Below are 115343 nucleotides of genomic sequence, written 5' to 3'. Positions count from 1 at the left end.
GGCGGCGATGGTAGTGCATGCACTGCCACATGTGACGGAACATGTCGTAACCGCGATCTGGCGCCGCGCCGTCCGACGCGATCGCGACGGTCACGCCCGCATCGATCAACTCGGGCACCGGGCAGCGGCCGATGATCGACATGATCGCGCTCGGATTGTGGACGATCGCGGTGCCGGTTTCGACGCACGCCGCGATGTCGTCGTCGGTCAGGTCGATGCTGTGCGACATGAACGACGTCGGGCCGAGCAACCCGAGTTCGCGATGCGCGAACGCGAGCGTGCCCGCGCGATGCCCGTCCTGTGTGAACGTCAGGCCGCGTGCGCGCGCCAGCGCGCCGTAGCGCGCCGCCTGGTCGCGGAAGTCGCGCTCGTACCGCGCGGCTTCGGGGTCGTGCTCGGGGCCGTACACCGGCAGCGTGAGCGCGATTCGGATCCGGCCGCCGGCATCGCCATGGCATGCGTCGACGATGCGCTCGCACACGTCGTACATCGTGTCGAAGTCGACGTCGCGCGTCTCGCTGCCATCCGGCCCGTGGCGCGTGTACGCGCGCGGCGCGGGTGGGCGCGACGGGCCGACGGCCACGATCGAGCGCGTGCCGGTACGCACGACCGCATCGCAATGGCGCCGCGCGTAGACGGGATCGTCGACGCGCATGATCGAGTTGCCGCCGCCGAGCAGCGACACGCCCGTCGTCACGCCAGCCTTCAGCCGTTCGAGCGCCGCGAGGTGCGATTCGGTTTCCCAGAACGCCTCGTCCGACGCGCGCGTATAGATGGTCTCGGCCGCGGCCGACCACGCATCGCCGTCCGCGCCGCCGATCGTGCGCAGCATCGCGTGGCCCGCGTGCGCATGCGAGTCGATCAGGCCCGGCAGCACGGCCTTGCGGCGCGCGTCGATCGTGCGCGCGGCACGGAAACGCGCCTGCAATGCGGTGGTGTCGCCAACGGCGACGATGCGATCGCCCTTCACGGCAACCGCGCCGTTCTCGATCACGCGCCGCTGCGGGTCCATCGTGATCACGCAGCCGTTCGCGATCAGCGTATCGATTGCTTCGCGCCGGTCGTCTGCTTTGTCATCGGTCGTCATCGTCTGGTTTCCTGTTTGAATGCGAAATGGTTAGGGAGCCGAACGGAAAAACCGCCGGGCGGCTGCCCGGCGGCTCGACGGCGGCATGTCGATCTTGACGTCATGCGGAGCGGACCGGTGCCGCCACTCGCGCCTTCAGCTTGCGCTGCGCCGCGCTGATCGCGATGAACACGACGGCGTTCACGGCGAGCGCGACCAGCCCGGGGTTGATCGACGTCAACGTGCTCGATGCGCCGGGAAACAGCGAGGCGAGCGTCACGCCGTAGTAGTTCGTCATCGCGATCACGATCGCACCGGCGACGATCCCGGCGAATGCCCCTTCCCGCGTGCCGAACGGCCGCTTCAGGAAGCTCGACGCGAGCATCGGCACGAGCTGGGTGAGCAGGCTCGACGAGAAGATCGCGAGCGTGACGAAGGTGGCACCGCCGCGCAGCACGAAGTAGACGACCACCAGCGTGAAGATCGGCAGCGCGATTCGCGCGACGGTCGTCACCTCGCGATCGGTCGCATTCGGCGCGAAGCCTTCGCGATAGATGTTGCGCGCGATCGTCGTCGATGCGTTCAGCATGATCAGCGAGCCCGGCACCAGCGCGGTCAGCAGGCCCGTGCCGCCGACGATGCCGACGAACCACGCGGGGAACGTCTGCTTCACGAGGCGCAGCAGCGCGAGGTCGGTCTGCGCGCCTTCGAGCCCGTGCACGGTCATCACGGCCGCGAAGCCGACGAGGAACAGGAACGCGATCAGCACCTGGTACAGCGGCATCAGGATCACGTTGCGGCGTAGCGCGCGTTCGTCCTTCGCGACGTAGATCGCGGTGAAGCCGTGCGGATACAGGTAATAGCCGAGCGACGTGAGCAGGATCGTCGAGTTGTACCAGCTCAGGTTGAAGCCGTGCTCGGGCATGCGCAGCAGTTCGGGATGCGCGGCGTCGATCTTCGCGAACATCTCGCCGAGGCCGCCGTAATAGTGCATCGGCAGATAAAGGCCGAGGAAGATCGCGATCGCGAGGATCAGCACGTCCTTGAAGATCGCGATGCTCGCGGAGCCGTGAATGCCCGACACGACCATGTAGACCGCCATCAGCGACGCGGCGATCCAGATCGCGGCCGATTGCGGAATCAGCCCGTACGACATCTCCGACACGATCACGCCGAGGCCGCGCAGCTGGATCATCAGCAGCGACACCATGGCGAACACGGCCACCACCGACACCAGCACGCCGATCGCGCGGCTGTCGTACTTCGACGCGAAGTAATCGGCGAACGACACGAGCCCGCGCTCCTTCGCATAGCGCCACACGGCGGGCAGCATCCAGTAGCCGATCACGAACGCGAGGCACCCGTACGACAGGATGTAGAACGCAGGCACGCCCTTGCTGTAGGTCCAGCCGCTCGCGCCGAGGAACGAGAACGTCGAGAACGCCTCGCCGGCCATCAGCAGGAACGTGAGCAGCGAGCCGAAGCCGCGTCCGCCGACCGCCCACTGTTCGAGCGTGAGCTTGCGGCCGCGCCGTGCCATCACGCCGATCGCGAGCGCGAACACGGCGAACGCCGCGATGATGAGGATCGATGCGTTCATCGCGCGTCTCCCGTGCGGCCGTCGCGGGCCTGATGGCCCTCGCCGCGCTCGTCGAGATGGAACAGGACCGCGAGGATCGCGGCTGTCGCCGCCATCCAGATCAGGTTCCATACGAGCAGGAACGGCAGGCCGAACAGCAGCGGCCGCCCCTCGGCGATCAAGCCGCCGGTGTACATCCCGACGAACGGCAACGCCGCCAGCAACAGTTTGAATTTCATCTATGTCTCCTCCGGAAGACGCGCGAACGCGTCAGGGCATCAGAACTTCTGGCGGATGCCGACCACCGCCGCCACCTGCGACGTCGTCGACGACGGGCCGTCGGTGCCGTCGATCCACGCATGGCCCACACCCGACGACGCCTTCTGGTAGAAGCCGTTCACATACACGTCGGTGCGCTTCGACAGCAGGTACTGAACGCCGGCCGACACCTGCTGGTAATGACCGTCGTCGCCGCCGCGCGCGACCTTCGTATAGGTGTAGCCGGCCGCGGCCATCAACGCGGGCGTGATCAGGTAGCGCACGCTGCCTTCGTAATTGCTGAATCGCAGCGCGCCGCCCGTCGCCTGGCCGAAGTTCGAGCCCGTGTACAGCAGCCCGAGCGTCGCCTGCCCGATCGCATAGCTGCCGCCCGCGCCCCAGATCTGCTGGCGCACCGCGTTCGACAGGCCGGCGCCGAACACCGACGCCGAGCCCGGGTAGTAGTTGTCGGACGCGACGGCGCCCGTCGCGCTGGCCGCCGGATGGTTCACGCGCGCATAGGCGGCACCCGCGTTCAGCGGCCCGTTCGCGTACGTGACGCCCGCGCTCCACGTGTTGTCGTTCGAGAAGCCCGTCGAATTCGAAAACCCGTACATCAAATTCGCCTGCAGGCCCGCGATCGTCGGCGACACGTACTTGACCGCGTTGTTGGTGCGGAACGTGTTGTTGATGTCGTCGTTGTCGAACGGATGCGTCGAGTACTGCGCGAGGAAGCTGCTCATCTGCAGCGAACCGAGGATGTCCTGCGTCGAGTTGTACTGGCGGCCGAGCGTCACCGCACCCCAGTTCGCGCCGCTCAGGCCGACCCATGCCGAGCGGCCGAACATCCGGCCGCCCTGCCCGAGCGCGCCGTTCGCGACGTTGAAGCCGTTCTCGAGCCGGAAGTTCGCCTTCAGGCCGCCGCCGAGATCCTCGGTGCCGATCAAGCCCCAGCGCGGACCCGATTCGTTGCCGCCCGTGAACTGCCACAGCGCATGGCCCTTCGCGTTGTTCGTGTAGGTCACGCCGGCGTCGACGATCCCGTACAGCGTCACCGTCGACTGCGCGTGCGCGGCGCCGGCGAACATCATCGCAATGGCCGCGCTCATGCACGCGACGCCCGTCTTCCTGCCCATCGTTCGCACCATCTCCGTCTTCTCCTCTCCAAACCGTCTTGTCGATGTTGTGTTGTGTTTTCTCGATGCTGGCCATACGCGCCGGTCGGCTTGTATAGACAGTGGATGGATGGTATCCAGCCGCAATCGCATCAAGAAATGAAATGTTCAACTGGCCGGCAGTTGAAAATCGAATGGAGACGAACGAAGCGGAGGTGGACGGGAAAAGCACGCGACTGCAAGCAAACGGAAAGCCTTGAGGCCCACGTGACGTGGCGCACTTTGCTCAGACGTGAATGGCGTGTGTAAACAAGCTGACGAAACGGCAACGCGTGATGCGGCTATGCGGCGGCTATGCGGTTTTCCCGGATAGCCCGTGCATCGGCCGCCGCAATGCGGCATCGAACGGGTTCGTGCGCGGGCCGATCGCGTCGGCTTGGCGCCTGAGCAGTTCGACGACCATCGGCATCCGGTCGTCACCGAGGCGCGACGCCAGCGTGCCGACGCTCAGCGCACCGACGGGATAACCGGTGCTGAAGGAGTTGTACCCGTTCGCGCGGATGAAGGATGACGTCGGCGCGCGCGCACGGCCGTGCGCGCCGCGACCCTCATTTGCGGGCGTGATGACACGCCCTTTTTCCGAGGATGTGACCGGGGCGGAGGTGCCGGCTACGCAGACACCCGCAACGCGCGCTGTCCCGCCGCGAGCGCCGCGCCCGCGAACAGCGTCAGCGCCGAATACACGAGCCCGCGCGCGAGCCCCGCGCTGTCGGATACCCAGCCGATCGCGACGGGCCCGGCGATCTGCCCGAACGCGAAGATCGTCGTGAACGCACTGATGCCCTTCGCCCAGCCTTCCGGCGACAGGTTGTGGCGCACGAACGCGGTCGTCGACGCGACCGCCGACAGGAACGTCGCGCCGAACAGCACGCCCGACGCGAACGCGGCCGCCGGATGCGCGAACAGCGCCGGCATCAGCGTCGCCACGCCGAGCAACGCATTGAGCACGGCCAGCGCCTGGCCGCCGCGCATCCGGTCGAGCAACCCCGACCACAGCCGCGCCGACACGATGGTCGCGACGCCGAGCATCACGTAGAACGCGGACACGACCGTGCCGCTCATCCCCGTGCCGCGCAGCAGCGCGACGATGAACGTCATGTAGCCGATGTAGCCGACGCCGAACAGTCCATAGCCCGCGAGCGCGAGCGCGAAGCGCGCGGGGCTCGTGCTCGCCGCCGGCGCAGCGCCGTCGCGCCGCACGGCCGGTGCCGCGTGCGCATGCTCGATGCGACGCGCCGCCGCCACGGCGATCGCCGAGAACAGCACGCACGCGACCGCGAGCGCGAACCACGCCGGTTGCCAGCCGTGCGTGCGATGTACGAGCGTCGCGGGCACGAGCAGCGACGACGCGACGATGCCCCACCCCGTGCCGCCGTAATAGAGCCCGAGCAGCAGCCCCGCATCGCGCGGCGACGCGGACGCGAGCCGCGCCGCCAGCACACCGCCGCTGATGAAGATCAGCGCGCTGCCGACGCCTGTCGCGAGCCGCTCGACGAGCAGCGCGTTCATGCCGGACGTGACCCCGCATGCGGCCATCAGCACCGCGGTCAGCGCGCAGCCGGCCGCCAGCAGCGTGCCGGTGCGCCAGCGCCGCGACAGGAGCGGGAAGATGAGCGCGCCGATCAGGTAGCCGGCCGCGTTCGCCGTGTTCAACGCGCCGGCCTGCGCGAAGCTCCAGCCGAGATCGGTCTTCATCGGCGGCAACAGCAATGCATACGAGAAGCGCGCGAGGCCGAGCGCGATCGCGCTGCCGAGCGACAGGCAGATCGCGAGCCGCCATGCTGCCATCCGGTCGGATTCGGTGGCGCCGGCGTCTGGCCGTGCTCGGCCGGCGTGCTCCGGTTGCGGCGCTGCGCGCATCGCGTGTCTCCATCGTGGTTCGAATCGTGCCGCCGGGACGGCGGTGCGCACGCGGCCGCGGCCCGCACGCGAAGTCGTCAGATGGTGCCAGAAAATCGTGTTCGACGGCGCGTTCGCCGTCTGACTGTCGAATCAGGCTTCGGCGGCCGCCGTGCCGCCGAGCCACTTGTACATCACCAGGCAATCGACGAAGCCGAGCCGCGCGTGGCGATACGCGCGCGGCAAGCGGCCGACGATCTCGAAGCCGAGCTTCTGCCACAGCGCGACCGCTACCTCGTTCGTCGCGACCACCGAATTGAACTGCATTGCGAGAAAGCCGCGTTCGCGCGCCACCTGCTGCGAGTGCTCGCACATCAGGCGGGCGACGCCCTTGCCGCGCGCGGCCTCGCCAACCATATACCCGCAGTTGCACACATGATTGCCGGGCCCGGCCGCGTTCGCCTTCAGGTAGTACGAGCCGAGCAGCACGCCATCCTCCTCGGCGACCCACGTGCAGAGCGGCGCGTCGAGCCACAGCGCGCGAGCGGCCTCCTGCGTCGCCGCCGGATCGAATGCATAGGTTTCCTGCGCAGCGACGATCGCGTGGTACGTGGGCCAGAAGCGGGGGAAATCGTCTTCGGTCATCGGGCGAATCGTGATCATGTGGGTTCTCTCGTGAAGGGATTGGGGAATGCGCGCGATCGAATGCAAGGCTGTTCGCGCACGCGCTTCAAGGCTGCACCATCCACACGAGCAGCATCGCGGCCGGCGCCGCGCTCATCCCCGCCGGCGGCTGTTCGATCGTCGGCTCGATCTCCAGCGCCTGCGCGATCGTCGCCGCATCGTTGACGGTCGTCGTGCGCACGATCGTCATCAGTCGCGCGGGCCGATGCAGCGTCTCGCGATACAGCGCGCCGTACCACAGCGGCCGCGTGCCGAGCGCATCCTGCAGCACATACGGATAACGCCAAAGCCGCAATACGAGGCGGCTGTCCGGACGGGCCGGATCGACACGCACGAACACCCGGCGCGTACTTTGGCCATGCGTGTAGCGCGGCAGCACGGGCAGCGCATCGGCCGGCGCCTGCGGCAGCAGCCAGCGCAGTGCCGTGGCGGGCGACCACGGCGTCGCGCGCTGCCAGCCGGCCAGCGACAGATGGCGATCGAGCGTATCCGACGTCGCGCACCATTGCAGCGGCAGATATTCCTCGCGATCGCCGCCGATCTCGGAGCGCCGCGTCGGCACGCGCTGCCACCCGCCCCGCAGCCACTGATCGACGGTCATCGCGACGACGTCGCCCACGTGCGGACGCGCCGCCCGATCGAGCTGCCATTGCGCGGGCACGGTCCAGACGCCGGTCGTCGCGAGCACGACGAGCACCGCGACGAGGGCGCCCCGCGGCTGCACGTGCTCGCGCACGCGCCAGTACGAATAGGCGCCCGCCAGCATCGCGAACCAAGCAAGCCCGAGGCTCCAGCCGCCGAGCAAGCCCGACAGCCACGTATCGCCGACGTACAGCCGCGCGAAACCACCGAGCACGATCCACAGCACGACCGCCGTCACGACCGGGATGCGCCACAGCGCGGGCCGGTCGCGCGTGAGCACCCAGCCGATGCCGCTGCTCGCGAGCATCGCGAACGCCGCATCGGCGTCGGGCAGCGGCACGTGCAGCGCGCCGGGCGGCAAGTTCGCGGGCATCGTGCCGGGCAAGCCGGCGCCGAACGCCGGCACGAGCACGACCGCGATGCCGACCGTCGCGAGCCACCATGCGGACGTCACCCAGCAGCGATGGATCATCAGCCAGACGAGAAACGCGGCCGCGACGATCAGCCCGGTATCGTGTCCGTGCAGCACCGCGAGCGCGCGCATCGCGGCATCCACGGGCGGCGTGCGCAGGTTCTGCAGGAACGCATACAGCGCGATGTCGGCGTGCATCAGCGGATCGTTCGCGACGACGTCCTGCACGATGCCGGCAAACAGCCACACGCAGCCGACGAACAGCAGCGCGAACACGGGCACCGCGCCCGGCAGCCGGCGCACACGCACAAACATGTCGTGCACCCGCGCGCCGAACCGCGGCCAGCGGCGCACGCACGCGTACATGGCCGCGACGAGCGCGCGGCGCAGCAGCGGCCAGCCGCGCCGCAGCGCGACACGCACGCCGATCCACACGAGCGCGACCAGCGCGGCGACCACCAGCAGAATCGCGGCGACCCGCACGCTGATCGCGGCGGCCAGCACCGCCGACGCGCCGAACAGGATGCCCGGCGCGATATGCACCGGCGCCCAGATCAGCGCCGACACGACGTTGACCGGATAGAACGACCGGCGCGGCAGCGTCGCGCACCCCACGACCACCGGCACGACCGCGCGCACGGGCGCCAGGAAGCGCGCGAGCACGATGCTCTTCGTGCCGTGGCGCAGCACGAACAGTTCGCCGCGCGCATACGCATCCGCGTAGCCCAGCCGGACCCATCCATTCCGGATCGCGCCGCGGTAGTGGCGTCCGAGCTCGTAGCTGATCCCGTCGCCGACGATCGCGCCGGCGGCCGCGACGCCGATGGCCGTCCAGCCGTCGAGCGCGCCCGCGCCAATCAGCGTGCCGGCCGCGAACATCACGGCACCGGCCGGCACGACCGTGCCGATCAACGCGATCGCCTCGGCACAGGCCGTGGCGAACACGATCGCCAGCACCAGCGCCGGGTGCGCGCCAATCGCACTGAGCCACGCGTGGATCGTGTCGCTCATCGCGGGCCGCGCGGCGTGGCGGCGCGACGGGTCCGCATCGGGCCGGCGATGGCATGAGGAGGGTTCATTGGCGTGTGTGCGCGTTCGCGCCGGCTGGCGGCGTCAGTCGAACTCGTGCTGCCGCGCGTCGGCCTCGAGCGGCGCGTCGTGGTAGCCGACGGTCGCGATCTCGTGCAGATAGCGCGCGAGAAACGCGCCGATCGACCCGGCTTCCTCGTACTGATGCACATGGCGGAATTCGTGCGTGAGCAGGCGTCGCGTGTCGTGGCCGCGCAGCACGAACACCGCATGGCCGAGCGTGAGGCCGATCGTCCCCGGCGACAGCAGGCCGGTGTCGCGCGCAATCGCGCCCAGCGCCGGCGTGTCGGGGAACGGCAGCCGGTCGGCGACCACGACGCGGATGCGCTCCGGTTGCGCGACGCCCACGGTACGCGCGTCGTCGGCCTGCGCGGGCGTCAGCGGCACGCCCCGCGCGAGCCCGTGAGCCGCCTGCGCGTCGGCCCACGCGACGGCGGCGGGCAACGCGGACGGCAGGATGTCGGCAAGAGCGATCATCGTGGCGGCTCCTCGGGTCTGGACGATGCAATCGGGCACCAGTTTATCCCTGAATCAGGGTGGGCCGCGAGGCACGCCGTCCGCCCGGCCGTGACGACTCCTCGGGAATACCCTCCCTGTCTGCCCCTACCGCCCGTACCAATTCGCGACGATTATTTCGCTTCAAGACACATTCGACCCCCAGATGTCTCAAAAATGTCCCGCGGGCGCACCACTTCCCGATTCGGCGGCATATATTGATCAGAAGAACCGCCGCCGAATCATCCAAAAGAGGGCCGCTAGATGATCAGGGTAATTCTGGCTGACGATCACGCAGTCATGCGGGACGGACTGCGTCACATCCTGGAAACGGCCGGCGGTTTCGAGATCGTCGGCGAGGCGAGCGACGGCGCGGCCACGCTCGCGCTGGCCGAGCGTTGCGCCGCCGACGTGCTGCTGCTCGACCTGTCGATGCCCGCGCCGACCGGTATCGAGCTGATCCGGCTGGTCAAGACGCAGGTGCCATCGCTGCGCATGCTGGTGCTGACGATGCATGCGGAAACGCAGTACGCGGCGCGCACGTTCAAGGCCGGCGCGACCGGCTACCTGACGAAGGACAGCGCGACCGCCGAACTCGTCCAGGCCGTCACCAAGGTCGCGGCCGGTGGCGTGTACGTGAGCGCGTCGGCGGCCGAAAGCCTCGCGCACACGATGCGCGCGCCGTCCGAAATCCTGCCGCACGAGCGGTTGTCCGAGCGCGAACTCGACGTGATGCGCCGCATCGTCGCGGGCCAGACGGTCACGCGGATCGCGGCGGACCTCACGCTGAGCGCGAAGACGGTCAGCACCTACAAGACGCGCATCCTCGAGAAGATGGAGCTGCCGCACGAAGCCGCGCTGGTGCGCTACGCGATGCGCCACGATCTCGATCTCGGCATCGACGACGCATGATGCCCGCATTGCGCTTCCGCCCGGCCGCGGCCGATGACGACGACGCGTCGGAGCCGTCGCGCCTGTTCATGTCGTCGCTGCCGCCCGACCGGCGCGAGCGGCGGCTCGCGATTGCGACAGTCGTCGTGTCGGCGATGATCTTCGTCGCCCTCGCGCCGTTCGCCGGCATGCCGCTTGCCCACGTGTTGGGCTTCATCCCCGTGTACCAGTCGGCGATCGTCGTCAACGACATGGTGACGGCCGGCCTGCTGCTCGGCCAGTACGCGATCCTGCGCGAGAAATCGCTGCTCGCGCTCGCCTGCGGCTACCTGTTCACGGGCTTCATGGCCGGCACCCACATGCTGACCTTTCCGGGGCTGTTCGCGCCGACGGGCCTGCTCGGCGCGGGTGAACAGACCACCGCGTGGCTTTATCTGTTCTGGCATGGCGGCTTTCCGCTGGCGGTCGCCGCGTACGCGCTGCTGCGCGCGGCCCCGCGCGCGCAGCCGCCGTCGCTCGAGCGGCGCCGCGCGGCGATTCCGCTCCTGCTTTGCATCGTCCTGACAGCCGGCGCGACCGGCGCGCTCGCACTGCTCGCGACCGCCGGCCACGACCTGCTGCCTCGCATCATGCAGGGCAACCGGATGGCCTCGACGATGACGAACGCGATCGCGGTCGTCTGGGCGCTGAATCTTGCCGCACTCGTGCTGATGTGGCGGCAGCGGCGCCAACATTCCGTGCTCGACCTGTGGGTGATGATCGTGGTCGTCGCTTGGCTGTTCGACATCGCGCTGTCGTCGATGCTGAACCACGGACGCTTCGACCTCGGCTTCTACGCCGGGCGGACCTACGGGCTCGTCGCATCCGGCGTCGTGCTGTTCGCGCTGCTGTTCGAGAACGGCCGCCTGCATGCGCAGACGGTGCGCGCGCTGGCCGGCGCGCGCTATCAGCACCTGCTCGTCGTGCAGAAGAGCGCGCAGCTCAACGAGGCGAACGAACGGCTCGAGCAGCGTGTCGCGGCCCGCACCGCGCAGTTGAGCGCGTCGAACCGTGACCTGCGGCGCGAAGTCGAGGAGCGCGTGCGCGCGGAGCGGGCGCTGCAGGCGTCGCGCGAGGAGCTGCGCGAGATCGCGGCGATCAGCGCGAGCGCACGCGAGGCCGAACAGCGCCGCATCGCACGCGAACTGCACGACGAACTCGCGCAGACGCTCGCGACGCTGAAGAACGATCTCGAATGGCTGCTCGACCGCGTGCCGCAGGACGATGCGACGCTGGCGCGCAAGATCGCGGCGATGCATGCGCTCGCCCGCGGCGCGGTGACGGCCACGCGGCGCATCGCGTCGGACCTGCGCCCGCTGATGCTCGACGACCTCGGGTTTGCGGCCGCGATGCAATGGCTCGTGGAGGATTTCCGGCACCGACACGGCATGGCGTGCGCGCTGCACGTCGAGCCGGGTGAATTGCAGCTCGACGAACCGTATGCGACGGCCGTGTTCCGCATCGCGCAGGAAGCGCTCGCGAACGTCGCGCGGCACGCGTCCGCGTCGAGCGCGACCGTGGCGCTCGCTTATCGTGACGAGACGATCACGCTGACGATTCGAGACGACGGTGCGGGATTCGATCCCGGTGCGCCGCGCAAGTCGGGATCGTTCGGGCTGGTTGGTTTGCGCGAGCGCGCGTATCTCGTCGGCGGCACGCTGCGGATCGATACGACGCTCGGCGAGGGAACGACGGTGGAAGTGGACATTCCGGTGGCATCGGCGCATGTGGCGATCGCGCATGAAGCACCGGGGGCGTCGCGGACGGAGACGTAAGGGTGAAGACGCAGCGGCGGAATGCCGCTGCGGGGGTCAGTCGTGGTCCTTTCCCGCCGATGACGAACGGTGAGGATGGTGAGTTGTTCGAACGTTTTCGTCGATCGCCGCCGCTCGCCTAATCGGTTTCCATCGCCGCGCGTGCGGCTTTCAGCATCGTCCCAGGTTGGGTCTGGACATCGCCCGCTCCGAGCGCGACCACGCGACCAGCGCACCGATCCCGAGCAGCGCGAGGCACACGATCGGCACGATCATCGGGCCGAACGCGGTGCCCGTCACCTTGCCCGCGAACGGCATCAGGTTCTGGCTGAAGAAGCCGCCGAGGTTGCCGATCGAGTTGATCGCCGCGACGCTCGCCGCCGCACGCGCGCCGGTGAAGTAGCGCGGCGGCATCGACCAGAAGCACGGATACAGCAGCGGGATGCACGCGCCGCCGAGCACGAGCGCGATGAAGCGCAGCGGCGTCGACGGCAGCACGAGGCTCAGCAGGAAGCCGAGCGCACCGAGCGCCGCGACGATCGCGATCGTGCGCAGGATGCTCTTGGCGCGGCGCAGCTTCGACGGCAGCCACAGCAGCAGCAATACCGCGAGCGCCCACGGCAGCATGCTCAACAAGCCGTTCGTGCTGCTCGACACGCCGAACGACTTGACGATCGTCGGCAGCCAGTACGTGACGCCGTACAACGACGTCGACATCAGCATGTAGGTCGCCGCGAACAGCATCACGCGCGGATCGAGTAGCGCCTTCCACGGCTGCGCGTGCTCGGCCTGCGCCGGCTTCTCGCGTTCGAGCGCGGCCGCGACGATCTGCTTCTCGCGTTCGTCGAGGAACGGCGCATCGCGGAACGACGCCGGCAGCACGCGAAACACGACGATCGCGACGATGACGGCCGGGATGCCCGTCGCCACGAACACCCACTGCCAGCCCGCGAGCCCCCACACGCCGTTCAGGCCCAGCAGCACGCCGCCGACCAGCGAGCCAAGCATGTTCGCGAGCGCGCTGCCCAGCGTGAAGATGCCGAGCACCTTCGCGCGGTAGCTCTGCGGAAACCACAGCGTCAGGTAATAGATCACGCCCGGATAGAAGCCGGCCTCCGCGATCCCGAGCAGGAAGCGCAGCGAACAGAACGCGGGCATCGACGTCGTGAAGCCCATCAGCACGGTGATGAGGCCCCACGTCAGCATGATCCGCGCAAGCCACACGCGTGCGCCATAGCGATGCAGCGCGAGCGTGCTCGGCACCTCGAACAGCAGGTAGCCGATGAAGAACAGCGACGACGCGAGACCGAACGCGGCCTCGGTCATCCCGAGGCTGTGCACCATCTGCAATTTCGCGAAGCCGACGTTCTGCCGGTCGATGAACGCGATCAGGAACATCACGACGAGGATGGGCAGCAGGCGCCGCGCCATCTTCGACATGATGCGCTGCTCTTCGGCGGACGCGGGGTCCAGGGTTTCGGTGGTATTCACTGCGGGCTCCTCCGTGAATCGGTTGCTTGTCGGTTGAATCGGCGCCGTGCGCGATGCGCGCGCTGGCGCGGGGGTGTTCGATGAAATCGGGGTCCGGCGACGGACGGCGGCGATCAGCCGGTCCGGTAGTCGTCGAGCATCGGCGCGAACATCTCGTGCCACGCGCGCGGCTTCGCCTTGATCGTGCCGGCGAGATACAGGAATTCGACGTAGTCCATCAGCTGGTTCGGCCGCACCGAGAAACGCGTGTCCGGCGCGGCGAGCATCTGCATCACGTCGTCGTGCGATACGCCGACACCCGACGAGGCCGCATACAGCGCGGCCGCCGCGCGCGGGTCCTGCGCGATCAGGCGGTTCGCTTCGTCGAGCGCGCCGAGAAATGCCGAGGCCAGCGCGGGTTCCGTATCGACGAGCCGCTTCGGCGCGAACACGACGTCGAGCGTCAGCGGGCCGAGCACGTCGACCGAATTCACGACGCGATGAATGCCCGGCTGCCGCAACTCGAGGGTCGAGAACGGCGGCGACGTGAAGTGCGCCGTGACGCCGTTCTCGCGGCGGATCAGCGCCTGCATCGCCTGCGGATGCGGCAGGTTCACGGTGATCGAATCGAGTTGCGCGAAATGCTTCGCGCCGAGCTGGCGGCTCGCGACCATCTGCAGCACGACCGCCGACAGCGACGTGCGAATGCCCGGTACGGCGATCCGGTCGGACGGCGTGAAGTCGCGCAGCGACCCAAGACCCGGCCGATTCGCATTGAGCGACAGCGACGTCGTGGACAATCCGCTGATGCCGATCACCTCGACGTTCGGAATCCCCCGTGCCCGCGCCCACAGCTCGATGAAGCCCGGCGCGCCGGCGCCCGCGAAATCGAGCGTGCCGGCCATCATCGCGTCGTTGACGGAATTGCCGCCGTCGAGCAGCATCCAGTCGACCGCGACCTCGCGCACGCCGTGCCGCGCCGCGTGCTGCTCGAACAAGCGCTGCTTCTCCATCACGAGCAGCGGCAGGTACAGCACGCCGTAGCCCTTCGAGATCCGCACCGTGCGCGGCTTCGCGCGCACCAGCGACGGTGCGGCAAGCATGCCGAGGCCGGCGGCGAGCAACGCGCGGCGGCGTGGCGACGTCGTCATGCGCACGCCTGCGTACCGCGTGCGGCAAGCGACGACGCGGCAGCCCGCGTCAGGCTTCGCCGTGCATTCGGCCGCGCCTTCGTCGTGCCCGTGACATGCTGCATGTTGCCGTCTCCTCTGGTATTAATGCCGTCATCGCTCGTTCCGGCTGAACACAGGTTATCGAGCGAGTCTGAGAAAATGCTGACATCCCGGCCTCGGGAAAACCCCTAACCCATCTACCTGCAAACGGCACCATGCGCATTCTCGTCGTGGAGGACGACGCCGAAATCGGCGCGGCGATCCACAGCCGCCTCGCGCGGCTCGGCCATGCCGTCGATCTCGAAACCGACGGCTCGACCGCGAACGGATTGCTGCGCATCGAGCGCTTCGACCTCGTCGTGCTCGATGCGAACTTGCCCGGCCTCGACGGCTTCTCGGTGCTGCGCAACCTGCGCGCGTCGGGCAGCACGACGCCGGTGCTGCTCGTTACCGCGCGTTCCGCGATCGACGACCGAGTGAGCGGCCTGGGCCTCGGCGCCGACGACTACCTCGTGAAGCCGTTCGACTACCGCGAGCTCGATGCGCGCGTGCAGGCGCTGCTGCGCCGTAACAGCGGCCATGCGAATGACGTGCTGACGCTCGGCGGCCTCGTGATCGACCGCAGCAGCCGGCTTGCCGAACTCGACGGCCAGCCGCTGTCGCTGTCGCGCCAGGAATTCGCGCTGCTCGAGATTCTCGCAAGCCGCCCGCAGCGGATCTTCTCCAAGGACGAACTGCTGAACCAGCTGTTCAGCTTCGGCAACGAGCCGACCGCGAACGCGGTCGAGCAGTACGTGACACGCGTGCGCAAGAAGCTGCAGGGCAGCTCGGTCGAGATTCGCACCGCGCGCGGGATGGGGTATCAGATTGCCGCGCATTGACTGGTTCCCGAAGACACTGTTCGGGCGCACGCTGCTGTTCATCGCGCTCGTCGTCGCGACCGGCGCGCTCGCGCTCGCGGCGATCGCGCGCTACTACGCGGGCGTCGCGGCCGAACGCGCGTACGACCAGTTGCTCGCCGGCGCGTCGATCCAGGTCGCGGAGAACCTCTACGTGCAAGGCGGCGTGCTGGCGCTGAACCCGCCCGTCGCCGCGCTGTCGACGCTGTCGCGTTACGACCTCGTCTACTACAAGGTCGTCGATTCGCGCGGCGTCGTCGTGGCCGGCTACAACGATCTCGCGAGCCCCGCGACGCTCGCCGCCGCGAAGCAGGGCCCCGCGTTCGCGAACGCCGTCTACCAGGGGCACCGGATCCGCACGGCGACCATCGCGCGTTACATGCCCGAGGAAAGCACGCCCGGCTGGGCGCTCGTGACCGTTGCGCAAACCACCAACGCGCGCCAGCAGCTCACGAACGACATGAGCATCAAGGTGTGGACGCTGATCGTGCTGATGAGCGTGCTCGCGATCGGCGCGAGCGGCCTCGCGATCCGGCGCGGCCTGCGGCCGCTCGCGCAGATCGGCACGCTCATCGCCGCGCGCGACCCGGCCGACCTGCGGCCCGTGGCCGTCGATACGCCGAGCGAAATCGACGCGATCATCGGCTCGATCAACGGGTTGATACACCGCCTGGCCGAGCGCATCAACGCAATGCAGCGCTTCATCGCCGACGCCGCGCACCAGATGCGCACGCCGCTCGCGCGGCTCGACGCGCAGATTGAATTGCTCGACGGCGAATCCGATCCCGCGCGTCATGCGGCACGCCTCGACGCGCTGCGCGCAACCAGCGCGGACGTCGGCCGCCTCACGGGGCAGTTGCTCAATCATGCGATGGTGATTCATCGCACCGAGGTCGTGCCGCTGCAACCCGTCGACCTCGTCGCGCTCGCGAAGGACGTGCTCGGCCGCACGATTCCGCTCGCGGACACGCGCGATGTGGCCGTCGCGTTCGCGAGCGACGCCCCGCACGCGTGGATCGACGGCGATGCGATCAGTCTGCAAGAGGCGTTGTCGAACGTGCTGCACAACGCGCTGCTGCATGGGCATGCAGACGATATCGTCGTGTCGGTCACCAGCGCGGGCAACGCGGATCAAGCGGTGACGCTGACCGTCACCGACAACGGGCGGGGGATTCCGCGCGAGCATTGGGAGGCGGCATTGCAGCCGTTCGTCCGGATCGCGCCGGACGGCAGCGAGCGTCGAACCGGGTCGGGGCTCGGGCTCGCGATCGTGCAGGAAGTGATGAAGGCGCACGGCGGGCGCATCGGGTTCGCGTTTCCGGATGCCGGCGGGTTCGCGGTGGTGATGACGTTTCCGAGGGCGGCGAGGATGGGCGCGACGCGGGCATAGGCCGGTTAAACCCGGCTCACGGTCGATCGGGGCACTTGCTTCAACTCATGAGCCGCTGGGCATCATGTGTTTGCCACCGATGAGCCACGCCGACTCCACCGCCACCGCCTCCCCGCCCGGATACGCATCGCGCACGTGTTCGTCGATCGCGCCATCCGCCGCCGACACCGAACGCGCGAATCCGACGTGTATTACGCATGCCGCCGCACCTGCGCGGCGTCGCCGCCGCTCAGCGCCAGCTATCGGCGTAATCCGCAACGAACCGCTCGAACGCGATCGGCGCCCGCCCGAGCAGCGTCTGCACGTCGGCGCTGACGGCCGCCGCGTGGCCGGCCGCGATCATCCGGTTCAGGCTCATCAGCACATCGATCGACCACGCGTCGGCACCCGCGGCGCGCATGGATTCGATCGCCGCATCGTCCGTCACCGGCACGTACGCGACCTTGCGACCGAGCGCCGTGCCGATCCGTGCGGCCACATCTGCGTTCGACAGTGCTTCGCCGCCCGTCAGCTCGTAGATCCGGCCAGCATGATCGGCCGGGTGCCGCAGGATCGTCGCATTGACGGCGGCGATGTCGCGCACGTCGACGAACGACACCTTCCCGTCGCCCTGCGGCAGATACAGTGCGCCGTCGCGAATCATGCCCGCGTAGTACGTGACGAAGTTCTGCATGAAGCAGTTGGGCCGCGTGATCGTGTATGAGATGCCCGACTCCATCACGAGCCGGTCGATCTCGCCTTGCACGCGCCCGATCGCGACCGGCGACGCGGCGTCGGCACCCGCGCCCGACGAGCGGACGATGTGCTTGACGCCGGCTGCCCGGGCCGCCGCAACCGCATTGCCGGCCAGCGTCACCATGTCGGCCTGCAGCGGCAGCAGCAGGAACAGCGTGTCGATGCCCTGGAACGCATGCGCGAGGCTCGCGGCGTCGGCAAGATTCGCGCGACGCGTTTCGACGCCTTCGACCGCCCTGCCGCTGTTCGAGCTGGCGATCACATGCGCGCCGGCCGCCTTCAGTTGCGCGACGAGTTCGCGCCCGATGTTCCCGGTCGCGCCGGTCACGAGAATGGTGTGGGACATGATGCCTCCTGATCGCAAATGGAATTCGCGCCGCATTGCCGGGCCGCGACGACCGCCTCGACATACGAAGCCGCCATCGCCGCCGCGCCGGCGCGCAAGCGGCTCCGCGCCTGTTCGCCTGCGTCACGGATAGCTGATGATGCGCCGCCGGTCCGCGGAACACGACACGACGGACCTCATCCTAGTCGCGCTCATTCATGCCGAATAGTCCATAATGTGTCGAATTAATTTCAACGATTTAGATTGAATCGTCATGAACGATCTGCGTGTGCTGGAAAGCTTTCTCCGGACCGTGGAAGCCGGCAGTTTCTCCGCGGCGGCCAGCCGGCTGGGCGTCACGCCTGCGGCCGTCAGCAAGCATGTCGCGAAACTGGAGCGCAGCCTCGGCACGCGGCTGTTCCGCCGCACGACGCGCAGCCTCACGCTGACGGAGGCCGGCGAACGGCTGTACGCCGAAACGTCGGCGGCGGCCAACGCGCTGAGCCAGGCGATGGCGACCCTGACCGAGCGCGACGCGCGCCCCGCCGGCACGCTGCGCATCAGCATCGCGCCGGGGTTCGGGCGCCAGTACGTGTTGCCGCTGATGCCGGCGTTCCTCGAACGCTTTCCGGACCTCCGGCTCGACTGGAGCCTCGAGAACCGCCACGTCGATCTGGTGAAGGAAGGCTTCGACGCCGCGATCGGCTCGGGCGTCGAGGACGACGCAAACGTCGTCGCGCGCGAACTGGTGCCGATCCGGTTGCTGACGGTCGCATCGCCCGCATATCTGGCGAAGCACGGCGAACCGGCGACGCTCGCCGAGCTGTCGCGCCACGACTGCATCCGGTTGCGCTCTGCGACGACGGGCCGCGTGCGCGACTGGGCGTTCACGGTGAAGGGCGAAACGGTGACGGTCCCGATCGACGGACGCGTCGTGCTGACCGACCTGGATGCCATCTGCGATGCGGCCGTGGCAGGCATGGGGCTCGCGCGGCTCGGCGCGCATCATGTGCTGCCCTATCTCGACGACGGCCGGCTCGTGCGCGTGCTCACCCGCTATCCGGCGACGGCCGGCACGATCTGCGTGTACTACGCGCACGCGCGCCTCACGCCACCGAAGGTGCGCGCGTTCGTCGAGTTTCTGACGGAGTCGTTTTCGCGAAGCGACTGGCGGGCGCGCGTCGACGCGTTCGGCTGACGGGAATCGACAGGCGCCGGCCTTTCACGCGCGGTCGCTTCATGCCGACCGCCCGGCGCGCGTCATGCCTTGTGCGTCGACAGCAGAATGCTCGTCTCGGTGCTCGCGATGCCGTCGATCAGCCGGATCGCGCCGAGCACGCGATCGAAATGCTCGAGCGAATCGGCATGCAGCTCGGCGACGAGATCCCAGCGGCCGTTGGTGCTGTGGATCGACGCGACGTTCGGATGCCCGCGCAGCACCTTCACCACCTCGGCGCCGCGATTGCCCTGCACCGCGATCGACATCAGCGCGCGGATCCGGTGCCGTTCGGCCGCCGGCTTGAGCCGCACCGTATAACCAACGATCACGCCGTTTTTCTCCAGCCGCGTCAGCCGGTTCTGCACGGTCGCGCGCGCGACGCGCAATTCCTTCGCCAGGGCGACGACGGGCAGTCGCGCGTTGTCGCGCAGCAGCGCGATGAGCTGCCGGTCGACGTCGTCGAGCGTAATCATGAAGGGGCCTTCCTGTTGAGCGTGAACCGGCCGCCAGCGTGCCGGAGGCTGCGCATTCCGACCAGCACGAAACTGGCAAACTGCCGGATATGGCTGGCATTTTGACAAGTCTATCGATAAATCTGCCACTTTTGCCGTCTTTTTGTTGGCTCGACTCCCGGAAATAATGACTCCATCGACCGGCCGAATACGCCGTGCCGCCGCTTTTCAGCAAGCCCGCACCGAAGCATCGCCCGGTCGACCGGAATGCCAGGACACCCGTACCGGCAAAGACAATGGAGACAGACCGATGACTCGCTTCCTCGACGTTCCCGCCACCGCCCGCCTGATCGCCAAAACCGGCGTCACGACGTTCCTGCGCGAACTCGTCGACACGCTGCGCGCCGATTACCTGCAGTGGGCCGATTTCGACAAGTCGCCGCGCGTCGCATGCCACTCGCGCGACGGCGTGATCGAACTGATGCCCGTCGCGAACGCGTCGCTGTTCGCGTTCAAATATGTGAACGGCCACCCCGTCAACGCGGCGCGCGGGATGCACACGGTGATGGCATTCGGCGCGCTCGCCGAAGTCGATACCGGCTACCCGCTGCTGCTCGCCGAACTCACGCTGACGACCGCGCTGCGCACGGCCGCCACGTCGGTGCTCGCCGCGCAGGTGCTCGCCCGGCCCGACTCGCGCACGATGACACTGATCGGCAACGGCGCGCAGAGCGAATTCCAGGCGATCGCGTTCCACACGCTGCTCGGCATCGACGAAATCCGCGTGTTCGACGTCGATCCGCTCGCGACCGACAAGCTCGTGCAGAACCTCGCCGCGTACCCTGAATTGCGCGTCGTGCGCGCCGCATCGACCGCCGACGCCGTGCGCGGCGCCGACATCGTGACGACCGTCACCGCCGACAAGGCGTACGCGACGATCGTCACGGCCGACATGATCGAGCCCGGCATGCACCTGAACGCGGTCGGCGGCGATTGCCCCGGCAAGACCGAGCTCGAAGCGGGCGTGCTGCAGGCGGGCCGCGTGTTCGTCGAATTCGAGCCGCAGTCGCGCATCGAAGGCGAGATCCAGCAGATGCCGGCCGACTTCCCCGTCACCGAGCTGTGGCGGGTCCTGCAACGCGAAACGACCGGCCGCGAACGCGCGGACGAAGTGACCGTGTTCGACTCGGTCGGCTTCGCGCTCGAGGATTATTCGGCGCTGCGCTACCTGTACGCGCTCGCGCAGCAGCACAACGCCGGTGTCGAGATCGCGCTGATTCCGCCGGCCGTCGACCCGAAGAATCTGTTCGCGCTGATCGACGACCCGGCCGCCATCGCGCAGCGTCACGCGGCGTTCGTCACCGAAGCCGTCGCCGCAATCGCGCGCTGACCGTCATCGCCGGGCGGCCCGTGCGCAGCCCGGCTCCCTGCCTTTCGCTCCTGTCTTCCATGAATCTCGTATCGATCCAGGCGCCGGCCGCCGTCGTGATGATCCGGCCGCACCGTTTCCTGCCGAACCCGCAGACCGCGGCCGACAACGCGTTCCAGCGCACGGCCGGCAGCGGCTCGATCGGCACGTCGTCGGTGTCGGCCGCCGCACGCGACGAAGTCACGGCCGCCGCGCAGACGCTCGCCGATGCGGGCGTGCGCGTGCACGTGTTCGACGACCACGGCGAGCGCGACACGCCCGATTCCGTGTTCCCGAACAACTGGTTCTCGACGCATCCGGGCGGCCACGTCGCGCTGTATCCGATGCACAGCCCGAACCGCCGCCGCGAGCGGCGTGCGGACATCGTCGAAATGCTGAAGGCCGAGTATCGCGTGCAGGACGTGATCGACTATTCGGGTCTCGAATACGACGACGTGTTCCTCGAAGGCACCGGCGCGATGGTGCTCGACCACGTCGCGCGGATCGCATATACCGCGCGGTCGCGCCGTGCCGATCCGGTCGCGCTCGAACGCTTCTGCACGCATTTCAATTTCGAGCCGATCTGCTTCGATACGGCCGATGCCGACGGGCGCCCGATCTATCACACGAACGTGATGATGAGCGTCGCGACGGAGTTCGCGATGGTCGGCCTCGACCTGATCGCCGACGGCCGGCGCCGCATCGAGATCGCGCAACGCCTGACCGAAACGGGACGTGCGGTGATCGCACTCGATCAGTCGCAGATCGCGAATTTCGCGGGCAATACGCTGGAATTGTCGGGAAGCAACGGGCGTGTGCTTGCGCTGTCGCGACGCGCATTTGATTGCCTCACACCTGACCAGCGTGCGGTGATCGAGCGCTCGGCACGGCTGCTGCCGCTCGACGTGCCGACGATCGAACTGGCCGGCGGATCGGTGCGCTGTATGCTGGCGGGGATTCATCTCGCGCGGCGGGCGGCGGCGCCGGATGCGATTGCCGTGCAGTCGGCCGCATTGCCGCACGAGACGACGCCGCAAATCTGACCGGCAGGCTCACAAAGCGCAAACGGCTGCCGATGCGATGCAACGGCAGCCGTTTTTTTGTTCGATGGGCATTGATTCGGCGAGCGTCAGCCCGCATCGGCAACGCCACGAAATGCTCCGGCATCCGAACGATACCGGAGCCCGCCGCGCCACTCACCCGGCCAGCAGCTTCAACCCGGCCGGCAGCGTTTCGCCGAACACACGCGCCGTGTCGGCTTCGTCGAACGCGATCGCTTCGCGCACCATGTCGATCCAAGCCGCCGACGCATTCGCGGCCGACAGACGCTTGATCACCGCGTCGCGCGTATCGTCCGGCAGGTCGCGTGAACGGTCGCCCGTCATCCGGGCAATCTGCGCAGCCGCGAACGCGGCCGGCTCGACCTGCTTCCAGTCGAGCGCGAACAGCGCGTCGAGCCAGCCGTTGGCGACTTCCGCAGGCACGACGCTGTGCGCGCTGCCGTAGAACGGCCGGCGCGCGCCGATGCGCCCGAGCGCCCACGCACACAACGCGCGCTCGGCCGGCTTCTGCAATTGCGCGATCAGGCGCTCGGCCAGCTCGACCTTGCGCTCGACGGGCAATCGTTCGAGCGACGCGGACAGCCGCGTCATGTCGGCCGGGCCCACCTTGCCCGGATCGAACGGCAGCTTGTGCCGCTTGTCGTCGGACGGTTCGAGGAACGCGATCGCGTCGCGCACCTGCGTCTGCGCATCGTCGTCGAGGCCGCCGGCCACGCGCCGCCACAGCGTCCACCACTCCGACCACACCTGCCCGTCGTTCACGTATTGAATGCCGTCGTCGAACAGCGGCCACAGCTGCTCGATGCGCCATGCGTCGAGCGGATGGCCGAAGCCCGGGCGCAGGCAATAACCGGCGAGGTTCAGCCACGCGCGTTCGTGATCGGCCGAGCGACGGCGCCGCCGCGCCCGCGCAAGCAGCGCGTCGAACAGCTCGCGCGCGAGCGCGACGTCCCACTCTTCGCGCGGGCCGAGCACCTGTTCGAGTTGCGCGCGCAACCGTCGCGTGTCCTTCGGCGTGACGTCCGCGGCCTTGCTGCCGAACGAGCGCTCGATCAATTCGATCGCGTGATCGAGACGCGGATGGCGCGCATGCGCCGCATCGTCGCCCGGTGCGGGCGCGTCGCCGCGCAACTGGAATTCGAGCCGCCAGCGGCGTGCCGCGTCATCGGTCGCGATGCAGTGCATTTCGAGCGTGCCGACCTCGGTCAGCGACGCGGTGAGCTTCACCGGCGTTTCGCGCGCATCGCTGCCCGCCTGCCGCTCGACGACCGTCGCGATGGGCGGCAGCCGCACGAAATCGCCGCCGTCGAGTGCGACGAGATCGCCGGGCCGGTACGCGGTGTCGGCCACCGTCGACACGAGGTGGAAACGCACCGGCTGCCCGAGCTGCAGTGCGAAGGTACGATCCTCGAGCCGGATCTCGCGGCCCTCTTCCGCTCCGCGCGGCAGCAGGCAGACGCCGCGCGCGGCTGCGTCGCCGGCGCCGTCATCGAGCACGAGGAAATAGCTGCGCGCGGAACCGCCGCCGATGCGCGGCGCATGCCCGGCGCGCGCGAGGCCGTACGCCACCGCGCCGCGCGCGACGGCCACGTCCGGATGCGCGTTGTGCAGCACGTCGAGCGGCGCGCCGCGCCACGCGCCGAGCGTCTGCGCGAGACGGCCGGCGAGCGCGCCCGCACGGAACACGCCGCCGTTGAGCAGCAGCGTGTCGGGCAGCGGGCCTTCCGCGTGACGGTTCAGGAACGCGGCGACGTGCCGCGTGACGGCCGGGTCGCTCGCATACGGCAACCCGAATTCGACGATTGCCGCCCGCGCGCGGCGCGGCAGTTCGCCGGCCTCGACCTGCGGAAAGAAACCGTCGACGACGATCTGTTCGACTTCCTGCCGTGTCAGTTCGGCCGAACGCGCGCCGCCGACGAGCTTGCTGCCCGCGCCGAGCAGCGTGACGGTGACGGACGCCGGTGCGTCGTCGCCGAGCAGCCGCTCCTTCGCGGCACGGCAGCGCTCGACGAGCTGCGACAGGCTCGCGGCCGACAGCCGCGTGCCGGGCTCGGTCAGCCGCGTTTCGACCAGGCGCGCGAGCGCGAGGTCCATGTTGTCGCCGCCGAGCATCAGGTGATTGCCGACGCCGACGCGCGTGAAGGTCGGCTCGCCGTCGTCGCCCGGTGCGACATCGACGAGCGTGAGATCGGTCGTGCCGCCGCCGACGTCGCAGATCAGCACGCGCCGCGCGTCGGCGAACGTGTCGCGCAACGTCTCGCGCTGGCCGTACAGCCAGTCGTAGAACGCGGCCTGCGGCTCTTCCAGCAGCCGCAGCGCGGGCAGCTTCGCGCGCCGCGCGGCCTCGACCGTCAACGCGCGCGCGCCGTCGTCGAACGACGCGGGCACCGTCAGGATCACGTCCTGCTTCGCGAGCGGCGCATCGGGAAAACGGGCATCCCACGCGTCGCGCACGTGCGCGAGATAGCTCGCGCTCGCGTCGACCGGCGACACCTTGTCGACGCCGTCGGCCGCGCCCCACGGCAGGATCGCGGCGAGCCGGTCGACCGATGCGTGCGACAGCCAGCTCTTCGCACTCGACACGAGCCGGCCCGGCACCTGCGCGCCGAGCGTGCGCGCATAGCGGCCGATCACGGGCGGCAGCGCGTCACCAGCGCCGCCGTCGCGGCCGCCGCCCGAACGGGCGGCTGCGTCGCGCGCGCCGGCCGCCTGCCACGGCAACCTCAACGCGTCCGCCGCAAGCTCGCCGGCCGCAGGGTGATAGCGCACCGACGGCAGCAGCGGCTGCGCGGCCACCGCGCCGGGGCCGACGAGTTGCTCGACGTCGAACACGCGGATCGCGTCGGAGCCGGCCTCGACGTATGCGACGACCGTGTTGCTCGTGCCGAGGTCGATGCCGACCGTATAGCGCTTCATCGCGCTCAGGCGGCGCCGCGCACGTCGAACTCGACCTTCCAGCGCTCGTCGGTGCCGCTCGGGATCGCCTCGAGTTCGAGCGTGCCGGCTTCGGTCACGCGCGCATGCAGCTTCACGGGCACGATCTCGCCGACCGTGCGCCCTTCAGCGGGCAACGTCGCCTGGATTTCCTCGAGTTCCTGAAGTTCTTCCGGCGACCAGTAATCGAGCAGCGTGCCGACCTGGTCCTGGCGGCGCACCGATGAACCGAAGAAGCGGAACTGCACCGGCTCGCCGACGACGAGGCCGAACTCCTGCGGCGGCAGCGCCGCGTCCGAGCCTTCCTCCATCCCGAACGGCGCGACGCACAGCGCCTGCACCGGCGGCTCGAGCCCCGGCACCGCGGGCATCGCCGACTCGATCGCAACGTAGTACGCACGCGCCGTGCCGCCGCGAATGCGCACGCCACGGCCGCGCTTCACGTAGCCGTAGTAAGCCGCGCCGCGCGCGACCGCGAGATCGAGATCCGCGCCTTCGAGCAGGCGTGCGGGCGGCGCGCCTTCGGCGGCGAGCCAGCTGTTGAGCGTATCGAGCACGCGCTGCGTGAGCAGCGTCGACTTGAACACGCCGCCGTTGAACAGCACGGCCGTCGGATGCAGGAACGTCGCGCCTTGCGGCAGCGTGCGCTGCACGCCTTCGAGCGTGTCGAGCGCCGCGACCTGGCGGCCGAGGAACGCCGCGAGATGGCGCGTGATGCCCGCGTCCTGCGCATACGGCAGGCCGAGCTGCGTCAGGCCGACGCGCGCGCGGCTCACCGGGCGCGCGGCCGCATCGACTTGCGGGAAGAAGCCTTCGAGGATCGTCTGCGTGAGTTCCGCGCGCGTCAGTTCCGTGCGGATCGAGCCCCCGATCAGCTTCGAGCCGCGGCTCGGCACGACGAGCGGCACCGCATCGACGCCCGGGTCGGACAGCAGCGTTTCCTTCGCGGAGCGGCATGCGTAGGTCAGCGCGCGCAATTGCCACGGATCGGCCTGCGTGCCCTGCTGCGCGAGCTTGCGCGCGACCACGTGCGCGAGCGCGAGGTCCATGTTGTCGCCGCCGAGCAGGATGTGCTCGCCGACCGCCACGCGATGCAGTTCCAGGTTGCCGTCGCGCTCGACCACCGCGATCAGCGACAGGTCGGTCGTGCCGCCGCCGACGTCCACGCACAGGATCAGGTCGCCGACCTGCACCTGCTTGCGCCAGCCGCCTTCGCTCTTCTGGATCCAGCTGTAGAGCGCCGCCTGCGGCTCCTCGAGCAGCGTCATCCGCGAATAGCCGGCGGCACGCGCGGCTTCCGCCGTCAGTTCGCGCGCGGCCGGGTCGAACGACGCGGGGATCGTGACCGTCACGTCCTGGTCGGCGAACGGCGCGTCGGGATGCGCGTGGTCCCACGCTTCGCGCAGGTGCGTCAGGTAGCGGATCGAGCTTTCCAGCGGCGACACGCGCGACACCTCGGGCGGCGCATCGCTCGGCAGGATCGCCGCGCGGCGGTCGACGCCCGGGTGGCACAGCCAGCTCTTCGCGCTCGAGACGAGGCGGATCGGCGTGCCCGCGCCGCGGGTGCGCGCCATTTCGCCGACCGCGAAGCCGCGCGATGCCGTCCACGGCAGCGTCAGGTCGCCCTGCGTCAGCTCGCTTTCATGCGGAAGATAGAGGAACGACGGCAGCAGGTCGCGCGACTCCAGCGCGCCGGGCGCGGTCAGCTGCGCGATCGGCAGCACCTGCTGCGTGATCTTTTCGCCGTCGCTCGCGGCACTGTCGACGTACGACAGCGCGCAATGGGTCGTACCGAGATCGATACCGATCGAATAACGCGGATCGCTCACAGTTCCACCTCCGCCGGTGCCACCACCGATGCGTCGTGGCTGCCCGTCAGCTTCGGCAGGCGCACGTCGGCCACGCGCCAGCCGCGATGGCTGACCGTACCCGTGAACGGCGCGGAACCGACCACGTTGCCGGTCACGCGCACGGCCGTCGCGTCGAAGCCGGCCGGCAGCGTCACGCGGCTGCCTTCGGCTTCGTCGCGCACCGGCACGATCGTGAAGTGCTCGCGCAGCGCAGCGCGGCAGCCGTCGTGCACGAGGCGTGCGGCGGCGCCGATGTCGGCGTCCGCATAGCCGGCGATGTCTTCCTCGACGAAGTCGATGAAGCGCGCATCGCGCTGCAACAGGCCGAGCAGTTGCAGCGCGGCTTGCGGGCTCGCTTCGCGCAGCTCGGGGGCCGGGGCCTTCACGGGCGCGGGCGCCGGAGCCGGAGCCGCGGCGGGGGCGGGCGCAACCGGCGCCGGGGCGACCGGTGCCGAGGCGCCGTCGCGCACGCGCAGCACACCGGCCGCGAACTCGCGGTTGCCGAGCACGGAAAAGAATGTGCCGACGGCCAGCGACAGCCGGCCGAAGAAGGACAGGTTGGATTCGGGCATGGGGTCTGGACTCCTGTGGGCTCGCGACACGGCGAGCATCTTGCCTGGGCGCCCGGTGGCGGCGTGCGATCGCGCACTGCCGCCGCCCGGCGCATGATTCGGGCGCGCCCTCTCGGGTGCGGAAAACCCGTATTTTGCCCTGTGGCGGGCAAACCGGGCAGAAGTTGGGGGACAGAACGCGTCGGCGCGCGGGTTTCGCGCCGCGCCGGATTGCGTCGGACTGCCGGCTATAGGGTGCTCGTGAACGATGCCGGTCAGGCATTCCCGCACGTCGATCCCCACAAACACTTGCCGATAGCCGAACATGCGTCGTTGGATTCATCATGCGATGTGGGGTTTAATGCTAGGCAACATCAGCATTAAAGACCACGAAATGCTCGACCTCGACGATCTTCGACTCGTGCGCGCGATCGGCGCGTCGCACTCGTTGGCATCCGCCGCGCGCCTGCTCGACCTCACCCCGCCCGCGGTCACGATCCGCCTGCAGCGGATGGAGGCACGACTGAATGTCCGGCTCGCCGTGCGGCGGCCGAAAGGGATCGCGTTGACCGACGAGGGTCAGCGGCTGTACCAGGAAGCCGTCGGGATTCTCGAGCGCGTCGAGGCGCTGCCGGTCAACATCTCCGGCGATCACAGCGACGTGCAAGGCACGCTGCGCGTCGTCGCGCCGTTCGGCTTCGGACGCAAGTACGTCGCGCGAATCGTGCGTGACGTGCAACGCGCGCATCCGAAGCTCGAAATCTCGCTGCATTTGTCGGAGAGTCCGCTGACCAGCGCGGCGGGGGCCGACGTGGTCATCCATGTCGGCGGCCTGAAGTCGTCGTCGTGGATCGGCTATCCGCTCGCGCCCAACGAGCGGTTCCTGTGCGCGAGCCCCGGTTACGCGCGGCGCATCCACGAACTGGAGCATCCGTCCGATCTCGCCCGCTACGACTGCCTGTGCCTGCGCGAAAACGACGAGGACGTGCCGCGCTGGCGCTTCTCGCAAGCCGGCGATGGCAAGGGCGAATCCAGGCGATCGGCGGTGATTCGCGTCACGGGCGCGCTTTCGTCGAACGACGGCACCGTCATCACCGACTGGGCATTGGCCGGGCTCGGCATCGTCGAACGCTCCGAATGGGACGTCGCGCCGCTGCTGGCCAGCGGCAAGCTGGTCAGGCTGCTGCCCGACTGGCATCTGCCGCCCGCGCCCGTGACCGCGCTGCTGCCATCGCGCACCGGCCGCTCCGCGCGGCAACGGGTCTTCCTCGAAGCCGCGACGCGATTTTTCGATCCGCCGCCGTGGCGCGGCAAGGCATGAGCGGCTTCCCGAATTAAATCGGGCTTAATGGTCAATTTGGCAGACGTTAAACACGCTGCTGGCCAAACGCCCTACAGTGTTCGCTGTCGGCAAACCACCGAGGCAACGCACCATGGGCATCCCGCTTCCGAATACCCCCGCCGCATTGATCGACGTCGGTCGCATGCGTCATAACATCGCGCGCATGCAGGCGCATCTGGACGCGCTCGGCGTCACGTTCCGGCCGCACGTGAAGACCACCAAATGCCAGCATGTCGTCGACGCGCAGATCGCGGCCGGCGCCCAGGGCATCACAGTGTCGACGCTTAAGGAGGCCGAACAATTCTTCGCGGGCGGCGTACGCGACATCGTCTATGCGGTCGGGATGATTCCCGCCAGGCTTGGTAAGGCGCTCGCGCTGCGCCGGCAGGGCTGCGACCTGAAGATCGTCGCCGACAGCCTGCAGACCGCGCACGCCATCGCCGAATTCGGGCGCGAGCACGGCGAGCGCTTCGAAGTCTGGATCGAAGTCGACGTCGACGGCCACCGCTCGGGGATTGCGCCCGACGACGACCTGCTGATCGACGTCGGCCGCGCGCTGGTCGACGGCGGGATGACGCTCGGCGGCGTGCTCGCGCATGCCGGCTCCAGCTACGACTACGACACGCGCGACGCGCTGGTCGCGATCGCCGAACAGGAGCGCAGCCGGACCGTGCGCGCCGCGGAACGCCTCAGGGCCGCGGGGTTGCCCTGCCCGATCGTGAGCATCGGTTCGACGCCGACCGCGTTGTCCGCGGAGCACCTCGACGGCGTGACGGAAGTCCGCGCGGGCGTGTACGTGCTGTTCGACCTCGTGATGCACAACGTCGGTGTGTGCGCGTTGTCCGACATCGCGCTGTCGGTGCTGACCACCGTCATCGGACACCAGGAAGAAAAAGGCTGGGCCATCGTCGACGCGGGCTGGATGGCGATGAGCCGCGATCGCGGCACGCAGCGGCAGGCGCGGGATTTCGGCTACGGGCAGGTGTGTACCGAAGACGGTGAAGTGCTCGGCGAGTACGTGATGAGCGCGGCCAACCAGGAGCACGGCATCGTGTCTCGCGCGGGGATGGCCGACGCCGCGATCGCGAAGCGGTTTCCGATCGGTACCCGTTTGCGGATCCTCCCGAACCACGCGTGCGCGACCGGTGCGCAGCACCCGGAATACCACGCGCTGGGCAGCGACGGCACCGTGCAGACCTGGCCACGCTTCTACGGATGGTAGGAAACCTGAAGGCGACGACCGGTGCAGCGGCGGATGTCGAACGACGAAACCGGCCACCGCACCGTCGCCCGACCGGAATTGACTATTTTTCCAAAACTATACAAACTTTAAAGATCGCGATTCGCATCGCATCCGACAGGCTCCCCCATCATGCCGACAGACGCCCACCTCCTTCTTCTCGACCGGGATGTCGTCGAACCGGCCCTTCAACCCGAACCGGTCATGGCGGCGGTGCGCGAGGCCTTCGTGCTGCACAGTCGACGTGCGGGGCGCGTGTTCCCGGTCGTGCGCGAACGATTGCACACCGGCGGCGTGTTCGGCATCAAGTCCGGCGACGTCGCGGGCCAGGATCTGCTCGGCTTCAAGGCAGCCGGTTTCTGGCCCGGTAATCGAAGCCGGGGCGGCGAGCCGCATCAGGCGACGATCGCGCTGTTCGATCCGGCCACGGGCCGTCCGCTCTGCATCATGGACGGCAATGCGATCACCACCGCCCGGACCGGTGCGGCCGGCGGCCTCGGCCTGCAGGCGCTGGCCCGCCGCGACAGCACGCGCATCTGCGTGTTCGGCACCGGCGTGCAGGCGCGCGTCCAGCTCGACTACGCGCTCGGTCTGCTGCCGCAACGGTGCGCGGTGCAGTATGTGACCGTCAGCGGCGAACCGGACGCGGTGTTCGAATCGGCATTCCGCGAACGCTGCGACATCCGCGTCGCCCTGAACCGGAACGATGCCGTGGCCGCCAGCGATGTGGTCATCACGGCAACGCCGGGCGGCGGCCCGCTGTTCGACGCGGACGCGGTTCAGCCCGGCACCCACCTGACCTGCGTCGGCGCGGACACCGCGGGCAAGCGCGAGCTTCCCGACGGCGTATTGGCGCGCTCGCGCATTTTCGTGGACGATCACGAGCAGGCGCGCAGCATCGGCGAATGCCAATGGGCGCCCGATCTGCCGCGCGCTGAAATCGGCGACGTGCTGGCCGGCACCGTGCCCGTCGATCGATCGCCGGACGAGATCACCGTGTTCGACATGACGGGACTCGCGCTGCAGGACCTGACCGTTGCGCGTTTCCTGTACCGGCAGGCCGTCGAAAACGACGCGGGACGTTCGATCCCGTGGCCGTGGTGAACGGCACTGCGTGCTATCTTCCATCGCCATGCGTCTATCCAGAGTTTCCGCCCTCTCGTTCGATCTCGACGACACGCTTTGGCCGTTCGGACCGTCCGTCGAACGGGCCGAGGCGTCGCTGCATGCGTGGCTGATCGCGCACGCGCCCGCTACCGCGAGCGTCGTGCCCACGTCGCAGGCACTGGGCCAGCTGCGCAACGAATACGAACGCTCGCGGCCGGACCTCGTCAGCGACTTTCGTGCGTTGCGCATCGGATCGATCCGGCTTGCGCTCGAACGCGCGAACGAAGACGTCACGCTGACCGACCGCGCGTACGACGTGTTCTATTCCGCGCGAAACCAGGTCGAGTTCTTCGACGATGCGTTGCCGGCGCTCGAGTGGTTGAGCGCGCGATTTCCGCTGATCGCGGTGACGAACGGCAATGCCGACCTTCGGCTGACCGGCGGCGGCGAGTTCTTCCGCGAAACGCTCAGCGCGGGTGCGTTCGGGTTCGCGAAACCCGAGCCGGAGATCTTCCATGCGGCCGCCGCGAAACTCGGCGTGCCTGCGGCGGAACTGCTCCACGTCGGCGACGACTTTCACCTCGATATCGTCGGCGCGTTGAATGCGGGGCTGCAGGCAGCATGGATCGTGCGCCACCCAGGGACGGAAGCGGCGCACGCCGCGCGGCGTGCGCCGTCCCCGCATCTGACCGTTCGCGACTTGTCGGTGCTGTGCCGCGCGCTCGGCGGCCCCGTCGACGCGTCGTAACCGCGAGCCCGCAAGGCGGCGGGATCGCGCGGTCGAGGTCGATCGCCCCCATCGGCGCGACCGACCACCGTATCACGCCGCCTTGCGCGCGTCCGCGATCCGTTGCGGCGCCTTCGGTCGCGCATAAAGCCGCTCGAGATACGCGCGCAATTGCGGGAACGGTTCGATCAAATGGCATTCGCTCGCCCAGTCGATCAGGTAGACCGTCACGCAATCGGCCACCGTCAACGCGTCGCCGACGATGAATTCGCGTCCTTCGAGATACTTGTCGAGGATCGCGGCCATCGTCGCGAAATCCTCACGCGCCAGCTCGATATCGGCCGGCGAGCGCTTTTCGGGCGGATAGAGGAACGAATGACGCGTAATCCGCCACAGCGGCTGTTCAAGCTCCGTCACCGCGAACATCACCCACCGATAGGCCTGCGCGCGCAGCGCCGGATCGACGGGCAACAGCGCCTTTTCCGGGTACTTGTCCGCGAGATACAGCACGATCGCGGCCGACTCGGGAATCACCAGGTCGCCGTCCACGAGCACGGGCACCTTGCCGGCAGGATTGAGGCGCAGGAATTCGGGCCGCTTGTGCTCGCCCTCGAGCAGGTTGACCGACACGAACTCGAAATCCGCGTCCAGTTCCTTGAGCCCCCAGAGCGCGCGTTGCGAGCGCGTGCCGGCGAATCCGTAAAGCTTCATCGCAATGTCTCCATCGATAATGTCGGGGAAAATCGCCGCGCGCAGGCGACGGCCCATCGGCCGCGACGACCGCGCACGCAGCGCCTGTCGCCGCTCACATGCCCGGCACCGCGAGCACCGGCATCACGTCGATCGCCTCGCCAGGAAACAGCGTGAAATGCGGATGGCCTTCGAACAGCGCGGCGGCCGCGTCGTGCGATGCGGCGCGCACGACGGTGAAGCCGCTCATCGCATTGGTGGTGTCCGTCACGCCGCCCGCGCCGATGGTCTTGGTCTTGCCGAGCGGCCCGCCGAGCTCGACGATCGCATCGCGATGCCGGTCGACCCACGCGTGCCACGCGGCGATCCCCTCGCGCTCCCGCGCACGCCGCTGGTCCTCGGGCAGCGCCATCCATGCCTTCATGGCCGGGCTATCCTTGCTGCCGAGGAATACCGCGAGATACAACTGTTGTTGCGCGCTCATGCTTCCTCCGTCCGATGGCGGGAACGACGGGCTGCCGCTCCCCGCCCTTGACACAATAGGTTGATATCAACACAATTGCAACATGGCACGCAAAGAACAGCTTCCCTTCGAGACGACGCTACTGGTGCGCGATTGCTGCCTGTGCCTGCACATGCAGCGCGCGGCGCGTAATCTCGCGCGCATCTTCGACGATGTGCTGCGCCCGCTGGATCTCACCAACGGCCAGTTTTCGTTGTTGATGTCGCTGAACCGGCCGCAGCCGGCCGCGATGAAATCGGTCGCGTCATTGCTCGCGATGGACCGCACCACGCTCACCGCCGCGCTCAAGCCGCTCGAGCGGCGCGGGCTGCTCACGATCACGCAGGATCCGGACGACAAGCGCAGCCGCCTGCTCGAACTCACGCCGGCCGGCCATCAGTTGCTGGCCGAAGCGTTCCCGCTATGGCAGCAAACGCACGCCGAGATAGAACGGCCGTTCGCGGCGGGCGAAGTCGATGTGTTGCGCGGGCAGTTGCGCGCGCTGTCGGAGGATCCGGCTACGCGCGGCTGACGGGGCTCGCACGCGGCGACAGCGGGCGCGCCGCAACGTGCAGCGTGCCCGCGCCGGTCACTTCATCCAGACACGCCGGTTGCTCCCCTGTCCGAACAGCAGGCCGATCAACGCTCGCGTCGATTGCCCGCATGCCTCTCACTCGGCGAGCGCCGGCGCCACGCCCACCCGCTTCGGCACGCCGGTCACGATCGTCGCGACCGCCACGGCCAGCACCGCCGCCGCACCCAGGAACACGCCGCCCGCGCCGTTCGCGTCGAACACGACGCCGCCTGCCGCCGCGCCCGTCGCGATCGCGAGCTGGATCGCCGCGACGATCAGCCCGCCCGCGCTTTCGGCCTCATCGGGCACGGTGCGCGTGACCCACGTCGACCATGCGACCGGCACGCCGCCGAACGCCATCCCCCACAACGCGACGAGCACCGCGTCGATCATCGGTGCGCGGCCGAGCGCGACCAGCGCGACGCCGAGCACGACCATCAGCGCGGGCATCCCGATCAGCATCGGCCGCAGCCGGTGTTCGAGCACGCGGCCCGCGAGCGACGTGCCGACGAAATTGGCAATCCCGTAGCCGAGCAGGATCGCCGACAGCCCGTTCACGCCAACGCCCGCGACCTGTTCGAGGAACGGCCGCAGATACGTGAAGAACGCGAAATGCCCGGTGAACACGAGGATCGTTGCAAACATCCCGAGGCCGACGGTCGGCCGCCGCAGCACGTCGACGAGCGTGCGCAGCCGCGTCGTGCCGCTCGGCGGCATGGACGGCAGCGTCAACACCTGCGACGCAAATGCGAGACCGCCGAGCCCGGCCGCGATCAGGAACACGTTTCGCCAGCCGATCAGGTGCCCGAAATAACTGCCCATCGGCGCGGAAGCGATCGTCGCGACCGCCACGCCGCTGAAGATGATCGACAGTGCACGCGGCACCATCGCGGTTGGCACGAGCCGCATCGCGGTGGCGGTCGCCATCGTCCAGAAGCCGCCGAGCGCGACGCCGAGCACGACGCGGCCGATCAGCAGCGTCGTCAGGTTGGGCGCGAACGCGACCGCGAGATTGGACGCGACGAGCAGCACCGAGAATACGAGCAGCACGCGCCGGCGGTCGATCGTGCGCGTCAGCGCCGAGATCAGCAGGCTCGTGACGAGCGCGACCGTCGCGGTGGCCGTGACGGCCTGGCCGGCCACGCCTTCGGTCACGCCGAGGCTGTCGGCCATCGGCGTGAGCAGGCTCGCGGGCAGGAATTCGGCGGTGACGAGACCGAACACGCCAAGCGTCATCGCGAAGACAGCGCCCCAGGCCGGCTCGCGGGGGGCCGCGGTGGCGGCGGCAGAGGAGATTCCGGGATTCATGCGTCGTTCCGAGTCGTGTAGGGAAAATACTGATGACGGCGTATCGTAAGGAACGACGGCAGGACGGTCTATGACATACAATCCGTTCTTGTTGATCGATCGTCCGAACTTCGCGATGTCCGAGCCCCTGCTTCCTCCCGTCCCCGACATGCACGACCTCGTCAGCGAGCTGCTGCTGGGGATGCGCCTGAGCGGCGTCCAGTACCGCCGCATCCAGGTCGCACGGCCGTTCGGGCTGAGCTTCGGCCAGGCGCCGGGCCGCGCGCAGTTCCATTTCATCGGGCGCGGGCCCGTGCTGCTGCGCGACGAAGCCGGCGCAACGATGCAGCTCGAGGCCGGCGACGCAATCCTGCTGCCGCATGGGCGCATGCATGCGCTGGTGTCCGATCCGGACGCGCCGTGTCGCGAGATCCACGGCTTCGAAGCCGCGAAGATCTGCGATACGGTCGCATCGGTGGCATCGGCCGGCACGTCGCCCGCGGCCTGCGCAACGACGGAGCCGGGCGCCGGCGACGCGCTGATCTTCAGCGCATGCATGGAGCTCGACCTCGGCGGCATGCAGCCGCTGGTCGGCGCGATGCCCGAGTTCATGCACGTCGGCACGCTGCTCGCGCGCTACCCGGAAATCCGCCCGATGCTCGACGCGATGGAACGCGAATCGTGCTCCGAGCGCGCGGGCTTCGCGGGCATCCTCGCGCGGCTCGCGGACGTGGTCGCGGCGTTCATCGTGCGCGGCTGGGTCGAGTGCGGATGCGGCGACGCGACGGGCTGGGTGCAGGCGCTGCGCGAGCCGAAGCTGGGCCGCGCGATCGTCGCGCTGCATCGCGACCCGGGCCGCAACTGGAGCGTCGCGGAGCTGGCCGCCGAAGCGGGCGTGTCGCGCTCGGTGTTCGCCGAGCGCTTTCTCGCGGCGACCGGGATGACGCCCGTGCGCTACCTGACCGAGCTGCGGATGCGGCTCGCCGCGCAGTGGATCGCGCGCGAGGGCGAGACGATCGAAGCCGTCGCGTACCGGCTCGGCTATGGTTCGCTGGCCGCGTTCAGCCGTGCGTTCAAGCGCGTGGTCGGAAAGCCGCCGGGCGCCGTGCGTGCCGAAGGCGACACGCACGCCGACGTGTGACGTGTAACGCTTCGCGTGCAGCGCGAGGCCAGGCGAACGCCTGCCGAGTCACGCCGGCATCGCCCGATGCGCCGTCGCCCGTGACGATTGCGTTCAACCGCTGTGCGCGTCGAGCTTGTCCACCAGCGCCGTCGCGCACTCCACGGCCAATGCCGCGCACTGTTGCGCATCCACCGACTCGCCGTTCGTCATCGCGCCCTGCACGATCCGGCCCAGCAATTCCTTCGCCAGGTCGGCGATCTCGTGTTCCCGTTCCGTCATGATGTCGCTCCTGCGCGCCGGCCGATGACGGCGATGCGCTCATTGCCCCTGCCCGCTCAATGCGCTTTGGCCCGCACGACGATCTGCGCCTGCGTGTCGCGTTCGATGCGTTCGAGCGACGCGCGCAGCGACGTGAATTCGTCGGGCGTGCAAACCTGCCGGCCGAAATCCGCCTTCATCCGCCGCGTGACCTGCACGATCCGCGTGGCCGCATCGAATACGTAATGCGACGCGAAGTCGACGAAGCGGTCGTGCACGGCCGCATCGGTCGGCAGGTCGCTCACCGCGACGTCGGCCGGCAGCGCGATCTGGCCGGTCTCCTCGAAACTGCCGCCGATGCACGTCCACGGCTGCGTGCGCACGGGTTCGGCCAGCCAGCCCTCGACCTGCGTCGCGATGCCGCCCGTGAGGCTCGACAGCACGGGCACGGCGGTCGTGCCGTCCGGCCACACGAAGTGATCGAGCGTGCCGTCATACGTCACATCGAACGGGCCGCCCGTCGCACGGCGATCGCTCGTCGCGATCCGTGCGCTACCGCGCAGCCCGCTTTGCCGCAGACGTTCGTTCGCGAGCTGCCGGATGCGGTCGGGCGCTGCGCGGCGAAACAGCGTGCGTTCGAGCTCGGCGGTCCAGCCGTCGTCCTCGACGAGCGCGTGAAACCGCGCGGCGCCCGGTTGCGCGGCATCGATCGCCACGCGCGCGGTGCGGCGCTTCAGCTGCACAGCGGGCGTGCGCGACAGCACGCCGGTGTCGACGAGCAGCGCCGGCCGATCCATCACGATCGGCGGCAGGTAGCCGAACGCGATGCCGGCCGTCGTCGTGTCGGCGTAGAGGCCGAGATCGGGCAGCCACGTAATCGCGTGATTGATCGCGCCGCCACCGTAACCGGGCACCGACGGCAGCGTGTACACGGAGCCGAGATCGATCAGCACCGGTTCGCTGCGGATGCCGACCGCCGCGAGCAACGCGCCGAACAGCGCGACGTGGTCCTTGCAGTCGCCATAGCGGTTGCTCAGGATGTCGGTCACGCGATGCGGCGCGGCGGCCGTCTCGCCAAGAAAGAGCCCGACGTAGCGCACGTTCGCCTGCACCCAGTCGTACAGGATGCGCGCCTCGTCGTGCGGATCGGCGGCGTCGGCGGTGAGCGCGCGTGCGAGTTGCACGACGGCCGGATCGTTCGCGCTCGGGTCGACGGCCGCGTTGCGGTAGCGCGCGGCGAACGCGGCATAGTCGGGCAGCGTGGACACCATGAGCCGGTCGCCGTAGGTCGGGTAGCCGACCGCGCCGCTCTCGATGCGCTCGTAAGGGCCGTGCCGGTAGTCGAATTCGTAGCGCGTGCGGCCGTTCGCGGTCACCGGCGGCAGCGCGACGTAGCCGCGCGCGTCCGCGTGCAGCGTCATGTCGGCCGGCACGTCGAAGATCAGCCGCTGGTTCTCCACCGGCTCGCGCGACGGCTCGACGTAGTAGCCGAAATAACCCGCGTTGACCGGCCTCGTGCGCGACTTGCGGAACGCGATGCGCGTGCCCGACCCGGCCTCGACACCCGGAAACACGACCGTGCGCAGCAACCCGTCCTGGAACGTCGGCGCGCCGGCCGAGCGCGGCTCCTGAACGTCGCGGATGCCGTCGGGGCCGACCGGATGCGCGACGCCGTCGCGATCGATCGTCTCGGCCGCGAGCAGGTCGACCTTCTCCAGGTTCTTGTCGAACCACACGTAGCGCTGCGCGACCGCATCGATGCCGTTCGCGTTGTTCGCGCGCAAGGTCGAATCGTCGTGCTCGTCGAGCGAACCGTCGTGCTGGATCACGAATTCGTGGACATCGCTGACGAGCGTGACGGGCGCTTCGTCGGCCACGTCGCTCGCTGCGTCCACGGCCGGGCCCGCGCCCGGCGTCGCACCGAGGGCGTTCGATGCGCCGAACGCGGCGGCGCATGCCAGCATCCAGCTGGCCAGGCCGACAGAAAAGCGCACCACATCGCACCTCGTCGCGGTTCACGGAAAGCGCGGTCGCGCAGCGGACAGGGCTGACCGCGCACCGCTCGTGCTCTCGTGTCGGCCAGTGTGGGCGCCGCATCCGCACGCGTCAAGCCGTTGCACGCCGACCTACAATGGGACATGGAAGCGTCATCGCGAGCGGCCGCGCGCGACGAGGAGGCACCATGGAAAACGGGATCGTGGAAGTCGTCGTGCTGCTGGCGTTCATCGCGCTCGCCGTGCTGTTCTTCTTCAAGCGCCCGGGGCGCGACCGGCTGAGGGCCAAGTTCCGTCATCCGCCGCTGCGGCGGCCCAACCGCCCGCGTCGGCACCATCAACCCTGACGGCTGCCACCGGCAGTCGCTCACGCGCTTGCCGCGCCACCGCTACCCGACGTTCATCGGCAGCAGCACCATCTGCTTGCCCTCGACATGCAGGCGCGCCTGCAACTCGACCGGTGTCTGGTTGTGCAACCACGCGGTCAGGAAATTCACGCGCCGGAAGATCAGCTTGCTCGCGAAGCACACGGCGTTCGGATAGTCATCGAGCGTCGACGATGCGAGGTTCATGAATTCCACGACGGGATTCGTACCGAACGCGATCCGGTAGTCGGCGGCGATGCCGTGGCGGCGACAGTGCGCGACGTAGTATTCGAGCGCCTCGGTGATCGAGTGACGCAGCCGTTCGAGATGTTCGTGCCCTTCGTACGCCTTCGCATCGACCTCGCCGACCGCGAGGAAGATCACGTTGCGGAAGTGCCCGGGAAACAGCCGGTTGACCCACAGCAGCGCGTGCATGCTCGCGCCGCGATGCTTGCCGACCAGCAGCACGGCCGTCGGTTGCGATGGGTCGGGCTTGCCGGGCGCGGTCGCTTCGTCGACTTCGGGCGGCTTGCCGGAGAACAGCGCGTCCTCCTTCGCGAGTTGCGCGCGCGTGTACGCGTAGTGGCGGTTGATCATGAAGCACAGCGCGATCACCGCGCTCGTCACGAGCACCGTGAGCCAGCCGCCGGCCGTGAACTTCTCGACCAGCGTGATGACGAGCACGGTCGCCGTCACGGTCAGTCCGAGCGCGGACAGGAAGAAATGCTTGAACCAGCCGCGCTCGCTGCGATGGCGCCACCAGTACGTGCAGAGCCCGAGCAGCGACATGCTGAACGTGAGGAACACGTTGATGCTGTACAGCACGACGAGCACGTCGACGCTGCCGTGGGTCCACAGCAGGATCAGCAGGCTCGACAGGCCGACGACGATGATGCCGTTCTGCCGCACGAGGCGCGTCGACAGGTCGCGGAAATGGCGCGGCACCCACGAATCGGACGCCATGTTCGACAGCACGGCCGGGCCGTCGAGAAAGCCCGTCTGCGCGCCGACCATCAGCAGCCCGGCCTCGAACGCGAGCACGGCCGCGAGCAACGCGTGGCGCGCGAACGCCGAGCCGAGCCCGAGATGGTCGATCACGCTGCCGAACACGACCGCGTTGAGCGTCTGGCCTTCGACCGGCCGCGCGTGCCACAGCATGTACAGCAGGATGATGCCGCCGGCCGTGAACGCGAGCGACGTCGACATGTACCACATCGTCACCTTGCCGTTCGGCACGCGCGGATCGGCGAGCATGTTCACGTTGTTCGACACGGCCTCGAGGCCCGTATAGGTGCCGCCGCCGAGCGAGAACGCGCGCATCAGCAACGCGAGCATCACGAACACGCCGAGCGACTGCGACATCCCGTGCGCCTCGTGCACGGCATCGGGCACGATCGTCGCGAGGTTGCTGCCGTGCACGGCGACGCCATACACGATCAGCGCGAAGTGCAGGACGACGAAGCCGATGAAGATCGGCAGCAACACCATGATCGATTCGCGCATCCCGCGGAAGTTGAGCCCCGTCATCAGCAGGATCAACACGATCTCGGTCGTGAGCTTGAATGCCTGCGCGCTCACCGGCAGCAGGCTGAAGAACGCGTCGACGCCGCTCGCAAGCGAGGTCGCGACGGTCAGCACGTAGTCGACCAGCAGCGCCGCGCCCGACACGAGCCCCGGCTTCGCCCCGAGCAGCGCGGTCGAGACGCGGTAGCCGCCGCCGCCCGTCGGGAACAGCTCGATCACCTGGTTGTAGCCGAGCGCGATGATGAACACGGTCGCCGCGGTGGCGCACGCGAGAAACAGCGCGAGCGGCGTGTGGTTGGCGAGCGCGAGGAACGCCTCCTCCGGGCCGTAGCACGACGACGACAACCCGTCGGCGCCGAGCCCGACCCAGGCCAGCAACGGCGTCACGGCGATCGCGTGACGCGTGCGCGGATCGAGCGGGTCCAGCGGCTTTCCGACGAGCAGTTGCCACATCTTCTGGAATGCGGTCATGGTCCCCTCCCGGAACGCCGGGCGCGGCGGCGTCATCCTCTAACGCTAGCCGACACCCGGCCGCCGCACCAGTCCGCACATTCCATGAGACGCGACCGACGGCGCAGCGCCGCTTTCAACGCGTAAGCGACCGGCCTGTCGCGCCGCCGCTCAGCCGCGTACCCGCACCGGCCGACGGCCCGGTCGCGCGAACGCTCACCGCATCGTCACACCGGCCACCCTCGCCGCCGCGCGCCTGGGACGCCACGCTCAATCCCCGCCTTTCTCGTCGTCGTTTTCCCGCCGAACGATCACATCGATCGCGTCATTCGCATGGCTCGCACGGTTCTCACGGTTCGCATCGAACGCGCTGCCGACTCGCGTCCCGGTCATGCGTTGCTCCGCGCAATTCGGCTTTTGTGCGCGCGCAACAATGGCGGTGCCTCGCGGCCGGCGCCCCGGGGGCATGTTTCCACGACGCCGGCCGCGTCGGTTCTTGAAAACCACATCTCACGAGGACATACCATGCAACTCCAATCCCATCCGGCGTGCCGTCCGTTTTACGAAGCAGGCGAACTCACGCAACTGACCGCGTTCTACGAAGAAGGCCGCAACGTCATGTGGATGATGCTGCGATCGGAGCCGCGGCCGTGCTTCAACCAGCAACTCGTCACCGACATCATCCATCTCGCGCGCGTCGCACGCGACTCGGGCCTGCCGTTCGACTTCTGGGTGACGGGCTCGCTCGTCCCCGAGCTGTTCAACGTCGGCGGCGACCTGAGCTTCTTCGTCGACGCGATCCGCAGCGGCCGCCGCGACCAGCTGATGGCCTATGCGCGCTCGTGCATCGACGGCGTGTACGAGATCTACACGGGCTTCGGCACCGGTGCGATCTCGATCGCGATGGTCGAGGGCAGCGCGCTGGGCGGCGGCTTCGAGGCCGCCCTCGCGCACCACTACATGCTCGCGCAGAAGGGCGTGAAACTCGGCTTTCCCGAGATCGCGTTCAACCTGTTCCCGGGCATGGGCGGTTATTCGCTGGTCGCACGGAAGGCGGACCGAGGGGTCGCGGAATCGCTGATCTCGTCCGGCGAGGCACATGCGGCCGAGTGGTACGAGGATCGCGGGCTGGTCGACCAGACGTTCGACGCGGGCGACGCGTATCTCGCAACGCGCACCTTCATCGACGTGATGAAGCCGAAGCTGAACGGCATCCGCGCGATGCTGCGCGCACGCGAGCGCGTGTTCAATCTCACGCGGTCGGAACTGATGGACATCACCGAGCAATGGGTTCACGCGGCGTTCACGATCGAGCCGAAGGATCTCGCGTACATGGAACGTCTGGTGATGCTGCAGAACCGGCGCGTGTCGAAGCTGCGCACGGTGTGATGTGAACGAAGCGCCGCCGCGAAAGCGGCGGCGCCCGTCATGCGGTGGGGCTCAGGCGATCAGCCTGAGCTTTCTCGTTTCCGCGAGCCAGGCCTCGAACGCCTGGGCCGGCATCGGCCGCGCGAAGTAGAACCCCTGCGCGTGATCGACGTTGATCTGTTTGAGGAATTCGGCTTCCGCGTGCGTCTCGACACCTTCGGCGACCACCGAGAAACTCAGCGCCTTCGCGAGCGACACGACCGAGCGCACCAACGCCTGCGAGCGCGGGTTGCGGTCGATGCCCGTGATGAAGGTGCGATCGAGCTTGATCGAATCGAGCGGCAGCCGCGACAGCTGCGACAGCGACGAATAGCCGGTGCCGAAATCGTCGAGATGAATCTCCGCGCCGAGCTGGCGGAACCGATTCATCAGCTCGTGCGCCGATTCCTCGTCCTCGATGAAGCTGCTCTCGGTGAGCTCGATGTCGACGAGGCTCGGCTTCAGCCCCGCGCCGTCGAGGATCGCCGCGAACTGGTCGACGATGTTCATGTCCTGCAACTGGCGCGCCGACACGTTCACCGCGATCCGCACGCCGAGCCCCTTCGCGTTCCATGCGGCGGCCTGCGCGGCCGCCGTGCGCATCACCCAGCGGCCGAGCGGCCCGATCAACCCCGACTCCTCCGCGAAACGAATGAACTCGATCGGCGCGACGAGCCCGCGATCCGGCGACTGCCAGCGGATCAGCGCCTCGACGCTGTGCACGTCGCCGGTCGCGATGTCGACCACCGGCTGGTAGTGCAGCACGAACTGCTCTTCCTCGAGCGCCTTGCGCAGGTTCGTGTCGAGCCACATGTACTTCGCGACCTTCTGGTTCATCTCCAGCGAGAACACGCGGTACGTATGCTTGCCCTCTTCCTTCGCGACGTACATCGCGGTGTCGGCGCTGCGGATCAGCGTTTCGAGCGAATCGCCATGCTGCGGATACATCGCGATGCCGATCGAGCAGCTCGTGTAGACCTCCACCAGCCCGAGGTGGATCGGCGTACGCAGCCGCTCGAGGATGATCTGCGCGGTCGCCTCGAGCAGCGGCCGCGTGCCGTGCTCGAACAGCACCAGGAATTCGTCGCCGCCGAGCCGTGCGAGCGTCGCGCCGGACGGCAGGCAGCCGCCGATGACCGCGGACACGTCCTGCAGCAGGCGGTCGCCGGTGATGTGCCCGTAGTGGTCGTTGACGCGCTTGAAGTTGTCGAGATCGAGGAATAGGATGCCGACCTGGCCGCGCACATTGGTGCGGTCCGCGGCCAGCGCGTCATGAATGCGCTCGCTGATTGCATGACGGTTCGGCAAACCGGTCAGCATGTCGGTATTCGCGAGCTCGGTGAGCCGCTGCTGTGCGTTGCGCTCCTCGGTGACATCGATGCCCGAGCAGATCAGGAATTGCTCGTCGACGCCGCTGCCGCTCTGCACGAACTTGTTGCGGAACTGGAACAGGCGCGGGCCGTTGACCGTGTTGATGTAGCGCTCGACCGCGAACGAGCGGTTGCTCTCGAAAAAGCCGGTGATGTTGCTGCGTGACTGCGCGCCCTGCTCGGGGCTCATGAACAGCTCGAACGCGCTGCGGCCGATCACGTCGACCTCGCGCTTGCCCGTCACTTCCTCGCACAGACGGTTGAAGCGCTGCACCATGCCGTTGCGGTCGAGGATCACGACGAGCGAATTCACTTCGGACACGACCTGCTCGGCGAACGCGAGCCCGTGCGCGAGGTCGCTCGCGACGGACGCGGTATCGGAATAGGCGGAGGCCGTGCCGGCCCAATTGGCGGTATCGACCTTCCGGCCGACCAGATGGAGGCTGACCGGATCGCCGAACAGCGCGAGCTCGAGCACGAGGTGCGACGTGACGCCGGTGAGCGCGCGGATCCGCGCGGCCTGCTCGCCGGTCAGTGCCACCGCGACATTGGTCAGGCCGCGAACGGCGGCCAGTTCGAGTGCATTGCTGTCGCTGCCGAGGCGCCAGCACGGGCTGCGCGTACCGAGATGCGTTTCGAGCACGGCGCTATCGTTTTCGTCATCCATGGACACGCCCCGATCCAGAAAAAACGCACAGTGTAGACGGAGGCGAGCCGGCCGCCACCAATCCCCGGGCGCGCTGCGCGCGCACCCGGCGAGACAGTCGTGATGACTGTGCCAGCGGCCCTCGTTCCGTACTTGTTTCCAACCAATGCGAACCGGCGTTCGCGCATGTCGCGCGCAGGTTTCCAAGCGAATGATGGGAGCCATCTTATCAAATGACGACAAGGATTGGCACTCACATTCGGCACGGGGTGTCAAGGAATCGGCACTCGGTTGGCACGCGGGATTTTTCGTGATCGGCGACCGGTGCGCGGGGGCTCGCAGCGGCCCTGAGCGGGCCGGCGGATTCCTCGGTGCGCGTTGCCAGGCGGGCGTTTGCGGGGAATCGCCATCGCCCGGCAGCGATCTGCCCCCGGTGGCATTCTAGCGGGGTCTGATCGCATTGGGCGGCACGCGGAATGGGGAATTTCCATTTCCGTTCATGCGTGAATGCGCATCATTATTCCCATGACTCGCGCAATAGCGGGTCGATTAGTGCGAGCGAATATATCGCTGCCTCGCGCAGGCATTGCGGCGGCATGTGATGGAACCGGTGCGATTTGCCTGGCCGCGACGCGCAAAAACCGTCCGGCGAGCACGCCACCGCACCGCTTCCGCGCGTTGCATTGCCCCGCCGCGCCGCTCAGCCCACCGCGCCGTAGCCGCCGCCGCCCGGCGTTTCGACGACGAACACGTCACCCGGTGCCATCTGCGCGCGGCCGACGTGATCGAGCGTCTCGACCGTGCCGTCCGCCCGCTCGATCGTGTTGCGGCCGAGCGCGCCGGCCTCGCCGCCCGCCGCGCCGAACGGTGCGTGAATCCGGTTGTTCGACAGGATCGACGCGGTCATCGGCTCGAGGAAGCGGATCCGCCGCACCGCGCCGTCGCCGCCGCGCCAGCGCCCGCCACCGCCGGAGCCCGCGCGCAGCCGATGCGAGTCGAGCCGCACCGGGTAGCGCCATTCGAGCACCTCCGGGTCGGTCAGCCGCGAGTTCGTCATGTGCGTCTGCACCGCGCCGACGCCCGCGAAACCGTCGCCCGCGCCGCTGCCGCCGGCGATGGTCTCGTAGTACTGGTAGCGATCGTTGCCGAACGTGAAGTTGTTCATCGTTCCCTGGCTCGAAGCGACGCAGCCGAGCGCGCCGTACAGCGCGTTGGTGATCGCCGACGACGTCTCGACGTTGCCCGACACGACCGCCGCCGGATACTCGGGGTTCAGCATCGAGCGCGCCGGCACGATCACCGTCAGCGGCTTCAGGCAGCCGCCGTTCAGCGGGATGTCGTCGCCGACCAGCGTACGGAACACGTACAGCACCGCCGCCATGCAGACGGCCTTCGGCGCGTTGAAGTTGTTGTCGAGCTGCGCGGACGTGCCGGTGAAGTCGATCTCCGCACGGCGCGCCGCGCGATCGACGCGGATCGCGACGTGAATCTCCGCGCCGTTGTCGAGCGGATAGCGGTACGCGCCGTCCTGCAGCGCACCAATCACGCGCCGCACCGCCTCCTCCGCGTTGTCCTGCACGTGTCGCATGAACGCGAGCACGACGTCGCGGCCGAACTGCTCGACCATCCGGCGCAGTTCGTCGACGCCCTTCTGGTTCGCCGCGATCTGCGCGCGCAGGTCGGCCATGTTCTGCTCGACGTTGCGCGCCGGATAGCGGCCCGAGGCGAGCAGCGCGCGCGTGTCGGCATCGCGCAGCGCGCCCGCCGACACGAGCTGCCAGTTGTCGATCAGCACGCCCTCCTCGTCGATGTGCGTCGAATCGGGCGGCATCGAGCCCGGCGTGGTGCCGCCGATGTCCGCGTGGTGGCCGCGCGAGCCGACGTAGAACAGCGGTGTGTCCGAGCCGTCCGCGAACACCGGCGTGATGACGGTCACGTCCGGCAGGTGCGTGCCGCCGTGATACGGGTCGTTCAGCATGAACACGTCGCCGTCGCGCATGCGGCCGCGGTTGCGCTCGATCACCGTGCGGATGCTCTCGCCCATCGAGCCCAGGTGCACGGGCATGTGCGGCGCGTTCGCGATCAGGTTGCCGTCGCCGTCGAAGATCGCGCACGAGAAGTCGAGCCGCTCCTTGATGTTCACCGAATACGCGGTGTTCTGCAGCCGCAGCCCCATCTGCTCGGCGATCGACATGAACAGGTTGTTGAAGATCTCGAGCCGCACCGGGTCGGCGTCGGTGCCGAGCGAGCGGCGCGTCGGCAGCGGCGTCGTGCGCGTCAGCACGAGATTGCCCTGCGCGGTCATCCGCGCGCGCCAGCCGGGTTCGACGACGGTCGTGCCGTTCTTCTCCGCGACGATCGCGGGGCCATCGATCGCGTCGCCGGCGAGCAGCGTGTCGCGCACGTACAGCGCCGCGTCATGCCATTGGCCGCCGGAATAGAAACGCACCGCGCCGTGCGCGTGCGGCGCCGCGCCCTCGTCGCGCGGCACGAGCGGTGCGATCTCGACCGGCGCATCGGAGCGGCCGATCGCCTCGACCGATGCCAGTTCGGCGACCAGCGGCGTGCCGGGCATCAGGAACGCGTAACGCTGCCGGTACGCGGCTTCGAACGCCTGCTGCATCGCGGCGACGCTGCCGGCCGGCACGTCGAGCGCCGAGTCGGTGCCCTGATAGCGCAGGTGCACGCGACGCTCGGTCGCGATGCGCTCCGGCGGCACGCCCTGTTCGAGCAGCGCGCCAACGGCTTCGTCGGTCAGCCGGTCGAGCGCGGCATTCAGCGCCGGCAACGATTCATCGGACAACACGGCCTCCACCGCGCGCTCGCGCATCGCGGTCTGGTCGGCAAGCCCCATCCCGTAGGCGGACAGCACGCCCGCGAGCGGATGCGCGAACACCTGCGTCATCCCGAGCGCGTCGGCCACGCCGCACGCGTGCTGGCCGCCCGCACCGCCGAACGTCGTCAGCACGTAGCGCGACACGTCGTGGCCGCGCTGCACCGAGATCTTCTTGATCGCGTTCGCCATGCTGCCGATCGCGATTTCCAGGAACCCTTCGGCCAGCGCCTCGGGCGTGTCGCGCCGCCCGGTCGCCGCGTGGATCTCGTCGGCGAGCGCGGCGAATTTCGCGACCACGGCGTCGCGGTCGAGCGGTTCGTCCGCATGCGGGCCGAACACGCGCGGGAAGTGATCGGGCTGGATCTTGCCGAGCATCACGTTGCAGTCGGTCACCGTCAGCGGGCCGCCGCGCCGGTACGCGGCCGGCCCCGGGTTCGCGCCGGCCGATTCGGGCCCGACGCGCAGGCGCGCGCCGTCGAAACCGAGCACCGAGCCGCCGCCGGCCGCGACCGTGTGGATGCTCATCATCGGCGCGCGCATCCGCACGCCGGCCACCTGCGTCTCGAACACGCGCTCGAATTCGCCGTTGTAGTGCGACACGTCGGTCGACGTGCCGCCCATGTCGAAGCCGATCACGCAGTCGAAGCCGGCCGCGCGCGCGGCGCGCACCATTCCGACGATGCCGCCGGCCGGGCCGGACAGGATCGCGTCCTTGCCCTGGAACGCGTCGGCGCGCGTCAGGCCGCCGCTACTCTGCATGAACTGCAGGTTCACACCGGGCATCTCGTGCGCGACCTGCTCGACGTAGCGGCGCAGGATGGGCGACAGGTACGCGTCGACCACGGTCGTATCGCCGCGCGACACCATCTTCATCAGCGGCGACACCTCGTGCGACACCGACACTTGCGTGAAGCCGATCCGGCGCGCGAGGTCCGCCAGCGCGCGTTCGTGCGCCGTGTAGCGATAGCCGTGGATGAGCACGATGGCCAGTGCCTGCACGCCCGAGTCGAACACGCGGCGCAACGCTGCTTGCGCACCTTGCACGTCGAGCGGCACGACGATGTCGCCGTGCGCGCCGATCCGCTCGTCGATTTCGACGACGGTCTCGTACAGCGCATCGGGCAGCACGATGTCGAGATCGAACAGGCGCGGGCGGTTCTGGTACGCGATGCGCAGCACGTCGCGAAAGCCGCGCGTCGTCACGAGCGCAATGCGTTCGCCCTTGCGCTCGAGCAGCGCATTGGTCGCGACCGTCGTGCCCATCTTCACCATGTCGACGCGTTCGGGCGTAATCGGCTCGCCGTCGGCGAGGCCGAGCAGGTGGCGGATGCCGGCCACGGCCGCATCACGATACTGCTCGGGGTTCTCCGACAGCAGCTTGTGCGTGACGAGCGAGCCGTCGGGCCGGCGCGCGACGATGTCGGTGAAGGTGCCGCCGCGGTCGATCCAGAATTGCCAGCGCGCGGCGTCGGAAGGAACGGGGCCAAGGTGTCGGTCAGTCATGATGTCGGGTCGATGCGTCGTTGAGTCGAAGGGCGAGCGCCGCCGCACGGCGCGCGTCGCGCGCCGTGTCACGGTGTCGATCAAGGGGGAAGAAAAACGAAGGGCCGGCGGCCCTGCCGCCGGGGTTGGTCAGGCGGCGTCGAGTTCGCGGCCGCGCGTTTCGGGCAGCGTCAGCGCGGCGACGATCACCACGCCGTACGCGGCGACCGCGAAGATGCCGATGCTCATGCCGAGCCCGTATTGCTTCGACAGCGCGCCGATCAGGAACGGGAACAGTGCGCCGATCGCGCGGCCGACGTTGTAGCAGAAGCCTTGCCCGGAGCCGCGCACGCGAGTCGGGAACAGTTCGGTGAGGAACGCCCCCATCCCGGAGAAGATGCCCGATGCGAAGAAACCGAGCGGGAAGCCGAGCCACAGCATTGACGCGTTGGTCAGGTTCAGCGACGTGTACGAGAACGCGATCACCATCGAGCCGAGCGCGAACAGGATGAAGTTCGGCTTGCGGCCGAGGCGGTCGGTCAGGTATGCGCTCGTCAGGTAGCCGACCCACGAGCCGAGGATGATCATCGCGAGATAGCCGCCGGTGCCCATCACGGTCAGGTGCCGCTCGGTCTTCAGGAACGTCGGCAGCCAGGTCGTGATCGCGTAGTAGCCGCCTTGCGCGCCGGTCGTCAGCAGCGCCGCGCGCAGCGTCGTCGACAGCAGCTTCGGCGCGAAGATCTCGGTGAGGCGCGGCGCGTCCGCCACCTTCGCCTGCGTGGCTTTCTCCTTCTCGTAGACGTCGGGCTCCTTCACGTAGCGACGGATCACGACCACCAGCAGCGCGGGCGCGAGGCCGACGAGGAATAGCGCGCGCCATGCCTGCTCGGCCGGCAGCACCGAGAACAGCAGCGCATACAGCAGCGCGGACAGCCCCCAGCCGATCGCCCAGCCCGACTGCACGAGGCCGACCGCCTTGCCGCGATCGCGCGCGCGGATCACTTCGCCGATCAGCACCGCGCCGGCCGTCCATTCGCCGCCGAAGCCGAAGCCCATCAGCGCGCGCGCCGCGAGCAGCTGGTGGTAGTTCTGCGCGAGCCCGCACAGCGCGGTGAACACCGCGAACCACAGCACCGTCAGCTGCAGCGTGCGCACGCGGCCGATCCGGTCGGACAGGATTCCCGCCATCCAGCCGCCCGCCGCCGACGCGAGCAGCGTCATCGTGCCGATGAAGCCGGCGTCCGCGAGCGAGATGCCCCAGGTCGCGACGAGCGTCGGGATCACGAACGACAGCATCTGCGTGTCCATCCCGTCGAGCATGTAGCCAACCTTGCAGCTCCAGAACGCGCGTCGCTCGCGCGACTGCGCGTCCGCATACCATCCGAACAGGCCGTTGCGCGCGGGGCCCGCGGGGCCGGCGGCGGGCGCCGCGAGGGTCTTGCTTTCCATGGTGAAGCTCCTGTCGAAATGTGCGGTCGAAACCGTGCGTGTCGTGCGTGTCGTGCGTGTCGTGCGTGTCGTGCGTGTCGTGCGTGTCGTGCGTGTCGTGCGTGTCGTGCGTGGTGCGTGGTGCGTGGTGCGTCGTGCGTCGTGCGTCGTGCTAGCGACCGCCGGGCCGCGGCTGCGCGCCGCCCTCCGGTCGGGCGGATCGTCTACGGTCGCGGCGCGCCGCCGCGTCGGGGCCGGACCAGCAGCCGTGCGGGCCGCCGGCGTCAGCCGGATCAGAACACGGCCAGCGACGCGTTCGTGATGTCCGTCATCAGCATGTAGCCGGGCGTATGCGCGATCGCGAGCGGCAGCTTCGCCTCCATCAGCGCGGTTTGCGGCGTCACGCCGCACGCCCAGAACACCGGCAGTTCGTCGTCGCGCACCGTCACCGCGTCGCCGAAATCGGGGGCGCCGAGATCGGCGATGCCGAGTTCACGCGGATGGCCGATATGGACCGGCGCGCCGTGCACGCCCGGGAACCGGCTCGTGATCTGCACCGCGCGGATCGCGTCGGCGCCGCGCAACGGGCGCATCGACACGACCAGCTGGCCGCCGAAGATCCCCGCGCGGCGATTCGGAATCGACGTGCGGTACATCGGCACGTTGCGCCCCTCCTCGATGTGGCGCAGCCCGATCCCTTCACGCGCCAGCATGTCCTCGAACGAGAACGAGCAGCCGATCGCGAACACGACGAAATCGTCCCGCCACAGCGCTTCGAGCGATTCGACCCGCTCGGTCAGGCAGCCGTCGCGGTATACGTTGTAGCTCGGCACGTCGGTGCGGATGTCGAGATCCTCGCCGAGCACGTCGAGCCGGAACGCGCCCGGTTCGCCCACGCCCAGCAGCGGGCACGCCTTCGGGTTCGCCTGGCAGAAGCGCAGGAAATCGTGCGCATACGCGTCCGGCAGGATCGCGAGGTTCGCTTGCGCGAACGGGCCGCACTGGCCGGCCGTCGGGCTGCGGAATGCACCGTTGCGTACGGACTGGCGGAATTCGGTAGGCGTCATGATGGTCGTTGGCAGATCGATATGGCGTCGGGATGACGGTTGCGTCAGCGGATACGGCGAAGAATAGAAAAGAAAAAATTTTGTCGCCAACGAGTTTTTTTGCACCGCGTGTATAGAATTTCTTAACGGATCTCGGGGTTTTCCCCGGTCCCGTTCACTTTTCTTCAGCGGCAAGCTGCGCATCCACCGTCCGCCCGATCGCCATGAACACGCGTTTCCTCGAAACCTTCGTCACGCTCGCGAAGCTGCGCAACTTCCGCACGACCGCCGCCGCATTGCACGCGACACCGGCCGCGATCTCGCAGCGCCTGAAGGCGCTCGAGGACGAATTGCAGACCGTGCTCGTCGATCGCGACAGCCGCGAGTTCCGGCTCACGCCGAACGGCGAATATCTGCTCGGCTATGCGAAGGCCGTCGTCGAGGCCACGCACGAGCTGCAGGCCGCCGCTGCCGGCGAAAGCGCGCTGCGCGGCAAGCTGCGGCTCGGCGTGATCGAGACAGTCGTGCACAGCTGGCTGCCGCATTACCTGCGCCGCCTCGCCGCCGACTATCCGCAGCTGGAGATCGACCTGACCGTCGACGTGAGCGTCGTGCTGCAGCGCCGGTTGATGGCCGGCGAACTTGATCTGATCATTCGCGTGGAGGGCAGCGACGAGGCGTCGGTCGTCTGCGACGCGCTCGCGAACTATCCGGTGCGCTGGATCGCGCGCGCGGGGCTGCTGCCGACGACGCGCACGGGCCTCGCACGGCAGGTGCTGCGCCAGCCGATCCTGACCTACGGTCGCGGCACCGCGCCCCACCGCGCGCTCGAGGACATCGTGCGCACGCTGGCGCACGCGCATGGCGTGCCGCTGTCGGAGACGCGCATCACCGGCTCGCCGTCGATCTCGGTAATCGTGCAGCTCGTGCGCGACGGCTTCGGCGTGGCGGCAATTCCGGTGCTGTTCGCCGATGCGTTGATCGCCAGCGGCGAGGTCGTCGAGCTGCCGCTTCAGCCGTCACCGCCGTCGATCGTCGTGTCGATGTCGCGGCGGGCGGACGCGCCGAAGTTCGTGCACGGGGCGTCGATCGCGGCGCGGGCGGCTTGTCACGAGTATTGCGAGAAGAGCAACCGGTTGCTGGTCGAGGCGCTTTGAGGCGGGGCGGGCCGATGCGCCGCTGAACCGAACGTCCGGCGCACGTTCGACTTTCGCGGGTAAAAGACAAACGCCATTTTTTTGAGGTCGGCGACGTACAGCGTGTTCGCGTCAGCGAACCAGATCCCCAACGGATAGGTGAGCGTCGTCGCCGACTTGTTCGGCGTGGCCGGGAAGCCGGCCGGCGTGATCTGGTCGAGGAAGATGCGCGACGTGATACCGAAGCTGGCGGCGTAGCGATCGCCGTTCCACACGTCCGGACAAGCGCTGTCGTTCGGCGCGCCGGCCGCCGTGCCCGAACCATAGGCAAAGCCCCGCCACCTTGGCCATGCTCGATGACGAATCAATCGCACGCGATGCCGCGAAACCCCGCGTGCACACGCGGGCCGCCGGGTCCGGCGCGCCGTTATTTCCATGCAATGCGAAAGGAATGAATCAGACAGCCATTCATGCAGTTTGGCCCGCATGCGGCGCCGCGAGCTTGCCGTCGCCATACTCGCGCAGCACCTTCGAAATCACGACGCGATAGCCGTTCAGCCAGTGTGCCTGCTTCGACTTCGCCTCGAGATGCGCCGGATGCTCAATCAACTGCTGCAGCGCGGCCTCCGACTCCCAGTAGTAGACGTTCTGGATCAGCCCCGATTCGGCGTTCTCCCATGTCTCCTCGCCGAGATAGCCGGGCGCCGCGCGCGCCATCTCGGCGATCTGCCGGTCGAGCCGGTGGAATTCGTCGTCGTATTGCCCGGCACGGAAAATGAAGGTCGACGCGTACATGCCCGCTCCATCGAAAGCGATTGAAAGAGCGCCGATTGTAAGGCACGCCCCGCGTGCCGCGATCGTCACGCGGCGAGCGTATCGCCGTCGCGCCGGCCGTCGAGCCACGCTTCGATGCGCGGTGCGTCGTGACGTGTTTGTTCGGCTGCAAGAACTGGCATCGCGGCCAGTGCGTGCCGCGCACGTTCAAGCGCCTGCGCGAAGCCACGCAACTCGCGCGTCGCGGGCCGATCGTCGGCATGCCGGCGCGCGAGCGCCGCTTCGATGTTCATCCCGATCAACGCGCGCTGCGCGTCGATGAACGCAATGCTCAGCGCGCGGCAATGGGCGGAGACCGACGCGACGGCGAACAGCACCGGCACGATCGACACGGTCAGGTATCCGCCGGGAGCAAGCCGCGACAGCGCGTGGCGCACGTCCTGCCCGCCGCCGATCAGCGACGCGAACACCGCATCACGCCACACCGCACGCTCGAATGCGAGTGCATCGCGAGATGCCTCGAGCGCCGCACGGTCCGCGACCTGCCCGGCCGTCACCAGCGGCACCGGGAATGAAGATTCGACGAACGATCGCGCGCTCGCCGTTTCGACGATGCAGTCCGCACCGAGCCACGCCGCATCGTCGCGCCGCGCGGCCAGTACACGCGACTGCAACCTGTCCGGCAACATCGGATCGAGCGGCACCGCACCGCAGATCGACGGCTTGTCCGCATGCACGCTGCAGCGGCCGTCGTCGGCCAGCGCCGCGCAACGGCCGAGCGACGGATAGTCGTAGCCCTGCAGCGTCAGCGCGATCCATTCGCGCTCCGCGTCGCCGGTGCGATGAAACAACCGCTCCGCCAGCGCGTCGCACGCCGCGACGTCGTCCGCATCGAGCGCATGTCCGTGGTGGCCCGCAAGCCAGCGCTCGCCGATCCACCGCTTCGGCACGCGACCGATCGTCAGCGCGCCGACGAAGCGATCCCGATGCCGGAACAGTTCGCGCAACGACAGCGTCGGTGCGCTGTTGCAGCAGCGTCCGCACGCGTTGCAGGCGAGCCCATAGCTGTCTACCACGGCCGTCGTACCGAATCCTGGTAGCGCGTGAGGATGAAGCGCGCGACGTCATCCGAGTGATACGCGGCGACGAGCTGCGTCACCCACGGCTTCGCGCGATCGGCATCGCGCACCGTCAGCACGTTCGCATACGGCGAGCGCGCATCCTCGATGCCGATGCTGTCGCGCGCGGGTTGCAGCCCGGCGCGCGCGGCATCGTCGCTGTCGATCGCGACGAAAGCGGCCGTGTCGAGCGCCGCGTAAAGGCGATCGCGGCGCCGTGCGACGAGCTTCAGCCCCAGCCGGTTGCCGGTCACGTCGCGCAGCGTCGCGTGCAGGCCGGCGCGCTCGCGCAGCGTCACCAGCGTGTCGTTCTGCAGCAGCACGAGCGCGCGTGCCATCCCGCGCGGATCGGCGGGAATCGCGACCGTCGCACCAGGCTGCAACTCACTCAAGCGCTTCAGTTTGCGCGAATAGAACGCCATCGGCAGCGTGACGGTCGGCGCGACTTCGGTCAGCGCGTAGCGTTTCTGCTCGCGCGTCGCGGCCAGCTGTTGCGCATCCTCGAAGCTCGCCGCGTCGATCCGGCCATCGGCCAGCGCCGCATCGATGCGCGATGGGTCGTCGAATTCGACGACGTCGATGCCCAACCCTCGCGATGCGGCGACGCGCTTCACTTCGTCCAGGATCTGCGCATGCACGCCACGTGTCACGCCGACGCGTACGGCCGGCAACGCTGCTTCCACGGCAACGGTCGAACCGGAATGAACGCACGCGCACGCCGCCAGCAACCAGGCGCCCGCTTCATGCACGATGCGCTTCATGACGCGTCCCTCAGAATCGTGCGGAACCCGATATGCGACGCGCCGAGATCGGCTTCCTGCTGTTCGCGCGATGACGCGCGATAGCGCACGCAGTAATCGCGCGAGCACAGGAACGAGCCGCCCTTGATGACCATCGGCGTATCGTGCCGGCGCGTCGGCGGCGCGACGGCCGCCGTGTCGCCGTTCGTGTGCGACTGGTGCGGGCCGGTGTAAGCGTCCTTCGTCCATTCCCATGCGTTGCCGATCATGTCGTAGAGCCGGAACCCGTTCGCCGCATAACAGCCGACGGGCGCGAGCCCAGCGTGGCCGTCCTCGACCGTGTCGAGTACCGGGAACACGCCCTGCCAGTAGTTCGCGGCCGGCTTGCCCTGCGCGTCGCGCGGCGCCGCGTCGAGCGACGCGTCGTCGCGGCCGGCCTTGCCCGCGTACTCCCATTCGGCCTCGGTCGGCAGGTCGCGGCCGAGCCAGCGCGCATACGCGAGCGCATCGCGCTGCGTGACGAGCGTGACGGGCAGGTTGCCGAGCCCGTCGATGCCGCTGCCCGGCCCGCGCGGATGACGCCACGACGCGCCCTTCACCCACGACCACCACGCGAGCTCACGTGCGTTCATCTCGTCGCGCGTCGGCACATGGAACACGGCCGCGCCGCCCTGCTGCTCGGCTTCGGTGACGTAGCCCGTCGCCTGCACGAACGCGGCGAACTGCGCGATCGTCACGTCGGTCTGGTCGATCCAGAACCCGCCGACCCGCGTGCGGCCGTCGCCCACCGGGCGCTCGTCCGCGTAGCCGCGCGTGCTGCCGAACACGAACGCGCCGCCGTGCAGGTGCACCATCCCGGCCCGCGGATCGTCGCGCCAGTCGGCCGGCAGCCCCGAGTAGCGTTCGCACTGCCGCTCCGAGCCGAGCGGCGCAAGCGCGCGGCCGCGATTCGCGCCGTCGAATGCGTCGCCCGCCGGGGCGACGGGATTCGCATAGCCGGCCGCGAACCCGGCGGCGAACAGCATGACGGCCAGCGCTGCGCCGATCGTCCGGAACCGGAACCGCATCGTGCCGCCCCCGGGTTCAGTAGTAGCCGCGCGGACGCAGCGGTTCGACACCGCCGACGTTGCCCATGTAGGTCTTCCACTGGTCGACGAGCGTGCCGATCACCGACGGGTTCTGCGCCGATACGTCGGTCGTCTCGCCGCGATCCGACGCGAGGTCGTAAAGCTGCCAGTGACCGTCGAGCGGCCCGAGCGGCGGCTCGGTCCACAGCGCCTTCCAGCGGCCGTCGGCGCTACGCAGGTATGCGCGGCCGTACGCTTCGTCGCCGAACGGCGTCGTATGCACTTCGCCCGTCGCCGACCCCGTGAGCACCGGCAGCAGCGACTGGCCCGTGACCGGATACACGTAGCGGTTGTTGTAGATCACCTTGCCCTTGTTCTGGTCGACGCCCGTCAGCGTGTTGACGAGCGGCGGCGCCGGCTGCGACGGCGGCGTGACGCCCGCGACCGCGAGGAACGTCGCCGTGTTGTCGGTCACGTGCGTGAACGCGCGCAGCGTCGGCAACGACTGCGTCTGACCCGGCAGGTGCACGATCGTCGGCGTCGACACGCCGCCTTCGGCCGAATAGCCCTTCGTGAGCCGGAACGGCGACGCGCTCACTTCGGCCCAGCGCAGCCCGTACTGCAGGCGCTGCGCGTTCTGCTTGCCGTTGTCGGTGCCGAGCGTCGAATAGACCGGTTCCTGCGCGTTCGCGGTGTCGGTCGCCGTCGGGTCCGCGCCCGAATCGATCGGCCAGCCTTCCGCGCCGTTGTCCGACTGGAACATGATGAACGTGTTGTCGTATTCGCCGATGTCCTTCAGGTGCTGGATCAGCAGGCCGATGTTGTAGTCGAGGTTCTCGACCATCCCCGCATAGATCTCCATGTAGCGCGCCTGCGCCTTGCGCTCGGCCGGCGACAGGCTCGCCCACAGCTTGTCGACCTTGCCGGGGCCGTAGTCGACGTAGCCATCCGCGGCCGGGTGCACCGCGCTGATGTATTTCGCGCTTGCCGTGCCGTTGTTCGCAGTCGCGGGCGACGCGGCCGTCGTTTCGGGCAACCCGTCGAACGGCCTGAAATCGGCGGGGATCAGGCCGAGCGCCTTCTGGCGAGCGATCCGCGCGTTGCGGATCGCGTCGTAGCCGGCGTCGTACACACCCGCATACTTGTGCAGCCACGGATCGGGCACCTGCAGCGGCCAGTGCGGCGACGTGTAGGCCGCGTACGCGAAGAACGGCTTGCCATCACGCTGATTCGAATCGATGTACGAGATCAGCTTCTGCGTATAGAAATCGGTCGAATAGAACACGGCCGGGCTGCCGCCCGTGCCGCCCGGCTGCCCGGGCTGGCCAGGCTGCACGTAGCGGCCGTCTTCGGTGTAGTTCGACGAGCCGGCCGGCTCGTGCGCGAAGTGGTTCGTCGCCGCGCCGCCGAGCAGTACGTAGCTGCGCTCGAAGCCCCACTGGTCCGGCGTCTGCCCGCTGCCCGTCGCGCTGCCGACGATCCCCGAGCCGATGTGCCACTTGCCCGCGATATACGTGTGGTAGCCGGCGTCCTTCAATAGTTGTGCGAACGACAGTGCGCGATCGTTCAGGTAGCCCTCGTAGCCGGGCAGCCCGCGCCGTTCGTCGGTCGGTACGCCCATCGTGCCTTCGCCGACGAGATGGTGATCGGTGCCGGATACCAGCATTGCGCGCGTAATCGCGCACACGGTGCCCGTGTGATGGTTCGACAGGATGCGGCCCGACGCGACGAGCGCATCGAGGTTCGGTGTGTTGATCTCGCCGCCGAACGCGTGGATGTCGGAATAGCCAAGATCGTCGGCCATGATGTACAGAATGTTCGGACGTTTCGCGGCCAACGGCGGCGTGGTGTTCGTCGGCGACGACGGCGGATCGCTGTCGACGCCGCCGCACGATGCGAGCGACACCGCGCCGGCAAGCGCGGCGCAGACGACACTGAAACGAAAAGCATGCAACGGCGCGGCGGATTTTTTCATTGTTCTGAACGCTCGATCTACGGGATCGGCGATCTTAGCGTCGCGCGCGCGGCATCCAAAGTCCGATTCGTCACATGCTAACGGGGTAGCGGAATATGCACGCGAGCCGCATCGCCGCCATCGGCGCACGCGTATGCGCGCGCCCGCGATGCTCGCCGATACCGGCCGCCGCCCGGTCTCGGGTCAGTCGCGTCTGCTGCCGTGTCAGCCGCGCCCGCCGAGACTGCCGCCGCCGTCCACGGCCAGCACCTGCCCGGTGACGAATCCGGCTTCGTCCGACAGGAAGAACGCGATCGCGGCAGCCACGTCATCGGGCGTGCCAAGCCTGCGCGCGGGGATCGTCGCGAGCACCTTGCGTTCGGCTTCGCTGCCGACGGGCCGCGTCTGCCGGAACAGCTCCGTCTCGACCGGCCCCGGCGCGACTGCATTGACGGTCACGCCATGCTCGGCGAGTTCGAGCGCCCACGTGCGCGTGCAGCCGACGAGCGCGCTCTTAGCGGCGGAATAGGCGGTGCGATCGAGACTGCCGAAAATCGCGCGGCTGCAGATATTGACGATGCGACCGTGGCCGCGCGCCTTCATCGCCTCCGCGAAGTGCTGCGTGACCTGGATCGCGGCCCGCACGTTGAGATCGAACACGGCCTGCAGCGACCGGAAGTCGATCTTCCCGAGCGGTTGCGGCAATGCGATGCCGGCGTTGTTCACGATGCCGTCGACGTCGTGCCGCTCGCCGATGCGTGCAAGGGTGTCCGCCGTCCGTTCGACGTCGGCGAGATCGCACGCGAGCAATTCGCCGGGGAAGTCGATGTCCTGCGTGTGACGGGCGAGGCCGATGACGCGATGGCCGCGCCGTGCGAGCAATGCGCTGACCGCGAGGCCGATGCCGCGCGATGCGCCGGTGACGAGATACGTGCGAGATGACATGCGTGCTCCCGGAGTGCGTTCACGTGAAGGCGGGCGTGCAGATACGTTTCCGGTGCAACCGCCCGGCATCCGCACTTTCGTCGGACCATTCTACGTGCGTAACGGAAATTTCGTCGTGAAGCCACGCACGCGGCCGCAGGCGAGGATCGGCCGCTCGCGACACTGCGGCTGAGCGTCGGCTCGGGCGATATCTTCCGTGCGTTGGCCGCACGAAGCCGGCGCCGCACGCCGCGATCAGCGCGCGGCGGTCAGCCGGCGCGCCTGGCCGCCACCGGCATCGCGCGTCGCGACGCGATCCGCAACGCCAGCACGCCGCCGGCCAGCAGCGCGAGCGCGACGAGCAGCAGCGCGAGGTCGTACGCATGCGTGACGTCCTTGATCCGCCCCATCACCGGCGGCAGCGCGAGCCCCGCGATGTTCGCGACCGCGTTGATCAGCGCGATCGACGCGGCGGCCGTGAGGCCCGATACGTATTCGGTCGTCACGGCCCAGAAAACGGGCGTCGCCGCCCAGTTGAAGCCGACCGCGAGCACGAGCAGCGCATACGCGACGGGCAGCATCGGCGTATAGATCGCCGCGGTCAGCAACGCGCCGGCCAGCAGCATCGGCACGCCGAGATGCAGCGCGCGTTCGCCGCCGAGATCCGAATGCCGGCCGTTCACGTACATCGCGACGCACGCGAACAGGAACGGCAGCGCGGACAGGCTGCCGACCGCGAAACTCGATTGCCCCGACAGGCTCTTCACGAGCAGCGGCAGGAACAGCGTGAGGCCGATCGTGCCGAACGCCTGCAGCAGCCAGAACGCGGCGAGCGCCCACACCTTGCCGTCGCTGAACGCACGCCGCAGCGCGACGCCGTGCGACAGGTGCTCGCGCGGCGCGCTGTCGCGCAACGTCGCTTCGAGCCACGCGCGCTCGTCGGCCGGCAGCCAGCGTGCATGCGCGGGCGTGTCGGGCAGGCGGCGCAGCACGACGAACCCGAGCAGCAGCGCAGGCACGCCTTCGAGCAGGAACAGCCAGCGCCAGCCCTCGATGCCGAGCACGCCGTTCAGGTTCAGCAGCGCGCCGGACAGCGGCAGCCCGATCACCGACGCGAGCGTCGCGCCGATATAGAAGAACGACATCGCGCGGGCCCGATCGCTCGGCGGATACCACGCGGACAGGTAGTAGATGATGCCCGGCGTGAACCCCGATTCCGCCGCGCCGAGCAGCAGGCGCATCGCATAGAGTTGCCCAGGCGTATGAACGGCGCTCATCGCGGCCGCGACGAGGCCCCACGTGATCATGATCCGCGCGATCCAGCGGCGCGCGCCGACACGCGCGAGGAACAGGTTGCTCGGCACCTCGAACAGGATGTAGGTGACGTAGAACAGCCCCGCGCCCAGCCCGTACATTTCGGCGCTCAGCCCGAGATCGGCGTTCATCTGCAGCGCCGCGACCGAGATGTTCGAGCGGTCGATATACGCGACGAGATACAGCAGCATCAGGAATGGAATCAGGCGCAGGTTCAGGCGCCGCATCGTCGCGGCGTGCAACTGCGGGGCGTCAGCGGTCATCGGCGTGTCTCCTGGTTTGTGTCGCCCGTCTTGCGCAACGGTACGGCCGCTGCGCGAGGCGGCGGCGTCATCCAGGCCAGTCTAGGAGCCGCGCGAATTTCGCGTCAACGACCGGGGCGTCGTCTCGAAATGTGAGATGCGCGCGACCGGCTGCGTCGGCGATCGCCTGCGGGTCGTCGAGCCGCAGGCGGCCGGCTGCGCGATGGTCGTACCGTCAGAACTTGTGACGAATCCCCGCGTGAACCATCAACTGCTTCGACGTCGACGACAGATCCGCCGCGCCCGGTACATAGGCCTGGTCGAGCGACGACCCCGTCGCGTCACCCGCGATCCGCTGGTACGCGCCCATCAGGTACACGTCCGTGCGCTTCGACAGGTTGTAGTCGGCCATCAGCCCGATCGAATGGATCTTCGGTTTCGCGGCGCCCGTCGTCGCGTCGTAGCGCACCGTCGTGTACACGTACTGCGCACCGACGAACACCGCCGGCGTGAACTGGTACTTGCCGTTCACCTCGAAGTTCTGGTACTTGATCGCCGTGACCGTGCCGCCCGCGAGCCGGCCCGTCACCGGCTCGATCGTTTCGTCGCCGAACAGGTAGCCGACGTTCGCGGTCGGCCGCGTGACGTTGCTGTTCGTGTACGCGAAGCCGACCGTCGCGGGGCCCGCCGTGTAGTTGATGCCCGCGCCGAAGATCCGCAGCCTCGCCGACGCGAAGTTGGCATCGGCGCCGACCGATCCCGAACCCGCGATCGCGCCGCCCGACGTCGCGCCCGGGTTGTCCGCATTCAGGAATGCCGCGCCGACGAGCAATCCGCCCTGCTCGTACTGCGCGCCGACGCTCCACTGCCGGTTGTTCGCGAAACCCGTGTCGTTGCTGAAGCTGTACGTGCCGCCGAACGAGAAGCCTGCGAAATCCGGGCTCGCGTACTTGACCGTGTTGTTCACGCGAAACGTGTTGCCGGTGTTGTCGTTGTCGAGCGGATGCGAGAACGGATAGACGCCCCAGCTGCCGTTCGCGGTCGTCGGCGCGAGATAGTCGACCACCGCGTCGTATTGCCGGCCGAGCGTCAGCGTGCCGAAACGCATGCTGCCAAGCCCGACGTAGGCCTGCCGCCCGAACATGCGGCCGCCCTGCGCGAGCGTGCCGCTGTTCACGTTGAAGCCGTTCTCGATCTGGAACAGCGCGCTGTAGCCGCCGCCCAGATCCTCGGTGCCCTTCAGCCCCCAGCGGCTGCCCTGTGCGAAGCCGCTCGCCATCTGCCACGCGCTGTGGCCGCCGACGTTGTTCGAATAGTCGATGCCCGCGTCGACGAGGCCATATAGCATGACGCTGCCTTGCGCAAAAGCGGGTGCGGCGCACAGCGCCGGAATCGCGACGAAAACCAGTCTCCAGTTCATTGTTTTGTGATCCTTATCGATATGATTGCGCATGCTCGGCGTGAGGCTCATCGTCCGCCGCTCGCGCACACGCGGTGCTGCCTTGACGGGCGCGCGGCTCGCGGCGCCCCCCTTTCTCGAGCCTGACGGACGCGTTACTTCGCGCCGTAGATGTCGAAGTCGAAATACTTCCGGTTGATGCGCTGGTACGTGCCGTTCGCGAGAATCGTCGCGAGCGCGCGGTTGAACGCCTCGCGCAAGTCGTTGTCCTGCTTGCGCAGCCCGAGCCCGTCGCCCTGCCCGAAATACTTCACGTCGTCGATCGCCGCGCCGACGAACGCGAAATCCTTGCCCTGCGGCTTCTTCAGGAAGCCGTCGCTTGCCGCGATCGATGCCTGGAACGCGGCGTCGAGCCGGCCCGTCACGAGATCGGCATAAACCTGGTCCTGGTTCTGGTACGACACGACCTGAACGCCGGCCGGCTGCCAGTTCGCGACCGCGTAGTCGGCCTGCGCGGAACCCTGCTCGACACCCACGCGCTTGCCCTTCAGCGCGTCGGCCGTCGGCAGCAGCGGCGACCCCTTGCGCGCAACGAGGCGCGCCGGCGCATTCGAGATCCGGTTCGTAAACGCGATCTGCTGCTGCCGCTTCGGCGTGATCGTCATCGACGACGCAATCACGTCGAACTTGCGCGCGAGCAGCCCCGGAATCATCCCGTCGAAACTCGACTCGACCCACACGCAGCGCGCATGCAGCTCCGCACACAACGCGTTCGTGATGTCGATCCCGAAGCCCGTCAGCGTCCCGTCGGGCAGCTTGTATTCGAGCGGCGGATAAGTCGGATCGACCGCGAGGCGAATCTCCTTGCCCGCCCAGTCGCCCGCATGCGCCGCCCCTGCCGCCAGCGCCATTGCGAGCGCCGCCATCCGTTTCCACTGCTTCATTGCCAGTCTCCTTCGTTGTGTGAATCGTCGATCGAGATCGTGCGGGCTCGTTACGCGAGATAGCGCTCGGCCAGTGCGATCCAGTAGCTCGCGCCGGTGGCGAGGCAGGTGTCGTTGAAGTCGTAGCCCGGGTTGTGCAGCCCGCAACCGGCCGCGCCGTCGCCGTTGCCGATCGACAGGTAGCTGCCGGGGCATGCTTCGAGCATGAACGCGAAATCCTCGCTCGCCGCGATCGGTTTCAGGTGCGGGATCAGCGCGGCGTCGCCGCCCCATTCGCGGGCGACGTCGCGCGCGAACGCGGTTTCCGCCGTGTGGTTGACCAGCACCGGATAGTCGTGGCGATAGTCGATCTCGGCCTTCGCGCCGTAGCTCGCGGCCTGCCCGTGCACGATCTCGCGGATGCGCGTTTCGAGCAGCGCGCGCACGTCGGCCGACAGCGCACGCACGCTGAGTGCGAGTTCCGCATGCGCCGGGATCACGTTCGATGCCATGCCCGCATGGATCGAGCCGGCCGTGACGATCGCCAGGTCCTGCGGATTCACGTTGCGCGACACGACGCTCTGCAGCGCCATCACGATCGACGCGCACACGACCACCGGATCGACCGTCAGGTGCGGCGCCGCGCCATGCCCGCCGCGCCCCGTCACGCGCACGCGCACCTCGTCGGCCGACGCCATCGCCGGGCCGTCGCAGAAACCGAGCACGCCGGCCGGCAGGCCGGGCACGTTGTGCATCGCGAACACCGCGTCGCACGGAAACCGCGCGAACAGCCCGTCGTCGATCATCCGCTTCGCGCCGCCGAGCCCTTCCTCGGCCGGCTGGAAAATCACGTTCAGCGTGCCCGTGAAGCGCGCGCGCTCGGCCAGGCAGCGCGCCGCCGCGAGCAGCATCGCCGTATGTCCGTCGTGACCGCACGCGTGCATCACGCCGTCGTGCCGGCTCGCGTGCGGCAATCCGGTCGTCTCGTGGATCGGCAGCGCATCCATGTCCGCGCGCAATCCGAGCCGTTTCCCGGCGCCGCGCACCAGCGTGCCGACCACGCCCGTACCGCCGATCCCGCGCGTCACCTGATAACCCCACGTTGTCAGACAGTCGGCCACGAGACCGCCCGTCGCATGTTCCTCGAAACCCAGCTCCGGATGCGCGTGCAGCCGGCGGCGCAGCGCGATCATCTCGGCCTCGATGGCAGCCATTTCCGGCTGGATAGATGGATGGTCCAACCCCGATTCTCCTCGATGCACTGCGGTTGCCGATCGCCCGGATGACCGATCGTGGCCGCATCGTAGGCAGCGAAAATCCCGGCGAACAGCCGCCGTTTCGTTATGATGACAACCTTTCGTTGTCAGGTATCGCACCATGAGCACGATCAAGCTGCATCAGTTGCAGGCGCTCGTCGCGAGCGCGGAGGCCGGGAGCATTCGCGGCGCGGCGCGCTCGCTCGGGCTGTCGCAAGCGGCCGTCACGCGCGCGCTGCGCGAACTGGAGGCCAGCGAACGCCTGCCGCTGCTCGTGCGCGCGCCGGAGGGGATCGGCTTCACCGAATACGGGAAGACGCTGCTCACGCACGCGAAGCTCGTGCTGAAGCAACTCGAACACGCGCAGAGCGATCTCGAGCGCATGCGCGGCCGCGTCGAGGGCCGGCTGAGCATCGGCGTCACGCCGTGGCTGACGCTGACGTTCCTCGCGGAAACGGTACTGCGCTTTCGCGAACGGATGCCCGACGTGCGACTCGAACTCTACGAGGCGCTAACGGCCGTCGCCCAGCCGCTGCTGCGCGACGGCAGCATGGATTTCGCGCTCAGGCACATGCAGCCGGGCAGCGCGCAGGAATTCTCGTTCGAGCCGCTGCTGCGCTACGACATGTCGGTCATGGTGCGCGCCGGGCATCCGCGCGAGCGCGCGCGGTCGATCCACGACCTGCTCGACGACGACTGGGTGCTGAATTCCACGGCCGACGGTCAGGCCGCGCTCGTCGACGCCCTGTTCACGCGCCACGGCGCGCAAATCGACGAGCGGCGCATCGTGCGCGCGCAATCGGTGTCGATGCTGCAGACGATGCTCGAACAGGCCGACATGTGCACCTGGTGTCCGACGATCCTCGCGTCCGTGCCGCAGTTCGGCGAACGGATGCGCGTGCTGCCGCTGAAGGAAACCTTCGAGCCGGACGAACTCGGGATCGTCACGCGGCGCAGCAGCACGCTCAGCGACGCGGCGCGCTGCTTCATCGACTGCCTGCTGCACGTGATCCGCCGCCATGCGCGCTCGGCACGCAAGGCGGATCTCGCGCTGTTCAAAACGCTGTCGCTGCTGATCTGACGATCCCGCGCGCGGCCGGGTCCATCCTTCGTCCAAAGCGCATCCGCGCAAATGCATTTCCGAATCCGTTATTGGATCGCGCCGCCGTGCGTTTTTATACTCGTCAGCACTCTGTACCAAAGAGTGCCAGCCAATTTCGACGCAACAGAACAGGACGGACAGATGAGCCTACGCCCCTTGCACGACCGGGTCGTCGTGAAGCGACTCGACCAGGAAACCACCACCGCCTCGGGCATCGTGATCCCCGACAGCGCCGCGGAAAAGCCCGACCAGGGCGAAGTGATCGCAGTCGGCCCCGGCCGCAAGGACGCGGACGGCCAACGCATCGTGCCCGACCTGCAGGTCGGCGAACGCGTGCTGTTCGGCAAGTACGCAGGCCAGGCCGTCAAGGTGGACGGCAACGAGTTCCTCGTACTGCGCGAGGAAGACATCGTCGCGGTCGTCAATCAATAACGGAGCGCAATCATGGCAGCGAAGGAAATCATTTTCAGCGACGTCGCCCGTGCGAAGCTGGCCGAAGGCGTAAACATTCTCGCGAACGCGGTGAAGGTCACGCTCGGGCCGAAGGGCCGCAACGTCGTGCTCGAACGCAGCTTCGGCGCACCTGTCGTCACCAAGGACGGCGTGTCGGTCGCGAAGGAAATCGAACTCGCGGACAAGCTGCAGAACGTCGGCGCGCAGCTCGTGAAGGAAGTCGCGTCGCGCACGAGCGACGCGGCCGGCGACGGCACGACGACGGCCACCGTCCTTGCGCAGGCGATCGTGCGTGAGGGCCACAAATACGTCGCGGCCGGGCTCAACCCGCTCGACCTGAAGCGCGGGATCGACAAGGCCGTCGCTTCGGCCGTCGACGAGCTGAAGAAGATCAGCAAGCCGACCACCACCAGCAAGGAAATCGCGCAGGTCGCGACGATCTCCGCGAACGGCGAGGAATCGATCGGCCAGCGCATCGCCGAGGCGATCGATCGCGTCGGCAAGGAAGGCGTGATCACCGTCGAGGACGGCAAGTCGCTTGCCGACGAACTCGACGTCGTCGAAGGGCTGCAGTTCGATCGCGGCTACCTGTCGCCGTATTTCATCAACAACGCCGACAAGCAGATCGCCGAGATCGAGAACCCGTACATCCTGCTGCACGACAAGAAGATCTCGAACATCCGCGACCTGCTGCCGGTGCTCGAACAGGTCGCGAAGTCGGGCCGGCCGCTGCTGATCATCGCGGAAGACGTCGAAGGCGAAGCGCTCGCGACGCTGGTCGTGAACAACATCCGCGGAATCCTGAAGACGGTCGCGGTCAAGGCGCCGGGCTTCGGCGACCGCCGCAAGGCGCTGCTCGAGGACATCGCGATCCTCACCGGCGGGCAGGTGATTGCCGAGGAAACGGGCCTCACGCTCGAGAAGGCGACGCTCGCCGAGCTCGGCCAGGCGAAGCGCATCGAGGTCGGCAAGGAAAACACGACCGTGATCGACGGCGCGGGCGATGCGAAGAACATCGAGGCGCGCGTGAAGCAGATCCGCGTGCAGATCGAAGAAGCGACCTCCGACTACGACCGTGAAAAGCTGCAGGAACGCGTGGCCAAGCTCGCGGGCGGTGTCGCGGTGATCAAGGTCGGCGGCGCCACCGAGATCGAAGTGAAGGAGAAGAAGGACCGCGTCGACGACGCGCTGCACGCGACGCGCGCGGCCGTCGAGGAAGGCATCGTGCCGGGCGGCGGCGTCGCGCTGATCCGAGTGCGGCAGGCGATCCACACACTCAAGGGCGCGAACGCCGATCAGGACGCGGGCATCAAGATCGTGCTGCGCGCGCTCGAGGAACCGCTGCGCCAGATCGTCACGAACGCGGGCGAGGAAGCGAGCGTGGTCGTCGCCAAGGTCGCGGAAGGCTCGGGCAACTTCGGCTACAACGCACAGACCGGTGAATACGGCGACCTCGTCGAATCTGGCGTGCTCGATCCCACCAAGGTCACGCGCACCGCGCTGCAGAACGCGGCGTCGGTCGCGGGGCTGCTGCTGACGACCGATGCGACCGTGTTCGAAGCACCGAAGGATGCAGCGCCGGCCGCGGTGCCGGGCGGGCCGGGTGGCGGCGGGCCGGGGTTCGACTTCTGACGCCCGAGCCGGGCGACCGCGCGCATCGATCCACGACGCGTGGCGGCACCGGTCGCCACGCGTTTTTCGTATGCGCAAGCCGCGCGCGCCGTCGTCAGAACATCTGGCGCAGGCCGATCGCGGCCCCGACGTTGTTGGTCCTGCCGATCTGGTCGACCTTGCCGGTGAGCCGGTTGGTGGCACCCGGATAGTCGGCCGCGAACGCGCCGTTGCCGCGTGCGAAATCGACCGTGCCGTACACCTCGGTGTGCTTCGACAGCGAATATTCGGCCAGCACGGTCGCCGAGTAGTTGATCCCGGAGCCGAGCGTGCCGTCGAGCCGCTCCGCATTGCGCGCGTGGCCGTAATAGCCTGCCACCGTGATCAGCAGCGGCGCGGTGGCCTGCCAGTTCGCGCCGACGTAGAACGTATCGTCGATGCGATTCGGGCTGCCGCCGCCGAGCGTGGGCGCGCCGGCCTGCTGCATGTTGAAGTCCGTCGTGCCCGTCTTGTCCTGACCGTGCAGCCAGCCGGCGAGCAGGCGCACGGACGGCGTGACCTGATACGCGCCGCTCACGTGCATGAAGCTCACCTTCGCGCCGTTGATCGCACTGCCGTTCACGGACGACACCGAGGTCTGCTGGTAGCCGGCGTTGATCGACGCAGGCCCTTGCGCGTAGGTCAGCTCGACGCCGTACGTGCTGTCGAGGCCCATCGCGCCGGCATGATTGCCGAACCCGTAGATCGCATCGACGCTGAAGCCGCTGTACGAGAACTTGTACTTCACCGAGTTCGGCACCGTCAGGTAATTGCCGATGCCGTTGTACGCCCAGCTGTCCTGCCAGTAGTCGCCGACGGTCATCGGATCGAACACGTCGCCCATCGTGTCGTACAGCGGGGCGTACTGGTTGCCGAAGGTCAGCGAGCCGTACCGGTCGCTCGACAGGCCGACGTATGCCTGCCGGCTGAACAGCGTGTTCGCGACGTGCAGCTTGCCGTCGCCGAGCTCGAAACCGTTCTCCAGACGAAAGATCGCGGACAGGCCGCCGCCGAGATCCTCGCTGCCGCGCAAGCCCCAGCGGCTGTGCGTTTCGGGGCCGACCGTCATTCCGATCAGGTCCTTCCCGTCGGGGCCGGCGTTCGTCTGATAACGGATCGCCGTATCGACGAGGCCATACAACGTGACGGAACTCTGCGCAAATGCGGACGATGCCGCGGTCAAGACGAATACCGCGCCGACACCACCGGATACGACGATGCGTTTCATGAAATGCCTCCCTGAGCGATTGATTTTGTAAGCAGTCCGACAGCATGCGTGTGCGCCTGCCGGTATAGCGCTCGGGAGAATAATCGGTCATATTCGCGGCACCTATTGCTCTTTCTGGATTGGACCTTTCCAACGCGGTCAACAATCGCGGTCGCAGCCGTGCGACGGCCGGTGCGTCGCGCTCGGGTAAGATGAACGCTCCTTCCGTCGCTTCGCCGCCCAAGCCATGTCGACCACCATCGCCCTCCTGCTGCCGCTCGCCGGCGTCCTGTTCCTGAGCGTGGCCAGCCCAGGCCCGAACTTCGTGATCGTCACGTCGACCGCGGTCGCGCAGCGTCGCGCCGGCGTGATGACCGGGCTCGGCCTCGCGGCCGCATCGGGCACCTGGGCCGCGATCGCGATTGCCGGCTTCGGCCTGCTCGTCACCCACGTCGCCTGGGTGCACAGCGCGCTGCGGCTCGCGGGCGCCACGTACCTGATCTGGCTCGGCCTGAAAATGGTGTTGACCGCGCGCAAGCCGCTCGCCGTTTCCGCGCCGGCCGCGTCCTCCGGTTGGCATGCCGCGAAGAAGGGTTACGTGGTCAGCATGACGAACCCGAAATCCGTCGCGTTCTACGGCAGTATCTTCGCGTTGATGGTGCCGGCCCATGCGCCGGCGTGGTTCGATCTCGCGGTCGTCGCGCTGTCGATCGGCATTTCGGGCGCGTGGTACTGCACGATGGCGCTGCTCGCGTCGCACCCGTCGGTGCGGCGGCTGCTGATCCGGCGCAAGGCCGTGCTCGATACGACGGCCGGGCTGCTGCTGATGGGGCTTGGCGGGCGAATGCTGGCAGGGCGCTGAGCGCCATTACGGCCCCGCATCGCCACGGAAAAGGTCCACGTGCGACACCCCGCACGCGATGCGTCACACGTTGCAACGGAATCCGAAGTGAAATCGCGCGCCGGGTCGAATGGCGCGCTTCGATGAAACGATGAAACGATGAAACGATGAATCGATGACCGATGGCCGACGGGCGTGGCGCATCGTCGACACACCACGCCCGTCACCGCATCAGCGCATCGGATCGACTGCCACGATCGGCGCGCCGCGCCCCTCGATGTCACGCCCCGCGAGCAGGCACAGATCCTCGCGATGATGCGCGGCAACCACTTGCACCCCCACCGGCACGTCGTTCACGATCCCGGTCGTCACCGCGAGCCCCGGCAGCCCCATCGCCGGCAGCGCCCGCAGCGTGAGCTGCGCTTCCCATACGCGCTCGAACGCTTCCGGCCCTTGCAGATCGAGATCGTCGGGAAACGGAAGCTCGGACGACACCGGCAACAACAACACCGCATATTCGTCGAGAAAGAGCCGCCACTGCCGCGTCAGCGTCGTACGCCGCACAAGCGCACGGCTGATCACGTCGGCCGGCAGATCGCGCACCTTGCCGCGCACGGCGGCGATCACCGCGGCCGCGCCCGGATCGCCGTCGCTCGCCACCGCGTTTGCCAGCGCATCGAATCCGTCGCCGAGCCAGAGCTGCTCCTGCAATAGCGCGGCCTCGCGCATCGGCGGCGTATCGCCGATTTCTTCGACGGCCCATCCCGCGTCGACGAGCCGTCGCGCGGCATCGCGCAACGCGGCCTCGACCTCGGGCACGACTTCCAGACCGCGCGGACGCACGCACAGCGCCGCGCGCTTCGGCACCGGGCGACCGTCGATCGGCACCGGCACGTGCCACGGGTCGCGCGGGTCCGGTGCGGCGAGCGCACGCAGCGCCAGCGCGAGATCGTCGATCGTGCGTGCGATCGGCCCCGTCGTCGACATCAGTTGCGCGCCGATCGCACGCTCCGGCGATGACGCATTGAATGCCGGCACACGCCCGAGCGACGGCCGGATGCCATGCACGCCACACGCATAAGCCGGATAACGCACCGAGCCGCCGATGTCGGTGCCGAGCGCGATCGGGCCGATCCCGGCGGCCACGGCAGCCGCCGCGCCGCCGCTCGAACCACCCGGCGTCAGCGACCGGTTGCGTGGATTGTACGTATGGCCGTGCACGAGGTTCGACGTGAACCAGCGCAGCGCGAACGTCGGCGAATTGGTGCGGCCGAGCAGCACCGCGCCGGCCTTTCTCAGGTTCGACACCGACGGGCTGTCGGCGCTCGCGATCAGGTTTTCCTGCAACCGCGTGCCGTTGGTCGTCGCGAACGCCGCGACGTCGACGTTGATCTTCACCGTCACGGGCACCCCGGCAAGCGGGCCCGGATCGTCGCCGCGGGCGATCGCGCGATCGACGTCGTCGGCCTGCCGCCGCACGTCGCCGGGGCGATGCTCGACCACCGCATTGATCGCCGGGTTCACCGCGTCGAGGCGGGCCAGTGCGGCATCCGCCACTTCCCGCGCAGACACTTCACGTTGCCGCACGCGTTTCGCAATTTCAGTCGCCGACAGTTGCCAGAGTTGCTGCGTCATGACTTCTCCTCGTGAAAGGACATCACAATCACCGACGGCGCCACGTCATCCGCCACGCGGCGCCGCATTCACTCACTGCGCATCCTGCTTCGCCCGTTCCGCGGCCGCGATGATCGCGTCGGCCACGGCCTTGGGCTGGCTCAGCATCGCGACGTGGCTGCCGTTCACGCGCGTGACCGTCGCGCCGATCCGCTTCGCCATCGCCTCTTGCAGCTTCGGATCGATCATCCGGTCCTGCGTCGTGACGACGAACGACGACGGCTTGGCATGCCACGCGGCCTGCGCGACCTTCTCCGAAATGCAGCCACCGTACCACGGCCCTTGCGTCGCCGCGACGACGCGTTGCTGCGCGGGCGGAAGGTCCGGTGCGAAATCCTGCGCGATCGCCTTGTCCGACAGCGTCGCGAAACCGCCTCCGTCCTTGCGCAGCTCGCCGGCCCACGACGGGGCCGGCAACCCCTGCGTGACGTCGGCGATCGACTGGCCGTTGTCCGGCGCGAATGCCGCGACGTACACGAGCGACTTCACCTTGTCGTCGTTGCCGGCGTCGCTGATCACGACACCGGCCCACGAATGGCCGACCAGCACGACGGGGCCCTTCTGTTCGTCGATCGCGCGCTTCGTCGCGGCTGCGTCGTCGGCGAGCGAGCTCAGCGGGTTCTGCACCGACACGACGTGCAGGCCGCGCGCTTCGAGCAGCGGAATCACGCGGTTCCAGCTCGACCCGTCGGCGAATGCGCCGTGCACGAGCACGACGTTCGTGTCTTTCAGGTCTTCCTTCGGCGCGGCCTGCGCCGCGACCGCACCGAACAGCCCGCCGAGCACCGCCGCGGACACCAGAACCCGTTTCGTCAAACCGATCATCTGCATGCTCCTTTCCGTCGTGTTGTTCATCTGAAGTGTTTCCGATGCGGCCGCGCCTGCGCGCGGCAGGCGCGGCAACGCATCACGAATGTGCGTACAGATCGTCGGTGTCCGTCCGCGCGTTCCGTTCGGCGCGCTTGTCGGCCGCGGCGTGGCGGGTGGCAGGCGCCGACGCGGCAGCGACGTTGTCGTCCTGCGACTTCGACGGGCCGTTCTGGTCCGAGCGTGCAACCTGCTGCGCGGCGGCGACGGCGCTCTGTGCGGCGGCGATATCGTCCGGGTAATGCGCGTCACTGCCGACGGGGTTGTAGCCGGCCTTCTCGAACCGGATGAGGTCGGCGCGCACGTCGGCGCGCGTGAGGCCGTGGCCGGTATCGGCGAACGACAATGCGGGGATCGAAGCGAGCACGGCGACTGCGAGGATTCGAGCGGCTTTCATGAGATTTCTCCTTGGAGGAAGTTGGGGTATCGATCACTCGGCATCCGGTGCGAATGTCTCGCACCGAACGTTTGCTGCATGTCGACAGTAGAACCCGCTCGCGTATCCGGCATGTTTCCGAAACAGGGGCGTTTTGCAATCCGATGTTTCCGCAGCGGTTCGCGATACAGTGCGATACAAACCCCGTAACCAACACGCCGCTCGCCCGCCCCCCACCATGAAAAAAGGCGTGCCACGTGCGGCACGCCTTTCCGTCAGACCGATCCGGTCAGGTCACGTCATGGCGCAAGCCGCGTGAACACAAAATCGTGATTCTTCACGCGCGCCTGATGACACGCGAAGCAGGTCTGGTGCTGCCCGATATCAGCCGGCACGCCGTTGATGAAGCGCCCGAAGCCCCAGCCGCCCGTCGACGCATAACGGCGCGAATCCTTCACCATCACCTGCACGGTCGTCGCCTGGCCGGGCACCGTCGCCGGCGCGAACTCTTCGGACTGCTTGCGCTTGTACGCGAGCTTCACGAGGATCGTGCCGTCCGGAAACGGCAGCGTCGACTGTTCGAGCGCGCGGATCGCGACGGGATTGCCGAGGACCACGCGCAATTCGTCGAGCGGCGCCGCTTCCTCGGCCGGCGCGACCATTTCCCACTTCCGGTAGCCGGGCGGGATCGTCACGCCGTAGATCGGCGACGCCGCCGGCTTCGGCTGCTCCGCGAACGCGGCCGGACCGCTCGCCGACCACGCGCCCGCCAGCAGCGCGCCCGCGACGAGCGCACGGCGCGCGCCGCGGCGCAACGCACCCGTGTCTGCCCGCATCACAGGTGTTCCACTTGCAGGATCGCGTCCGCGAATGCCTGCGGCGCTTCCTGCGGCAGGTTGTGGCCGATGCCGCCGGTGATGGTCCGGTGCTGATACTTGCCCGTGAACTTCTTCGCATACGCAGCAGGCTCCGGATGCGGCGCGCCGTTCGCGTCGCCCTCCATCGTGATCGTCGGCACGGTGATGGCCGGGCCGGCGGCGAGCCGCCGCTCGATGTCGTCGTATTGGGCTTCGCCCTTCGCAAGCCCGAGGCGCCACCGATAGTTGTGGATCACGACGGCCACGTGGTCGGGGTTCTGGAACGATGCGGCGCTGCGCGCGTAGGTTTCGTCGGAGAACTGCCACTTCGGCGACGCGAGTTGCCAGATCAGCTTGTTGAACGCGTCGCGATTCGCCGCGTAGCCGAGCGCGCCGCGCTCGGTCGTGAAGTAGAACTGATACCACCACTGGAATTCCGCCTGCGGCGGCAGCGGCTTGCGGTTCGCCTCCTGGCTGCCGATCAGGTAGCCGCTCACCGACACCAGCGCCTTCACGCGCTCCGGCCAGAGTGCCGCGATGATGTCGGCCGTGCGCGCACCCCAGTCGTAGCCGCCGAACACCGCACGATCGATCTTCAGCGCATCCATCAGCGCGACGATGTCGACGGCCGTCACCGCCTGCTGGCCGTTGCGCACGGTGTCGGCCGAGCGGAACGTCGTCGACCCGTAGCCGCGCAGGTACGGCACGATCACGCGATAGCCGGCCGCCGTGAGCAGCGGTGCGACTTCCGCGTAGCTGTAGATGTCGTACGGCCAGCCGTGCAGCAGGAACACGACGGGGCCGTTCTTCGGTCCGAGATCCGCATACCCGACGTTCAGCACGCCCGCGTCGATCTGGTGGATCTTGCCGAGCGAGGCCGCGCCGGCCGCGCGCTTCGGCGCAGACGCATCGGGCGCCGACTGCGCGCGTGCGAGCGAGCCGAACCCGAGGTCGGCGAGGCTCAGGCTGGCGAGTGTCGTGCCCAGAATCAGGCGGCGGCGGGTATTCACGGTATCAGGCATGACGCGTTCTCCATTGTCGATCGCTAAGGAAGTGGCCCGCGGCACGTGCGGGCGTTCAGGTATCGCCGTTCACGGCGGCGGCACGTGGCACCGCGCCGCCCTTGTGAATCGCTTCACCGGTTTTATATCCGAACCATCCGGAGGCTTTGTATCCCAACGTATCTGTGTTCCGGTACGACATACAGCGATTCAAAAATCGCATGCGAAACGGCGCTTCCCGGGGCCGCGCGGCACACGCGGCCCCGTGCGCCGGCGCTTCAGAACAGCTTGAGGATCGCCGGTACGCTGAGCACCGCGACGTAATACCCCATGAACTGCACGCCCGTGTTGAATGCGAACAGGCGCGACAGCATCCCGCCGAACAGGCCGACCGTGACGATCACCGCGAGCCCCGGCAACTGCCCTTCCCACACGCCGATCACGACGATCAGCCCCGCGAATGTCGCGATGATCGCCTCGTGGCTCAGCTTGCGCGCGACGAACGCCGCCGCGCGGTGCGCGTGGTGCATCGCGAGCGGATACGCGATCAGCGCGGCCAGCAGGATCGACAGCAGGCCGTAGCCGAGGAACTCCGGCCAGCTCATCAGCGTATGCAGGTTGTGAATTTGCCCGCTCGCCGCGTCGACCGTGAAGCGCGGCGGCGCATTGAACAGCGGCGCGGCCGGCCCTGCCGCCACCGGGCTCAGCGGCAACCCGAACGCGATCAGCGGAATCAGCGCCTCCGCGATGTAGGTCGCCTCTGTCACGCCGTTGCGCGCGGCGATCACGGTCGTCAGGCGCTGATACGCATGCCGCACGCGCGCGCCGACGATCTCGCCCATCAGCACCGTCATCGCGACCGGGCTGAACACGAAGGTCGCGCTCGACACGACGGCCGTCCCGACCGTCCATCCGACCTGTTCGCGGTCGAGCACCTTCAGCGGATTCGGGAAGTAACCGCGCCAGCCCTTCACGTCCGGCGCGAGCACGAACGTCGACGGCCCGTCGCGACGCATGCGCCGCCGCTCGGCCGGGGACAGGATCGAGAACAGATCGGCGACCAACGGACCGATCGCGATCCCGAGGAAGTAGCTGACGCTCAGCTTCACGCCGTAACGAGCGGTCAGCGCCTGCAGCCCGACCACCAGCATCACGAACGGCACGAGCAGCAGCACCGACGCCCAGCGCCCCGCCGAGAAGTATGCGATGCCGACCGCTGCCGCGAGGAACACCCACGGTGCCGCCTTCGCGATCGCCGTGCCGAACGGTGCGAGCAGCGACGCGAACAGCACCGCGAGCGGCAGCGCGACGAACGCGGCGACGATCGCGCCGGAAATCATCTTCCGCAGCGCGATGTGCGGTACGCCGAGCGCGCGCAGCAGCGTCGCCTGCTGCAACAGCGGCGCGGCCATCGTGTCGCCGGGAATGCCGAGCAGCGCCGTCGGGATCGAATGCGTGATGTGCTTGGCCACCGCGCCCGCGAGAAAGAACGTGAACACGCCGGCGGGCGGCACGCCCAGCAGCGCGACGAGCAGCGTAAGCGGCGCGATCGTCGTCGTTTCGTCCGTGCCGGAGATCAGGCCGATGCCCGAGAACACGATCGCGCCGAGCAGCCCCATCGCCAGCGCGGACGGCAACGCATGCACGAATGCGTCCATCAGCGGCCTCCCGTGCGCGCCCGCGCGGACGACGCTTCGTAGGAAGCGAACAGGTCGAGCAGCCCGAGTTCCTCCATTTCGGCACGCGCACTCGGTGACAGGTCGCTTGCCGAGCCGAGGCCGCCCGATGCTTCGGCAAGTTGCCGGAGCGCTTCGTCGCGCTCGGGGCCGCCGGCCGCGTGCTCGATCACCGTTCGCTTCGGCTTGAACAGCAACGCGCACAGCACGCCGCCCAGCAGGCAGCCGCCGAGGCCGATCAGCATTGCATAAGCTCGCGCGATGGCCGCATCCCGCACGAACGACGCGAGTGCGAACCGGCCGGCCTCGAAGGCGCCGAGGCTGATCGCGACGCCGAGCAGGACCGACCATGCCAGATGTTTCGTGGCGACCGTGTCGCCCCACACCTCGACGAGCGTGTCGGCGGACGCATCGACATGCGCGGACGGCCGTCCGCGAGGCGGCACCGCCGATACGGCGCTTGAACCGGTCTGTTCCATGTGTCTCCTCCTTGATTGATATGTCGCCGGCCGTACCGGCGCGTCGTGCGGCATGTCGCACGAGCCGCCGCGGATCAGCCGTCGCTGCGCCCTGCCAGCAACGCGACTGCGAAATCCGTGCGCACGTCGTTCGCCGCGACCATCCGTTGCGCGATCCGGTCGATGTCCGCGCCGGTTGCGCCAGCCGCCACCGCGATGTTGCGCGCGTGCAGCGCCATGTGGCCGCGCTGGATCCCTTCGGTCGCGAGCGCGCGCAGCGCCCCGAGATTCTGCGCAAGCCCGACGGCGACCGCAATCTCGCCGAGTTCCTGCGCCGACGTCACGTTCATGATCTTCAGCGCGAGACGCGCGAGCGGGTGCGTCTTCGTCGCACCGCCGACGAGCCCGACCGGCATCGGCATCTCGATCGTGCCAACGAGGTCGCCGTTGTCGGCCTTCTCCCACGTCGTCAGCGACGTGTAGCGGCCGTTGCGGCTCGCATACGCGTGCGCGCCGGCTTCCACCGCGCGCCAGTCGTTGCCGGTCGCGACCACCACCGGATCGATGCCGTTCATGATCCCCTTGTTGTGTGTCGCGGCGCGGTACGGGTCGGTCGCCGCGAATACGTATGCATCGATCACCCGATCGATCACCGCTTCGCCCGAATAGTCGTCGGTCGCGAGCGTCTGCGCCGAGTACCGTACCTCTGCGCGCGCCAGGCGAAGATCGGCGAGGTTGGACAGTATCCGCAACCGTACCTGCCCGCCGGTGATCGCTTCGATGCGGGTCGCGACGGCTTCGGCCATCGTGTTGACCGTATTCGCGCCCATCGCGTCGCGCACGTCGACGATCAGGTGCGCCACCACCATCGCACCGCGCGGCGTGTCGGGAAACACGTGTACCTCGATGTCGCGACAACCGCCGCCGAGGCCGACGAGCACCTTGTCGCGACTGTTCGCCAGTTCGATCAGTTCGGCCGCGTGCCGCAGGATCGCGAGCCGCGCGCCGTACGGGTCGCCGACGCCGATCACCTGCACCTGCGCGCGCATCAGCGGGCCGCTGCTCGACGTGCGAAAGCCGCCGGCCGCGCGGGACAGCTTCGCCATATACGATGCGGCCGCCACGATCGACGGCTCCTCGACGGCCATCGGCACGATCACGTCGCGATCGTTGATCCGGAAGTACCCGGCCACGGCCATCGGCAGCTCGAACGTGCCGATCACGTTCTCGATCATCCCGTTCGCGATATCGAGCGGCAACGCGCCCGGCGAAGCGAGCAGCGCGTGCTCGGCATCGCCGAGCCCGACGACGCGGGCGAGGTGGGACAAACGTTGTGCGGGCGTCAGCGCACGGAAATTCGGCAACGCGGAATCGATGGACATGATGTCATTGTGTCTCGGGGTGGCGGTGTGGCCGGCCACGGTTGCGGCGGGCAGCGGATAGCCGAATAATAGTCACGCTGTACCCATTGAAAAGGTACAGTCTGACCAGACAGCCGGACATCCGTACCCATGACAGTGAATCCGCCCGACGGAACATCGCGATGAAACAGCGTGCAAGAGCCAGCCTGTCTGGCGCCATGGCGGACAATCTCGCCAGACAGATCGAGGAAGGCGTGTTGCCGGCCGGCGCGAAACTGCCTTCCATCAGGGAATACGCCGAGGCGTCCGGGTGTTCGAAGAACACCGTGATCAGCGCGTTCGAGCTGCTCGCCGCCGATGGCCTGATTGAGCCGCGCCGCGGTTCCGGCTTCTTCGTCACGCGGCGCGCGGCGGCCGCGCCCACCATCGACGAGCCGAGCTCGCTCGACCGTGCGATGGACATCGTGTGGCTGATGCGCGAGCAGCTTCACGAGAAGCCCGACGTGCTCAATCTGGGCGAAGGCTTCCCGCCGATCGAATGGCTCGAGGAGACGCGGCTGAACCAGTACCAGCAGCGCATCATGCGTACCGGCTCCGCGTCGCTGTTCCGCTACGGCAGCCGCTTCGGGTACCTGCCGCTGCGCCAGTCGCTGCAGCAGAAGCTCGCCGGCTACGAGATCGAGGCACCGCCCGCGCAGATCGTACTCACGCACGGCGCGAACCAGGCGATGGATCTGGTGCTGCGCTACTTCGTGCGCCCCGGCGACACCGTGCTCGTCGACGACCCGGGCTACTACCCGCTGTTCGGCAAGCTCAAGCTGAGCGGCGCGAACGTCGTGGGCGTGCCGCGCGAGATCGACGGCCCCGATGTCGCGAAGCTGGCCGAGCATATCGCCGCCCACCGGCCGAAGCTGTTCTTCACGCAATCGGTCGGGCACAACCCGACCGCGACCGATACCAGTGCGGCCAAGGCGCACCGTATCCTGCAGCTCGCAGAGGCGCACGACCTGATCATCGTCGAGGACGACGCGCTGGCCGACCTTCGGCCACGCTCGCTCACGCGCATCTCGACACTCGATCAGTTGCGCCGCACGATCTATGTCGGCAGTTTCTCGAAGTCGGTATCGGCAGCGCTGCGCGTGGGTTTCCTCGCGTGCAATGCGGCACTCGCGAGCGACCTCGCCGACGTGAAGATGCTGACCCATGTGAGCAGCTCCGAGTATTGCGAGCGCACGCTCGACGCAATCGTCAGCGACGGGCATTTTCTCCGGCACACGAATCATCTTCAGGAGAAGCTGCGACGCGCGACCGGCACCGCCCTCGACGCGCTCGACCGGCTCGGCGCACTGGTCTATCGGCCGTGCGAGCAGAACCTGTATCTGTGGGCCGCGATGCCCGGCTGGCCGGATTCGATGGCGCTGGCGCAGGCGATGCTGGAACGCGGCGTGATCCTCGCGCCGGGCGCGGTGTTCTCGCCACAGGCCGATCAGCCGTCCGCGTATTGCCGGTTCAACGTCGCGTATGTGGCCGACAAGCGGTTTGCGCATGCGTTGAAGACGCTCACGTCGTAATGAACGCGGGCCGGCATCGCAACCGGCCCGCGTTTTCCCGTCAAACCCCGCTTACGCGCGACGCAACGGCCGGAACCCGGCACGCACTTCCCGGGCGAACAGTTCCGGCTCCTCCCATGCCGCGAAATGCCCGCCCTTGTCGACTTCGTTGAAGTAGATCAGGTTGTGATAGCTGCGCTCGGCCCAGCTGCGCGGCGCCTGGTAGATCTCGCCGGGGAACACCGTGATCGCCGCCGGCAGCGAGATGTCCACCGCGTTGAAGTTGTTCGAGTGATCCTCCCAGTAGATCTGCGCGGCGGACGTCGCCGTGTCGGTCAGCCAGTACAACGAAATGTCGTCGAGAATCTCGTCGCGCGGGATCGAGCGCTCGGGCACGCCGCCGCTGTAGGTCCACTGCGAGATCTTGTCGTACATCCACGCGGCCTGACCCGACGGCGAATCGGCGAGCGCATAGCCGACCGTCTGCGGGCGCGTGACCATCATCGCCGAGTAGCCGCAGTTGTCGCGGTAGAACGTCGCGAGCTTCTCGTACGCGGCCTTCTCCTTCGGCGACAACGACGCCGGTGCCGGCGCGTCGGTCTGGAGCAGCGTCGCGATATCCGGCGGCACCGTCGCCGGCATGTTCACGTGAATCCCGGCCAGGCCCTGCACGCGCTGCATCGCCATCCGGTGCGAGATCACCGAGCCGCAGTCGCCGCCCTGCGACACGAAGCGCGTATAGCCGAGGCGCGCCATCAGCTCGCCCCATGCACGCGCAATGTGATCGGAGCCCCAGCCCGTCTTCGTCGGACGGCCCGAAAAACCGAAACCCGGCAGCGACGGCACGACGACGTGAAACGCATCGTCGGCACTCGCGCCGTGTGCGGTCGGATCCGTCAGCGGGCCGATCGCCTTCAGCAGCTCGAAGATCGAACCCGGCCAGCCATGCGTCATGATCATCGGCATCGCGTTCGCGTGCCGCGAACGCACGTGGATGAAGTGAATGTCGAGCCCGTCGATTTCGGTGATGAACATCGGGAAACCGTTCAGGCGCGCCTCGCCCTTGCGCCAGTCGTAGTCGGTGCCCCAGTAACGGAGCAGCGCCTGCATGCGCGCGAGCCGCACGCCCTGCGATTCGTCGGCGACGGTCTCTCGGCCCGGCCAGCGCGTCGCCGCAATGCGGCGGCGCAGGTCGGCCAGCGCTTCATCGGGGATATGTGCGGTAAACGGACGTATGCGGTCGCCGGCGGTTGCCGCCTGCAGCGCGGTGGGCAGCATCGCGGATACCCCGGCGGCCACGGAAGTGGCCAGCAGGTGGCGACGCATCGGGGAAAACTGTGTGGAAGACATCGTTCGGCATCTCCTTTCGTGAAGTGGAAAGTGAACATGCCGCGCGGCGGGGCGCGCCTTCGCTTTCATTCGGGCGGGCGCCGGTTGCGCGGCGTTGCCCATTTGAAAGGTCTGACGTATCGGGGATGTGTCTGGTTTGTACGCGTTTGTAGCCGGGACGCGACCGCGCCGTCAGGGCGCGATCCAGCGGCCTTCGTAGCCGTCGTCGCTCACGTCGAACACCGCGCGACGATGGCCGTCGCGGGCGAGGTCGAGCCAGTCGATGCGCGTCACCGTGACGTGGAGCAGGCAGAAGTTCCGGTAGCCGTCGTCGGTCGTCGCCGTGTCCGGGCCCGGGTTTGCGGTGACGTGCGCTTCTTCCGGCGACTCGATCGGCGTGCCCGGGCGCAGCGGTGCACGATACAGCAGCAGCGTATGCGGGCGGCTCGATTGCCAGACCGCGCGACGTTGTGCTTCGTCGTCGCAAATCATCGCAACGCCTTCCGCGCGAATCTGCACGAGTGACTCGAGATCGTTCGCGACGATCGCGATACGCGGATCGCGGCGCAGCTCCACGACCTTCTCCGAGCGCGCATCGGTATGGAACGACAGCCGATGATCGGCGCGGCTCACCTGCCGCAGCACGATCGTGCGCACCTTCGGCGCGCCGTCGAGGCCGAGCGTCGCGGCCTGCACCATGGTGAACGGCGAGCGCTGTGCGCCGACGCCGGACTCGAGGCACGACCAGAGGCGGTCGTACGTTTCCGTGAGCGATTCGATATCGATGTCGGACATGATGACCTGGCGATCCTGCGTGGTTCGATCACGCCAGCTTAATCGTTTCGGCGGCGGGATTGCGTTGCAGGCCCCCGCCATGCGGTTCAGTTGTAGCCGAGGACGACCGGTGCGGCGTCGCGCGTGTCGGTCGAATCCGCGCCGAAGCGGCCGAGCACGTCGGCGACGTACTGCGGACCCGCGCTGATCTGCGACGACTTGTGTTCGACGGGACGGATACCGGGCATGCGCGGCGGTTCGTCCATCCGCGCGGTGTCGTTGACGACGATGCTCATGTGTCTCTCCTCCTCACGCGGCCAGGGCCGCACCATACGCGCGCACGAGGCGCGCCACGCCTTCCCGGATCGCGTCGACGTCGGGCGCGGCGAACGACAGCCGCAGCGAAGCGGCGTCGACGTTGTCCGCGAAGAACGCCTTGCCCGGCACGAACACGACCTTGTTCGCGATCGCCTGTTGCAGCAGCACGTCCGACGACACCGCGCCGATCCGCGCCCACACGAACATCCCGCCTTCGGGTCGATGGAACGTGATCGCATCGCCGAAGCCGTCGTGCAGCGCGTCGCACATCGCATCGCACTTGCGCTTGTAAGCCGCCGTGATGCGCGGCAGATGACGCTCGAGCGCGCCGGCGGCGAGATACTCGGCGGCGGTGGCTTGCGTCCACGGCGCGCTGCACAGGTCGACCGTCTGCTTCGCGATCACGCAGCGCCGCGCGATTTCGGCCGGCGCGATCGTCCAGCCCACGCGCAACCCCGGCGCGACGATTTTCGACAAGCTTGCGAAGTGCACGATCCAGTCGCGCGCGCCTTCGACTTCGTTCGCGAGCGCGAGCATCGACGGCACCGGTTCTCCCGCGAAACGCAGGTCGCCGTAGGGATCGTCCTCGACGATCAGGAAACGGTATTGCACCGCGAGACGCAGCAGCTGCAGGCGGCGTTCGCGCGCAAGCGTCGCGCCGGTCGGATTCGCGAAGGTCGGCACCGTATAGAGCAGCTTCGGCTGCACGATCGCGCCGGATGCGAGTTGCGACGCGAGGCGGTCGGCGTCGAGGCCATCGCCGTCGACGGGGATCGTCACGATACGCGCCTGTTGCAGACGCATCGCCGACAGCGTCGCCGGATACGCCGGTTGTTCGGTCAACACGACGTCGCCCGGGGCGACCATCACGCGCAGCAGCAGATCGAGGCCCTGTTGCGAGCCGGTCGTGACGAGCAGTTCGGCCGGCGTGCACGTCACGTTGCGGCGCGCCATCAACGCGATCAGTTGCTCCTTCAGTTCGGCGAGGCCGTCGGTCGGGCCGTATTGCAGGCAGCGGACCGGCTGCGCGTACGCGCGTTCGGCAGCCGTGTTCAGGCCGTCGACGTCGAACAGGTCGCTGGCCGGGTAGCCGCCGGCGAACGAAATCATCCCCGGCTCGGAGAGGTACTTGAACAGCTCGCGGATCGGCGAACCGGCGGGATTCTGGAATGAGGGCGTGAACGCGTACATGTCGTCGTGATCTGGGTGGCGGCGACGGCCGGGATAGCCGACAGGGGCCGCCCGCCAACGCGCGCTTCTGGCGCAACGGCGGGAATTCGAGCCACGATTGTCGATAGTCATTAACGCCGCGGCAAACGATATCTATGCACTAGGTCTTGCGGTTTGGTCATCAATTGGCGGCAGCAGGCCGGTGCTTTCCGGCGGTGCGACTGCATGCGCCTGTGTGGACCATGTGGTCGAGATGACCGGCGGTTCTCGACCTGTTGCCGACTTTTGGCCCAGCGTGATCGCTAGGGCATCTTCCAAAGCAACGTTTCAAATCTGAAACATTGCGCACGTTCCGGTTGTCCGGACGCACCCCATGCGCACATGCGCCGACAAGACCGCTGATTCCCACCATGCACGCAGTCGGCGAGTGCCTGGTTGCCTGTCCGACACCGAGGACTCGCTCGCCGGCGGAGGGTCTCGCCATTGCTCGCCGGCCGCTGCTTCGAAATTGAAATCGATCGTGATGTGCCCGCCGTCCACGTTCAACCGCGCCGCGATGGACTGCCGAGCCGATCCGGCGGTTTCAAGACTGACACATTTCGCACGACAACCGGTACCTCGGCTTGCATCGATGCCGCCTCATCAGCCTGGAAAGCGCGCGCCGAACGCCGTGGCACGCTCCGTGCGTTCGCGTCATACGCGCTGGGCCACACGTCCCGGCGCTTGACTAAAAATTTCTACAGAGTCCGCGTTCGACGCACCCGTAAAGGCGCTTTTTTCGGTGCAGGACGCATCGGGGGACACGATGAGAACAAGCATCATCATTTCGATCGCGGCGTCGTCGGGGAAGAGCAGTGGCGCAGCAACGATCGCACCGGGAGCGGTCTACGGCAGCTGCCGGACATCCGACAGGCATCCGCGCCGAATCGGAAACCGCGGAAGTCTGTGCGCGCACGACCGCACCATGCCGCCTCTCGCTTCGTCGGCATGAGCACCCGCGTATCGCGGGCTATGGACTGCAAGCCGCAACGCACGCCCTGAGCGCCGCCCGGCCATTCACCGAAAGGCCGGACCGTCAGGATGTACCCGCCGCCGTCAGCGAAGCCTGAACCCCACGGTTCGCTCCGCCGCGTACGGATTGCCGGGCTCATGAAATATCGTCGATAAAAGTCTTCCATTCACTCATGAATCGGACTGAGAAACGACCTTATTCGGTCATCGCACTTGCGCTTTCGCTGGTCGTTCTGTTCCTGATAACTCACCCTTATACAGGCATTCGACACGACGCGATCCTGTATACCGCGCAGGCGCTCTATCACGCTCATCCCGAGAATTTTGCGCACGACCTGTTCTTTGAATATGGCTCCCAGGATCGCTGGACGATTTATGGTCGAATCTTCGCGAAACTGGTCTCAGCGTTCGGGCTCCGCGCGAGCAATCTCGCGTGCCTGATCGCAGCGCAGGCACTCTGGTGGAGCGGCATGTGGCGCCTGACAAAGAAGCTGCTGCCCGAACCATGGCATTGGCTCTCATTGTTCTTCGTTGCCTGCATGCCGTCCGATTACGGCGCCGGGTTGATCTTCTCGTACGACGAAGGCTTTCTCACCGCCCGGCTTCCCGCCGAAGCGCTTGGCCTGTGGGCGCTTGCGTCGATGCTCGAGCGCCGATATCGCATTGCCATTGCGCTGACAATCGTCGCAACTGCCGTTCATCCGCTGATCGGCGGCGCTTCGTTTGTCTTCGTCGTACTCGGCCGGATGCCACGGGCGAAGTGGTGGCGTCTATTGCCGCTCGCGCTGATCGCTTTCGCCGTCGTCGAGATGCCGCCGTTCAAGGCGCTGCACCTGTATCCGTTCGATCCGGAATGGCGGTCGATCGCGCGCTACAACGCGCCATTCCTGTTCCCGACCTTATGGTCGCTCACTGTGTGGAGCAAGGTGTGTTGGGCGATCGCACTTCCTGCCACGCTATGTGCGACCCAAATTCAGGATCACCGGACGCTGTGGTCGAACCTCACGCTGATCGGTGTTGCCGGTGTCGCGCTAACCACGATCGCGGACTTGACCGGACAGGACGCGGTCTGGATACAGCTCCAGCCCTGGCGCGCGCTGTGGTTGCTGACGTTGATGCAATGGCCTGCGGCCATATTGCTCGTGCGGCGCGAGTGTCACACGCAGCCGACGCTGATCTGGTTGTTCGCGATTTGCTGGCTACTGCTCGACGTCGGCGGTGGAATCATCGCGCTGACAATCTCCGTGGCGCACAACGCGGCGGCCGGACGGCCGGCACCCGGCGCTCCGCGGGCACTTCTTAGCGACCTCGCCCCGGCACTTCGCTATACGTGGATCGGCACGACGCTCGTCGCCGCGACGGTCTGGATCGTCTTCCAGTGCGCGTATCAGGTCGGTCGCGTCGCATATCCGACCGGCAGCGTGATGCTCGACATCCCGTGGCTCGAAACGCTGATTCACACGCACCTGGCCGTCACACTGGTCGCGTTGTTCGCCATGCTCAATCTGTCGCGCAAACGCATCGCGGTCATCGGTCTGCCCGTCATGCTGGCCGCGTTCGCCGGCTACGGACTTGTCAATATCGACCAGCGCTCGGAACCGGCCAAGATCATGGAAGCCCGCGCCGACCGCGCGGACCTCGCGCCATTCGAAGGTACCGTCGCACGCGGCGACATCGTCTATTGGGACGGCCCGGCGGACGAAGTCGTCTATCCGTGGCTGATGATGAAGACGTCGAGCTATTTCTCGTCGACACAGGCTGCGGGTCTGATCTTCCATCGCCGGACTACCTTCGAGGCCGTACGGCGGGTCGAACTGATCAAGCAAGACCCGTATGCCGCGCGACCACGCGGCGACAACGACACGGAAAAAAAATCGACCGTTTTCGTGTCCAAGTATGAATACGTTCCGCTGACCCGAGCGGGCATCCAGCACATCTGTGCAGACCCGATGCTGGATTTCATCGTGTCGCATCAACGCTACCCGGAGCTGGTGACCCGCTACGCCTGGTCACCCGAACCCAACAACACTGTCTGGCTGTACGACTGCCGCAGCATCAGGACGACTGCCGCGGCTCAGAACGCGCCATTCGTGAGCACGGAACGAACCAACAAGATCACCGCGGGGCCCGCGCGACCGCCAACTGCCGCTCGAGGCGATGCATCCCCATCTCGCTCCGCGCCAGCACACGACGTTTGAACGGGAAATCCCAATCATCGATTCGACATGACAGTTTGCCGTCCAGCTGGCGCGGCCGATACGAAAGTCAATGGACCAGCGACCTAAGACTCGGGGTGACAACATGGATCAATCGGTTGACGTACTCATCATCGGCGCGGGGCCGGGCGGCCTCACCGCCGGCTATCTGCTGACCAAGCAGACCGAACTGTCGGTCGCGCTCGTCGAGAAGGATCCTCAGTACGTCGGCGGCATCAGTCGTACCGAACGGTTCAACGGCCACTGCTTCGACATCGGGGGACACCGCTTCTTCTCCAAATCCGCGGACGTGGTCGCACTGTGGCATGAACTGCTGCCGGACGACTTCATCGAGCGCCCGCGCAGCTCGCGCATCTTTTACCGAAACAAGTTCTACCGTTACCCACTCGACGGAATCGAGGCCTTGCTCAATCTCGGCATCATGGAAAGTACTCGCTGCGTGCTTTCGTACCTTGCAGCCCGCATCAAGCCTTGCCCGAACCCGAAGTCCTTTCATCAATGGGTCGCCAATCAATTCGGAGAACGACTTTTCTCGATCTTCTTCAAGACGTATACCGAAAAGGTCTGGGGCATGTCGTGCGACGAGATTTCGGCCGACTGGGCCGCGCAACGCATCAAGGGCCTGAGCCTGTCTACCGCCATCGTCAGTGCAGTGAAGCGCTCACTCGGCATCCGGTCGCGCAAGACCCAGGTCAAGACCCTGATCGAATCCTTCCATTACCCGCGCCGCGGCCCCGGCATGTTGTGGGAAGCCGCCGCCCGGAAATTCCAGGATCAGGGCGGACGACTGATGATGGGACACGCCGCCGGCGCAATGCAATACGACTGCCGCGCGCAGCGCTGGCTCGTCGAAACCCTCGGCCAGGACGGCCAGATCAATCGCATCAGCGCTCGTGACGTGGTGTGCACCGCGCCGCTGCGTGAAACGCTTAACGCGATTTCGCCCCTTCCGTCATCCGCGGCTGCGGCGTCGAAGCTGCAGTATCGAGACTTCATCACGGTCGCACTGATACTCGATAGGCCCGCCACATTCACGGACAACTGGATCTACATCCACGACCCGTCCGTCAAGGTCGGGCGCATCCAGAATTTCGCGTCGTGGTCGCCCGAGATGGTGCCGGACGCGGCGACGGGCGGTTGCCTCGGACTCGAATACTTTTGCTTCGACGGCGATTCGATGTGGGAAAGCAGCGATGCCGATATCACCGAACTCGCGATCGTTGAACTCGAGAAAATCGGTCTTGCGACGCGCGACCAGATTCGCGGATCGCGCGTCGTTCGTCAGCCGAAGGCATACCCCGTGTACGACGACGAATATCGCGACATCGTCGATCAGGTCCGCGCGGATCTGGCTGAGCACTATCCGAACCTGCATCTCGTCGGCCGTAACGGAATGCACAAGTACAACAATCAGGATCACGCGATGATGACCGCGATGTTGACCGTCGAGAACATCGTCGCCGGGCACAAGCTTCGCGACGTCTGGGCCGTCAATGAGGACGCGGAATATCACGAGAGTGGCAGCGAACCGCAAGCCGCCGCATCGGGGTTGCGCGCGGTCCCGGCCCGCACTGTTCAGTGGGGGCGGACATGATGTTTTCCAGCTATTTCGTCGTAAGCGCACTGTCGCTCGTCGCCGACTGGTCTCTGTTCCTCACGCTCACGTCGGCCATGCAGATCGATGCCGGAATATCGGCGTGGGTGGCGTACCTGATCGGCGGCGTCGCGAATTACACGCTTTCGCGCCGCTTCGTATTCCGCTCGGAGACGACCGGCCGCCGGCAGCTCGGCGAAGCGCTGCTGTTCGCGGCGAGCTGCGGGTTCGGTTCGGTGCTAACTGGGGGCATCGTGCACGTTGCTTCGGTACTGCTCGGCAATAACGCCGCGAAATGCATCGCGGTGACGGTCAGCTTTATCACGCTGTATTTGATTCGCAGGGTTGCCGTATTCCGGGTGCCGGGACCGCATGTACCAGCCACCGTATTGGCGACTGAGCGCCGGGAAGTTGGCGGGGATGCGTGCGTCGAGGCGACGGTTCGTTGAGGGCTGCATGCGAGACGGGTGGCCGGGGTCTGCGCAGAATTCCAAGCACGACTGCGGCGTCCGCGCTTGAGGTGGAGCCGCGTTTCGTCCACGGCCGTCCGGCCCGCACACGCCGCGACACCGTCAACGCGATGACGCCGGACGAGACGCCTGCGTGCGATGTACGAGCACTTGGATTCGAGTATTGTTCGTTCGGCCTGCGCATTCCGTTCCCGGTGACCAATCCGAAGTTCATGCTGCAGTCGAATGATCCTGAGCCGTGGGTCAAGCGCTATGTGAGTCAAAACTACGTTGCCGTCGAGATGACGGCTCGCGAGCGCGAGTCGCTGCAATGGTCTGCTGCGGGGAAAACCTACGTCGAGATCGGCAAGATCATGCATGTCGACGAGCGCACCGTGAAATTTCACCTCGTCAATGCGATGCGCAAGCTGAATGCGACCAACAAGACTGAAGCCGCGGTCAAGGCGGCCATTCCGGGACGCCTGTTCTGACGCCATTCTCGTCATCGGCCGCGCGCCGACTTTTGCAACGCAGCGCCATGCTCGCGGGACGGTAACACCGTCAAAACGGCACCCCCGGTTGCCCGGTTCAATGGTCGGCAGCCTCGCAGCCCGCCCTGATTACCTAGGTAATTGACACGTATAGACCTAGGTAATTGTCCTCCTTACCATGGTTTTCGACGCGAATCCAAGCGCCCACACGAAGAGGACACGACCATGACCACCCAGGACGTCGATACCAGCACGCTACGACGCGTGATCGCCGCAGCGTCGATAGGCAATTTCGTCGAATGGTTCGATTTCGCCGCATACGGCTTTCTCGCCACCATCCTGACGCGCGAATTCTTCCCCAGCGGCGACCCAACGATCGGGCTCCTGAAGACTTTCGCGGTGTTCGCGGTGGCCTTCGCATTCCGCCCGCTGGGCGGCCTCGTCTTTGGCGTGATCGGCGACCGGATCGGACGCAAGCGCACGCTGGCGCTGACGATCCTGATGATGGCCGGCTCGACGACGTTGATCGGCCTGCTCCCGACCTACGCGAGCATCGGCTACTGGGCACCGTTGCTGCTCACGATCATTCGCTGCGTCCAGGGGTTCTCCGCGGGCGGCGAATACGCCGGCGCATGCGCGTACGTGATGGAGCATGCACCGCGCCGCCGCCGCGCGTTCTTCGGCAGCTTCGTGCCGGTATCGACCTTCTCGTCGTTCGCTTGCGCGGCGGTGGTGGCCTATCTGCTCGAATCGTCGCTGTCGTCGCAGGCGATGGTCGAATGGGGCTGGCGCGTGCCGTTCCTGATCGCGGCACCGGTCGGCCTCATCGGCGTCTACCTGCGTGTGAACCTGAATGAAACGCCCGCGTTCCAGGCGCTCGAAGGCAAGCACGACATCGCGCATGCCCCGCTGATGGAAACGCTGCATTCGCAGTCGTTGAATATCCTGAAGCTCGGCGCGTTCGTGTCCGTGACGGCCCTGTCGTTCTATACGTTCACGACGTATTTCGCGACCTACCTTCAAGTGGCCGGGCACTTGTCTCGCGGCACGTCGCTTCTCGTGACGGTGCTCGCGCTCTTCTTCGCCGCAGCCCTGTGCCCGGTCGCCGGCTTGTTCTCCGACCTCGTCGGCCGCCGCGCGACGATCGCCACGACCGGCATCTTCATCATCGTGTCGGTTTATCCGGCGTTCTCGCTCGGCGGCTCCGGCGTGCTGTCGCAATCGCTGATCGGCGTCGCGCTGCTTGCGATCGGCGCGGTGTTCTCGGGCGTGGTGACGGCACCGCTGATGTCGGAAGTGTTCGCGACGAAAACGCGCTACACGGCATCGGCGATCACATACAACCTCGCCTACACGATCTTCGGCGGGACCGCGCCGCTCGTCGCCACGTGGCTGATCTCGGCGACCGGCACGAACCTGTCGCCCGCGTACTACCTGATCGCCGTGTCGATCTTCGCGATGATCGGCGGCCTGTCCCTGCCGGAAACGTCGAAGACGGCACTCGAGGAAGCTGGTCCGGCGATCGCGGGCGCCGCACGGTCCGCCAAGCGCGGCGCCGAAGGCGCCGTTTGAGCACGGGCGCCGCTTCCGAAGCCTGTCCGCAAGAACCCAACGCATCGACAGACACCATGACCAGCCTTCACGAATCCAGCATCATCATCGACGGCCTGAACATTTCCCGATTCGAGCGTTCGGTGTTCGAAGACATGCGCGCGGGCGGCGTCACGGCCGTCAACTGCACGGTCTCCGTGTGGGAAGACTTCCAGAAGACGATCGACAACATCGCGGAAATGAAGCAGCAGATCCGCGAATACGGCGAAATCCTCACGCTCGTGCGCACGACGGACGACATCGTGCGCGCGAAGCGGGAGAACAAGACCGGCATCATTCTCGGTTTCCAGAACTCATATGCGTTCGAGGACAACCTCGGCTATATCGAGATATTCAAGGAACTCGGCGTGAATGTGGTGCAGCTCTGCTACAACACGCAGAACCTCGTCGGCACGGGTTCCTATGAACCGGACGGCGGGCTGTCCGGATACGGCCGCGAAGTGATTCAGGAGATGAACCGGGTCGGCATCATGGTGGATCTCTCGCACGTCGGCGCGAAGACGTCGTCCGACGCGATCGCCTGTTCGAAGAAGCCGGTCACCTATTCGCACTGCTGCCCGTCCGCGCTGAAGGCGCATCCGCGCAACAAGACGGACGATCAACTGCGCGAGATCGCGGAAGCAAACGGCTTCGTGGGCGTGACGATGTTCATGCCGTTCCTGCGACGCGGCGCCGACGCTACCATCGACGATTATCTGGAAGCGATCGAATATGTGATCGACGTGATCGGGGAAGACAAGGTCGGTATCGGCACGGACTTCACGCAGGGCTACAGCACCGAGTTCTTCGACTGGATCACGCACGACAAGGGCCGCTATCGTCGCCTGACGGATTTCGGCAAGGTCGTCAATCCGGAAGGCATCCGAACGATCGGCGAATTCCCGAACCTCACGGCCGCGATGCAACGCGCCGGCTGGAGCGAATCGCGCATCCGGAAAGTGATGGGCGAGAACTGGCTGCGGGTGTTCGGCGAAGTCTGGAACGCCTGAATCGCACGACGCTTACACACCCGCCATGCAACCGCAATTGCCCATCGACGTCGATCCGGACACCGGTGTCTGGACCACCGACGCGCTGCCGATGCTGTACGTGCCGCGCCACTTCTTCACGAACAATCATGTCGCCGTCGAGGAAGCGCTCGGCCGCGCAGCCTACGCGTCGATTCTCTACACGGCCGGCTACAAGTCCGCCCATCACTGGTGCGACAAGGAAGCGAAGCAGCACGGCATCGGCGGCATGGCCGTGTTCGAACATTATCTGAAGCGGCTTTCGCAGCGCGGCTGGGGCGTGTTCAGCATCGCCGAAGCCGATCCGGCGACGTCGCATGCGCGCATCCATCTGCACCACTCGTCGTTCGTGCTGGCGCAGCCCGACAAGCACGGCAAGCTCTGCTACATGTTCGCGGGCTGGTTCGCCGGCGCGATGGACTGGGTCAACGACACCGCGCTCGACACGGCGAGCAAGGGCCCGCGCGCGCATGCCTCGGAGGTCCAGTGTGCGGGAGAAGGACACGACTTCTGTGTCTTTCATGTCGGGCCAAATCCGTTGCACGCGCTACAATCCGACGGGAGCGAACCCGCCCGATAGCCTTGGTCCGAACACGGTTCGGACCCGTCGACGAGATGCCGACCATGACCGACACGATGCCAAGCCTCGACTACGAAGACCTCTTCAGGCATCTGCCCGTCGCGGCCATCGTCGCCAGGAAACGCATCATGGTCGACTGCAACGAGAAGGCGCTGCAACTGTTTCGGGCGACCCGCGACGACATCATCGACCAGTCGTTCGCGAAGCTGTATCCGCAGCAGAAGGACTTCGCGACGACGGGCCGCCGCCTCGCGCCGCTGCTCGCGAAACATGCGGGGTTCAGCGACGACCGCATCATGCGTCGCGTCGATGGCAGTCATTTCTGGGTCACCGTGTGCGGCTTCGGCTACAACCCGAAGCGGCCCTTCGAGCTGGCCATCTGGACCTTCACCGACCTGTCGGAGAACGCAAAGCATCCCGACGTCACCAGCACCTTGACCGATCGCGAGCGCGACGTCGCGGCATTCCTGGTTCACGGGCTCACCAGCAAGGAAATCGGCAAGGAACTGAGCATCAGCCCGCGCACGGTCGATATTCATCGCGCGAGCTTGTTGAGGAAATACGAGGTACGCACGACCCACGAACTGATCGCGTGCCTGCTGGCGTGAGTTGCGCGCGCGAGAGCGACGCATCCTGTATCCCCGCTCCGAAAAAAAGCCCGGCAAAGCCGGGCCAATCAGATTGAGACACAAGGAGAATCCCGCCCACCCCACACCGGGCGGTCACGCCGCGCTACACGACGTTCTTTTCGACGATCGGCCGGTTTTCGAGCACACGCTCCCAGCCGAGCGACGACAGGTCGAGCGATTCATACCGCCCGCCCAGGATCAGTTCACTCACTCCACGCCCCGTCGCGGGCCCTTGCTGCAGCCCGTGCCCGCTATACCCGTTCGCGAACACCACGTTGTCGAGTTCGGGGTGATATCCGATGATCGCGTTGTGATCGAACACGTTGTACTCGTAGTACCCGGACCAGCAGTTCTCCACGCGCAGCGCTTCGAACTCCGGCACGCGATTCGCGAGCGTCGGCCAGATCACCTCGTCGAACAGGTCGTGATCGACTTCGTCGAGCGGCAGGTCGTCGGGATCGCGATCCGGGCTCGGCGATGTTCCGCAGATGTACGTGCGCCCTTCCGGCCGGAAATACACGCCCGTCGGATCGATCAGCAGCGGGCAATCGGTCAGCTTCGCCGGCGACGACACGTTGAAGATGCTGCGACGCCGCGCATACACGGGGATGTCGATGCCCATCATCGACGACAGCGTGCGCGTCCACGCACCGGCCGCGTTGACGAGCGTGTCGCATGCGTAGCGCTCGCCGTCGTTCGTCACCACGTGCGTGACCTTGCGACCGTCGCGAACGACGCCGGTCACATCGGCCGGCACATACCGCGCGCCCAGTGCCTGCGCCTTCTTGCGCAGCGCCTGCACGAGCCCGTAACCGTCGAACCACCCTTCGCCGCTCACGCCATAGCAGCCCGACACGAGATCGTCGACGTTCAGCCAGGGAAACTTCGCGCGCAGCGCATCGCGATCCATCAGCAGGATATCGGCGCCGAGCTTCGTCTGCAGCGCATGGTTCTCGCGCAGCGTCGCATCGCCCGCCGGCGTCGCGAGAAACAGATAACCGCCTTCGTGCAGATCGATCGACGGCCGCGTACCGTCGACCTCGAGCCGTTCGCCGATCGTGCGCAGGAAGTCGATCCCGAACAGCGACATCTCGATCGACAGCGGCGTCGAGAACTGCTGGCGAATCGACGCGGCCGACAGCGCCGACGACGACTTCGCATAGGTGGGATCGCGTTCGATGACGGTCACGGACACCGTCGGATCGGTAGCACGCAGGAAATAGGCGATCGAGCTGCCGATCACACCACCGCCGACGATGACGACTTGAGAACTCACGACTGACTCCAGTTGCACGTGAAAGGCGCGGCCGGCCGGCCGCGCCGAAGGTTGTTCATGCCGCGTCGCGCGCGGCGCCGTGCGAGCGGACCACCCGGCGAATCGCCCGGACGTGCGCCGCGACCGCATCCGGTCGCTTCGGCTATTTCAGCACGTCCTGCATCGCCGCGAAAGTCCGCGCGCGTTCGGGTATTCAGTCCGCCGTTTGCGTGGTGACGGGCTGCCACGCGGCGTTCTTCACTTCATACAGCGTCGAGCTCGGGTTCTTCAGGTCGCCCGTGTTCGTGAACGCGATCGTGCCCGTGATGCCGTCGTAGCGCGTGCCCTTCAGCGCGCCGTTGAAATCGGCCGGCTTCGTCGAGTTCGCCTTCTGCATCGCGTTGATCGCGATCCACGTCGCGTCGTACGCGAACGGCGCATAAGCGAGCATGTCGACGCCGTACTTCTGCCGGAATTTCGTTTCGAACTGCTTGCCCTTCGCGAGACGCGCGAGCGGCTGCCCGTATTCCCACACGGCCGCGCCTTCGGCCGCGTTGCCGGCGAGCTTGATGAAGTTCGCGTTCATCACGCCGCCGCCGGCCAGGAACTGCGCGCGGATGCCGAGCTGGCGCATGCGCTTGACCAGCATCGCGGATTGCGCGTCGAGGCCGCCGAAGAACACCAGGTCGGCATTCGTGCTCTTGATCTTCGTGAGCTGCGCGCTAAAGTCGACGGCCTTGTCGTTCGTGAATTCGCGCGCGACGATCGTGCCGCCGTTCGCCTTCGCGGCCTTCTCGAACTCGTCGGCTTCGCCCTGGCCGAACGCGGTGCGGTCGTCGATGATCGCGATGCGCTTCGCCTTGGTCACACTCGCCGCATACGCACCGGCGTTGCCGGCGTTCTGCGCGTCGGTCGCGATCACGCGATACACGGTGCCGAGCCCGGCGCGCGTGATGTCCGGATTGGTCGCCGACGGCGTGATCATCGGAATGCCGGCCTTCGCGTAGATCTTCGACGCGGGCAGCGTCGTGCCGGAATTGAAGTGGCCGATCACGACGGCCACCTGCGCGTCGGTCAGCTGCTGCGCGGCCTGCACGCCAATGCGCGGATCGCTCTGGTCGTCCTGCGACGCGACGACGAACTTCACCGGCTTGCCGCCGATCGTCGTGTGCGCGGCGTTCGCCTCGTCCACGGCCATGCGCACGCCGTTCTCGATGTCCTTGCCGTATGCGGCGCCGCCGCCGGTCAGCGGCACGGCCACGCCGACCTTGACGACCGTCTCCTGCGCGTGGGCCGCGCCCGTCTGGAACGCGAGGATCGCGGCGGTCAGTGCAATACCGGAAAGCGAACGAATGCGGAACGTCATCAGCCAATCCTTCTTCTGTGGGTCGGGATGCGACGCGCGATCATCGCGCGCCGGCGACCTCCCGCGTGCCGGTGATTGTTCTGTCGCCGGCCTGGCGCCGATGGCGCGTCACTTGCCGGTCGATCTTCGCGGTTCCGTCTCCGGGAAACCTGTCGGCGCGAAAGAGGTGAACCGATTGTGGGTAGCCAATACGCGTGCAGCAAACGAAATATCGGAACTATGTTGTGAGGAATTGTCATCAAGTGCCGATGCTACCGACGGCACGCGGCCCGCGCGACGGCGGGCCGGGGAGAGGAAATATCAGTGGGGTGCGCGCAAACCCCGCTGCACCGAGGCTGCGCCGGGTAATGCCGATGAAGAATCATCACCGTATCGGCAGCGGCAACGCTCGGCACATCGCGCGGTTCGGTCGATGGCGCCGGGGCCGGTCAATGCCTGTCGGTGCCCGTGTGCTTGCGCACCGCATCGGCCGCCTCGCCAGCCTTCTCCTGGATCTTGCCGGCCTGCTGTTCCGCCACGCCTTCCGCTTCCGTCTCGCGGTCGCCCGTCACCTTGCCGAGCGCTTCCTTGACCGAACCCTTCACTTGTTTGAGTTTGCCTTCGATGCGATTCCTGTCCATGGTCGTCTCCTGCGATGAGTTGGGGGAGAGAGAGCCGACGGCACGGCAGCCTGCGCCGCACCGCCGAGTGGACAGGATCGCAGCCGCGCGCCGCGCGCGGCAGATGCGGATGCACCAGCCTGCATGATGCATCCGCACCGATGGCCCGACGCCCGGCGTCAGTCCTTGCCGCTCGCGCCGCCCTTGTCGGCACCCTTCTCGGCACCCTTGTCGCCTCGCGCGCCGATCGCGTCGGACGCGCCGACGATCCCCCGCTCGCGCGCCCACACGATCGCCTCGCCGCGGCTATGCACGTCCAGCTTCGCGTAGATCGTCGCGACATGATTGCGCACCGTGTTCGGCGCGAGCCCGAGGCGAGCGGCGATCTCCTTGTCGGCGAGGCCGTGACACAGCAGGTCGAACACGTTGCGCTCGCGCGCGGTGAGGTCCGACAACTGCGCGCCCGCGTCCGGCGCATTCGCGCGCCGCACGTTCGCCAGTTTTTCGATCAGCGTGCGGCTGAACCACGACGCGTCCTGCATCGCGGTCTCAATCGCATAGACGAGTTCCATCTCGGTGCGCTTGCGGTCGCTGATGTCGAGCAGCGCGATCAGCAGGCAATCCTGCCCGTGAATCGCGACCGGCTCGGCCGACAGGACGCAATCGCGCACGTTGCCGTCGCGCGTGCGGATCTGCACGTCCGCGTTGCGCACGTTGCCGTCGCGCGCGAGCTGGCTGTCGATGCGCTGCCAGGCTCCTCGGTCGGCCCACAGCCCGATCTCGTCCGCGGACTTGCCGAGCAGATCGTCGCGCGCATGGCCGGCCATCCCGACGAACGCATCGTTCACGTCGAGCAGCTCGAAACGGCCGGCCGTGACGATCGCGGTCGCGACCGGCGCCATCCGGAACGCCTTCGCGAAACGCTCCTCGCTCTGCCGCAGCGCGAGCTCGGCCTGCTTGCGCGGCTCGAGATCCATGAACGTGAACAGCATGCACGCCTCGCCGTTCATGTCGATCGGCTGCCCGGCAACCACCACCGCCTTCGTGCCGCCGTCCGCGCACTTGAGCACGGCCTCCATCTGCGGGATCGTCGCGCCGTCACCCAGCCGCTCGATCGCGAGTTCGCGCCGCTCGGCCTGTTCGAGCACGTCGAGTTCGTAGACGGAACGGCCGAGCACGTCGTCGCGCGCATGGCCCGTCATCTCGAGGAAGCCTTGATTGACCTTCACGTAGCGCAGGTCGTCGAGCCGGCAGATCACGGCGGGCGCCGGGTTCGCATTGAACGTGCGCTCGAAGCGGTCCTCGGCGCTCGCCCATTCGGTCGCGTCGTGCAGCACGAGCGCGAGGCAGTCGGGCTCGCCGGCCGCGTTCGTCAGCACGAGGCTGCGGATGCGGTGAACCCAGCTCACGTTCTCGTCGGCGGCCGATTCGACTTCGACGGTCACGTCGCTGAACTCCTCGCCCGCGATCACGCGATCCATCGGATAGTGGCCGTCGCGCACCGGATGATTGTTCCGGTAGCGAAGCCGGAAGCGCTCGCGATACTCGGTGACGTCCGCGCCGAGCGCGTCGAGCTCGGTGACGCCGTGCATCGCGAGCGCGGCCTCGTTCGCCCACACGATGCGCTGGTCGGGTTCGATGAGGATCACGCCCTCGGCGAGCCCCGCGATGATCTGGTGCAGCTGGCGCCTGTCGGTATGCGACTTGAGCGCCTGTTCGTTTACTCGTTCGTCCATTTGATCGGTGGTCCAGATGGTCGACATGGTTGACGGGCCGGTCGCCTCCGCGCCGACACGCGCAAACCTGCGGCGGCTGGCGCGTGCACGCGATGATCGCGTGCGGCCGATGCAATCGACAGGCGCGGATGCACCATGCGCAATAGTACATTCGCACGCCGCGCCGCCTGCGTGCGCCACCCCACCGAGCGGCGCGCGGCACGGCCGGCGCGACGATCATCCCGCGTCGCGCGCATCACGACGCATTTACCGTTCCCGCGCCTTCGTTCCGTCCCCGTGCAAACGCACTAGCCGATCCAGTGAATTTGCGCGATGTCCGCGTGCATTCGAGCCGGTACGCTGGTAGTGCATCGGCGCCCGCGCGCCGCCATTTCATACCGCAAGAGGAGGATCACCTGATGAAGCTGCATCAGACACCCGATCCGACGCGCCCCGAGCCGGCCCCGGACCATCCGCCCGAACCGGCGCCTGGCACCGATCCGCCGGTGCCGCTGCCGCCGGACGTGCCGCGCCCCGACATTCCGCCGCGCGAGCCCGGCTACGACACGCCGATTGTGCGGTACCGCGCGGCGCACCTGCGCCGATTCCCCATCCACCACGTCAATCGAAGGAGCACATCCATGAACAAGACCTCGAACCTGTCGGCGCTGCTCGCCGTCAGCGCGGCGTTCCTGCTTTGCGCCGCCCCGCTCACGAATGCACAGGCATCGTCGTCGACCGACGACGGCATGAAGGCGGAATCGAACCAGCCCGTCACCGACACGTGGATCACGACCAAGGTGAAGAGCGAACTCGCGACCACGGATGGCGTGAAAAGCATCCACGTCGATGTGAAAACGGTCGATGGCGTCGTCACGTTGACGGGCGTGCTGCCGTCGAAGACCGCGGTGAAGAAGGCCGTCGCCGTGACGCGCTCGATCAAGGGCGTGAAGCACGTCGACGCATCCGGCCTGAAGGCGAAGGCCTGAACAGTTGCGCGGCCGAGCGTCGCGCTTTTTTCCCCTTACTCCAGGAGCACACCATGAACGAAGACAAGATCAAGGGTCAATGGAAGCAGTTGACCGGCAAGCTGAAGGCCAAGTGGGGCAAGCTGACCGACGACGATCTCACGGTCGCCGAAGGCAACCGCGACTATCTGGTCGGCAGGATCCAGGAGCGTTACGGGATCGCACGCGACGAAGCCGAGAAGCAGTTGAAGGAATTCGATCGCGAGCTTTGACGCGACGTCGCCTCACCCCGCCGCGATGCGTCCTGCATCGCGGCCACGCGGAGGACCACGACATGGGCAAATATCTGATCGCATGGCTGCTCGGCGTACCGCTCGGCGTGCTGGTGCTGTTCTATCTGGTCACGCACCTGTTCTGACGATCGCGCCGCCCATCCAACGCAAACGGGCCGGCGGCTGTTGACAGCCGCCGGCCCGTTTGTCTGCGTGCGTCGCGTCTACTTCGCCGCGTTCGCCGTCATCTTGAAGATGCCCTGCGCGTTGCCCGCGTCGAAACGCAGGTCCGTCACCCAGCGGCGCGCCGCCTGGTCGAACGTGCGGCGGCGCGTGATGAACTCGTAGAACGAGCCCGGCACGTTGCGTTTCACGGTCCCGCCGTCGCGCGTGCGGAATTCGCGCTCGACGATGTCCGCGCGATAGGCGGTCTGGAACACGCGGCCCGAACGCGAGCGCTCGACTTCCGGCTTCATCGGCCGGCCCTTCGCCTTCTCGTCGTCGGATAGCTTGAACACGTCGGCCACGCGATCGGTCGCATGGTTGAACGCGTTGCCTTCGGTCGCGATCCACGCCATCTCGGCCGATTCGAGCAGCAGCGTCTCGTAGTCGAGTTCGTTCGGCAGGTCGTGCTGGCGCGCGAATGCGCCGACGATCTCCGGCAGCAGCGCATGCGCGGCGTCGAGCGGGAGCCAGCCTTCGCGCTCGATCTCCCACAGGAGCGCGACGGACGCCGGCGACAGCGGATCACGCGACGAGCTCACGACGTTCGTCACGGCCTGCTGAAATTCCTTGGAAAAGCGCTCCGGATGCAGTTCGCTGACGAAGAACTGCGCGATCTCGTCCGGTGCGTCTTCATGCGCATACGCGCGGCCGGTCATGCCGAGCTTGTCGAGCGGATAACGGCCGTTCAGGCGAAAGCCGAGCGGACGCAGGATGCGCGTGAACGCGGCTTCGCCCGGCGGCAGCGCGCCCGTGTGCGGCCAGCGCACCGTTCGCAGCGCGCCGTGGTCGAAGTAGACCGAGCCGCCGTTTTCGATCGCGTCGGCCGTATACGCGCGGCCGTTCGCCGAACGTTCGAGCAGCCCTTCGAACAGCGCCATGTTCATCGCCTGCGCGATTTCCGCGCGCGTGACGACGTCGGGTTCCCATTCGTCGAGGATGGCCGGCATGTTCAGGGTCGCGAACAGGGCGTCGGTCTTCGCCTGTCCCAGCAGCTTCGTCAGCAGGCTCTCGATATTCGGATTGCGCATCAGGATTCTCGTGTTCGGGGGACCGCCGGCAAGCGTGCCGGCAACTCGAATGGCCGGCCGCCCAGCGGGCGCCTGGCCTTGCGTGGGATGCATTATTCAAAGGGTTGCAGCAGGGCGTAAAGCGAGATTAAATTGACACGTGATGAGTTTTTGGAATTATCGGTCGTCCTCGCACTCGTCCTCCGGCCCGCCGCGGGCGGGTCCGTTCGTCAGACAAAACGAGCATCATGCGCAAATTCAAGATCCCCAACATGGGTGCGCTCGTGGCTTTCGAAGCCGCGGCGCGCCACGAGAGCTTCACGCACGCGGCCAAGGAGCTGTTCCTGACCGAAAGCGCGGTATCGCGGCAGATCGCGACGCTCGAGGCGAGCCTCGGCGTGCGGCTGTTCGCGCGCGTGAAACAGCGCGTCGTGCTGACGCGCGCCGGCAAACTGTACGGCACGCAGGTGCGGCGCGCGCTGGAGGCGCTCGATCGCGACACGCTGTCGATCATCGCGCACGGCAGCGGCGGCGGCTACCTGGAGCTTGCGGTGCTGCCGACCTTCGCGTCGCACTGGCTGATCCCGCGCATCAAGAGCTTCTATGACCGCACGCCGGACGTGCGCGTGAACATGGGCAGCCGCACCGACCTGTTCTCGTTCGAGGACACGCACTTCGAAGCCGCGATCCACTACGGCAAGCCGACCTGGCCCGGCACGTCGTCCGATTACCTGTTCGGCGAGGAAGTCGTGCCGATCTGCTCGCCCGCGCTGCTCGACGGGCCGGTCGAACGCGTGGAGGATCTGCTCGCGTATCCGCTGCTGCACTCGACCACGCGTCCCGGCGCCTGGGCGCAATGGTTCGAGACCCACGGCATCGAGGACATCCGCACGATGCAGGGCGTGCGCTACGAGTTGCACACGATGCTGATCAGCGCCGCCGCGGCCGGGCTCGGGATCGCGCTGGTGCCGAAGTTCTTCGTCGAGGAGCAGTTGCAGCAGCTCGGCCTCGTCGTGCCGTGCGACGCGGCGACGGTTGGCGATTCGGCGTACTACCTCGTTTATCCGACGGAGTTCAGTCACAGCAAGCCGCTGGAGTCGTTTCGCGCATGGTTGCTGGAGCAGGCGAGCGCGTATGCGGCGCCGGGGCGGGATGAAATCGAAATGGAGGACGGTGAAGACGACGAGGACGTCGAATAACGCGAGGCATCGCGAGGTCGGGGGATGCCGGTGGCCGGCTGCGAAAGTCCGGTGCGCGCCGGGCGGGCAACCCCGACCCGGCGCTCCGGGCAGCCGACCTCGCTTCGGCAGCGCGGCGGACCTTCTCTCTTTTCTTCACTGCGTGTGTTTTCTCTCAGGTTCCCGGGCAATTTTTTCTTCGCCGCGCCGAGCCATTATCCGCCCAATCCGGCCGAAGTGAAACGTTTGCGCATGCACCAGGCGACTTATACCCGCCATTCGGACACATTCCTTCAAATAGCTTACGTGTCGTGCGATCGCATTCGGCAAATCTTGCAATCGATTCGGCGTTCCTTTTAAATGGAACTGGTTCCATTCCGCGTTTCGGCCATGCCGCCGCGTGACGCCGCTTCATCCGCGCGTCATGATGCCGATTCAGGTTCGAGGATCGTTCAGCTCAGGATTCCGCATCGCCCGTCCTTCCCGGACACCCCGTCAAACGAGACCGTCATGCCCGATTCCGCCTCCCTGCAGCAGCTGTTTCCCGCCTATCAAGACATCCCCGCCGAGTTCCGGCTCGCCGCGCCGATCCACCAGCGCGTGTCGCTGGTCGACGGCGAGTTGCGCCCGTGGGACGGCGCAACCAAGACCGTGCTGTCGCCCGTGTGCGTGCGCCAGCCGGACGGCAGCGTCGCGCAGATGGAGATCGGCAGCTATCCGGTGATGAGCGAGACGGAAAGCGATGCGGCGCTCGACGCCGCGGTGCGCGCGTACGACTCGGGCCGCGGCGAGTGGCCGACGATGAAGGTCGAGCAGCGCATCGCGTGCATGCAGGACTTCATCAAGCGGATGGTCGCGCAGCGCGAGCTGGTCGTGAACCTGATCATGTGGGAGATCGGCAAGAGCCTCGCCGATTCGCAGAAGGAGTTCGACCGCACCGTCACGTACATGACGCAGACGATCGACGCGCTGAAGGAGCTCGACAACGCGAACTCGCGCTTCGTGATCGCGGAAGGCACGATCGGCCAGATCCGCCGCACGCCGCTCGGCGTCGTGCTGTGCATGGGGCCGTACAACTACCCGCTGAACGAGACCTTCGCGACGCTGATCCCCGCGCTGCTGATGGGCAACACCGTGGTGTTCAAGCCGCCGCAGTACGGCACGCTGCTGTTCGAGCCGCTGCTCGAGGCGTTCCGCGACGCGTTCCCGAAAGGCGTGATCAATACGATCTACGCGCCGGGCGCGGTGGTCGTGCCGCACATGCTCGCGTCGGGCAAGATCAACGTGCTCGCGCTGATCGGCTCGAGCAAGGTCGCCGATCACCTGAAGAAGCAGCATCCGAAGTCGCACCGCCTGCGCGCGATCCTCGGCCTCGATGCGAAGAACGCGGCGATCGTGCTGCCCGACGCCGATCTCGATCTCACCGTGAAGGAGTGCCTGCTCGGCGCGCTGTCGTTCAATGGCCAGCGCTGTACCGCGCTGAAGATGCTGCTCGTGCATCGCTCGATCGTCGACGAATTCCTGAAGCGCTTCACCGCCGCGCTCGAACAGCTGAAGATCGGCATGCCTTGGGAAAAAGGCGTCAGCATCACGCCGCTGCCGGGCATGCATCGCACCGCGTACATGACCGACGCGATCGACGACGCGAAGGCCAAGGGCGCGCAGGTCGTCAACCATTCGGGCGGCGAATTCAGCAAGACGCTGTTCTACCCGGCCGTCGTGTATCCGGTGTCCGAAGGGATGAAGCTGTATCGCGAAGAACAGTTCGGGCCGATCATTCCGGTCGCGCCGTTCGACGACGTGGAAACCGCGCTCGACTACGTGACGACGTCGGAGCACGGCCAGCAGGTCAGCATCTTCGGTTCCGATCCGGCGCAGATCGGCGCGCTCGTCGATCCGCTCGTCAACCAGGTGTGCCGCGTGAACATCAACTGCCAGTGCCAGCGCGGGCCGGACGTGTTCCCGTTCGCGGGGCGCAAGGATTCGGCGGAAGGCACGCTGTCGGTGACCGACGCGCTGCGTGCGTTCTCGATCCGCTCGATGGTCGCGGCGAAGCAGACCGACGGCAGCAAGCAGCTGCTCGATTCGATCGTGTCGGATCACTACTCGAAGTTCATCAACACGGGCTTCATTTTCTGAATCTGAATCTGAAGCGCCGAAGCCGATCCGCCGCGTGTTCGCGCGGCGGATCGTGTGTCTGGTTGGACGCGTGCGGGTTGTCCGTTCACACGTTCGACGCCAGCAACCGGATCCCGGCTACGCCGAACACCACGGCGAGACACGCTTCCATCGCGCGGCGTCCGCGCACGTACAGCCGGCGTGCGCCGTCCGTCGAGAACACCAGCGCATAGCCGCCGAACACCAGGCATCCAATCGCGATGCAGCCCGGCACGACGGCGCCGTGCGACGCGCCCGCGCCGTTCGACGACAGCGCGACGATCGACACCCACACCAGGATCGCTTTCGGATTCGTCAGATGAAGCATCGCGCCGCGCACGTAGAAGCGCGACAGCTTCCGATCGGCCGTCGCCTTCGGCGTGGCGGCCGCCTTGGCCAACCACGCGGTGCGGCCCGACTTGAACGCAAGCCACAGCAGATACACGCCGCCGAACAGCTTGATCGCGACCAGCAGCTGCGACCAGGCGAGCAGCGCCGCCAACACGCCCAGCGCGGCTACCGTCGCCCAGAACATCGAGCCCGAGATGACGCCGAGCGCGAACACGAGCGCCGCCTTGCGGCCGTGGTTCGCGGCGACCGACATGATCGCGAGATTGCTCGGGCCGGGGCTGGCCGTACCGACGAAATAGGCCGTGTAGGCCAGCAGCAGATTGGCCGAGAAGAAGGCGTGGACGCTCATGTCGAACCTCGCGGAGATGATGCGATGATTGTTCGCAAACACGGCGCGGCTGCCCATGGACAGTTGTCCGGTTATTCGCTGGGCCAGTTGGGCGCCGCGCGTCCACGGGTTGCGCATGCAGCCGGCGTGCCGCGAACACGGCGTCTCGGATATGAAACATCCGGCGCGTGCGTCGTGCGCCTTCATCGTGAGGCGGATGACGCCGCGGCTCGCGGCGCGAGACCGCCCCGACCTCCGGCCGGCGCCGGGAGCGGCACCGTCACACGCGAGACACGACATTCCCCGATTCGCCGACCGAAACACACGGCCGGTTTCAGCCCGGCGTTACGTTACATCGTTGAAGCATTTCATTCGTCCGGTCCCTGTCGCGCGGCCGCTCGCGATCGCGCGCAGCGTATGGACTCCCTTCTCGATTTTCCGTGCAAGCCAGTATCGGCGGGACGCGACGACCGCTGCCGCGCCCAGCGTCAACATTCCTCAACACTTGGATCGCGGGGCTGGTACGGAACGTGCGTTCCCGTCGGATGACAATCGCGCCGCCGATCGGCGCGGACATGAACCCGGATCGGGACGCTCCATCGGACGCGCCCAAACGATCCACGCAAGTTACGAGGCTCTTCATGGATGCGCTGCCCAACTCATCCGATACGTCGTTCCAGATCTTTCTCGCGAAACTGCTCGAACAGCCGCAGCCCGAGTGGACGGAAAAACAGCAGATGGAACTCGAGATGGCCCGCACGCTGTCGACCCAGATGGTCAGCTACGCGGAAGGCATGCGCGGCGGCAACGCGGATCTCGCGCGCTGCCTCGTGCTGCTGCGCTACGCGAAGGTCCTCGACTTCATGCTGACGTCGCTCGCCGCGCACCGAGACATTCATCCGCAGACGCTGCGCACGCTGTTCCGGCTCGCGAACCTCAAGGTCGACGATGCGTATCCGGTGTGAGCGGGCATCGGGCAGCCCAACCCGGCGCCTTCGCCGCTAGCGCGCCGCCCGCCCCGCCATCCACTTGCGGTAACGCCGCGTCTGGCACTGCGCGGCGAGTTGCTGCGACACCAGCGCGCGCAGCGGCGACACGCCCGGGTGCGTGCGTCGCCCGACACTCAACCGCGCGAGCTGGAACTTCACGACGGCCATGTTCGCCAGCGCACCCAGCGCCTTGTTCTTCCAGCGGATCGGCTGCAGCGCCGGCGCGCTGTCCTTGCCGGCCTGCCAGTCGCGCGGCAGGTTCGGATCGATCGACAGCGCGGTCGCGATGCCGACCATCGCCACGCCGCTGGCGACCACCTGCTCGGCCACCGCGCGGCGCCGGATTCCGCCCGTGACCATCAGCGGCATGGCCGCGACGGCCGTGATGCCCCGTGCGAATTCGAGGAAATACGCTTCGCGGGCCAGCGTGCGCCCATCGCGCGCCTCGCCCTGCATCGCCGGCACTTCGTAGCTGCCGCCCGACAGCTCGACGAGATCGACGCCGAGCGGATTCAACAGTTCGACGACGCGCTTCGCATCGTCCGCGCTGAAGCCGCCGCGCTGGAAGTCGGCCGAATTCAGCTTGACCGACACGACGAACGCCGGCGACACCGTCGCGCGCACGTCGCGCACGATGTCGAGCAGCAGCCGCGCGCGGTGCTCGATGCTGCCGCCCCACGCGTCCTGCCGGCGGTTCGTCAGCGGCGACAGGAACTGGCTCAGCAGATAACCGTGCGCCGCGTGGATCTGCACGCCGGTGAAGCCGCTTTGCTCGGCGAGCTGCGCGGCGCGCACGAAGCGCTGCCGCACGTCGACGATGTCGGCTTCCGTCATCTCCTTCGGCACCGGGAACTGCTTCGACAGCGCGCCGAGCGCGAGCGGCACGGCCGACGGCGCGAGCGTCGTCTGGCCGAGCGCCGCCTGCATCTGGCGCCCCGGATGGTTGATCTGCATCCACACGTGCGCGCCGCCGGAGCGCGCGACCTGCGCCCACCGCCGAAAGCGGTCGAGATGCGCGTCGCTGTCGAGCACGACGCCGTTCGGCCCCGTCATCGCGCGGCCGTCCACCATCACGTTGCCGGTCAGGATCAGGCCCGCCCGGCCGTCCGCCCACGCCTGGTACAGGCGCAGCAACGCGTCGGACGGCGCGTGGTCCGCATCGGCCATGTTCTCTTCCATCGCGGCCTTGGCGAGCCGGTTCGGGATCACCGCGCCATTGGGCAGTGTGAGGGGCGCAAACAGGTTCATGGTGGACATCCTCGATTGACGATGCCCAACCATAACTTTAAAGTCAGCTTCAAGGTCAAGCCCCCCCTGGAGCACAAAGATGAAGATCGGCGAACTGGCGCGAACCAGCGGCATCGCGGCATCGCGCATCCGCTTCTACGAAGCGAGCGGCTTGCTCGAGCCGGCGCGCCGGCAGGCGAACGGCTATCGGGAATACGGGCCGGAAGCGCTGACGCGGCTCGCGATCATCGACCGCGCGCAGCGCGCGGGCTTCGCGCTCGACGAGATCCGCGCGGTGCTGCCGCCCGATCTCGGCGCGTGGCCGCGCGACGAACTGCTGCAGGCGTTGCGGAACAAGGTCGACGAAATCGCGCTGCTCGAACAGCGGCTCGGGCAGAACCGGCGCAACCTGCAGGCGCTGATCGACGAGATCGCGAACAAGCCCGCCGGCGAGGACTGCGCGGGCGCCGCGCAACGCATGCTCGACAAGCTGTGCAAGGAAGCCGCCGAGTCGGAGCCGGAACCTGTGCCGCATCCCCGGCCGATCCGCAAGCACGCGTGAGTGCGTCGCGCGCCCGATGTCCGTGACGTGCCGCACGCGGCACGCGGTATGCGGTATGCGCGGCCCACGCGCGGCCGGCATCGCGCACGGCCACATGGATGTGCTTACGTCGCAGGTAATCGACGCGCGCCGCCCGCGCGTCGATCATGGCTTCACCGATCGACGCATCGCGTCGACGCCACGGAGCCCGCCATGACCGCTTACGCCATCGCCCACCTGCACGACGTTGAAATGTGCGACGACATCGTCGAATACCTCGAACGCATCGACGGCACACTCGCGCCGTTCGACGGTCATTTCGTGATTCACGGCGCGCGGCCCGACGTGCGCGAAGGCGTGTGGCGCGGCGACCTGATCGCGATCGCGTTTCCCGATCTCGATACAGCGCGCACGTGGTACGAATCGGATGCTTACCGGCGGATCCAGCCGCTGCGCGCGCGGCACGCGAGCGGCCCGTTGATCCTGATCGACGGCGTGGACGAACGGCACAAGGCGACGGACATCCTGCGCTGATCCGCGACGCCGGCGGCGCCTGCGATCCTTACTTCGCGTTGCGCTCCATCGGCTCGCCAACGACGAACCCGCCGCCCTGGAACCGCTGCGCGGGATCGTCGTAGTCGGCGGTCGGCGCCGTCACCGGGAACAACCCGGCGAACTGCTCGGAGCTGTCGCGCGGGCGGAAGCCGAGGAAGCCCGCCTTCGTGTTGTCCCACCATTTCACCGGGTTGTCCGACGCGCCGTACACGATCGCATGGCCGACGCGGTTCGTCAGCAGCGAACAGCGCACCAGCTCGATGAAGTCTCGATAGCTGAGGAACGTCACGAGCATGCGCGGATTCTTCGGCACTTCGAACGACGAACCGATCCGCAGGCATACCGTCTCGATCCCGAAGCGATCGAAGTAGTAGCGCGACAGCGATTCGCCGAAGCACTTCGTCACGCCATACAGGCTGTCGGGGCGCAGCGGCGAATCGGCGTCGAGCACTTCCGTGACCGGATGAAAACCGATCGCATGGTTCGAGCTCGCGAACACGACGCGCTTCACGCCATGCTTGCGTGCGGCTTCGTACAGGTTGTACGTGCCGGTGATGTTCGCATCGACGAGATCGTCGAACGGCGCGTCGACCGAAATGCCGCCGAGGTGGACGATCGCGTCGACACCGTCGACGAGCGCCATCACCGCCGGCCGGTCCGCCAGATCGACGACCCGGATTTCCTCGTGCGGGGCCGCATCGTCCAGCGCGGCGATGTCGCTCACGCGCACGATGTCGGCCCAGCTCGCCAGCGCGCCGCGCACCTGACGGCCAAGGTTGCCGGCCGCGCCGGTCAGCAGCAGGCGCCCGAACGGCTTGCGTGCGCCGGTGGATGTGGCGTTCATCGAATCTCCTTGAATCTGTTCTGAAGTGTGCTGGACGTCGTCCGAACCCAACGGAATCGGAAAACGTTTTCCAACTATACGCGGGACAAAACCCGAACGTCAATGGTCGGATCCGCTCGCAGCCATCCGAACTTTCCCGATATCGGTCGGTGGCCGGACACCGGCTTTTTCTGCCACAATCCGGTGCAATCGAACGAAAACGTTACCCTTCCGATGAAAAAAGTTTCCCCGACGATCCGCGACGTGGCGGCGGAAGCCGGTGTGTCGGTCGCGACGGTATCCAAGTACGTAAACGGCACGCAACGCTTTTCGCCAACCGTCGAAGCGCGGCTCAAGGAAGCGATCGAGCGGCTCGGCTACCGTTCGAACCCGCTCGCGCGCTCGATGATCACCGGGCGCACGCGCACCATCGGCCTCGTGATCCTCGACATCAGCAACCCGCACTTCACGAACGTCGTCAAGGGCGCGAACCGCGTCGCGCTCCAGCACGACTACACGCTGCTGCTCGTCGATACCGAAGAGAACCAGGCGCGCGAACGCTCGCTGATCGAGGCGCTCGCGCAGCGCGTCGACGGGCTGATCGTCAGCACGCGGATGCCCGACGACCAGGCCGGCTGGATGCTCGACCTGCACAAGCCGCTCGTGCTGCTCAGGCGCAGCCCCGGCCTGCCGATTCCGAGCGTCGGCATCGACAACCGGCTCGCGACCTACATGCTCGCGCGCCACCTGCTCAATCTTGGCCATACGCGCATCGCGTACCTCGGTTTCGGCCCCGCGCGCGTCAACGACGAACGGATCCAGGGCGCGCGCGACTGTCTCGCCGAAGCGGGGCTCACGCTCGACGTGCACGATGCGCATGCGCCGACCGCCGAAGCCGGCGAGCGCGCATGCTCGCGCGTGATGCTCGGCCCGAACCGTCCGCAAGCCGTGATCTGCTACAACGACCTGATCGCGCTCGGCTTCATGAAAGAAGCCGCGTCGCTCGGGTTCCGGCTGCCGCAGGACGTGTCCGTCGCCGGCGTCGACAACGTGCCGTACGGCGAATACGCGGCACCCGCGCTCACCACCATCGACATCCAGAGCGAGAACATGGGCGAGCTCGCGATGCAGAAACTGATCGACGCGCTCGCCGGGCGCACCGACGCCAGCTATTCGACGTTCGAGCCGCGACTGATCATGCGTGCGTCGACGGCCGCGGCCGGTTGAATTGTGCGGTCGCGTCCGCCGCCTGTCGGCTCTTCGTCGTCACTTCCTCGTCACTTCGCCGCTGTGCATCGCAAATAAAAACGCGCCGCCTCCGGGCGGCGCGTTCGTTTGCCCTCACGCGATCAAGCGTCGAGCTTCGCTGGCTTCATCTTCGGCGTGAGCACGTGCATGACCGCCAGCGCGAGCAGGTAGGCCAGCGCGCCGATCGCGAACAGCACCCAGTAGTGGCCCGTGCGTTGCAGCACCTGGCCGATCACTTCCGAGAACAGCACGCCGCCGATCGAACCGGCCATCCCGCCGATGCCGACAACCGACGCGACCGCGCGGCGCGGGAACAGGTCGGACGCCGTCGTGAACAGGTTCGCCGACCAGCCCTGGTGCGCGGCGGCCGCGAGGCCGACGATCAGCACCGCGACCCACAGGCTCTGCACCTGCGACACGAACGCGATCGGCAGCACGCAGCAGGCGCAGATCAGCATCGCCGTCTTGCGCGCGCCGTTCACGCTCCAGCCCGCGCGCAACAGCATCGACGACAGCCAGCCACCGCCGATGCTGCCGACCGTCGTCAGCGCATAGATGCACACGAGCGGCAGGCCGATATGCTGCATGTCCATCCCGCGCGACTCGTTGAGCCACTTCGGCAGCCAGAACAGGTAGAACCACCACACGGGGTCGGTCAGGAACTTGCCGATCAGGAACGCCCACGTCTCGCGCTTGCGGATCAGTTCGCCCCAGCGCGGCGCACCGGCATCCGCGTTCGCCGCGTCGAGCGCTTCGGCTTCGTCGCGCGGCTCGTCGTATTCCGCGGCGAGCGCGCGCGTGTCGGCCGTGCGATACATCACCAGCCAGACCGCGAGCCACACGATGCCGATCGCGCCGATGATCACGAACGCCGCGCGCCATCCGTAGGCCACCGCGATCGCCGGGATGATCGCCGGCGCGAACACCGCGCCGATGTTCGCGCCGGAGTTGAAGATGCCGGTGGCGAGCGCACGCTCGCGACGCGGAAACCATTCGGCCGTCGTCTTGATCGCTGCCGGGAAGTTGCCGCCCTCGCCGATCCCGAGCAGCGCGCGCACGGCCGCGAAGCCCATCACCGAGCCGACCGCCGCGTGCAGCATCGCCGCGACGCTCCACACCAGCATCGCGGCCGCATACGAGATGCGCGTGCCGAGCCAGTCGACGATGCGCCCGAAGCCGAGCAGGCCGATCGCGTAGAACGCGGAAAACGCCATCACGATGCGACCGTACTGCACCTGGCTCCAGCCGATGTCGTGCTGAAGCATCGGCGCGAGCAGGCCGAGGATCTGTCGATCCATGTAGTTGATGACGGTCGCGAAGAACAGCAGCGCACAGACGGTCCAGCGGTAGCGGCTGGCGGTCGCGCGCACCGCGCCGACGACGGCAGATTGCATGAGTGTCTCCGATGCGCGGCCGCGCCCGTCGCGCCGCTGGATGTTGTCTGTCAGTGACCGGCGACGGGCGCCGGAGCGGACGGCGGCCCGCCCCTTGCGTCGCGCGACCGCTCGTCCGTCGAGTTCTGGAAAACGTTTTTCAAAGGATAGGACTTGGGCGGGTGCCGTGTCAGTCGGGGATTTCGATGAGTCATCTCAAATCCGGCCGCGCAAAAAAGACGACTGCTTCGCAACGTGGCATTAACCGTTTTTCGGGATTTTCCCGTGTGCGAAAAGGGGGCCATGACGCGAGCCGGCGCGTCGATACACATGTCCGACATGTCCGATTGCGGCCGGAGCCGGCAGCCCGGATGGTTTACAGTCGTCTCATGCGCCTCGATCCAGACACCCGCTACGACGCCCTGCTTTCGCGGAACCGCCGCTTCGACGGCTGGTTCCGCCAGCGCGACGGCCTCAATCCGCTGCGCCTGCGCAAGGGCGCCGGCGCATCCGCCAGTGGCGACATGACCTTCCCGCTACCGTACCGGCCGCCGTTCGCATGGCCCGAATTGATCCGCCTGCTCGCGCAGCGGCGGGCCGACGGCGTCGAGCGCATCGATGCGCACGGCCATGCGCGCGTCGCCGCACTGCATGTGTGGCGCCTTCATGGAGAAGCTTCGCGATGACTCCCGCTCATCTGATTCCGAGCCCACTGGGCGACATCGCCATCCGTATCGAAGACGATGCCCTGACGGGCCTCTTCTTCGTCGGCCAGAAATACTATCCGTCGCTCGGGATCGCACCCGATGCGGACGTACGCAACGCGTCACCGCTCGCGCGCAAGGTTGCCGACGAAGTCGCCGAATATTTCGCCGGCACGCGCGAAACCTTCTCGGTGCCCATTCATCTGCGCGGCACCGCGTTTCAGCGCAGCGTGTGGAACGAACTGCTCGCGATTCCGTTCGGCACGCTCGTGTCGTACGGCGACATCACCGAACGCGTCGGGCTGCCGATGAGCGCCGCGCGCGCCGTCGGCGGCGCGGTCGGCCGCAACCCGGTATCGATCATGGTGCCGTGCCATCGCGTGATCGGCGCGTCGGGCAGCCTGACCGGTTATGCAGGCGGCATCGATCGGAAACGCGCATTGTTGTCGCTCGAAGGCGCCGCGTTCGCGCGCGGCGAGCACCATCGGATGCAGCAGACGTTCGCGTTCTGACACCGCGCGTGTGCCGTTCGACGTGTGTCGGGCGGTCTAGGCGTCGCCGCGCTTGCGCATCGCATGCGTGACCCGCGCGTTCGCCTCGAACTTCGCGCGATGCGTCGAGAAGAACGTCCGCACGTTGCGGACGTTCGATGCGCCGGTGAACAGCCGCCGCGCGAACGCGTCGTATTCGGCGACGTCGGCCAGATCGGCCACCACCACGAAATCCGGCCCCGGCGACACGCGATAGCACTGCGTGACCGCCGGCTCCGCGCACACGTAGGCCTCGAACGCGTCGTAGTCTTCCGCCGTCTGCCGGTCGAGGCTGATCTCGATCAACGCCGTGACGGGCGTGCCGATCGCGACCGGGTCGAGCACCGCGACCTGGCGGCGGATCACGCCCGCTTCCGTCAAACGCCGCACGCGGCGCATGCACGTCGGCGGCGACGACAGCGCGCGCTCGGCGAGTTGCAGGTTCGACACCGATGCGTTGTCCTGCAGGATCGCGAGAATGCGCAGGTCGAGATCGTCGAGCGTGATGCCAGCCATCGGCGGCTCCTTTCGGTCAGGTTCGTGAAATTTAATTTCAACATGATAGCCGACGTCTCATCTGTTTCATTTTCTTGTGTATTTTGAAATTTAATTCCACACAGCCGCTTCTACCATCGCTGTCACGGGTCCAGACAGGACATTTACGGAGCGCGATATGTGTGGAATTGTCGGGGCGGTGGCCCAGCGGGACATCCTGCCGAACCTCGTCGACGGGCTGAAGCGGCTCGAATACCGCGGCTACGACTCGTGCGGCGTCGTGGTCTATCGCGACCGTGCGCTGGCACGGGCGCGCAGCGTCGACCGCGTCGCCAACCTGCAGCGCGAGATCGCCGCGCACGCGCTGTCCGGCTACACCGGCATCGCGCATACGCGCTGGGCAACGCATGGCGCGCCCGTCACGCTCAACGCGCATCCGCACTTCTCGCCGAGCGACGACAACGCGCGCATCGCACTGTCGCACAACGGCATCATCGAGAACTGCGATCAACTGCGTGCGGAATTGCAGGCGCACGGTTACGTGTTCGCGAGCCAGACCGACAGCGAAGCGATCGCGCACCTGATCGACCACCTGTACGACGGCGACCTGTTCGACGCTGTGCGCCGCGCGGTCGCGCGGCTGCGCGGCAGCTATGCGATCGCGGTGATGTGCCGCGACGAACCGCACCGGATCGTCGGTGCGCGCGACGGGATGCCGCTCGTCGTCGGTGTCGGCGATGGCGAGAATTTCCTCGCGTCGGATGCGATCGCGTTGTCGGGCATCACCGATCGCATCGCTTACCTCGAGAATGGCGATGTCGCCGATATTCAGCTGCATCGCTACTGGATCGTCGATGCGGCCGGCCAGCGCGTCGAGCGCGCAGTGCAGCGGGTAGCCGCGCACAGCGGCGCGGCGGACCTCGGCTCGTATCGCTATTACATGCAGAAGGAAATCTTCGAGCAGCCGCAGGCGGTGGCCGATACGTTGCTCGATGTCGGGTCGATCATGCCCGAGCTGTTCGGCGACGGCGCGTGGCGCGTGTTCAACGACATCGATTCGGTGTTGCTGCTCGCGTGCGGCGGCAGTTATCACGCGGCGCTGACCGCGAAATACTGGTTCGAGAGCATCGCAAAGCTGCCGGCGAGCGTCGAGATCGCGAGCGAGTTTCGCTATCGCGACAGCGTGCCGAATCCGCGCACGCTGGTCGTCGCGGTGTCGCAGAGCGGCGAGACGGCCGACGTGCTCGGCGCCGTGCATGTCGCGAAGCAGCGCGGGATGATGCATACGCTCGCGATCTGCAACGTCGCGACGAGTGCGCTGATGCGCGAATGCGTGCTGCAGTTCGTCACGCGTGCGGGGATCGAGATCGGGGTGGCTTCGACAAAGGCCTTTACGACGCAGCTCGTGGCGCTGTTCTTGCTGACTTTGTCACTGGCGCAGGTGCGCGGGCGATTGAGCGATGACGAGGAGAAGGCGCATCTGCGTGCGCTGCGGCATCTGCCCGATGCGATGTCGAAGGTGCTCGCGCTGGAGCCGCAAATCATGGGCTGGTCGGAGCTGCTCGCGCGACGCGACAACATGCTGTTTCTCGGACGCGGGATGCATTATCCGATCGCGCTCGAAGGCGCGCTGAAGATGAAGGAGATTTCGTATATCCACGCGGAGGCTTATCCTGCCGGGGAGTTGAAGCATGGGCCGCTGGCGTTGGTGAGTAACGAAATGCCCGTCATTGCCGTGGCGCCGAATGACGTGCTTCTGGAAAAGCTCCGGTCGAACATGCACGAGGTCAGCGCGCGCAACGGCAGGCTTTTCGTGTTCGCGGATGTGGACTGCGGGTTGGTGCCTGGTGACGGGATCGAGGTGATTCGGCTTAACGAGTACTACGGGCCGCTTTCGCCAATTCTGCATACGGTGCCGATGCAGTTGCTGGCTTATCACGCGGCGTTGGCGCGGGGGACGGATATCGATAAGCCGAGGAATCTTGCCAAGTCGGTGACGGTGGAGTGAGGGTATGCGGGCGGTTTTTCCGTGGCAACTTCGAATAGTTTCGCTTAAAGCCGTTCGTGAAGTTTCACTTAACGTCCTATAAAATTCCCGCAAACGCCCGCCGGGCGGGGCTTAAGTGAAACTGTTCCAACTGCATTTCGGCACGGCCAAAGCGCGGGATGCCTCGGGAAAAAGGTGTCCCGCCGTGCGCTGCATTCAGCCCCTTTCCATTCCTGACGAAGGACTAGCCCGTCAGCTCGAGACACGTCGGACTGATGGGTTCAGCGCTTCGACCCCGACCATTCGGCTACATCGCCCGATGCAACCCTGTTTTTGAGGCTGACGGCTTGAGAAAAGGAAATCATTAGCACTCGACTCAGAAATTTTCTGTCTACTACCCGACCATCACCGCCGACTAAACGAAGGGCCGTGGTCCTCCGTTCTTACTTAATAAATATCTCAATGTCTTGAAGAGCGTCCTCAGCCCTTCCTGACAACGCAGGGTCTTTGAGGCACTTTTCTAGAACTGGCATCACTTTGGCTTTATTGATAACGGAATGAATTCTGGCAACATGCCCAATGCATGTAATCGCCAACTTTCTTAAGTTTAAATCCCCCCTGCGCTCAATAATTTCTACGCATCTATCTTGCACCCAATCAGCATCATCAATATTGAAACATATATACATGAGTGTTTCCGTCGCAGTAGTGATGTCGCCAGACTGAAGTAACTCTTCCAGCTCTTTCCTGTCATGCGTTGCTTCCATAATCACCTCCTTATAATATTACCTTTCACGGATATTTTACCAGCCTTTTGAAGAGCCGATTTCTGTTCATTATGTAAATCGCACCAGCAGCGAACGTGGCCGTGAAACTCTTCATCCCCATTCGGATGCACTCTGGTTTGATCCAAGACGACAATCTCTCCATTGTTAGCATCAACGCCGACTCTCCGTTCATTTGTTGGCTTTACCTGAACTGAGTTATCAAGTGCTGCTTGACCGTCAGTTGGCGCTCTGCTCTTTATGGCATTGTCAGTTTTTCCGTGATATGGCGCATTCTTAAAGATGCGGGCCAGTCCAAGCGGATCAATCCATTGAATGGGGTTATTGGCATATTGATACGAGTTTAATCCGCCGGCAAGCCCGATCAGGTCCTTGCTGATGAACCGTCCGCTACTCGGATCATAGTACCGATACCGGTTGTAATGCAGCCCCGTCTCATGGTCATGGTACTGCCCCTGGAAGCGGATGGGATTGGCGATCGGTGCTTTGCCGGATGCTTTCCGTATGGCCTCCTGCGCAACGCCCCACGCGCGGTACTCCGCGCTCCACGCAATCTCGCTCTGCTCATCAGTCAGCTCCTGCGGCGTGCCGAGGTGGTCGCACTGGTACCACGCCAGGCTGTTGATCGTCGGCACTGGCGACGGCGGCAACCACAGCGGGTCATCATCCTGCCGGTAGTAATCGCCGTACTCGGGCTGGTCCAGCAATTCGATGGCGTCGTCGCGCACCGCCTGCGCTACCGGTACGAAGCTGCCCGGCTCGTACACGTAGTGGGTGGT

General features: G+C 67.2%; 101 protein-coding genes and 2 pseudogenes (1 of these 103 running past the window's edge). 41 read left to right on the top strand and 62 right to left on the bottom strand.

Features of this window, described 5'->3' with window-relative positions; translation table 11 throughout:
* The 9 genes and pseudogenes from WS75_RS14875 to WS75_RS14835 all read right to left on the bottom strand — a co-directional run.
* Window positions 1-1087 carry the 5' portion of an amidohydrolase family protein gene (locus WS75_RS14875; RefSeq protein WP_059681158.1) on the bottom strand. The gene continues 386 nt to the left of window position 1, outside the view, so the window shows 1087 of its 1473 coding nt (coding positions 1-1087); it begins with the start codon at window positions 1085-1087; its stop codon lies beyond the left edge, outside the window.
* 100 nt (window positions 1088-1187) lie between these two features.
* Window positions 1188-2666, bottom strand: a complete 1479-nt coding sequence (locus WS75_RS14870) for a sodium:solute symporter family protein (protein WP_059681157.1) — start codon at window positions 2664-2666, stop codon at window positions 1188-1190.
* The gene (locus WS75_RS14865) at window positions 2663-2884 is read right to left on the bottom strand and encodes a DUF3311 domain-containing protein (protein WP_059681156.1); all 222 of its coding nucleotides are present in this window, start codon (window positions 2882-2884) and stop codon (window positions 2663-2665) included. Before WS75_RS14865 ends, WS75_RS14870 begins: the two co-directional genes overlap by 4 nt.
* 39 nt (window positions 2885-2923) lie before the next feature.
* Complete coding sequence (locus WS75_RS14860; RefSeq protein ID WP_059681176.1) at window positions 2924-4039, bottom strand: porin; 1116 nt, start codon at window positions 4037-4039, stop codon at window positions 2924-2926.
* A gap of 331 nt (window positions 4040-4370) precedes the next feature.
* Window positions 4371-4550 (bottom strand): annotated as a pseudogene (locus WS75_RS34575) (IclR family transcriptional regulator); the annotation flags it as partial.
* 137 nt (window positions 4551-4687) lie between these two features.
* Complete coding sequence (locus tag WS75_RS14850; protein ID WP_059681154.1) at window positions 4688-5938, bottom strand: YbfB/YjiJ family MFS transporter; 1251 nt, start codon at window positions 5936-5938, stop codon at window positions 4688-4690.
* Window positions 5939-6070: 132 nt separating this feature from the next.
* Window positions 6071-6580 carry a GNAT family N-acetyltransferase gene (locus WS75_RS14845; RefSeq protein ID WP_059681153.1) on the bottom strand — a complete coding sequence of 170 codons (510 nt, stop codon included), beginning with the start codon at window positions 6578-6580 and terminating at the stop codon, window positions 6071-6073.
* A gap of 67 nt (window positions 6581-6647) precedes the next feature.
* Window positions 6648-8666, bottom strand: a complete 2019-nt coding sequence (locus WS75_RS14840; protein ID WP_059681152.1) for an LssY C-terminal domain-containing protein — start codon at window positions 8664-8666, stop codon at window positions 6648-6650.
* 102 nt (window positions 8667-8768) lie between these two features.
* Window positions 8769-9221 carry a hypothetical protein gene (locus tag WS75_RS14835; protein ID WP_059681151.1) on the bottom strand — a complete coding sequence of 151 codons (453 nt, stop codon included), beginning with the start codon at window positions 9219-9221 and terminating at the stop codon, window positions 8769-8771.
* Window positions 9222-9503: 282 nt separating this feature from the next.
* Between WS75_RS14835 and WS75_RS14830 the strand changes: the two genes are divergently transcribed.
* Together WS75_RS14830 and WS75_RS14825 are read left to right on the top strand one after the other, a co-directional pair.
* Window positions 9504-10151, top strand: coding sequence for a response regulator (locus WS75_RS14830; RefSeq protein ID WP_059681150.1), 648 nt, complete (start codon window positions 9504-9506; stop codon window positions 10149-10151).
* A complete protein-coding gene (locus WS75_RS14825; protein ID WP_059681149.1) occupies window positions 10148-11944 on the top strand; it encodes a sensor histidine kinase in 1797 nt (598 codons plus the stop codon). Before WS75_RS14830 ends, WS75_RS14825 begins: the two co-directional genes overlap by 4 nt.
* 150 nt (window positions 11945-12094) lie before the next feature.
* Here the strand turns inward: WS75_RS14825 and WS75_RS14820 are convergent, their stop codons facing one another.
* Together WS75_RS14820 and WS75_RS14815 are read right to left on the bottom strand one after the other, a co-directional pair.
* The gene (locus WS75_RS14820) at window positions 12095-13414 is read right to left on the bottom strand and encodes an MFS transporter (protein ID WP_059681148.1); all 1320 of its coding nucleotides are present in this window, start codon (window positions 13412-13414) and stop codon (window positions 12095-12097) included.
* Between the two features lie 113 nt (window positions 13415-13527).
* Window positions 13528-14544 carry an ABC transporter substrate-binding protein gene (locus WS75_RS14815; RefSeq protein WP_059681147.1) on the bottom strand — a complete coding sequence of 339 codons (1017 nt, stop codon included), beginning with the start codon at window positions 14542-14544 and terminating at the stop codon, window positions 13528-13530.
* 236 nt (window positions 14545-14780) lie between these two features.
* On the opposite strand from WS75_RS14815, the gene WS75_RS14810 reads away from it, so the two are divergent.
* Together WS75_RS14810 and WS75_RS14805 are read left to right on the top strand one after the other, a co-directional pair.
* On the top strand, window positions 14781-15446 hold the full coding sequence (locus WS75_RS14810; RefSeq protein WP_059681146.1) for a response regulator transcription factor: 666 nt from the start codon (window positions 14781-14783) through the stop codon (window positions 15444-15446).
* Window positions 15433-16854, top strand: coding sequence for a sensor histidine kinase (locus tag WS75_RS14805; protein ID WP_059681145.1), 1422 nt, complete (start codon window positions 15433-15435; stop codon window positions 16852-16854). The genes WS75_RS14810 and WS75_RS14805 overlap by 14 nt, the downstream gene beginning before the upstream one ends.
* Window positions 16855-17083: 229 nt before the next feature.
* On the opposite strand, the gene WS75_RS14800 is transcribed toward WS75_RS14805, so the two are convergent.
* Window positions 17084-17935, bottom strand: coding sequence for an SDR family oxidoreductase (locus WS75_RS14800; protein ID WP_059681144.1), 852 nt, complete (start codon window positions 17933-17935; stop codon window positions 17084-17086).
* Window positions 17936-18188: 253 nt separating this feature from the next.
* On the opposite strand from WS75_RS14800, the gene WS75_RS14795 reads away from it, so the two are divergent.
* Window positions 18189-19112 carry a LysR family transcriptional regulator gene (locus WS75_RS14795; protein ID WP_059681143.1) on the top strand — a complete coding sequence of 308 codons (924 nt, stop codon included), beginning with the start codon at window positions 18189-18191 and terminating at the stop codon, window positions 19110-19112.
* 62 nt (window positions 19113-19174) lie between these two features.
* Here WS75_RS14795 and WS75_RS14790 read toward each other — a convergent pair whose 3' ends face one another.
* A complete protein-coding gene (locus WS75_RS14790) occupies window positions 19175-19606 on the bottom strand; it encodes an Lrp/AsnC family transcriptional regulator (protein WP_006753967.1) in 432 nt (143 codons plus the stop codon).
* A gap of 289 nt (window positions 19607-19895) precedes the next feature.
* Here WS75_RS14790 and WS75_RS14785 point away from each other — a divergent pair, with 289 nt between their 5' ends.
* On the top strand, window positions 19896-20975 hold the full coding sequence (locus WS75_RS14785; RefSeq protein ID WP_059681142.1) for an ornithine cyclodeaminase: 1080 nt from the start codon (window positions 19896-19898) through the stop codon (window positions 20973-20975).
* Window positions 20976-21034: 59 nt separating this feature from the next.
* The gene (ctlX, locus tag WS75_RS14780) at window positions 21035-22036 is read left to right on the top strand and encodes a citrulline utilization hydrolase CtlX (protein ID WP_059681141.1); all 1002 of its coding nucleotides are present in this window, start codon (window positions 21035-21037) and stop codon (window positions 22034-22036) included.
* A 153-nt stretch (window positions 22037-22189) separates the two neighbouring features.
* On the opposite strand, the gene WS75_RS14775 is transcribed toward ctlX, so the two are convergent.
* The 3 genes from WS75_RS14775 to WS75_RS14765 are packed head-to-tail and all read right to left on the bottom strand — an operon-like array spanning window position 22190 to window position 27410.
* A complete protein-coding gene (locus WS75_RS14775) occupies window positions 22190-24970 on the bottom strand; it encodes an Hsp70 family protein (RefSeq protein ID WP_059681140.1) in 2781 nt (926 codons plus the stop codon).
* 5 nt (window positions 24971-24975) lie between these two features.
* Window positions 24976-26817 (bottom strand): Hsp70 family protein, encoded by a 1842-nt coding sequence (locus WS75_RS14770; protein WP_059681139.1) that lies wholly within the window; start codon window positions 26815-26817, stop codon window positions 24976-24978.
* On the bottom strand, window positions 26814-27410 hold the full coding sequence (locus WS75_RS14765; RefSeq protein WP_059681138.1) for a DUF2760 domain-containing protein: 597 nt from the start codon (window positions 27408-27410) through the stop codon (window positions 26814-26816). The genes WS75_RS14770 and WS75_RS14765 overlap by 4 nt, the downstream gene beginning before the upstream one ends.
* Before the next feature lie 373 nt (window positions 27411-27783).
* On the opposite strand from WS75_RS14765, the gene WS75_RS14760 reads away from it, so the two are divergent.
* From WS75_RS14760 to WS75_RS14745, 4 genes are all read left to right on the top strand, one after another.
* Window positions 27784-28710: a LysR family transcriptional regulator gene (locus WS75_RS14760; protein WP_156429783.1), complete on the top strand. Its 927-nt coding sequence runs from the start codon at window positions 27784-27786 to the stop codon at window positions 28708-28710.
* Between the two features lie 112 nt (window positions 28711-28822).
* Complete coding sequence (locus tag WS75_RS14755) at window positions 28823-29953, top strand: DSD1 family PLP-dependent enzyme (protein WP_059681136.1); 1131 nt, start codon at window positions 28823-28825, stop codon at window positions 29951-29953.
* Between the two features lie 150 nt (window positions 29954-30103).
* Window positions 30104-31075: an ornithine cyclodeaminase family protein gene (locus WS75_RS14750; protein ID WP_059681135.1), complete on the top strand. Its 972-nt coding sequence runs from the start codon at window positions 30104-30106 to the stop codon at window positions 31073-31075.
* A gap of 28 nt (window positions 31076-31103) precedes the next feature.
* A complete protein-coding gene (locus tag WS75_RS14745) occupies window positions 31104-31826 on the top strand; it encodes an HAD family hydrolase (RefSeq protein WP_059681134.1) in 723 nt (240 codons plus the stop codon).
* 72 nt (window positions 31827-31898) lie between these two features.
* On the opposite strand, the gene WS75_RS14740 is transcribed toward WS75_RS14745, so the two are convergent.
* Window positions 31899-32516, bottom strand: a complete 618-nt coding sequence (locus tag WS75_RS14740) for a glutathione S-transferase family protein (protein WP_059681133.1) — start codon at window positions 32514-32516, stop codon at window positions 31899-31901.
* A gap of 94 nt (window positions 32517-32610) precedes the next feature.
* Window positions 32611-32979 (bottom strand): hypothetical protein, encoded by a 369-nt coding sequence (locus WS75_RS14735; protein WP_059681132.1) that lies wholly within the window; start codon window positions 32977-32979, stop codon window positions 32611-32613.
* A gap of 82 nt (window positions 32980-33061) precedes the next feature.
* Here WS75_RS14735 and WS75_RS14730 point away from each other — a divergent pair, with 82 nt between their 5' ends.
* The gene (locus WS75_RS14730; protein WP_059681131.1) at window positions 33062-33529 is read left to right on the top strand and encodes a MarR family winged helix-turn-helix transcriptional regulator; all 468 of its coding nucleotides are present in this window, start codon (window positions 33062-33064) and stop codon (window positions 33527-33529) included.
* A 138-nt stretch (window positions 33530-33667) separates the two neighbouring features.
* Here WS75_RS14730 and WS75_RS14725 read toward each other — a convergent pair whose 3' ends face one another.
* Complete coding sequence (locus WS75_RS14725) at window positions 33668-34879, bottom strand: MFS transporter (protein WP_059681130.1); 1212 nt, start codon at window positions 34877-34879, stop codon at window positions 33668-33670.
* Between the two features lie 70 nt (window positions 34880-34949).
* Here WS75_RS14725 and WS75_RS14720 point away from each other — a divergent pair, with 70 nt between their 5' ends.
* Window positions 34950-35999: an AraC family transcriptional regulator gene (locus WS75_RS14720; protein WP_059681129.1), complete on the top strand. Its 1050-nt coding sequence runs from the start codon at window positions 34950-34952 to the stop codon at window positions 35997-35999.
* 93 nt (window positions 36000-36092) lie between these two features.
* Here the strand turns inward: WS75_RS14720 and WS75_RS34130 are convergent, their stop codons facing one another.
* Entirely contained in the window at window positions 36093-36260 is a 168-nt protein-coding gene (locus tag WS75_RS34130) for a hypothetical protein (RefSeq protein WP_179948911.1), read from the bottom strand.
* Window positions 36261-36316: 56 nt separating this feature from the next.
* Window positions 36317-38203, bottom strand: a complete 1887-nt coding sequence (locus WS75_RS14715; RefSeq protein WP_059681128.1) for a DUF3857 domain-containing transglutaminase family protein — start codon at window positions 38201-38203, stop codon at window positions 36317-36319.
* 218 nt (window positions 38204-38421) lie between these two features.
* Here WS75_RS14715 and WS75_RS34125 point away from each other — a divergent pair, with 218 nt between their 5' ends.
* Window positions 38422-38580 carry a hypothetical protein gene (locus WS75_RS34125; protein ID WP_179948910.1) on the top strand — a complete coding sequence of 53 codons (159 nt, stop codon included), beginning with the start codon at window positions 38422-38424 and terminating at the stop codon, window positions 38578-38580.
* Window positions 38581-38622: 42 nt separating this feature from the next.
* Here the strand turns inward: WS75_RS34125 and WS75_RS14710 are convergent, their stop codons facing one another.
* Window positions 38623-40593, bottom strand: coding sequence for an APC family permease (locus WS75_RS14710; RefSeq protein ID WP_059681127.1), 1971 nt, complete (start codon window positions 40591-40593; stop codon window positions 38623-38625).
* A 504-nt stretch (window positions 40594-41097) separates the two neighbouring features.
* Here WS75_RS14710 and WS75_RS14705 point away from each other — a divergent pair.
* Window positions 41098-41961 (top strand): crotonase/enoyl-CoA hydratase family protein, encoded by an 864-nt coding sequence (locus WS75_RS14705; RefSeq protein ID WP_059681126.1) that lies wholly within the window; start codon window positions 41098-41100, stop codon window positions 41959-41961.
* Window positions 41962-42012: 51 nt separating this feature from the next.
* On the opposite strand, the gene pdeR is transcribed toward WS75_RS14705, so the two are convergent.
* The 4 genes from pdeR to WS75_RS14685 form a co-directional block, all read right to left on the bottom strand.
* Complete coding sequence (gene pdeR / locus WS75_RS14700) at window positions 42013-44016, bottom strand: cyclic di-GMP phosphodiesterase (RefSeq protein ID WP_059681125.1); 2004 nt, start codon at window positions 44014-44016, stop codon at window positions 42013-42015.
* 679 nt (window positions 44017-44695) lie between these two features.
* A complete protein-coding gene (locus WS75_RS14695; RefSeq protein WP_059681175.1) occupies window positions 44696-48334 on the bottom strand; it encodes a hydantoinase B/oxoprolinase family protein in 3639 nt (1212 codons plus the stop codon).
* A 129-nt stretch (window positions 48335-48463) separates the two neighbouring features.
* On the bottom strand, window positions 48464-49762 hold the full coding sequence (locus WS75_RS14690; RefSeq protein ID WP_059681124.1) for an MFS transporter: 1299 nt from the start codon (window positions 49760-49762) through the stop codon (window positions 48464-48466).
* Between the two features lie 272 nt (window positions 49763-50034).
* Entirely contained in the window at window positions 50035-50808 is a 774-nt protein-coding gene (locus WS75_RS14685) for a putative hydro-lyase (RefSeq protein WP_059681123.1), read from the bottom strand.
* 203 nt (window positions 50809-51011) lie between these two features.
* Between WS75_RS14685 and WS75_RS14680 the strand changes: the two genes are divergently transcribed.
* Complete coding sequence (locus WS75_RS14680) at window positions 51012-51944, top strand: LysR family transcriptional regulator (protein WP_059681122.1); 933 nt, start codon at window positions 51012-51014, stop codon at window positions 51942-51944.
* On the opposite strand, the gene WS75_RS33560 is transcribed toward WS75_RS14680, so the two are convergent.
* The 11 genes from WS75_RS33560 to WS75_RS14625 all read right to left on the bottom strand — a co-directional run bounded on the left by WS75_RS33560 (window position 51896) and on the right by WS75_RS14625 (window position 63571).
* Complete coding sequence (locus tag WS75_RS33560) at window positions 51896-52411, bottom strand: hypothetical protein (protein WP_156429782.1); 516 nt, start codon at window positions 52409-52411, stop codon at window positions 51896-51898. The genes WS75_RS14680 and WS75_RS33560 overlap by 49 nt on opposite strands.
* Entirely contained in the window at window positions 52392-52718 is a 327-nt protein-coding gene (locus WS75_RS14670) for an antibiotic biosynthesis monooxygenase family protein (protein ID WP_059681120.1), read from the bottom strand. Before WS75_RS14670 ends, WS75_RS33560 begins: the two co-directional genes overlap by 20 nt.
* Before the next feature lie 65 nt (window positions 52719-52783).
* Window positions 52784-53773 carry a hypothetical protein gene (locus tag WS75_RS14665; RefSeq protein WP_059681119.1) on the bottom strand — a complete coding sequence of 330 codons (990 nt, stop codon included), beginning with the start codon at window positions 53771-53773 and terminating at the stop codon, window positions 52784-52786.
* Window positions 53767-54576, bottom strand: coding sequence for a MetQ/NlpA family lipoprotein (locus WS75_RS14660; protein WP_059681118.1), 810 nt, complete (start codon window positions 54574-54576; stop codon window positions 53767-53769). The genes WS75_RS14665 and WS75_RS14660 overlap by 7 nt, the downstream gene beginning before the upstream one ends.
* Window positions 54573-55622, bottom strand: a complete 1050-nt coding sequence (locus WS75_RS14655) for a formylglycine-generating enzyme family protein (protein WP_059681117.1) — start codon at window positions 55620-55622, stop codon at window positions 54573-54575. The genes WS75_RS14660 and WS75_RS14655 overlap by 4 nt, the downstream gene beginning before the upstream one ends.
* A 16-nt stretch (window positions 55623-55638) precedes the next feature.
* Window positions 55639-57597: an arylsulfatase gene (locus WS75_RS14650; RefSeq protein WP_059681116.1), complete on the bottom strand. Its 1959-nt coding sequence runs from the start codon at window positions 57595-57597 to the stop codon at window positions 55639-55641.
* A gap of 204 nt (window positions 57598-57801) precedes the next feature.
* Entirely contained in the window at window positions 57802-58521 is a 720-nt protein-coding gene (locus WS75_RS14645; RefSeq protein ID WP_059681115.1) for an SDR family oxidoreductase, read from the bottom strand.
* 248 nt (window positions 58522-58769) lie between these two features.
* Window positions 58770-60077: an MFS transporter gene (locus WS75_RS14640; protein WP_059681114.1), complete on the bottom strand. Its 1308-nt coding sequence runs from the start codon at window positions 60075-60077 to the stop codon at window positions 58770-58772.
* 214 nt (window positions 60078-60291) lie between these two features.
* The gene (locus WS75_RS14635; RefSeq protein ID WP_059681113.1) at window positions 60292-61476 is read right to left on the bottom strand and encodes a porin; all 1185 of its coding nucleotides are present in this window, start codon (window positions 61474-61476) and stop codon (window positions 60292-60294) included.
* Between the two features lie 134 nt (window positions 61477-61610).
* Entirely contained in the window at window positions 61611-62399 is a 789-nt protein-coding gene (locus WS75_RS14630; protein ID WP_059681112.1) for an ABC transporter substrate-binding protein, read from the bottom strand.
* Between the two features lie 50 nt (window positions 62400-62449).
* On the bottom strand, window positions 62450-63571 hold the full coding sequence (locus WS75_RS14625; protein WP_156429784.1) for a M20 aminoacylase family protein: 1122 nt from the start codon (window positions 63569-63571) through the stop codon (window positions 62450-62452).
* A 184-nt stretch (window positions 63572-63755) separates the two neighbouring features.
* On the opposite strand from WS75_RS14625, the gene WS75_RS14620 reads away from it, so the two are divergent.
* The 3 genes from WS75_RS14620 (at window position 63756) to groL (ending at window position 66821) form a co-directional block, all read left to right on the top strand.
* Window positions 63756-64715 (top strand): LysR substrate-binding domain-containing protein, encoded by a 960-nt coding sequence (locus tag WS75_RS14620; protein ID WP_059681110.1) that lies wholly within the window; start codon window positions 63756-63758, stop codon window positions 64713-64715.
* Between the two features lie 162 nt (window positions 64716-64877).
* Window positions 64878-65168: a co-chaperone GroES gene (locus WS75_RS14615; RefSeq protein ID WP_059681109.1), complete on the top strand. Its 291-nt coding sequence runs from the start codon at window positions 64878-64880 to the stop codon at window positions 65166-65168.
* A 12-nt stretch (window positions 65169-65180) separates the two neighbouring features.
* Window positions 65181-66821 carry a chaperonin GroEL gene (groL, locus tag WS75_RS14610; RefSeq protein WP_059681108.1) on the top strand — a complete coding sequence of 547 codons (1641 nt, stop codon included), beginning with the start codon at window positions 65181-65183 and terminating at the stop codon, window positions 66819-66821.
* A 94-nt stretch (window positions 66822-66915) separates the two neighbouring features.
* Here the strand turns inward: groL and WS75_RS14605 are convergent, their stop codons facing one another.
* Window positions 66916-68067, bottom strand: a complete 1152-nt coding sequence (locus WS75_RS14605; protein WP_059681107.1) for a porin — start codon at window positions 68065-68067, stop codon at window positions 66916-66918.
* Between the two features lie 226 nt (window positions 68068-68293).
* Between WS75_RS14605 and WS75_RS14600 the strand changes: the two genes are divergently transcribed.
* The gene (locus WS75_RS14600) at window positions 68294-68908 is read left to right on the top strand and encodes a LysE family translocator (protein WP_059681106.1); all 615 of its coding nucleotides are present in this window, start codon (window positions 68294-68296) and stop codon (window positions 68906-68908) included.
* A gap of 210 nt (window positions 68909-69118) precedes the next feature.
* On the opposite strand, the gene WS75_RS14595 is transcribed toward WS75_RS14600, so the two are convergent.
* The 8 genes from WS75_RS14595 to WS75_RS14560 all read right to left on the bottom strand — a co-directional run bounded on the left by WS75_RS14595 (window position 69119) and on the right by WS75_RS14560 (window position 77178).
* A complete protein-coding gene (locus WS75_RS14595) occupies window positions 69119-70522 on the bottom strand; it encodes an amidase family protein (RefSeq protein ID WP_059681105.1) in 1404 nt (467 codons plus the stop codon).
* Window positions 70523-70594: 72 nt separating this feature from the next.
* Window positions 70595-71386 carry an alpha/beta fold hydrolase gene (locus WS75_RS14590; RefSeq protein WP_059681174.1) on the bottom strand — a complete coding sequence of 264 codons (792 nt, stop codon included), beginning with the start codon at window positions 71384-71386 and terminating at the stop codon, window positions 70595-70597.
* 82 nt (window positions 71387-71468) lie between these two features.
* Window positions 71469-71825: a DUF4148 domain-containing protein gene (locus tag WS75_RS14585; protein ID WP_059681104.1), complete on the bottom strand. Its 357-nt coding sequence runs from the start codon at window positions 71823-71825 to the stop codon at window positions 71469-71471.
* Window positions 71826-72103: 278 nt separating this feature from the next.
* Window positions 72104-72640: a cytochrome P460 family protein gene (locus WS75_RS14580; RefSeq protein WP_059681103.1), complete on the bottom strand. Its 537-nt coding sequence runs from the start codon at window positions 72638-72640 to the stop codon at window positions 72104-72106.
* The gene (locus tag WS75_RS14575; RefSeq protein WP_059681102.1) at window positions 72640-73683 is read right to left on the bottom strand and encodes an alpha/beta fold hydrolase; all 1044 of its coding nucleotides are present in this window, start codon (window positions 73681-73683) and stop codon (window positions 72640-72642) included. The genes WS75_RS14580 and WS75_RS14575 overlap by 1 nt, the downstream gene beginning before the upstream one ends.
* A 257-nt stretch (window positions 73684-73940) precedes the next feature.
* On the bottom strand, window positions 73941-75320 hold the full coding sequence (locus tag WS75_RS14570) for a tripartite tricarboxylate transporter permease (protein WP_059681101.1): 1380 nt from the start codon (window positions 75318-75320) through the stop codon (window positions 73941-73943).
* Window positions 75320-75817: a hypothetical protein gene (locus tag WS75_RS14565; RefSeq protein WP_059681100.1), complete on the bottom strand. Its 498-nt coding sequence runs from the start codon at window positions 75815-75817 to the stop codon at window positions 75320-75322. Before WS75_RS14565 ends, WS75_RS14570 begins: the two co-directional genes overlap by 1 nt.
* Before the next feature lie 74 nt (window positions 75818-75891).
* Window positions 75892-77178 carry a hydroxymethylglutaryl-CoA reductase, degradative gene (locus tag WS75_RS14560; protein WP_059681099.1) on the bottom strand — a complete coding sequence of 429 codons (1287 nt, stop codon included), beginning with the start codon at window positions 77176-77178 and terminating at the stop codon, window positions 75892-75894.
* 161 nt (window positions 77179-77339) lie between these two features.
* Here WS75_RS14560 and WS75_RS14555 point away from each other — a divergent pair, with 161 nt between their 5' ends.
* Window positions 77340-78728, top strand: coding sequence for an aminotransferase-like domain-containing protein (locus tag WS75_RS14555; RefSeq protein WP_059681098.1), 1389 nt, complete (start codon window positions 77340-77342; stop codon window positions 78726-78728).
* Window positions 78729-78779: 51 nt separating this feature from the next.
* Here WS75_RS14555 and WS75_RS14550 read toward each other — a convergent pair whose 3' ends face one another.
* The 4 genes from WS75_RS14550 to WS75_RS14535 form a co-directional block, all read right to left on the bottom strand.
* Window positions 78780-80057 carry an epoxide hydrolase family protein gene (locus tag WS75_RS14550; protein ID WP_059681097.1) on the bottom strand — a complete coding sequence of 426 codons (1278 nt, stop codon included), beginning with the start codon at window positions 80055-80057 and terminating at the stop codon, window positions 78780-78782.
* A 171-nt stretch (window positions 80058-80228) separates the two neighbouring features.
* On the bottom strand, window positions 80229-80831 hold the full coding sequence (locus WS75_RS14545; RefSeq protein ID WP_059681096.1) for a pyridoxamine 5'-phosphate oxidase family protein: 603 nt from the start codon (window positions 80829-80831) through the stop codon (window positions 80229-80231).
* Between the two features lie 86 nt (window positions 80832-80917).
* Complete coding sequence (locus tag WS75_RS14540) at window positions 80918-81106, bottom strand: hypothetical protein (RefSeq protein ID WP_059681095.1); 189 nt, start codon at window positions 81104-81106, stop codon at window positions 80918-80920.
* Between the two features lie 13 nt (window positions 81107-81119).
* Entirely contained in the window at window positions 81120-82319 is a 1200-nt protein-coding gene (locus WS75_RS14535; protein WP_059681094.1) for an aminotransferase-like domain-containing protein, read from the bottom strand.
* 1163 nt (window positions 82320-83482) lie between these two features.
* Between WS75_RS14535 and WS75_RS14530 the strand changes: the two genes are divergently transcribed.
* The 8 genes from WS75_RS14530 to WS75_RS14495 all read left to right on the top strand — a co-directional run bounded on the left by WS75_RS14530 (window position 83483) and on the right by WS75_RS14495 (window position 91865).
* Window positions 83483-85507 (top strand): hypothetical protein, encoded by a 2025-nt coding sequence (locus WS75_RS14530; protein WP_082729599.1) that lies wholly within the window; start codon window positions 83483-83485, stop codon window positions 85505-85507.
* 70 nt (window positions 85508-85577) lie between these two features.
* The gene (locus WS75_RS14525) at window positions 85578-87119 is read left to right on the top strand and encodes an NAD(P)/FAD-dependent oxidoreductase (RefSeq protein ID WP_257129386.1); all 1542 of its coding nucleotides are present in this window, start codon (window positions 85578-85580) and stop codon (window positions 87117-87119) included.
* Window positions 87116-87568 (top strand): GtrA family protein, encoded by a 453-nt coding sequence (locus WS75_RS14520; RefSeq protein ID WP_059681092.1) that lies wholly within the window; start codon window positions 87116-87118, stop codon window positions 87566-87568. The genes WS75_RS14525 and WS75_RS14520 overlap by 4 nt, the downstream gene beginning before the upstream one ends.
* Window positions 87565-88059, top strand: coding sequence for a helix-turn-helix transcriptional regulator (locus WS75_RS14515; RefSeq protein ID WP_257129385.1), 495 nt, complete (start codon window positions 87565-87567; stop codon window positions 88057-88059). The genes WS75_RS14520 and WS75_RS14515 overlap by 4 nt, the downstream gene beginning before the upstream one ends.
* Before the next feature lie 225 nt (window positions 88060-88284).
* Window positions 88285-89631 carry an MFS transporter gene (locus WS75_RS14510; RefSeq protein WP_059681090.1) on the top strand — a complete coding sequence of 449 codons (1347 nt, stop codon included), beginning with the start codon at window positions 88285-88287 and terminating at the stop codon, window positions 89629-89631.
* Between the two features lie 56 nt (window positions 89632-89687).
* Complete coding sequence (locus WS75_RS14505; RefSeq protein ID WP_059681089.1) at window positions 89688-90659, top strand: dipeptidase; 972 nt, start codon at window positions 89688-89690, stop codon at window positions 90657-90659.
* 25 nt (window positions 90660-90684) lie between these two features.
* Entirely contained in the window at window positions 90685-91257 is a 573-nt protein-coding gene (locus tag WS75_RS14500; RefSeq protein WP_059681088.1) for a DUF5943 domain-containing protein, read from the top strand.
* Between the two features lie 35 nt (window positions 91258-91292).
* Complete coding sequence (locus WS75_RS14495) at window positions 91293-91865, top strand: PAS and helix-turn-helix domain-containing protein (protein WP_059681087.1); 573 nt, start codon at window positions 91293-91295, stop codon at window positions 91863-91865.
* A gap of 124 nt (window positions 91866-91989) precedes the next feature.
* Here the strand turns inward: WS75_RS14495 and WS75_RS14490 are convergent, their stop codons facing one another.
* The 4 genes from WS75_RS14490 to WS75_RS14475 all read right to left on the bottom strand — a co-directional run bounded on the left by WS75_RS14490 (window position 91990) and on the right by WS75_RS14475 (window position 96842).
* Window positions 91990-93162: an NAD(P)/FAD-dependent oxidoreductase gene (locus tag WS75_RS14490; RefSeq protein ID WP_059681086.1), complete on the bottom strand. Its 1173-nt coding sequence runs from the start codon at window positions 93160-93162 to the stop codon at window positions 91990-91992.
* Window positions 93163-93355: 193 nt separating this feature from the next.
* Entirely contained in the window at window positions 93356-94507 is a 1152-nt protein-coding gene (locus WS75_RS14485; RefSeq protein ID WP_059681085.1) for a branched-chain amino acid ABC transporter substrate-binding protein, read from the bottom strand.
* 428 nt (window positions 94508-94935) lie between these two features.
* Entirely contained in the window at window positions 94936-95127 is a 192-nt protein-coding gene (locus WS75_RS14480; protein WP_059681084.1) for a CsbD family protein, read from the bottom strand.
* 158 nt (window positions 95128-95285) lie between these two features.
* Window positions 95286-96842 carry a helix-turn-helix transcriptional regulator gene (locus WS75_RS14475; RefSeq protein WP_059681083.1) on the bottom strand — a complete coding sequence of 519 codons (1557 nt, stop codon included), beginning with the start codon at window positions 96840-96842 and terminating at the stop codon, window positions 95286-95288.
* A gap of 620 nt (window positions 96843-97462) precedes the next feature.
* Between WS75_RS14475 and WS75_RS14470 the strand changes: the two genes are divergently transcribed.
* The 3 genes from WS75_RS14470 to WS75_RS33555 are packed head-to-tail and all read left to right on the top strand — an operon-like array spanning window position 97463 to window position 98207.
* Window positions 97463-97810, top strand: coding sequence for a BON domain-containing protein (locus WS75_RS14470; RefSeq protein WP_059681173.1), 348 nt, complete (start codon window positions 97463-97465; stop codon window positions 97808-97810).
* A gap of 53 nt (window positions 97811-97863) precedes the next feature.
* Window positions 97864-98061 (top strand): CsbD family protein, encoded by a 198-nt coding sequence (locus WS75_RS14465; RefSeq protein ID WP_059466119.1) that lies wholly within the window; start codon window positions 97864-97866, stop codon window positions 98059-98061.
* Entirely contained in the window at window positions 98058-98207 is a 150-nt protein-coding gene (locus WS75_RS33555) for a hypothetical protein (protein WP_156429781.1), read from the top strand. The genes WS75_RS14465 and WS75_RS33555 overlap by 4 nt, the downstream gene beginning before the upstream one ends.
* A gap of 78 nt (window positions 98208-98285) precedes the next feature.
* On the opposite strand, the gene WS75_RS14460 is transcribed toward WS75_RS33555, so the two are convergent.
* Window positions 98286-99314 (bottom strand): DUF1338 domain-containing protein, encoded by a 1029-nt coding sequence (locus WS75_RS14460; RefSeq protein ID WP_059681082.1) that lies wholly within the window; start codon window positions 99312-99314, stop codon window positions 98286-98288.
* Window positions 99315-99541: 227 nt separating this feature from the next.
* Here WS75_RS14460 and WS75_RS14455 point away from each other — a divergent pair, with 227 nt between their 5' ends.
* Both WS75_RS14455 and WS75_RS14450 read left to right on the top strand, forming a co-directional pair.
* A complete protein-coding gene (locus WS75_RS14455) occupies window positions 99542-100492 on the top strand; it encodes a LysR family transcriptional regulator (protein WP_059681081.1) in 951 nt (316 codons plus the stop codon).
* Window positions 100493-100981: 489 nt separating this feature from the next.
* Entirely contained in the window at window positions 100982-102610 is a 1629-nt protein-coding gene (locus WS75_RS14450) for an NADP-dependent glyceraldehyde-3-phosphate dehydrogenase (RefSeq protein ID WP_059681080.1), read from the top strand.
* 85 nt (window positions 102611-102695) lie between these two features.
* Here WS75_RS14450 and WS75_RS14445 read toward each other — a convergent pair whose 3' ends face one another.
* Window positions 102696-103328 carry a LysE family translocator gene (locus WS75_RS14445; RefSeq protein WP_059681172.1) on the bottom strand — a complete coding sequence of 211 codons (633 nt, stop codon included), beginning with the start codon at window positions 103326-103328 and terminating at the stop codon, window positions 102696-102698.
* A 620-nt stretch (window positions 103329-103948) separates the two neighbouring features.
* Between WS75_RS14445 and WS75_RS14440 the strand changes: the two genes are divergently transcribed.
* Window positions 103949-104272 (top strand): hypothetical protein, encoded by a 324-nt coding sequence (locus WS75_RS14440; protein WP_059681079.1) that lies wholly within the window; start codon window positions 103949-103951, stop codon window positions 104270-104272.
* Window positions 104273-104308: 36 nt separating this feature from the next.
* Here the strand turns inward: WS75_RS14440 and WS75_RS14435 are convergent, their stop codons facing one another.
* Window positions 104309-105544 carry an NADH:flavin oxidoreductase/NADH oxidase family protein gene (locus WS75_RS14435; protein ID WP_059681078.1) on the bottom strand — a complete coding sequence of 412 codons (1236 nt, stop codon included), beginning with the start codon at window positions 105542-105544 and terminating at the stop codon, window positions 104309-104311.
* 79 nt (window positions 105545-105623) lie between these two features.
* On the opposite strand from WS75_RS14435, the gene WS75_RS14430 reads away from it, so the two are divergent.
* Window positions 105624-106085, top strand: a complete 462-nt coding sequence (locus WS75_RS14430; protein ID WP_059681077.1) for a MerR family transcriptional regulator — start codon at window positions 105624-105626, stop codon at window positions 106083-106085.
* 192 nt (window positions 106086-106277) lie between these two features.
* Window positions 106278-106598, top strand: a complete 321-nt coding sequence (locus tag WS75_RS14420; protein ID WP_059532307.1) for a DUF1330 domain-containing protein — start codon at window positions 106278-106280, stop codon at window positions 106596-106598.
* A 28-nt stretch (window positions 106599-106626) separates the two neighbouring features.
* Here WS75_RS14420 and WS75_RS14415 read toward each other — a convergent pair whose 3' ends face one another.
* On the bottom strand, window positions 106627-107463 hold the full coding sequence (locus WS75_RS14415) for an NAD-dependent epimerase/dehydratase family protein (RefSeq protein ID WP_059681075.1): 837 nt from the start codon (window positions 107461-107463) through the stop codon (window positions 106627-106629).
* A 102-nt stretch (window positions 107464-107565) separates the two neighbouring features.
* Between WS75_RS14415 and WS75_RS14410 the strand changes: the two genes are divergently transcribed.
* A complete protein-coding gene (locus tag WS75_RS14410; RefSeq protein ID WP_059681074.1) occupies window positions 107566-108669 on the top strand; it encodes a LacI family DNA-binding transcriptional regulator in 1104 nt (367 codons plus the stop codon).
* A gap of 122 nt (window positions 108670-108791) precedes the next feature.
* Here the strand turns inward: WS75_RS14410 and WS75_RS14405 are convergent, their stop codons facing one another.
* The gene (locus tag WS75_RS14405) at window positions 108792-110084 is read right to left on the bottom strand and encodes an MFS transporter (RefSeq protein WP_059681073.1); all 1293 of its coding nucleotides are present in this window, start codon (window positions 110082-110084) and stop codon (window positions 108792-108794) included.
* Window positions 110085-110500: 416 nt separating this feature from the next.
* Between WS75_RS14405 and WS75_RS35080 the strand changes: the two are divergent.
* A pseudogene (locus WS75_RS35080) lies at window positions 110501-110713 on the top strand (AlkA N-terminal domain-containing protein); the annotation flags it as partial.
* 32 nt (window positions 110714-110745) lie between these two features.
* Window positions 110746-111279, top strand: a complete 534-nt coding sequence (locus tag WS75_RS14395; RefSeq protein ID WP_059681071.1) for a methylated-DNA--[protein]-cysteine S-methyltransferase — start codon at window positions 110746-110748, stop codon at window positions 111277-111279.
* Window positions 111280-111315: 36 nt separating this feature from the next.
* Here the strand turns inward: WS75_RS14395 and WS75_RS14390 are convergent, their stop codons facing one another.
* Window positions 111316-111813, bottom strand: coding sequence for an Lrp/AsnC family transcriptional regulator (locus WS75_RS14390; protein ID WP_059681070.1), 498 nt, complete (start codon window positions 111811-111813; stop codon window positions 111316-111318).
* Between the two features lie 157 nt (window positions 111814-111970).
* Between WS75_RS14390 and glmS the strand changes: the two genes are divergently transcribed.
* The gene (gene glmS, locus WS75_RS14385) at window positions 111971-113800 is read left to right on the top strand and encodes a glutamine--fructose-6-phosphate transaminase (isomerizing) (RefSeq protein ID WP_059681069.1); all 1830 of its coding nucleotides are present in this window, start codon (window positions 111971-111973) and stop codon (window positions 113798-113800) included.
* Window positions 113801-114222: 422 nt separating this feature from the next.
* Here the strand turns inward: glmS and WS75_RS32110 are convergent, their stop codons facing one another.
* Window positions 114223-114546, bottom strand: a complete 324-nt coding sequence (locus WS75_RS32110; protein WP_082729598.1) for a hypothetical protein — start codon at window positions 114544-114546, stop codon at window positions 114223-114225.
* A gap of 2 nt (window positions 114547-114548) precedes the next feature.
* The coding region (locus tag WS75_RS34935) for an RHS repeat-associated core domain-containing protein (protein ID WP_179948909.1) at window positions 114549-115343 on the bottom strand (795 nt) is incomplete at its 5' end.

The organism is Burkholderia sp. FL-7-2-10-S1-D7, from assembly GCF_001524185.1.
Taxonomy (GTDB): domain Bacteria; phylum Pseudomonadota; class Gammaproteobacteria; order Burkholderiales; family Burkholderiaceae; genus Burkholderia; species Burkholderia diffusa.
The sequence above is the reverse complement of the archived record's forward strand: the minus strand, read 5'-3'. Positions and strand labels throughout refer to the sequence as shown.

Excerpts from the sequence above, each read along its gene's own strand:
- WS75_RS14520 (WP_059681092.1), top strand. The coding sequence starts at position 87,116 with ATGATGTTTTCCAGCTATTTCGTCGTAAGCGCACTGTCGCTCGTCGCC.
- WS75_RS14720 (WP_059681129.1), top strand. The coding sequence starts at position 34,950 with ATGACATACAATCCGTTCTTGTTGATCGATCGTCCGAACTTCGCGATG.
- WS75_RS14460 (WP_059681082.1), bottom strand. The coding sequence starts at position 99,314 with ATGCGCAATCCGAATATCGAGAGCCTGCTGACGAAGCTGCTGGGACAG.
- WS75_RS14710 (WP_059681127.1), bottom strand. The coding sequence starts at position 40,593 with ATGACCGCATTCCAGAAGATGTGGCAACTGCTCGTCGGAAAGCCGCTG.
- WS75_RS14640 (WP_059681114.1), bottom strand. The coding sequence starts at position 60,077 with ATGACCGCTGACGCCCCGCAGTTGCACGCCGCGACGATGCGGCGCCTG.
- WS75_RS14580 (WP_059681103.1), bottom strand. The coding sequence starts at position 72,640 with ATGCGGGCAGACACGGGTGCGTTGCGCCGCGGCGCGCGCCGTGCGCTC.
- WS75_RS14395 (WP_059681071.1), top strand. The coding sequence starts at position 110,746 with ATGACTCCCGCTCATCTGATTCCGAGCCCACTGGGCGACATCGCCATC.
- WS75_RS34130 (WP_179948911.1), bottom strand. The coding sequence starts at position 36,260 with ATGACGGAACGGGAACACGAGATCGCCGACCTGGCGAAGGAATTGCTG.
- WS75_RS14575 (WP_059681102.1), bottom strand. The coding sequence starts at position 73,683 with ATGCCTGATACCGTGAATACCCGCCGCCGCCTGATTCTGGGCACGACA.
- WS75_RS14735 (WP_059681132.1), bottom strand. The coding sequence starts at position 32,979 with ATGAGCGCGCAACAACAGTTGTATCTCGCGGTATTCCTCGGCAGCAAG.
- WS75_RS14465 (WP_059466119.1), top strand. The coding sequence starts at position 97,864 with ATGAACGAAGACAAGATCAAGGGTCAATGGAAGCAGTTGACCGGCAAG.
- WS75_RS14860 (WP_059681176.1), bottom strand. The coding sequence starts at position 4,039 with ATGGGCAGGAAGACGGGCGTCGCGTGCATGAGCGCGGCCATTGCGATG.
- WS75_RS14600 (WP_059681106.1), top strand. The coding sequence starts at position 68,294 with ATGTCGACCACCATCGCCCTCCTGCTGCCGCTCGCCGGCGTCCTGTTC.
- WS75_RS14645 (WP_059681115.1), bottom strand. The coding sequence starts at position 58,521 with ATGTCATCTCGCACGTATCTCGTCACCGGCGCATCGCGCGGCATCGGC.
- WS75_RS14390 (WP_059681070.1), bottom strand. The coding sequence starts at position 111,813 with ATGGCTGGCATCACGCTCGACGATCTCGACCTGCGCATTCTCGCGATC.
- WS75_RS14565 (WP_059681100.1), bottom strand. The coding sequence starts at position 75,817 with ATGGAACAGACCGGTTCAAGCGCCGTATCGGCGGTGCCGCCTCGCGGA.
- WS75_RS14555 (WP_059681098.1), top strand. The coding sequence starts at position 77,340 with ATGAAACAGCGTGCAAGAGCCAGCCTGTCTGGCGCCATGGCGGACAAT.
- WS75_RS14560 (WP_059681099.1), bottom strand. The coding sequence starts at position 77,178 with ATGTCCATCGATTCCGCGTTGCCGAATTTCCGTGCGCTGACGCCCGCA.
- WS75_RS14745 (WP_059681134.1), top strand. The coding sequence starts at position 31,104 with ATGCGTCTATCCAGAGTTTCCGCCCTCTCGTTCGATCTCGACGACACG.
- WS75_RS14630 (WP_059681112.1), bottom strand. The coding sequence starts at position 62,399 with ATGAAGCAGTGGAAACGGATGGCGGCGCTCGCAATGGCGCTGGCGGCA.
- WS75_RS14655 (WP_059681117.1), bottom strand. The coding sequence starts at position 55,622 with ATGCGGTTCCGGTTCCGGACGATCGGCGCAGCGCTGGCCGTCATGCTG.
- WS75_RS14845 (WP_059681153.1), bottom strand. The coding sequence starts at position 6,580 with ATGATCACGATTCGCCCGATGACCGAAGACGATTTCCCCCGCTTCTGG.
- WS75_RS14430 (WP_059681077.1), top strand. The coding sequence starts at position 105,624 with ATGAAGATCGGCGAACTGGCGCGAACCAGCGGCATCGCGGCATCGCGC.
- WS75_RS14730 (WP_059681131.1), top strand. The coding sequence starts at position 33,062 with ATGGCACGCAAAGAACAGCTTCCCTTCGAGACGACGCTACTGGTGCGC.
- WS75_RS14815 (WP_059681147.1), bottom strand. The coding sequence starts at position 14,544 with ATGACGACGTCGCCACGCCGCCGCGCGTTGCTCGCCGCCGGCCTCGGC.
- WS75_RS14650 (WP_059681116.1), bottom strand. The coding sequence starts at position 57,597 with ATGAAAAAATCCGCCGCGCCGTTGCATGCTTTTCGTTTCAGTGTCGTC.
- WS75_RS14495 (WP_059681087.1), top strand. The coding sequence starts at position 91,293 with ATGCCGACCATGACCGACACGATGCCAAGCCTCGACTACGAAGACCTC.
- WS75_RS14605 (WP_059681107.1), bottom strand. The coding sequence starts at position 68,067 with ATGAAACGCATCGTCGTATCCGGTGGTGTCGGCGCGGTATTCGTCTTG.
- WS75_RS14615 (WP_059681109.1), top strand. The coding sequence starts at position 64,878 with ATGAGCCTACGCCCCTTGCACGACCGGGTCGTCGTGAAGCGACTCGAC.
- WS75_RS14590 (WP_059681174.1), bottom strand. The coding sequence starts at position 71,386 with ATGATCGGTTTGACGAAACGGGTTCTGGTGTCCGCGGCGGTGCTCGGC.
- WS75_RS14870 (WP_059681157.1), bottom strand. The coding sequence starts at position 2,666 with ATGAACGCATCGATCCTCATCATCGCGGCGTTCGCCGTGTTCGCGCTC.
- WS75_RS14545 (WP_059681096.1), bottom strand. The coding sequence starts at position 80,831 with ATGTCCGACATCGATATCGAATCGCTCACGGAAACGTACGACCGCCTC.
- WS75_RS14435 (WP_059681078.1), bottom strand. The coding sequence starts at position 105,544 with ATGAACCTGTTTGCGCCCCTCACACTGCCCAATGGCGCGGTGATCCCG.
- WS75_RS14625 (WP_156429784.1), bottom strand. The coding sequence starts at position 63,571 with ATGATCGCGCTGCGCCGCCGGCTGCACGCGCATCCGGAGCTGGGTTTC.
- WS75_RS14695 (WP_059681175.1), bottom strand. The coding sequence starts at position 48,334 with ATGACTGACCGACACCTTGGCCCCGTTCCTTCCGACGCCGCGCGCTGG.
- WS75_RS33560 (WP_156429782.1), bottom strand. The coding sequence starts at position 52,411 with ATGCGGGCCAAACTGCATGAATGGCTGTCTGATTCATTCCTTTCGCAT.
- WS75_RS14455 (WP_059681081.1), top strand. The coding sequence starts at position 99,542 with ATGCGCAAATTCAAGATCCCCAACATGGGTGCGCTCGTGGCTTTCGAA.
- WS75_RS14835 (WP_059681151.1), bottom strand. The coding sequence starts at position 9,221 with ATGATCGCTCTTGCCGACATCCTGCCGTCCGCGTTGCCCGCCGCCGTC.
- WS75_RS14570 (WP_059681101.1), bottom strand. The coding sequence starts at position 75,320 with ATGGACGCATTCGTGCATGCGTTGCCGTCCGCGCTGGCGATGGGGCTG.
- WS75_RS14705 (WP_059681126.1), top strand. The coding sequence starts at position 41,098 with ATGCAACTCCAATCCCATCCGGCGTGCCGTCCGTTTTACGAAGCAGGC.
- WS75_RS14830 (WP_059681150.1), top strand. The coding sequence starts at position 9,504 with ATGATCAGGGTAATTCTGGCTGACGATCACGCAGTCATGCGGGACGGA.
- WS75_RS14450 (WP_059681080.1), top strand. The coding sequence starts at position 100,982 with ATGCCCGATTCCGCCTCCCTGCAGCAGCTGTTTCCCGCCTATCAAGAC.
- WS75_RS14480 (WP_059681084.1), bottom strand. The coding sequence starts at position 95,127 with ATGGACAGGAATCGCATCGAAGGCAAACTCAAACAAGTGAAGGGTTCG.
- WS75_RS14850 (WP_059681154.1), bottom strand. The coding sequence starts at position 5,938 with ATGCGCGCAGCGCCGCAACCGGAGCACGCCGGCCGAGCACGGCCAGAC.
- WS75_RS14680 (WP_059681122.1), top strand. The coding sequence starts at position 51,012 with ATGAACACGCGTTTCCTCGAAACCTTCGTCACGCTCGCGAAGCTGCGC.
- WS75_RS14415 (WP_059681075.1), bottom strand. The coding sequence starts at position 107,463 with ATGAACGCCACATCCACCGGCGCACGCAAGCCGTTCGGGCGCCTGCTG.
- WS75_RS32110 (WP_082729598.1), bottom strand. The coding sequence starts at position 114,546 with ATGGAAGCAACGCATGACAGGAAAGAGCTGGAAGAGTTACTTCAGTCT.
- WS75_RS14760 (WP_156429783.1), top strand. The coding sequence starts at position 27,784 with ATGCTCGACCTCGACGATCTTCGACTCGTGCGCGCGATCGGCGCGTCG.
- WS75_RS14685 (WP_059681123.1), bottom strand. The coding sequence starts at position 50,808 with ATGACGCCTACCGAATTCCGCCAGTCCGTACGCAACGGTGCATTCCGC.
- WS75_RS14755 (WP_059681136.1), top strand. The coding sequence starts at position 28,823 with ATGGGCATCCCGCTTCCGAATACCCCCGCCGCATTGATCGACGTCGGT.
- WS75_RS14690 (WP_059681124.1), bottom strand. The coding sequence starts at position 49,762 with ATGGAAAGCAAGACCCTCGCGGCGCCCGCCGCCGGCCCCGCGGGCCCC.
- WS75_RS14470 (WP_059681173.1), top strand. The coding sequence starts at position 97,463 with ATGAACAAGACCTCGAACCTGTCGGCGCTGCTCGCCGTCAGCGCGGCG.
- WS75_RS14540 (WP_059681095.1), bottom strand. The coding sequence starts at position 81,106 with ATGAGCATCGTCGTCAACGACACCGCGCGGATGGACGAACCGCCGCGC.
- WS75_RS14550 (WP_059681097.1), bottom strand. The coding sequence starts at position 80,057 with ATGTCTTCCACACAGTTTTCCCCGATGCGTCGCCACCTGCTGGCCACT.
- WS75_RS14405 (WP_059681073.1), bottom strand. The coding sequence starts at position 110,084 with ATGCAATCTGCCGTCGTCGGCGCGGTGCGCGCGACCGCCAGCCGCTAC.
- WS75_RS14725 (WP_059681130.1), bottom strand. The coding sequence starts at position 34,879 with ATGAATCCCGGAATCTCCTCTGCCGCCGCCACCGCGGCCCCCCGCGAG.
- WS75_RS14795 (WP_059681143.1), top strand. The coding sequence starts at position 18,189 with ATGAACGATCTGCGTGTGCTGGAAAGCTTTCTCCGGACCGTGGAAGCC.
- WS75_RS14635 (WP_059681113.1), bottom strand. The coding sequence starts at position 61,476 with ATGAACTGGAGACTGGTTTTCGTCGCGATTCCGGCGCTGTGCGCCGCA.
- pdeR (WP_059681125.1), bottom strand. The coding sequence starts at position 44,016 with ATGGATGACGAAAACGATAGCGCCGTGCTCGAAACGCATCTCGGTACG.
- WS75_RS14775 (WP_059681140.1), bottom strand. The coding sequence starts at position 24,970 with ATGAAGCGCTATACGGTCGGCATCGACCTCGGCACGAGCAACACGGTC.
- WS75_RS14740 (WP_059681133.1), bottom strand. The coding sequence starts at position 32,516 with ATGAAGCTTTACGGATTCGCCGGCACGCGCTCGCAACGCGCGCTCTGG.
- WS75_RS14715 (WP_059681128.1), bottom strand. The coding sequence starts at position 38,203 with ATGCTGGCATGCGCCGCCGCGTTCGGCGCATCGAACGCCCTCGGTGCG.
- WS75_RS14440 (WP_059681079.1), top strand. The coding sequence starts at position 103,949 with ATGGATGCGCTGCCCAACTCATCCGATACGTCGTTCCAGATCTTTCTC.
- WS75_RS14865 (WP_059681156.1), bottom strand. The coding sequence starts at position 2,884 with ATGAAATTCAAACTGTTGCTGGCGGCGTTGCCGTTCGTCGGGATGTAC.
- WS75_RS14525 (WP_257129386.1), top strand. The coding sequence starts at position 85,578 with ATGGACCAGCGACCTAAGACTCGGGGTGACAACATGGATCAATCGGTT.
- WS75_RS14785 (WP_059681142.1), top strand. The coding sequence starts at position 19,896 with ATGACTCGCTTCCTCGACGTTCCCGCCACCGCCCGCCTGATCGCCAAA.
- WS75_RS14750 (WP_059681135.1), top strand. The coding sequence starts at position 30,104 with ATGCCGACAGACGCCCACCTCCTTCTTCTCGACCGGGATGTCGTCGAA.
- glmS (WP_059681069.1), top strand. The coding sequence starts at position 111,971 with ATGTGTGGAATTGTCGGGGCGGTGGCCCAGCGGGACATCCTGCCGAAC.
- WS75_RS14535 (WP_059681094.1), bottom strand. The coding sequence starts at position 82,319 with ATGTACGCGTTCACGCCCTCATTCCAGAATCCCGCCGGTTCGCCGATC.
- WS75_RS14595 (WP_059681105.1), bottom strand. The coding sequence starts at position 70,522 with ATGACGCAGCAACTCTGGCAACTGTCGGCGACTGAAATTGCGAAACGC.
- WS75_RS14840 (WP_059681152.1), bottom strand. The coding sequence starts at position 8,666 with ATGAGCGACACGATCCACGCGTGGCTCAGTGCGATTGGCGCGCACCCG.
- WS75_RS14810 (WP_059681146.1), top strand. The coding sequence starts at position 14,781 with ATGCGCATTCTCGTCGTGGAGGACGACGCCGAAATCGGCGCGGCGATC.
- WS75_RS14765 (WP_059681138.1), bottom strand. The coding sequence starts at position 27,410 with ATGCCCGAATCCAACCTGTCCTTCTTCGGCCGGCTGTCGCTGGCCGTC.
- WS75_RS14660 (WP_059681118.1), bottom strand. The coding sequence starts at position 54,576 with ATGAAGCGCATCGTGCATGAAGCGGGCGCCTGGTTGCTGGCGGCGTGC.
- WS75_RS14485 (WP_059681085.1), bottom strand. The coding sequence starts at position 94,507 with ATGACGTTCCGCATTCGTTCGCTTTCCGGTATTGCACTGACCGCCGCG.
- WS75_RS14825 (WP_059681149.1), top strand. The coding sequence starts at position 10,148 with ATGATGCCCGCATTGCGCTTCCGCCCGGCCGCGGCCGATGACGACGAC.
- WS75_RS14800 (WP_059681144.1), bottom strand. The coding sequence starts at position 17,935 with ATGTCCCACACCATTCTCGTGACCGGCGCGACCGGGAACATCGGGCGC.
- ctlX (WP_059681141.1), top strand. The coding sequence starts at position 21,035 with ATGAATCTCGTATCGATCCAGGCGCCGGCCGCCGTCGTGATGATCCGG.
- WS75_RS14620 (WP_059681110.1), top strand. The coding sequence starts at position 63,756 with ATGAGCACGATCAAGCTGCATCAGTTGCAGGCGCTCGTCGCGAGCGCG.
- WS75_RS14500 (WP_059681088.1), top strand. The coding sequence starts at position 90,685 with ATGCAACCGCAATTGCCCATCGACGTCGATCCGGACACCGGTGTCTGG.
- WS75_RS14510 (WP_059681090.1), top strand. The coding sequence starts at position 88,285 with ATGACCACCCAGGACGTCGATACCAGCACGCTACGACGCGTGATCGCC.
- WS75_RS14445 (WP_059681172.1), bottom strand. The coding sequence starts at position 103,328 with ATGAGCGTCCACGCCTTCTTCTCGGCCAATCTGCTGCTGGCCTACACG.
- WS75_RS34125 (WP_179948910.1), top strand. The coding sequence starts at position 38,422 with ATGGAAAACGGGATCGTGGAAGTCGTCGTGCTGCTGGCGTTCATCGCG.
- WS75_RS14670 (WP_059681120.1), bottom strand. The coding sequence starts at position 52,718 with ATGTACGCGTCGACCTTCATTTTCCGTGCCGGGCAATACGACGACGAA.
- WS75_RS14420 (WP_059532307.1), top strand. The coding sequence starts at position 106,278 with ATGACCGCTTACGCCATCGCCCACCTGCACGACGTTGAAATGTGCGAC.
- WS75_RS14530 (WP_082729599.1), top strand. The coding sequence starts at position 83,483 with ATGAATCGGACTGAGAAACGACCTTATTCGGTCATCGCACTTGCGCTT.
- WS75_RS14790 (WP_006753967.1), bottom strand. The coding sequence starts at position 19,606 with ATGATTACGCTCGACGACGTCGACCGGCAGCTCATCGCGCTGCTGCGC.
- groL (WP_059681108.1), top strand. The coding sequence starts at position 65,181 with ATGGCAGCGAAGGAAATCATTTTCAGCGACGTCGCCCGTGCGAAGCTG.
- WS75_RS14585 (WP_059681104.1), bottom strand. The coding sequence starts at position 71,825 with ATGAAAGCCGCTCGAATCCTCGCAGTCGCCGTGCTCGCTTCGATCCCC.
- WS75_RS14410 (WP_059681074.1), top strand. The coding sequence starts at position 107,566 with ATGGTCGGATCCGCTCGCAGCCATCCGAACTTTCCCGATATCGGTCGG.
- WS75_RS14475 (WP_059681083.1), bottom strand. The coding sequence starts at position 96,842 with ATGGACGAACGAGTAAACGAACAGGCGCTCAAGTCGCATACCGACAGG.
- WS75_RS14505 (WP_059681089.1), top strand. The coding sequence starts at position 89,688 with ATGACCAGCCTTCACGAATCCAGCATCATCATCGACGGCCTGAACATT.